Here is an 87,410-nt window from a genome sequence, read left to right on the forward strand (position 1 = left end):
AAGTAGTAGATGTTGCCGCGGCGGACGGCGAGGGTGTCGATGCCGTCGCCGTTCCAGTCGCCGACGAGCACGACGTCGGAGGTCCGCCCGTACGCGACCACACGGTCCGCGTTGCCGCTGCTGAGCGAGTTCCTGAAGTAGTAGATGTTGCCGCGGCGGACGACGAGGGTGTCGATGCCGTCGCCGTTCCAGTCGCCGACGAGCACGACGTCGGAGGTCCGCCCGTACGCGACCTGCCGGTCCGCGGCTCCACCCGAGAGCGAGTTGCGGATGTGGTAGATGTTCCCGCGCCGGAGCGCGAGGGTGTCGACGCCGTCGCCGTTCCAGTCGCCGACGTAGGTGCGGTCTCCAGCCGAGCCGTAGGCGAACGCGATGTTCGCCTGTGCGGAGAAGGAATCGCTGAGGTAGTACTCATTGCCCGAGCCGCCGACCTCGCCGCCCTTCGCCTGTGCGGGCGGTGACTGGAGCACGGCTCCGAACGTGATCAGAGCAAGGACGGCGAGGACGGCGGGCCAACGTCTCATTATCGGATCTCCGGTGTGCAGGTGCCCGTCGTTGGGCAATGAGCACAAGGTAGCGACGAAGGTGCCGGTACGGGTCAGGAATGGATGACGAGTCCTGGGCCCCGGGCGACGTCCGCCGGACGGGTGGTGCGGCCCATTGCTATCGGGGTCGACCGCCGTGGCCCGGGCCGTGAGGTGCCAGGCTCTTCTCGGACCCGCCGAGGGGAGTGAGTCGGTCGGTCGCGATCACCGCGATGACCACGGCAGCGAGGGCGAGCCCGGCAGCCGCGGCCGCGGCGGCGGGATAGATCGGCCCGGAACCGGGCTGCTGCACGGTCGTGATCGCACCACGGAACCAGTCGAGGTACTGGACGTTCACGACAACGAGCCACGCCGCCGTCGGCAACCATCGAGCTCGCTGGAACCCGGTGAGTCCATGGGCGATCAGCACAAACGGGATGGTGGCGACGGGCAGCAGATAGCGGGGACTGAGTTGGCCGCCGGACGAGGCGTACATGAATTGCTGCGCCAGGGTCGCCGCAACCAACAGCAGGCCCACACCGAGCACGACGGCGTCGGCCGGGGTCGCGGTGCGGAGTCGACGGATCAGCGCGAGACCGACAGCCGCCGGCACGAGCACGCATACGGTCGTCATCAGCTCGAGGGGGAACGCGCCGTGCCCGAAGAACCGGACCAGTCGGAACCAGGCCCCTGGATCGCCGACCAGCTCGAGGACCGGACGCACGACGCGGCCCATGTTGGCTTGCGACCACTCCGGGCTCCCGCCGGTCAGCCGGCCGGTGCGCTCCAGGTTCAGGAGGTAGAACCACAGCGCGGCGGCGAGCACCACGCTCCCGGCGATCAGGCACTGGATCGCCGCGCGAACAACGCGTCGGACACGACCTGTGCTGGGGCCGAGTGCCCCGCCGACGACCAGTGCGGCAAGGCAGAGCGCGAGCACGACGGCGACCGATGCCCGACTGAGCATCCCGAGGGACCCGAGGACAGCGATAAGAGCAGTGTCCCGCCGGGTCAGCCCGGTGCGCAGTGCCCGCGCTGTCACGCCGAGCAGGAGTGCAGACAGCAGCGCGGCGAGGATGTCGTTGTAGACGGCGCCGCCGACCCGGGTGACCCAGGCGGCGGACGCGGCCACGATGCCGGTCGTGACCGCCAGGCGGCGGTGGCCCGGCGCCAGTTTGCGGGTGGCCCAGATCACGGCGTACACGAACGCCACGGTGATGGCGATGTTGATGCCACGGGCGGCATACCCGGCTCGGAGGTAGTGGTCGGCCTCGATCAGCGGCCCGACCACCGGAGCGAGGATCAGATAGAACAGCGGGGGATGCTGCGAGGCCCACTGGACGGGCGGCAGGAACCCGAACGGCGGCTGGATCTGCACGCCCTCCTCGAAGGTCGGCAATCGGCCGTGCCAGACCTGGTAGGCGTAGTCGACGTGGGCGGACTCGTCCGCGGAGGCGAACATCGGCACGGACAGGGCGACGGACACCGAGAATCCCGCCGTCGCCACCAGGACCGCCAGTACGGCGAGGCGCTCCCAGTCGAGCCTCGACCGGCCTCGCGCGTGCGCACCCCTCACGCGGGCAGACTCCTGGCGAGGTCCGGCCGTCGCGAGCGCCTGAGGCTGCCGACGACGAGGACGACGAGCAGCGTGATCGCGACAACCAGGGGCGCGAGGACAGCGAGGCCGACGCCGGTACGCCCGGCGATCGACCAGAGTGCCCACCGGTTCAGCCCGACGATCACGGACTCAGACGGAAGTTGGTAGCAGGCCTGGAAGAACGTGATGAGGCCGACTGCCGCGAGGGTGACCGAGAACAGGGTGGCCAGGACCGGGAGCCAGTGCGTCCAGCGTCGGCCGAGCCTACGGGCGATCGCATCGAGGCCGATCCAGGCGGCGGCGGCCAGGACGGCGATCGAGGAGAACAGGTATCGGCCCTGAAGCCCCGCGAACAGGCCGTTGGTCTGGTATGACGCAAAGGTGCCGCCGAGTACGACGAGCAGGGTGCCGACCGGGAGTGTGAGCAGAACGATGAGGCGTAGGCGCCTCCGGCACGCGATGACTCCGGCGACGAGCGCGGCCAGTCCGAGCACCGTCAGGCCGAGCGTGAGTTGCCGGAGTAGCGCGATCTCGAGGAAGCCGAAGTTGCCCCAGAATGAGGTGGCGAAGCGATCGAGGGCTTGGGGGGCGAACTCACGGACCGTCGGGGTGTCGTCGCCCCAGTCCGGTCCGAACGGCGGCATCCCGCTCGGCTGCAGGGCACCGTGCACCAGTAGGTTACGCAGCCACCACCAGCCCCCGACGACGAAGGCGACCACCAGCGTGACGAACGCGCGCCAAAGCCGTTCGCGGGGGCGCAGAGCCCGCGCGCCGATGACGACCGCGAGCGCCACCATCGGGACGGCGGCCAACAGGAAGCCCTTGGTCAACAGCGCAAGACCGAGGGCCACGCCGATCGCCACGAGGCGTGCCCACGTCACCCTGCCGGACACGATGGCGGCGGCCATCGTGAGGAGGACGGCACCGAGCAGGTTCGTGAGCGAGTCGTTCGAGACGGCGGCGCCGATGTGGGCGAACTGGGGAATGGCGAGGATCGATACGGCTGCCGCCAGCGCCACGGTCCGCTTCCCGGTGAGCATCCGAGTAGTGGCCGCGGTCAGCGGTACCACCCAGATGCACAGGAATACGCAGAAGAGTCGCAGCAGCAGCAGTTGCTGGTCCCAACGCCAGTCGAGCGCGCCGAAAGCCCGGATCAGGACGGCGCCGGCGGCGTAGAAGAGTGGCGGATGCTGGGTCATCTGGTCGTAGGTGGGCTCGACGTCTGTGACGAGGTCCGCGGTGTGGTCCAGGACCGACCGCTCCTGTGCCGGCAACGGCGTCAGGTCGACGAACTGGTACCCCCAGCCCTGCAGGGAACTGCGCGGCAGGATCGAGGAGGTGAGTACCGAGATGCCGTGGGTCTCGAGGCTGAGCCCGGCTTCTCTGGTCGCGATCAGTGTGGCGTCGCTCACCCGGGCCTCACCGGGGGCGGGCCAGCCCCCGCCCGTCGCGACCCGCATCACGCTGTTGAAGTGCTGGGGCTCGTCCGGAGCGCGGAATCCGGGTGTCAGCACGGCCCAGAGGACCATCACGACCCCGAGGAGCGCGGTGATGACCGCGAGGGTCCGTCGGTAGTTCCGTGAGGTCACGCGTCGAGGCTACCGGGCCAATCGCCTCGGGCCGGGCGCCGCTACGGCGCCGCCTCCGTGGGATGATCGGCCGATCCTTGTACACTTGAGCCCGGATCCAGGTCAACCGTGCGGGTGCCCGGAATGCCGTCTCGGGCGGGCCACCTCGGCCTGCAGACCGCCGCAGAGGAGATCATGAAGCTGTTCGTCCAAGTTCCGTGCCTCAACGAGGAGATGACGCTGCCGCTCGTCCTGTCGTCGATCCCGCGGGAGATCCCGGGCGTCGACAGCGTCGAGATCCTCATCATCGACGACGGCTCGACCGACCGGACGATCGAGGTGGCACAGGAGCACGGCGTCGTGCACTTCGTGCGGCACTCGCGCAACATGGGGCTCGCCCGCTCGTTCCGCGACGGCGTCGACTACGCGCTCGCTCACGGCGCGGACATCGTCGTGAACACCGATGGCGACAACCAGTACCCGCAGGAGCGGATCACCGACCTGGTCCAGCCGATCGTCCGCGGCGAGGCCGACATCGTCATCGCGGACCGGCAGACGTCGAAGATCGCCCACTTCTCGCCGTTCAAGAAGGTCATGCAGCGCGTCGGGTCGCAGGTGGTGAACCGGGCCGCCGGCACCGAGTTGCCCGATGCGGCGAGCGGGTTCCGGGCGTACTCCAAGGCTGCGCTCTTCCGGCTGAACGTGGTCACCCAGTTCAGCTACTGCATGGAGACGATCATCCAGGCCGGCAACAAGCGGCTTCGGATCGAGAGCCTTCCGATCACGACCAACGCGAAGACGCGCGAGTCCCGGCTGTTCAAGAACATCGGGCAGCACATGTTCAAGTCGGGTTCGGCCATCACTCGCTCGTACCTGATGTTCAAGCCGCACGTGATCCTCGGCACGCTCGGGGTGATCCTCCTGCTCGCGGGCATCATCCCGTTCGTCCGATTCCTCGTGTTCATGATCCAGGGCGAAGCGGGCGGGCATATCCAATCGCTGATCTTCGGTTCCTCGATGCTGGTCGGTGGACTGCTCTGCCTCGCGCTGCTCGTCATCGCAGACCTGCAGCGCACGAACCGGGTGCTCCTCGAGGAGACGCTGGAGCGGATCAAGGTCGTGCAGTACGGCCGTCCCGCATCGTCCGATTCGGGGCACGCGGCCCTCGCTTCGGAGGTGGTCGACCTCCGGCCCCCGGCGGAGTTCCCGGTGGTGCCTGAGCGCTCGGTGCCCGAGCCGGCACCTGTCTCGCTGACGGAGTCCGTCCGAGCCACCCGCGCCCGGTGACCAGACGGACCGGCCGAGGACGCGTCGCCGGCGATGGGTGCCGGGTCGTCGCGTTCGGAACCTATGACGCCCGTTCACACCCGCGAGTGCAGGTGCTCATCGACGGACTGCAAGCGCACGGTGCACACCTCGTGGAGCTCAACGCCCCGCTCGGACTGGACACGGCGGACCGGGTCCGCCTGCTCAAACAACCGTGGCGACTCCCGACGCTGGCATGGCGCCTGGCCGCCCGCTGGAGCGAACTGGTACGGGGGTCGGTCAGGATCCGGCGTGCCGGAAGCGCACCCGATGCGGTCCTCGTCGGCTACCTCGGGCACTTCGACGTGCTGCTCGCCAGGATCCTGTTCCCGCGGACCACGATCCTGCTCGACCACCTCATCTTCGCCGGCAGCACCGCTACGGACCGCGGAGTGCAGGACGGCCTTCGGGTGCGGCTCCTGCGGCTGCTCGACCGACTCGCGATCTCGGCCGCGGACGTCGTGATCGTCGACACGCAGGAGCATTTGGAGATGGTGCCGGCGCCCTGGCGCGATCGCGCCGTCGTGGTGCCGGTCGGCGCGAGCCGGACCTGGTTCGACGCCCGCGCCGACGCCGACGCCGACCGGGTCATCGCCGAGCCAGTCGCCTCCGGCACGGGGGAGCGGGGCGGGCTCGGCGTGGTCTTCTTCGGTCTGTACACGCCCCTGCAAGGCGCCCCGGTGATCGCCGAGGCGATCCGCGACCTGCCCGGGCCCGGGCTCCGGTTCACCATGATCGGCACCGGACAGGACTTCGAGCGCGCCCGCACGCTGGTCGGGGACGATCCGAGAGTGACCTGGCAGGACTGGGTGGACGCGGAAGATCTGCCTGGCCTCGTCGCCTCCCATGACGTCTGTCTGGGGGTCTTCGGGACCAGTGCCAAGGCCCTGAGCGTGGTCCCGAACAAGGTCTACCAGGGCGCGGCCGCGGGTGTGGCGATCGTTACCAGTGATAGCGCCCCCCAGCGCCGGATGCTCGGGGAGTCCGCGCTCCTGGTACCGCCGGGCGACGCCGCAGCGTTGGCAGCAGCGATCCGGCTGCTTGCGAGCGACGACGATCAGCTCGCCCGATACCGCGGCGCGGCGCGGGAACTGGCCGATGAGCGATTCACTGCCGCCGCCGTGACGGCGCCGCTCGCCGGGGCGCTCGGCGCCGAATGATCAATAAGCTCCTCGGCGTCCTGCGTTCGCCGATCACTCGCTGGGTGTTCCTGGCCGTGGCCCTCGGCGCCGCTGTCCTGGCCGTCGCGACGCAATGGGACGCGGTGAGCGCGGCGGTGGCGCAGATCCGGCCGGGCACCCTGCTCCTGTGCCTGCTCATCAGCGTCGTCTACGTCGTCGCAACGATGCTGTCCTGGCGCGCGGTGCTCACAGACCTCGGTTCGCCCGTCCGCATCCGGACCGCGTCGTCGATCTTCTTCCTCTCCCAGCTCGGCAAATACGTTCCGGGCGGGGTCTGGAACATCGTGGCGGCCGCGGAACTGGGCGCCGATGCCGAGATCCCGAGACGCCGCTCCCTGAGTGTCATGGTCGTCTCGATCCTCGTCTCGATCGTGACCGGCCTGGCGCTCGCGGTAGTGGGCATCGTGCTCTCACCGGCGGAGGTCGCTCAGCAGTTCTGGTGGGTGGCCCTTGCCGTCCCCGTGTTCCTGGTGATGCTGATCCCGCCGGTCCTGAACCGGATCCTCACCTTCGCGCTACGCATGCTCAAGCGACCGCCCCTGGAGCACCCGATCTCCGGCGGCGGCGTGGTCCGCTCGTCGGCCTGGGCGCTCGTCGGCTGGCTCCTGGCGGGCCTGCAGGTGTGGCTCATCGCCACCGCGGTCGGGATGACTGCGTCCGCTCAGACGTTCGCCCTGGCGGCCGGCGGGTACGCCCTGGCGTGGGTCGTCGGCTTCCTCGTCGTCTTCGTGCCCGCCGGGGTCGGCGCCCGCGAGGTGGTCCTCGGTGCGGTCCTCTATGGCCAGCTGGCACCCGGCGGCGTGCTCGCGACAGTCCTGGTGAGCCGGGTACTGCTGACGGTCGTCGACGTGCTGTTCGGGGTCGTGGTGCTTGTCCTGCGCAGGCGCAGCGTCAGCCGCGCAGTGGACCGGTGACGCCCCGCAGTCCGTCTCCCAGCCCGCGTGCCATCAGCCGGATCCGCTGCCATCGCGGCGCGACGAACACGGCGTTGAATGCGAGGTACTTCGCGAGCCAGACGAGGTAGCCCAGTCGCCAGGCGGTGCTGAGCAGGCCCGAACGCACGAGCAGGATCGTGTTCCTCGTCATGTAGTACGTACGCGGGACGGACTGGACGTGCACGAGTTGCTTGCGGCCCGGCACCCGGGTCACCCGTTCGCCGAGCTCGTGACCCAGGTGCGCCCCTGTCACCGCGAACAGCCGGTAGCCGGCCCGCCGGGCCCGCAGGCACCACTCGAGATCGATGTGGTCGATGAACCACCCGCCGTTCATGGCACCGACCTCCTCGAGGACGGTCGCCGGGATGAGACAGCCTGATGCGATCAGGAACGCGACCTCCACGAGCCCGTCCGGCCGGGTGTCGTTTGGCGCAGCCCGCCGGGGACCCCAGCGCCTCGAGACGTAGACCATCTCGCCGGACTCGGCGCGGTTGTCGGAGGAGACCGGACCGACACCCGCGACCGGGCTGCCGGCGGCGGCCGCCGTCGCGATCGCTTCGAGCAGGCGAGCAACCATGTCCTGGGCCGGGAGCGAGTCCTGATCCGAGAGCAGGACGAAGTCCGCTGCGAGTTCGACCGTGCGGGCGATCCCGCGGTTCTGGGCGGCGGCGATCCCCTCGTTCGTCGGCAGTGCGATCAGCTCGGCACCGGTGCCCGCGCAGGCCTGTGCCGGGGCGGTGGTGGATCCGTTGTCCACCACCACGACGGCATCGCACTGATTGCCGAGCCGTTCGAGCAGGGCCGCCAGCGCCTCGTCCTCGGGCTCGAACGTGACGACGACGGCCACCACCCGGGGGGCGGTCACGTCAGGCGTTCAACGAGGCGAGGAACTCCTCGACGGCGGCGAGCTGCGGCAGCAGTCCTTCCTCCCGCGCCTGTGCCAGCGTGGGAGCGCCGGTGTCCTTCTCGGACAGCAGCGGCGCCAGCGGCGCGCCGTTTCGGGTGGTCGTGGGCCACTCGATGCCGATCTCAGGGTCGAGCGGATTGACACCGTGTTCGCGCCCGGGCGCATAACCGGAGGAGCAGAGGTAGAGCACCGTGGAGTCGTCCTCGAGGGACATGAACGCGTGACCGAGGCCCTCGCTCAGATAGATCGCGCGTCGGTCCACGTCGTCGAGGAGGACCGAGTCCCACTGTCCGAAGGTCGGCGAGCCGACGCGGATGTCGACGACGACGTCGAGGACCGCGCCGCGTGCGCACGTGACGTACTTCGCCTGCGACGGCGGCACGTCCGCGAAGTGGATCCCGCGCAGCACGCCCGCCGCGGAGACGGAGCAGTTCGCCTGGTTGAGGTCGAGGGAGTGCCCGACCGCCTCGACGAACCGTTCGTCCTTGTACCACTCCAGGAAGACCCCGCGCGGGTCGCCCAACAGCTTCGGCGTGATCTCCCACGCGCCTGGCACGGACAACTCACGAAACATCACCGGTGGTCTCCAACTCGTTCGAGGGTGGCTGCGGGTGCGGCATTCCATGCTAACGGGCACTCCGCTACGGTCTTACCCATGGGCAGACGGAGAGGTCCGATCCTGACCGGTGCGCTCGCACTGGCCCTGATCGCCGTGATGGCGGTCCCGGCCGGCGCGGCGGCCCCCGACGTCGAGGTACGCAGCGGCGCCGAGCCGGCCGCCGGCGCCACCCGAACCTGGTTCTACGGGCGACAGTACGACGATGTGCTCTGGTGCGACTGGAACGGCGACGGTGTCGACACGCTCGCCGTCTTCCGGCCGCAGACCGGCACGTGGCACATCCGGAACGCGCCGGGCGGCGGCAATGCCACCATCTCGTTCCGGTTCGGATCCACGAACGGTGGGGAGCGGCCGCTCTGCGGCGACTGGAACGGCGACGGCCGGGACACGCCGGGGATCTACCGTGGTGTCGACGCGACCTGGCACCTCACGAACCGGCTCGACGGCGGTGGCGCCGCGATGACGTTCCGGTACGGCTCGCCAGGTCCGGGCGACACGCCGGTCGTCGGCGACTGGAACGGCGACGGCCGCGACACGTTCGGGGTGCGGCGAGCCTCGGACGGTCTGTGGTACCTGCGGAACTCGCTCAGCACGGGGCCCGCGACGAGCGTGTTCCGATTCGGTTCCGCCGGCGCCGGCGAGCGGGCGTTCGTCGGCGACTGGGACGGCGACGGCGACGACACGCCAGGGATCTACCGGCCCTCGACGATGTCCGTGTACCTGCGCAACGCGCCGGGCGGCGGGGGAGCGAATTGGAGCTACGCGTTCGGCAACGAGATCATCGACGCGCCGCTGTCGGGTGACCTCGACGGCGACGGCGACGACGAGCCTGCCGTGGCCGAGGGTCGGTTCTACACGTCGACCCCGAACTCCTGGGGCGACGGGAGCAACGGCAACATTCCGGCATCCTCGCTCTGCCGCATCGGGTGGGGGACCGACTCACGCGGCAACGGCCAGTACCTGCGGTGCGACGCGGCCGCCGCGCTCGGACGGTTCAACTCGGCGTTCCGGGCGCGCTTCGGCGAGAACATCGCCGTCGACATGTCCTACCGGACCCGAGAGCTCCAGGCGCAGATGCACGCGCACATGGGCGGTGTCGCGGTACCTGCGGGTACCTCCCCGCACGGCCTCGGCATCGCGATCGACGTCTTCGAGTGGAGCACCTACCAGTACGGCAGCGCCCGGTACAACTGGCTCCTCGCCAACGCGCCGCGCTTCGGCTGGAACCAGCCCACCTGGGCGCGTCAGAACGGCAGCAAGCCCGAGTACTGGCACTACGAGTACACCGGCTGACGCCGGCGCCCACGGCACGCTACCGCTTGCGGTGGACGCCGAGGGTGTCGGTGCGGTTGCCGTCCCAGTCGCCGATGAGGATGACGTCGCTGGCGCGTCCGTAGGCAATGGTGCGGTCGGCTTCGCCGCTGGTGAGGCTGTTGCGGAGGTAGTAGATGTTGCCTCGTCGCACGGCGAGGGTGTCGGTGCCGTTGCCGTCCCAGTCGCCGGTCAGAACGATGTCGGCGTTGCGTCCGTAGGCGATGGTGCGGTCGGCTTCGCCACTGGTGAGGCTGTTGCGGAGGTAGTACAGGTTGCCTCGTCGCACGGCGAGGGTGTCGGTGCCGTTGCCATCCCAGTCGCCGATGAGAATGGCGTCGCTGTTGCGCCCGTAGGCGATCGTGCGGTCGGCCACCCCACTGCTGAGGGTGTTGCGGAGGTGGTAGATATTGCCGCGGCGCACACCGAGGGTGTCGGTGCCGTTGCCGTCCCAGTCCCCGACGAGCACCACGTCATCGGCTCTGCCGTAGACGATCACGCGATCGAACGGTCCTGCGGAGTTCGAGTTCCGGATGTAGTACAGATTGCCGCGCCGCAGTGCGATCGTGTCGATCCCGTCGCCGTCCCAGTCGCCGACCAGTGCGGTCTCGGTGCCGGCCCCCAACGCGAACACCGTGTCCGCCTCGGCGCCGAACGTGTTCGACAGGAAGAAGCCGAAGGCGGGAGCGTTCGGTCGCCACCAGTGTGAACGCATGCCGAACGAGAGTTGGCCGGTGGTGGTCAGGGTCCGGTTGCCGGTGGAGCACTCCACCCGCGCGGAGGTGATGCGCCCACCCAGGTCACCGTTGCCGTCCCGGGACACGATGACGAGCCGCTGGAGTGAGCCGCCGGACGGGCAGTACGCGGCGACCGTCGAGACCTGGAGTCGGTTCGTCCAGTTGCTCACGGTGTCACCGCTCGCCGTACCGGAGTACGGATCGGCTCGCGCCGTCAGGTACGGGCGCGACCCGGCCCGCGAGAAGCCGCCGTTGGAGGACGAGAACTGCGTGAACGCCACCGCACCCGCGTACCACCGCACCCGCCCGGACGTGGCGTTCACGGCCTGGTTCGTGTTGGTGTGTTCGCGCCCCTCGGTCACGGCGCCGCTGCTGGAGACGACCGCACGCCCCCCGTAGACCTGGCAGGCGGTCGTGTCGCAGAGGTCGTACGGCCCGGTGGCCTGCCGCACGGACAGCGCGTAGCTGCGCGCAGCGACGGACTGCGCCTGCAGCGCCGCCGGGAGCCATGACGCGGGCGACTCCCGGGGGGCCACCCCGTACAGGTACTCCTGCAGCGGCACGTTGTTGATCACGTCGAGGGTGCTACCGGTGCGCACGATCCGGACGTAGCCCCGGTACCAGGTGCCGCTGGTCGAACCCTGGGACCCGGACGCGACGACGCCGTCGGCGGTCGAGAAGATCAGTTCGGAGCCGGCGTAGGTGCGGGAGAAGAGGACCGGACCGCCGATGGTCGCCCGCCGCTCCACCACGAAGCCGGAGGCGGTCGCGGTCACGGTGTACCGGCCCGCCGGGTGGCGTTCGGGCGTGGCAGGGTTGCCGATCCGCATCTCGTTCTGACCGGGTGGCGTCGAGTAGGTGGAGCCGGACGCGACCGCGGAGAGCGCCCGCAACTGGACGCGGATCTGAGGGTTGCCGACGTTGTTCGACGTTGTGCCCGGGTAGTAGAAGGCAAGGATCTGGTCCGCCGTGAGCCCCTGCTGTGCGGCGCCCTGGGATCCCCACTGGGACATGCCGATGCCGTGTCCCCAGCCGTGGCCGGTGACATCCCAGTAGCCGCTGGAGGGGACCCCGTAGACCTCCTCGGCCGCGGCGGCCGGGGTTGTCTGGCCGAGCAGTGTCAGCGCGGCGAGCGTGACGGCGAGGACGGCACCGATGCCGTTCCGGGCCGGCCTCCGCGGACCGGACGGGCGTTGGACACGCGACACCTCATCCCTCCAAACGACGTTCCTCCATCGCGACGTCGAGCAGGTGGAGTAGATAATCACCGTACCCCGACTTCGTCAGCGGCTCAGCCCGTTCCCGCAGCTCGTCGTCGGTGAGGAAACCCCGACGCCAGGCGATCTCCTCCGGTGCCCCGATCTTCAGGCCCTGCCGGTGTTCGATCGTGCGCACGTAGTCCGACGCCTCGAGGAGCGAGTCGAACGTCCCGGTGTCCAGCCACGCCGTGCCACGGGGGAGTACCTCCACCTGGAGGCGGCCCTGCTCGAGGTAGGTGCGGTTCACGTCGGTGATCTCGTACTCGCCGCGTGCGGACGGCCGCAGGTCGGCGGCGATCGAGAGGACGTCGTTGTCGTAGAAGTACAGTCCCGGGACCGCATAGTTCGAGCGCGGCTTGGCCGGCTTCTCCTCCAGGGACAGGGCCCTGCCCTCGGCGTCGAACTCGACGACGCCGTACGCCGTCGCATCGGAGACGCGGTAGGCGAAGACGGCGCCCCCGTCGATGTCCTCGAATCTGGCCAGCGTGGACCCGAGACCCGGGCCGTAGAAGATGTTGTCACCCAGAACCAGAGCCACCGAGTCGGTGCCGACGAAATCGGCACCGAGGACGAACGCCTGAGCGAGCCCGTTCGGAACCTCCTGGACGGTGTAGCTGATGGAGATGCCGAACTGCGAGCCGTCGCCGAGGAGCCGGTGGAACTGCGGTGCGTCGTGCGGTGTGGTGATCACCAGGACGTCCCGGATCCCCGCCAACATCAGCGTCGACAGCGGGTAGTAGACCATCGGCTTGTCATACACCGGGACCAGCTGCTTGCTGGTGCCGAGGGTGATCGGGTGCAGTCGGGTGCCGGAGCCACCGGCCAGAATGATTCCACGCATGCGTCCCAGTCTGGCCCATGGGACTCGTGGAAGCACATTCGCGGTCCCACGTCGCTGAACGGGACCCGCCCGGGCCGTTAGCATGGCGCCCATGACCTTCTCCGAGAAGCCCGCTCAGTACAAAGTCCGCGACCTCAGCCTCGCGGAGGCAGGGCGGCACCAGATCCGACTCGCCGAGCACGAGATGCCCGGCCTGATGGCGCTTCGCGCCGAGTACGCCGAGTCCCAGCCGCTGCGCGGCGCCCGGGTCGCCGGCTCGCTGCACATGACCGTCCAGACGGCGGTCCTGATCGAGACCCTGACGGCGCTCGGCGCCGAGGTCCGCTGGGCCAGCTGCAACATCTTCTCCACCCAGGACGAGGCCGCCGCCGCTGTGGTCGTCGGCCCGAACGGGACGGTCGAGGAGCCGGCCGGGGTACCCGTGTTCGCGTGGAAGGGCGAGTCGCTCGAGGAGTACTGGGAGTGCACCGAGCAGATCCTGGTGTGGCCGGGCGAGGGCCCGAACCTGATCCTCGACGACGGCGGCGACGCCACCATGCTCGTGCATGACGGCAAGCGGTTCGAGGCCGCCGGGGTGGTCCCGGACAACCTCGAGCCCGGGGACCACGGGTACTCCGAGGAAGGTGTGGTCTTCCGCAACCTGCTGCGTCGTTCGCTTGCCGAGGACCCGCAGCGCTGGACCCGGATCGCCGAGGGCATCAAGGGCGTCAGCGAAGAGACCACCACCGGCGTGCACCGCCTCTACCAGCTGGCCGCCGCCGGGGAGCTGTTGTTCCCCGCGATCAACGTGAACGACTCGGTCACGAAGTCCAAGTTCGACAACCGGTACGGCATCCGCCACTCCCTCCCGGACGGCATCAACCGCGCGACCGACATCCTGATCGGTGGCAAGGTCGCTGTGGTGGTCGGTTACGGCGACGTCGGCAAGGGTGCTGCCGAGTCCCTGCGTGGACAGGGCGCACGTGTCATCGTCACCGAGATCGACCCGATCTGTGCGCTCCAGGCAGCCATGGACGGCTACCAGGTCGCCCGCCTCGAGGACACCCTCTCCGTTGCGGACTTCTTCATCACCACCACCGGCAACGTGAGTGTCATCACCGCCGACCACCTCTCCGGCATGAAGGACAAGGCCGTCGTCGGCAACATCGGCCACTTCGACAACGAGATCGACATCGCCGGGATGGCCAGCATCCCGGGCGTCGTGCGGACCGAGATCAAGCCACAGGTCCATGAGTGGACGTTCCCGGCCACCGACGATCGGCCCGAGCACTCGATCATCGTGCTCTCCGAGGGACGGCTGCTGAACCTCGGCAACGCGACCGGCCACCCGTCGTTCGTGATGAGCAACTCGTTCACGAACCAGGTCATGGCCCAGGTCGAGCTGTGGGAGGCCGACTCCGAGTACGAGCTCGGCGTGCACCGCCTGCCCAAGATCCTCGACGAGAAGGTGGCCCGCCTGCACCTGGAGGCGCTCGGGGTGGATCTGACCGAGCTCACCAAGGAGCAGGCCGAGTACATCGATGTGGACGTCGCCGGGCCGTACAAGCCCGAGCACTACCGCTACTGAGCCTCACGCGGTCCGATCGCGGCCGGGCGTACCTCCTCTTCGGGAGGACGTCCGGCCGTCGTCGTTCCGGGCTCTGGACCGTCCCGGTCTGCGCGGGGGCACCACCCGTCCTGGGTAAGGTGTGTGGCAGCCCGGGCATCCGGGCTGCCACGGTGTGCCGGGAAGTCTGGTCGGCGACCCACATCACCGACCCCTCAGGAGCATGCCCGTGAGCCACAAAGATCCAGCCGAGCCGTTGTTCAGCGGTTTGACCGAGGGTGGGCTGCGCAACTACCTCGACACCCTCCGCGGGGAAGCGATCGGCGGGGTCCTGCTGATCGCCGGTGCCGTGGTCGCGCTGATCTGGGCGAACTCGCCGTGGAGCGAGAGCTATGTCGCGATCCGTGACTTCCGGTTCGGCATCGAGGCCTGGCACCTGGACCTGACGGTGGGCCAGTGGGCTGCGGACGGGCTGCTCGCGATCTTCTTCTTCGTCGTTGGCGTCGAGCTCAAACGCGAGATCGTCACCGGCGAGCTGCGGCGGCTGTCCACCGCGATCGTGCCGGTCGCGGCCGCCGTCGGAGGCATGGCCGCACCCGCTCTCATCTACCTGGCCGTCAACCTGAGCGCGGACGGCGGCGCACCCCACGGGTGGGCGATCCCCACCGCGACCGACATCGCCTTCGCCGTCGCCGTCCTCTCGATCGTCGGTCGCAGACTCCCGACGGCGTTGCGTGCCTTCCTGCTCACGCTCGCCGTGGTCGATGACCTCCTCGCGATCGTGATCATCGCCGTCGCGTACACCGACGGGCTCACCCTGGCCTGGCTCGCTGCCGCGGCCGCCTGCGTGCTGGTCTTCGCCCTGCTGCTGCGCCGCGGGATCACGTCGTGGTACCTGCTCATCCCGTTGGGTGTGGCGACCTGGGTCTTCATGCACTCCTCCGGGATCCACGCCACGATCGCGGGCGTGGCGCTCGGCATGGTGGTGCCGGCGCTGCCGCTGAGGGGCAAGGCTGCGGCACGCCGACCGGCGAACCTGCGCGAGGGCGCGTCGATGGCGGAGGTCTTCGAGTACCGTTGGCGACCGGTCTCGGCCGGGTTCGCCGTGCCGGTCTTCGCGCTCTTCACCGCCGGTGTGGCCGTGGATCCGACGTCACTCGGCGCGGCCCTGCGGGACCCGGTGGCGCAGGGTGTCGCGCTCGGTCTCGTGATCGGCAAACCGATCGGGATCACCGTGGCCACGTGGCTGATCTCCAGGCTCCGGCACGTGAATCTCGCGCCCGGGCTCGGCTGGCCGGACGTGATCGGCGTGGGTGTGCTCGCCGGCATCGGGTTCACCGTCTCCCTGCTCGTGGCCGAGCTGGCCTTCGGCGTGGGCGCTCCCGAGGATGAGCACGCGAAGATCGCGGTGCTGGGCGCGTCCCTGGTGGCCGCCGTCCTCGGTGCGGTCCTGCTGCTCTGGCGGGGCCGGGTGCACGCGGCTCGCGGCGACCTCTCGGCGACGTGACCTCCTGCATGAGGCGCTGAGATCGCACCTCGGCGAGGCGGGCTCGCCGCCGTGTCAAGGCTTCGGAAGTGTTCGCGCTGCGGCCGGGTCACTCAGGCGTAATCGGTGACCCCGTACGGCAGTCGGCGGATGTGCTCGCTCTCGTCCAGCCGGCGCGCCTGGCCCTCGAGGCCTGCGGCGTACTCGCGGTCGCGGCGCTCCACGAGCACGGCGGCGACGAACCGCTCCGGGTTGGTGCCCCAGGGCGGGGGAGGTGAGACGTATGGCTCGATCGCGGCGGCCAGCGCCCGGCCCAGTTGGAGTCGGGTGTACGGCGCGAGGGTGCCGGTGCGGGACAGGAACACCCGGGCGTGCAGGGCGAGGTTGTCCGGGAGGCGACGGAGGTCCGCCCGCTCGGCCCAGGCGCCCAGGTCCGGAGGCATCAGCAGCGGCGCGACGGCCAGTTCCGTGCCCCGCTCCCGGACGGCGTAGGTCCCGGCGAGGAAGTCGCCGAGCCGCTTGCTGCGGTTGTTGAAGATCGCCGTCAGCACGGCGATGCTGCCGAGGCAGAACCAGATCTCGCCGACGGCGGTCAGGGCCCGGACGAACGCCTGCCGGAACCGCACCGGGCCGCCGTCGTCACGCACCACGCGCAGGCCCATGGCGACCTTGCCGGCGGACAGACCGCGAGTGATCGTCTCCACCGCGGTGGGCACGATGACCATCATGACGGCCATCGTGGACACGATCAGGACGCCGGCCTGGGAGTCGTTCACGATGAACCGCAGGCAGAGCAGGATGATGGCGACGCCGATGATGCCGTAGACGGCCAGGTCGACGACTCCCGAGCCGATCCGGGACATCAGCCCGGCCGGGCGAAGTTCGAGCGCGACCGCCTCGCCGGTGACGATCAGGTCGGCAGGATTGCCCGACGGCGTAGCAGGGTTCGACGTGGACGGCTGCGGTACCGGGGCGCTCGGGTTGGGGGCGGGCCCGCGCCGCGGCGGCAGCGGCTGCCGGGGCGGGTGGTTGCCGCGCTGCTGCGGTGCCGCGTACGGGTCGACCGGCGCACCCGGAACTCCGGCGCCCGGCTGTCCGGGCGCACCGTGCTGCGGCGGCGCGTACGGGCTGGGCGCGACGGAGGACATGTATGGCAGGGTAGCGCTCGTGGATGTGGATGCGTTCGTCGCCGTGAACTCGCCCCGTTGGCAGCGGCTCGACGCACTCGTCAAGCAGCGCCGTCTCACCGGCGCCGAGAGCGACGAGTTGGTCAACCTGTACCAGAGCACGGCCACCCACCTGTCCCAGGTGCGTACGTCGGCCCCGGACCCCAGCCTGGTCTCCCGGCTCTCCGGCACGCTGGCGCGCGCTCGCGGGCACATCGCCGGCGCCCATGAACCGGCCCTGGCGGACCTGCAACGGTTCGTCCTGATCTCGGTCCCGGCCGCGTTCTACCGGGTCCGATGGTGGACCGTCGCGATGATGCTGCTGTTCATCGTGGTCGCCGTGGGCAACGGGATCTTCACCTACAACAGCCCGGAGGCGCTGGCCGCGTTCGGCACTCCGAGCCAGCGGGAGATCTACGCGGAGCAACTGTTCGAGGCGTACTACTCCAACAACCCCGCGCCGGATTTTGCCGCCCAGGTGTGGACGAACAACGCGTGGATCGCGGCCCGGGCCATCGGGCTGGGCATCACCGGCTACTTCCCGGTCCAGATCCTCGTCTCGAACGCGGCCGCGATCGGCTCGGCCGCGGCGGTGATGGCGGAGTTCGGCCTGCTCGACCTGTTCTTCGCGCTGATCCTGCCGCACGGGCTCATGGAACTGACGGCGATCTTCATCGCCTGCGGGGCCGGGCTGAAGATCTTCTGGACCGTGGTCGCACCCGGCGGTCGCACCCGGACCCGGGCGCTGGCGGAAGAGGGCCGGGCACTGTTCACGGTAGCCATCGGCCTGGTGTTCGTGCTTGCGGTCAGCGGCCTCGTCGAGGGTTTCGTGACGCCGTCGTCGCTGCCGACCGGCGTGAAGATCACGATCGGTGCCCTGGTCCTCGCCGGGTACTGGGCCTACACGATCGTCCTCGGCCGGATCGCCGTGCGGGACGGCGAGACCGGCGACGTGCGCGCCGAGCACGCCGAGGACACCGTCGCGATGGCGGCCTGAGCCCTCGGCCAGCGGGCCGAGGGTGCGCCGACCCGGTGTGGGATCAGCCCTTGAGCCGGGCCCTGGAGTTGGCCAGGTGCAACCGAATGGCCGCACGCGCCGTCTCCGGCTCGTGGCGGGCGATCGCCTGGACGATCGAGGCGTGCTCGACGGCGGCCAGGCGCACGTTGTCGGGACGGTCGGCGTCATCACCCGTGAGCAGCCGGAACTTGGGCATCACGATCATCATCGGGCCCATCGACTTGAGCAGCGCGAGGTAGTGCCGGTTCTGGGCGGCGCGGGCGATGGCCACGTGGAGGGCGAAGTCCGCCTCGACGGCCTCACTCGGCCGGGCCTCACACTCCAGGAAGGTCTGCGCCAGGCGCTCGAGTTCCGCGAGCTGCTGGTCGGTGCGGCGGGTCGCGGCCAGCGCGGCCGCCTCGGACTCGACGCCGAGCCGGAAGTCCAGCAGGTCCCAGACATCGTCGATCGTGCTGATCCCGCTGTTGTCGAACGCGAAGCTGTCCTGGCTCGGCACGTTCAGGACGAAGGAGCCCCGGCCCTGCTGCGTCTCGACCAGACCGGCCGCCTGTAGCTGGGAGATCGACTCGCGGACGACCGTTCGGCTGACCTTGTAGGACTCCATCATGGCGCTCTCGGTGGGGAGCTTCTCACCGCGGCGGATGGTGCCGTCCTGGATCAACGCGGTCAGCCGCAAGGTCAGCTCATGGCTGAGGCCTCGAGCGCTCTGCCGGTTGATGGGTTCCGGCGCCGGGTCTATGGGCACGGAGCCTAGCGGGCCATGAGTTCGGCGGCCTCGACGGTCCAGGCCAGAGCCTGGTCGCTGAGGGTGATGCCGAGCCCGGGGCGATCGGGAACAACCATCCGCCCGTCGCGGATCTCGAGGCGTTCGTTGAAGAGCGGGTCCAGCCACTCGAAGTGCTCGACCCATGGTTCGCGCGGATAGGCGGCCGCGAGATGGAGATGGATCTCCATGGCGAAATGGGGAGCGAGGTCGAGTCCGCTCAGGTCGGCGAGCGTGGCCAGACGCAGGAACGGGGTGATGCCGCCGACACGTGGGGCATCCGGTTGGAGGATGTCGCAGGCGCGGGCATCGATCAGGGCACGGTGCTCGCTGACGCTCGAGAGCATCTCGCCGGTGGCGATAGGCGTATCGAGGGCAGCCGCGAGGGCGGCGTGGCCCTGCGCGTCGTAGGCGTCCAGGGGTTCCTCGATCCAAGTGAGGGAGAACTCCTCCAGTCGCCGACCCATGCGCAGCGCCGTGGCGCGATCCCACTGTTGGTTGGCGTCGACCATGAGCGGAACGTCGGGGCCGAGGTATTCACGTATCGCCTGTACCCGGCCAAGGTCCTCGCGGGTGTCCGGCAGGCCGACCTTCAGCTTGATGCCGCCGATCCCGGACGCGAGTGCGCGCGAGGCGTTCTCCTGGACCTCGGCGATGGAACTGTGCAGGAAGCCGCCCGAGGTGTTGTACGTGCGAACCGAGTCGCGGTACGCGCCCAGCAACTTGGCCAGAGGCAGCGAAGCGCGCTTCGCCTTGAGGTCCCACAATGCGATGTCGAGCGCGGCGATCGCCTGGGTTGCGAGGCCGCTGCGCCCGACCGAGGCGCCTGCCCAGAGCGCCTTCTCGTACAGGCGTCCGATGTCATTGGGGTCCTCACCGAGCAGGCAGTCGGCGACCTCGCGGGCATGCGCGTACTGTGCCGGCCCGCCGGCCCGCTTGGAGTAGCTGAAGCCGATGCCCCCATGGCCCGAACTGCTGCGGATCTCGGCGAACAGCATCATGATCTCGGTCATCGGCCGTTGGCGCCCGGTGAAGACCTTCGCGTCGCTGATCGGCTGTGCCAGCGGGAGCCGCACGGAGGAGAGCCGGACCCACTCGATCCGTTCGCCCGACCCGCTCGCTACCTGCGGCGCCTCGGGCGCGGTGGCGGGTGTGGCTGTCACGGCGATCGGTCGCTCCCCTCGATCCATGGCGGTGGGTCCTCTCGGTTGCTGGTGGGTCACGCGAGCGGCAATGTCATCATATAAATATGGAAGTCATCGTACAAGGGATCGCCGACCGTGCCCGTGCGGAGCAGGGTGACCGGATTGATCGGCGCCGTGACCCATCACTGAGCCCGTCGCTGTGGGCGGACCCTCCACACCACGCATCACAGGGGCGGTAGCCAGGGTCACCTCGGACACGGTCCTCGCCGATCAGCATGCGGGTGCGCGGCATCGGCGCGACTGTCAGAGCCGGCCGGCGGCCTTGAGCGCGAGGTAGGTGTCCGCGAGGGCGGGAGCCAGGTCCTCGGGCAGGCGTTCGACCACCTCGGCGCCGACGCGGCGCATCCGGGTGGCGACGGCGCGACGCTCGAGCTCGCCGCGTTCGGCGGCAGCGGCGTCGAACAGGTCCGCGGAGGACTCCCGGGCCTGGCGGAGCAGGTCGGTGTCGGGGTCCGTGGCGGAGGCAAGGACCACCTGGTGGTCCTTGGACAGCGCCGCGACCACGGGCGCCAGGCCGGAGTCGATGGCGCCCGGCTCGAGCGCGGTGAGGAGCACCACGAGCGAACGCTGGGAGAGCCGGTCCCGGATGACCTGGGTGACGGCGGTCCAGTCCGGCTCCACCAGGGCGGGGTGCACCGGGGCGAGGGCATCGGCCATCTTCGCCATGATCGCCGGGCCATGGGTGCCGCTCACCCGGGCTCGTACGGCGCGGTCGATGGCTACCAGCTCCACCCGGTCGCCGGCCTTGGAGGCGAGGGCCGCGAGGAGCAGGGCGGCCTCGATGCTGGCGTCCAACCGGGGCGCCTCGCCGAGTCGCACTGCCGAGAGGCGGGACAGGTCCAGCACCATGAACACGCGACGGTCCCGTTCGGGGCGCCAGGTCCGCACCACGACGTCGGCCCGGCGGGCGGTCGCCCGCCAGTCGATGGCCCGGACGTCGTCGCCGATGACGTACTCGCGCAGCGAGTCGAACTCGGTGCCGGGTCCGCGGACGTTGACGGCCGAGCGCCCGTCCATCTCCCGCAGCCGCGCCAGGCGCGAGGGCAGGTGCCGCCGGGACCGGAACTCCGGAAGCACCCGCAGGTGCCCGGGCACAGTGATCGAGGCCTGCCGCGCGGCCAGCCCGAGCGGGCCGGTGGAGCGCACGGTGACAAGGTCCGCCTGCAGGTCGCCACGGCGGGTGGGTAGCAGGGGCGTCCGGGTCCGGCGGGCTTCCCCGGCCGGGATGGTCACCCGGTGCCGGTTCGGGCCGTTGCCCGCCGTCGGCTGCCAGGCGTCACGGATCAGCGCCCGCATCGTTCGCCCGGACGGGTTCGTGACCGTCAGCACCGACTCCGCCGGCTCGGTCAACCGAACCGAGCCGAGTGCGCGCCGCTCGATCTCCAGCGCCCGGGGCGGTGCCGCGAGGACCAGGTCGACGACCGCGAGCAGCACGACCAGGCCGAACCAGGTCAGCACCGTGCCCAGTTCGGGCAGCAGCAGGACCGGGATCAGGCCCAGCGCCAGCAGCGCGACCGTGCGGACGGAGATCGCCATCAGCGTGGTACCGGGACCGACCCCAGGATCCCGTCGAGGACGGTCTCCGCGCTGACGCCCTCGAGCTCGGCCTCGGCCCGCAGCTGCACGCGGTGCCGCAGGGTCGGGTGCGCGAGCGACTTCACGTCGTCCGGGGTGACGAACGTGCGGCCGGACAGCCACGCCCACGCGCGGGAGGTGGCCAGCAGCGCCGTCGCACCACGGGGGGAGACTCCCAGCGAGAGGGACGGGGAGGTCCGCGTAGCCCGGCAGATGTCGACGATGTAGGCAAGTACCTCCGGCCCCACCTGCACCTTCGCGACCTCCTCGCGGGCGGCCTCCAGGTCGTCGGCGTCGGCCACCTCGGTGACACCCGCGGCCTTGAGGTCGCGGGGGTCGAAGGCGTGCGCGTGCCGGTTGATGATCTCGATCTCCTCGCCGCGCCCCGGCAGCGGCAGGATCAACTTGAGCAGGAAGCGGTCCAGCTGTGCCTCGGGCAGCGGGTAGGTGCCCTCGTACTCGACGGGGTTCTGGGTGGCGATCACCACGAACGGGTCCGGCAGTGGCCTCGGGTCGCCGTCCACCGTGACCTGTCGTTCCTCCATCGCCTCGAGTAGGGAGGCCTGGGTCTTCGGCGGGGTCCGGTTGATCTCGTCAGCCAGCATCAGGTTCGTGAACACCGGGCCCTCCCGGAAGGAGAACTCGGCGGTGCGCGCATCGTAGATCAGCGAACCGGTGATGTCACCGGGCATCAGGTCAGGCGTGAACTGGACCCGCTTCATCTCGAGGTCCAGGGCCGCACCGAGGGTTCGGGTGAGGAGCGTCTTGGCGACCCCGGGCACGCCTTCGAGCAGCACGTGGCCGCGGCACAGCAGCGCGATGACGAGACCGGTGACGGCAGCCTCCTGGCCGACCACCGACTTCGCGACCTCCGCACGCACGCCCGCGAGCTTCGTACGGGCGGGGGACTCGACCATCGGTTCGGCTACCGGTGCGGGTGCACCTGGCTGCTGCGCCGGCTCACCGTAGCCAGGGGCCTGGACCGGGACGGCATGCTCGGGCGCGCCCTGGTAGCCGGCGTTCGGCCCGTACTGGGCGGGGGGCTGGCCCTGACCCGGCACGGCGGCGTACTGCCCTTGACCCTGCTGATAGGCCTGGCCGGCTTGCACCGACTGCGCGTAGCCGGCACCGGCCAGCACCTGGCCGGACTCGTCGTAGCCCGGGTTCGTCTGTGCTTGGCCGGCCTGGCCGTAGCCGGGCGTCTGGCCGTACTGTCCGGGCGCCTGGCTCGCGTGCCCGTAGCCCGGGTTCGCCTGTGCCTGGTTGGCTTGGCCGTAGCCCGGGATCGCCTGCGCCTGGCTGGCCTGGCCGTAGCCGAGCGCCTGGCCGTACTGGCCGGGTGCCTGGCTCGCCTGGCCGTACTGGCCGGGTGCCTGGCTCGCCTGGCCGTAGCCGGGCGGCTGCGTCGGCTGCGCGAGCTCGTGCTGCGCGGGCTCCTCCGGAGCGGGCTCCTGCGGCGCCTCGACGGCCGGATCACCGCTCGCGGCCGCTTCCGCGGAAGCGTCGGAACCGGTCCCGGCCACGGCCGTCGCTGCCTCCGCCCGTTCGCGGGCGGCTTGCAGGTCCTCCCGCGAGACGACCTGCGTCGCGTCGGCCACCTGGCCGCCGGAACGCGCTGAGACAGAGGATTCCGGCTGAGTCAGTGCCTCAGAACCCGCTACCTCGGGCGCAATCCTCTGCCTCGACCCGGCGGGCGCTTCCGCGGAACCGTCGACCGCCGCGTCGATGGGGTCGGGTGCCTCGCTGGGCGGAGTTGGTTCGTTCGGCCCGGTGGGGTTGCTCATGCGCGATGAACCTCGCTTTCCATGGTGTCCAGGGCTTGGGTGAGGGCGACGAGAGATGCGTCGTCGGTCGGTGGTGGTCCGTACAGGAGGTGTTCGAGCTCGTCCGGACTTCGGCCGGTGGCCCGGACCAGCGAATCGATGACCTGGTCGGGGTTGGCGGACGTGGGGAGCCCGATCCGGGCGCCGACCCGCGCGAGGGTCCCGGCCCGCAGTGCCGCGCCGGCGTGGGCGTGCGCGCCGGCGCGCCGGTACAGCCGGCCGCGCCCGCGGGTGGTCTCGGCGGCGCGGACCACGACCGGCAGCGGCTCGACGACGACCCGCCCGAGGCGGCGGCCGCGCCAGATCACGACGGCCAGCGCCACGACGAGGAGCTGGTAGACGACGGCGTCGGGCAGGAAGAACGTCTGCGGGGCGGTCGCCCCACCGTCGTCCAGCGTGAAGGGGTCGTTCGGGTCCGGGACGTACCAGAGCAACTGCTCGTGCTGGCCGAGGGCTCGCAGTACGAGGGCGGCGTTGCCCTCCAGGGCGAGCCCTTCGTTCGAGGCAGGGAACCCGTTCGGCAGCGCGCGCCAGGTTCGGCCCTCCTCCTGCCAGACGGCGTAGGCGCCGGCCCCGTCCTCGAACGGGAAGCAGATCTCGACACGGCTGAGGCCGCTGATCCCGGGCCCGGCCGTGTCGATGGTGCCCGCGGCCTCGGCGTCCGGGTCGGTGCACTCGGCCGAGCGTGCTGCCTGGGTCCCGCCGGACTCGACCTGGACGGCCCAGGTCAGATCCTCGAAGGAGGCGTACCCGAGCCCGAGCAGGACCACGTCGGCCTGGGTGTCGGCGAGCGCGGTCATCTGGTCCGAGTTCAGCTCGTCGGCTCCGACGATCACGAGCGTGGTGTCCGCCGCGTCCTGCGCGAGCACCGCCGACGTCCGGGTCGCGAGCGTGACGTCGACGCCGTGTTCGCCGAGGATCTGCGCGGCGGCCCGGGCCCCCTCGGGGGCGGGGTTGTTCGGAGCCAGCGGGATGTCGGAGCGGGACTGCCCGCCGCGGCCGAGTGCCACGGCCGCGAGGATCAGGACCACCACGGCGACCACGATGACGATCACGGTGCGCCGGTTCGTCCGTTCGGGAGCGGAGTCGGCGGGCTCCGGCGCGTCCACGCGCCGGCCCCGCGCGACGATCGAAGGTCCCGGCGCGCCCGCGGCGGGGGCGCCCGGGTCCGTGGTCGTGCCGCTCATCGGGCCGCCGCCCAGGCGTCGGTGGCACCGGTGGCGGAGGCCCTGGTCGGCTTGGTGGCCGCGACCGTCCGATCCACCTCACGCAGCCAGGCGTCCTCTCGCTCGGTCGGCGCGACGTGGCCGTAGCAGACCTGGTCGAACAGGTCCGCGGCTCGGTGCAGGTCCTCGGCGCAGCTCGGCAGGCGCTCGGAGGCGGCGGCTGCGGCCTCACGTGCGGTCCGGCCGAGCCGGTCCTCGAGGATGGTCCGTTCGTCCAGGGACCGCACGATCGCCCGGAACCGTTCCAGCACGGCCAGCGCGTGGTCACCGGCGGCGGCCGCGGCGTCCGCCGCGGCGCGCAGCGCCTTGGCGTCGCGGCTGTCCCCGTCGAGCACATCGAAGCTGCCGCGTTCCGCCGAACGCAACCTCCGCCGTCGGACCGGCCCGCCGACGAGCAGCACGACGGCAACGATCACGCCGATGACGAGCAGGATCAGCAACGGCAGGAAGATCGGCCCGAGCGCCGAGTTGGCGGAGGTGATCGCCTCCCACAGGTCGCCCAGCCAGCCCAGGAATCGGTCCCACAGGCTCGGCTGATCGTTGTAGATCGCCTTGGCGAGCTCGGCCTCGGCCCAGTCCCGGGCCTCGTCCGCCGATGGGTCGAGCGGGACCTCGCGCGGGAGAATCGCCAGTCGGTCCCCCGCCGCCGGCGCTGCCGTCATGGTGCCTGCGCCGCCGCGGCGAGGTCCACGTCCAGGGCCTCGGTGCGGATCCGGATGTCGATGTACAGCAGTGCCACGACCGCGGCGAGGAACGGCGTGGTCAGGGCGGACGCGATCACGCCGCCGACGAGCGTGAGGATGGTCGTGAGGGTGCCGAATCCGCCGATCGCCTGCCCGATCAGTTGCAGTGGGTAGGTGATGACCTGGGCGAGGATCCCGATCAGGATCGTCGTGAGCAGGTAGATGCCGAACACCCGCCAGAACGTCGGGAGGGTGAGTCGCCAGGACCGCTTCAGCGCGGCGAAGACGCCGGACCGCTCGAGGACCAGTACCGGCGTCGCCAGCACCGTGACGGTGACGACGAACGCCAGTGCCGCGATGAGCCCAAGCACCCCGAGGATCCCCGCGACGGCGATCACGCTGAGCGATCCGGACGCGGCCGCCAGCACGATGATGCCGACGAACACGAAGCTCACCAGCGCCACCAGCACCAGGATCATGAGCGTGAGCAGCAGCAGGCGTCCGATCTGCGGCTTGACCGCCTGCCACACGTCGGCGAGGCTCATCTTCCGGCCGATCACCGACTGGCTCACCGAGTGGATCAGCACCCCGGTCAGGACGGTCGAGACCACGAACGAGAGCAGCCCGGACACCCCGGTGGCGAGCAGTTGCGACTGCAGCGTTGCGGTGATGTCGTCGAGGGCCTCGGTGTCGGACACCGTCGGGTCGAAGTTGCCGAGCGTCTCGTTCAGCTGCTCGAACGTGCCCCAGGTGGCGATCGCCTGGATCACCCCGAGCACCGCGACCACGATGGCCGCGAGCACGAACATCACGGTGGGGTTGGCCCGGATCGAGCGGAACGCGCCGTCATAGATCTCGCCGAGGGTGAGCGGCCGCAGCGGGATGATGCCCGGCTGCGGCGCCGGGCCCAGCGGGGTCATGTTCGCGCTCGGATCGACCGGCCCGTACTGGCCGTAGGAGCCCGACGGCGCAGGTCCGGCCGGTCCGGGCGGTGGCGCGCCGTACTGGCCGGGTTGGTTCGGGGGCTGCCCTTGTGGGTAGCCGCCCGGCTGGCCCTGCGGGTAGCCACCGGGCTGTCCCTGGTCATACCCGCCGGGCTGCCCCGGTGTGGTGCCGTAGCCGCCGGGGGCGACATCGCCCCAGCCCGTCGGCCCGGTCCCGTTCGGGTCCTGCCGGGGCGGTGTGGGCTCTCCACGCTCGGTCATGGGATGGTCTTTCTCCTTCGTCGGCGGTGCGCCGTGTTCATCTTTGCATGAGCGTGGTCAGGCACCCTCCTCGCGCGAAGGTGTCACGATAGGGCGCATGAATGCACGTGTGCTCGTGGTCGATGATGACGCCGCCCTCTCGGAGATGATCGGGATCGTCCTGCAGTCGGAGAACTTCGAGGCCTCCTTCTGCGCCGATGGTGCGAAGGCGGTGGACGCGTTCCGCACCGTGGAGCCGGATCTGGTGCTGCTGGACCTGATGCTGCCCGGAATGGACGGCATCGAGATCTGCCGGCGGATCCGCGCCGAGTCCGGCGTGCCGATCGTCATGCTGACCGCCAAGAGCGACACCACCGACGTGGTCAAGGGCCTGGAGGCCGGCGCCGACGACTACATCGCGAAGCCGTTCAAGCCCACCGAGCTCGTCGCCCGGATCCGCGCGCGGCTGCGCCAGGGCGAGACGCAGGGCACCGAGCAGCTGCTGATCGCCGACCTGGCCATCGACGTGCCCGGGCACCGGGTCACGCGTGAGGGTGACGCCATCAACCTCACCCCGCTCGAGTTCGACCTGATCGTGGCGCTGGCTCGTAAGCCGTGGCAGGTGTTCTCCCGCGAGGTGCTGCTCGAGCAGGTCTGGGGCTACCGGCACCAGGCGGACACCCGACTCGTCAACGTGCACGTCCAGCGGCTGCGCGCCAAGGTCGAGAAGGATCCGGAGAACCCGGAGGTCGTGGTGACCGTTCGCGGCGTCGGATACCGGGCCGGCGCCCCCGTGCGATGACCGACGCGCCGGGTGGGGCGGACCCGCCCCCGCGCACCGACCCCTTCGCAGAAGTGCGGCGGCGCGCCGAGCGGTGGCGCCGGCTGCTCCGGGTCCGGGCCCGGCTCGCGCTCCTGGCCTGGCGCCGCTCGCTACGCCTGCGCGTGGCCAGCACCACGGTTGCCGTCGGAGTGATCGCACTGGCGCTGCTCGGTCTGCTGCTGTCCGCGCAGATCCGCGACGGGCTCTTCGACGACCGCCGCGACCAGGTACTCGCCGACGCCGCGACCCGCACGGACCTGGCCCAGGATCAGTTCGACGCCTCGACGGTCTCCTCCACCCAGGAGGTCCAGCAGCTCGCGACCGACATGGTGTCGGGACTGCAGGAGACCTCCGCGGGCAGCTCCGGTGTGTTCCTGATGCGCTCCCCGAATACCCCCGCGCTGATCCTGGACCCGTCCACGAACGAGTCGCTGCGGCCACTGATCTCCCCGGAACTGCGCGAGCGGGTCCAGGCCGACCACTTCCAGGCCTGGCAGTCCGTCGGGATCCCGCGCTCCGACGGCGGACTCACCCCTGGGATCGCGGTGGGCTCGACGGTGACGCTCCCGATCGCCGGCGAGTACGAGCTCTACCTCATCTACAGCCTCGGCGCGGAGCAACAGAACCTGGACCTGCTCCAGGGGGTCCTCACCGTCGGTGCCGTGAGCCTGCTGGTGCTGCTGCTCGCGATGGCCTGGTACCTGACCCGGCAGGTCCTCGACCCGGTCCAGCAGGCGGCCCGGACGGCCGAGCGGCTCGCCGACGGTCACCTCACCGAGCGGATGCAGGTGCGCGGCGACGACGAGCTCGCGCTGCTCGGGCGATCGTTCAACGAGATGGCCGAGAGTCTGCAGCATCAGATCGAGCGGCTCGCGAACCTGTCCCTGATGCAGCAGCGGTTCGTCTCCGACGTCTCCCACGAACTGCGCACGCCGCTGACCACCGTGCGGATGGCCTCGGAGGTCCTGTATCAGGCCCGGGACGAGTTCAGCCCGGTGCAGGCCCGGTCGGCCGAGCTGTTGCAGACCCAGCTGGACCGGTTCGAGGCCCTCCTCGCCGACCTCCTGGAGATCTCGCGGTTCGACGCCGGCGCCGCGACCCTGGAGGCCGAGGAGGTGGATGTGCGGGAGGTGGTCCGCCGGGTCGTGGACCTGACGGCGCCACTCGCGGCGAATCGCGGCTCCGAGCTCGTCATGAACCTTGCCCCGACCTCCTGCACCGCGGACATCGACCAGCGACGCGTCGAGCGGGTTCTGCGCAACCTGATCGTCAACGCCATCGAGCACGGTGAGGGTGGGCCGATCGACGTCCTCGTGGGCGTGGACGCCCGCGTCGTGGACGTGGTGGTCCGCGACCACGGCATCGGGATGACGGCGATGGAGGCCGGGCACGTGTTCGACCGATTCTGGCGCGCCGACCCGGCCCGGGCACGCACCCTCGGCGGCACCGGCCTCGGCCTGGCGATCTCCCTCGAGGACGCCCGGCTGCACGGCGGCGACCTGGAGGCCTGGGGGAGTCCGGGTGAGGGCGCTGCGTTCCGGCTCTCGCTGCCGCGCCGGGCCGGCCAGACGATCACGACGCATCCGCTCGCGCTGCGCCCGGTGCGGTCCGACCCGGACCTGGAGCCGCCCGAGGATCCGTCCGCCGCGAACCCGGCCGCGCTGCCGGAACTGCACCCGCCCACCAGCCACGAGGAGGTCAACGGATGACCGCGAACGCAACGATGACCCGGAAGGCGCGGGCCGCCGTCGTCCTCGTGACTGTGGCAGCGATCGCTGCGCTCGCAGGCTGCGCGAGCCTGCCGACGGACGGTGCGGTGCAGCGCGGGGTGGAGGCGGCCCCGGACACCAGCGGCATCGTGCTCTCCGCCGAGGACCCGAGACCGGACGCGTCCCCGAGCGAGATCGTGCGCGGGTTCCTGGCCGGGAGCGCCGGCGGGTTGGTCGACAACTTCGCGGTCGCCCGCAAGTTCCTCACGACCGAGGGCAGCGACCAGTGGGACCCGGCCGGCGGCGTCGTCATCTACTCCGGCAGCGCCGCCCTGGACGTCGTCGAGGGCGAGGCAGGGGTTGTGGAGGTGCGGGTCACGGTCGCCGGCACGGTCGACCCCAACGGGGTGCGCACCGAGGCCCGGCCGGGCACCGAGACCACCCAGGAGTTCCGGCTGACCCAGGACGCCGACGCGCAGTGGCGCATCGAGAGCCTGCCCGACGGCGTCCTCATCTCCGACGTCAACTTCGGTTCGCAGTACCGCGGCACGCCGCTGTACTTCCTCTCCCCGGACGCCACCATGCTGGTGCCGGACATGCGCTTCTACCCGGCCCGCAACACCGCGACATACGCCATGAACGGCCTGCTCGGCGGGCCCGTGGAGTGGCTCAGCACCGGCGTGATCAGCGCGATCCCGAGCGGCACCTCGCTCACCCTGGACACCGTGCCCGTCTCCGCCGGGACCGCGACGGTGGACGTGACCGAGGAGATCTCAGCTGCCGGGTCGACCGACCGCGCTCGTCTCCAGGCGCAGATCCAGGCCACCCTCACCGCGCTGCCCCAGGTCCAGGACGTCGAGATCCTCGTCGACACGAGGCCGTTCAACACCTCCGACGTCGACCTCGACCTCACCCTGAACCCGGGGGTCGGCACGTCGCCGACGATGCTCTCCGGTGACGCCCTGGTGCGGTTCAACGGGACCACGCTGTCCGCCGCACCCAACACGGCGCCGCTGACCGGCATCGACGCGTCCGCCCCTGCGCTGCCCTACGACGACGACCTCGCCGTCGCGCTCGCGGACGACCGGTTCCTCATCACGGTGCCGACCCCGGACACCGCCTCGGTGACCCTGCTCGAGGGCACCGCGCTGCTCGATCCCTCCTTCGACCGGTTCGGGTGGGTCTGGACCGGGGAGCGCACGAACGCCGGGCGGTTGCTCCTGGCCCGGACGGACGGGTCGACGGCCACGCTCGAGGCGCCGACGCTCGCCGGTGCCCAGGTCGCCTCGATCCGGGTCAGCCGCGACGGCACCCGGATGGCCGTCGTGTACACCGGCGGTGGCGCGATGCGCGTGGAGGTCGTCGCGATCACCCGGGACGCCGACGGGATCCCGATCCGGCTCGGTCCGCCGCTGAGCCTCGCACCGTCGATGACGTCGGCCACCCAGGTGGTCTGGGTCGACGAGTCCACCCTCGCGGTGCTCGGCGCCAGCGGTGGGCCCATCAGCGTGCACCTGGTGACCGTCGGCGGTCAGCCCACGAGGTCCTTGCCCACCGTGGTCGACTCCGCATCGATCGCGGCGGCCCGCGGCGAGCGTGAGCTCTACCTGGTCACCTCCGACGGGCACCTGTACGCGCGCTCGGGGAACGGGTGGCGGCCGGTTTCCGGCCTGGATCCGGTGCGCGACCCCACTTTCCCAGGCTGACGCGGTCGCCTGCCTGTGGACGCACGCGCCGATGCGCGTGCGTCCACAGGTAACGCCCGACGGCGGAGGTCGCCTCGGCTGCATGCGGTGCGCTGGGCGGGTGTTCTCGCAGGTGTCGGTCCAGGTGCTGCGCACAGTGCTGACCGATGTGCTCGGCCTCGTGCTGCCGGTCGAGTGCCCGGGCTGCGGCGCACACGATACGCACCTGTGCGCGGACTGCCGCGAGCTGCTGACCGCGCCGCCGCGCCGCTGCGAGGAGGACACCGTGTTCCTCGCGGCCCGGGACGTGGGCGGGATCGGGCCCGCAGACCTGGGGCTGCCGACCTGGGCCGTCGCGCCGTACGCCTCCGGGTCGCGACGCGTCGTGCTCGCCTGGAAGACCGGCGTGCGCCCCGATCTGGCTCCCGAGCTGAACCGCGTGGGCACGGCGGCCGGTCGCCGGCTCGCCGAGCACCTGATCGAGGCGCCCGGGTCCGGACCGATCCTGCTGGTCCCCGCCCCGTCGGGCTGGCGGCGGCGCCTGGCCCGACGGTTCGTGGTGGGGGAGCTGGCGGACGCCGTCGCCGTCGGGCTGAGCACGGGGCTGGCCCGGCACGGGCGGGGTCGCCCGGTATGGGTGGTGGACGTGCTGCGCCGGCGTGGCGGCAGCTCCCACCGGCTCGGCGCGGCGGCCCGCGGACGGTCGAGCCGCGCGGCGGTGCATCTGGTCGCGGACCTGCCGCCCGGGGCACCCTGCATGCTCGTCGACGACGTTGTCACCACCGGCGCCACCCTCGCCGCGGCCCGGGATGCGCTCACCATGGCCGGTGGGCAGGTGCTGGGCGCGTTCGCCCTGCTGGCGACGCCGCGGCCGGGTAGCACGACCTGGCGCGCCGACCCATGACCTTTCGCCTATCGCATCCGTGAGGAGTGGACTAGCGTCAGGTCATGGAGCACGAGGCAGGCGAGGGGCGCACAGCGCAACCCTCGCCTTCTGTGTTCACCGGACGGCGTGAGGGGGAGGTGAGGCCCACCTGCAGACCGCGCCCCGACCGCTGAGAAAGGCCGGGTGAGCGCTCAAGCCCTGGCCGGGGGCCCCCATGAAAGAGGCCTCGGCCGCATTCTCTCGAACCGGAGGACGTCATGGAGATCGTTGTAGTCAGCCGCCACACCGAGGTGCCTGAGCGATTCAGGCAGCACGTGGAGGACAAACTCTCGAAGGTGGGGCAGTTCTCGCCCTACGCGCAGCGAGTCGACGTCGAGGTGACGCACGAGAACAACCCACGTCTGGCCGACCGGGCCGAACGGGTCGAACTGACCGTCCGCGCGAAGGGCCCCGTGGTCCGCGCCGAGGCGAGCGCTCCGGACCGGTACGCCGCCCTCGACCTCGCCGCCGGCAAGCTCTTCGAGCGACTACGCCGCGCCCGGGACCGGCGCAAGTCACACCACGGTCGCGAGGCGCCGCCGGTGCCGGAGCCCGTCGAGCTCGCTCCCGAACCGGTCGAGGACGACGAGATCTCGATGACCCCCACGCCGCCCACCGAGACCGGTGTGGCCGTTGAGGCACAGCTCGGAGACTCCCCGGTGGTGATCCGGCAGAAGGTGCACGACACCGATCCGATGACGGTGGACCAGGCCCTCGCCGAGATGGAGCTGGTCGGCCACCCGTTCTACCTGTTCGTGGATGCCGAGACCAAGCAGCCCTGCGTCGTGTACAACCGGCGCGGCTGGACCTACGGCGTGATCCGCCTGAACTACGAGGCAGACGCCCTGGCTCCCGCGACCGCCTGACGACATCCCCTATCGCCGAGACCGGACCGATCGCCCGGAGACCCGGACCCTGTGAGGTCCGGTCTCGGTGCGAGGGTCCGGTCTCGTGCGTTGCGCGCCAGGGGCGCGTGGCGACGTCGGCGCAGTGTCCGTGGTGGGCCCTAGGGTCTGAGCATGCCGCGCACGCTCACGCTCGCCCAGGCCCGCCGGATCGCCGTCACCGCGCAAGGGCTCGCCGGTGCGCCTGCACAGGCACGACCGCCCGTGGTCACGATGGCGCACCTGCAGCGGATGATCGACCGGGTCGGACTGCTGCAGATCGACTCGGTGAACGTGCTCGCCCGGGCGCACCTGCTGCCCGTGGCCGCCCGGCTCGGCCCCTACGACGTCGGGCTGCTGGAGCGGGCCACCACCGGGACCCCGGCCAGGCCGCGGCGGCTCGTCGAGTACCGCGCCCACGAGGCCGCCTTCGTGCCGCCGCGCACGTTCCAGCTGCTGCGGTGGCGGATGCAGGGACCGCGCGCGCTCCGCTGGTACGACGGGATCGCCGCGAAGGACCCGGACACCATGGCAGCCGTGCTGGACATCGTCGCCGAGCACGGACCCGTCACCGCGGCGCAGGTGCACGACCTGCTCGGGCACGACCGCCCGGAGAAGGTGAACTGGGGCTGGAACTGGACCGCCGCCAAGCACTCCCTGGAGGCGATGCTCGCCGTCGGGCGGGTCGCCTCCGCATACCGGAACGCGTCCTTCGAGCGGGCCTACGACCTGCCCGAGCGGGTGCTGCCGGCGGAGGTCCTCGCCGAGGACGTGCTCCCGCAGGACGAGGCCATCCGGGCGCTCGTGGACATCTCCGCCCGCGCGCACGGGGTGGCGACCATCCGGGGGCTCGCTGACTACTTCCGGCTGTCCATCGCGCAGACGTCGGACGCCGTCGCCCGGCTCGTTGCGGCGGGGGACCTGGAGGAGGTGGCGGTGGCCGGGTGGCACCGCCCGGCCTACCTGCACCCGGAGGCCCGCCGGCCGCGGGCCACGAACGCCCGTGCCCTGCTCGCACCGTTCGACCCGCTCGTGTTCGAACGGGAGCGCACCCTGGAACTGTTCGGGATGCACTACCGGATCGAGATCTACACCCCGGCGGCCAAGCGCCAGTTCGGCTACTACGTGCTGCCGTTCCTGCTCGGCGACGAACTCGTGGCGCGCGTGGACCTCAAGGCCGACCGGGCCGCCGGAGTGCTGCGGCTACGCAGCGCGTTCGCCCAGCCTGAGGCTCCCACCGCCGTCGGGCATGAGCTGGCGCAGGAACTGCGCGTCATGGCGGACTGGCTCGACCTGCCGGACGTCGCCGTCGATGCCGACGCGGCCGGCGACCTCATCGGCGACGTGGTGCAGGCCCTGACGGGGGTGCGCTGAGAGCGAACCTGTGCCGTGATCGGCGGTCCGGACCGGTACTGCCGTCGGAGCTCTCGCATACGATGGACGGTGCACCGGTGTCGAACGACGCCGGATTGATCCGATCCACCGGGAGTGTCAGTGCCTTCGATCCTCGACAAGATCCTGCGCATGGGCGAGGGCAAGATCCTCAAGCAGCTCAACGCGGAGAAGGATCAGGTCAACGCTCTCGAGGACTCCATGAGCGACCTGACGGACGCGGAGCTGCGTGAGGAGACGGACGTCTTCAAGAAGCGGGTAGCCGACGGGGAGTCCCTCGACGACCTGCTGCCCGAGGCGTTCGCCGCGGTCCGGGAGGCTGCCAAGCGCACCCTCGGCCAACGGCACTTCGACGTGCAGATCATGGGTGGCGCGGCGCTGCATCACGGCAACATCGCCGAGATGAAGACCGGTGAGGGCAAGACCCTGGTGGCCACCCTGCCGGCCTACCTGAACGCACTGTCCGGCAAGGGCGTGCACGTGGTCACGGTGAACGACTACCTGGCCAGCTACCAGAGCGATCTGATGGGCCGGGTGTTCCGGTTCCTCGGCCTGACCACCGGGGTGATCCTGTCCGGGCAGAAGCCCGACGAGCGCCGCCGGATGTATGCCGCGGACATCACCTACGGCACGAACAACGAGTTCGGGTTCGACTACCTGCGCGACAACATGGCCTGGTCCTCCGCCGAACTCGTGCAGCGCGGCCACAACATGGCCATCGTGGACGAGGTCGACTCGATCCTCATCGACGAGGCCCGGACCCCGCTGATCATCTCCGGGCCGGCCTCCGGGGACGTGAACAAGTGGTACGCCGAGTTCGCTCGGGTCGCCAAGCGGCTGCGCCGGGAGAGCGACTACGAGGTCGACGAGAAGAAGAAGAACGTCGGCGTGCTCGAGCCGGGCATCGAGAAGGTCGAGGACTACCTCGGCATCGACAACCTCTACGAGTCCCTGAACACCCCGCTGATCGGGTTCCTGAACAACGCGATCAAGGCGAAGGAACTCTTCACGCGGGACAAGGACTACGTGGTCATGAAGGGCGAGGTCCTCATCGTCGACCAGCACACCGGGCGGATGCTGCCCGGCCGTCGCTACAACGAGGGCATGCACCAGGCGATCGAGGCCAAGGAGGGGGTGGCCATCAAGGCCGAGAACCAGACCTTGGCCACCATCACGCTGCAGAACTACTTCCGCCTCTACGACAAGCTCGCCGGGATGACCGGTACCGCGATGACCGAGGCGGCGGAGTTCCAGAACACCTACACGATCGGCGTGGTGCCGATCCCGCCGAACCGGCCGATGGCGCGGATCGACCAGTCCGACTACGTGTACAAGAACGAGCAGGCGAAGTTCGAGGCGGTCGTCGCCGACCTCGTCGAACGGCACGCGTCCGGGCAGCCCGTCCTCGTCGGTACCACCAGCGTCGAGAAGTCGGAGCTGCTCTCGAAGATGCTGAAGAAGCAGGGCGTGCCGCACGACGTCCTGAATGCGAAGCAGCACGCCCGCGAGGCGGAGATCGTCGCGATGGCGGGCCGCAAGGGCGCCGTCACCGTCGCCACGAACATGGCCGGCCGTGGTACCGACATCATGCTCGGCGGCAACGCCGAGCACCTCGCGATCGCGAACCTGAAGGAGCGCGGCCTGGACCCCCAGGAGACCCCGGAGGAGTACGAGGCGGCCTGGGCCGACGCCCTCGGCGAGGCCAAGGAGTCCGTGGCCGCCGAGCACGACGAGGTCACCGAGCTGGGCGGCCTGTACGTGCTGGGCACGGAGCGGCACGAGTCCCGCCGGATCGACAACCAGTTGCGTGGGCGCGCCGGCCGTCAGGGCGACCCCGGCGAGTCCCGGTTCTACCTGTCCCTCGGTGACGACCTGATGCGTCTCTTCAACGCCGCGCTCGCCGAGCGGTTCATGAACTCCTCGGGCTTCCCCGACGACATGCCGATCGAGTCCAAGATGGTCACCCGCGGGATCGCCAGCGCACAGGGCCAGGTCGAGGCACGCAACTTCGAGATCCGCAAGAACGTCCTCAAGTACGACGACGTGCTCTCCCGCCAGCGCACGGTCGTCTACGACGAGCGCCGCCGAGTGCTCGATGGTGAGGACCTCGAGGCCCAGGTGCAGACGTTCCTCGAGGACGTGATCACCGGTGTGGTCACCGAGGCGACCAGCTCCGGCCCGCCGGAGGAGTGGGACCTCGAGCAGCTCTGGACCGACCTGAAGACCGTCTACCCGGTCTCGATCACCATCGAGGACGTGATCTCCGACGCCGGTCACGAGACCCGGGTGACCACCGAGCAACTCGTCTCGGAGCTGAAGTCGGACGCCAAGCTCGCCTACGAGAACCGGGAGCAGGAGATCACGCCGGACCTCATGCGTCAGCTGGAGCGACGCGTGGTGCTGTCCGTGCTCGACCGCAAGTGGCGCGAGCACCTCTACGAGATGGACTACCTCAAGGAGGGCATCGGGCTGCGTGCGATGGCCCAGCGCGACCCGTTGGTCGAGTATCAGCGTGAGGGCTTCCAGCTGTTCCAGGCGATGAACGAGTCCATCAAGGAGGAGGCCGTCGGCTTCCTCTTCAACGTCGAGGTGCGCAGGCCCGAGCAGCCGGCCGAGACCGATGGCGTGGACGTGGTGGAGGGCTCCGAGACGCCCGTGCTCGGGGCGGCACCGGAGCCGGCCATCGACGGTGCGGCCGCGGACGATACGGGCGCGCCGAGCACCGGAACGACGGACGGTGGCGCCAAGCCTGCCCGGCAGTCGGGCGCGAACACACCCCGAACGGCGGGCAAGCGTGCCGGACGCAAGTCGATCCCCGCGAAACCTGTCGTAGCGACCGGTGCCGACGCCGACGACCCGCTTGGGCTCGGGTCACCTCAACGGGCCACGAACCTGCGTTACTCCGCACCGAGCGAGGACGGCTCGATGGGCTCGACGGTGCGCGCGGCCCAGGCCGGCGTGACCCCGGCCGAGCAGGCCGCCGGGACCGGCGCGAACGCGGCCGCAGGCGCGGCGGGCGCAGCGAACCGGGAGCAGCGTCGCCGGGCCGCGAAGCAGGCCAAGAAGCGTCGCTGACACAGGCGAACCTGAAGACCCGCCCGACCGCCTGAGCCCGCTGATCCGCAGCCAGTTTCAGCCGATCTCGAGAGCCGTCGCGCGCCACCGGCCGCGGCGGGTCTCGAGCCGGATCGCGGCGGCCCTGACCCTGTTGCCGTCGTGCACCACCACGGACGACTCCCAGGTGCCCTCCGAGATCTCGCACGGGTGCACCCGGCGGATCGTGACCATCGGCGGGTGACTGGGTCGGCCGGCGATCTCCATGCCGAGGCAGGCGCGCCGGTTCAGTGCGGTCCACAGATCTGCGTCCAACCAGCGGGAGAGCTGGGCGGCCGGGCGTGCCCCGAGCAGGGCCTCGACGCACGCCCGGACGAGGGTGGCGCTCCAGGTGCCCGCGTCCGGGAGTTCGGGGACAGCACCGCGGGACCAGACCAGGCGTGGACCGGTGGTGTCGTCGATGACGTCCTCGACCGGGACCTCGGCGGGCGCCGGCGGGCCGGAGAACCGCACCCGGTCCCAGGTGCGCCGGTCCGGGGCGTTCGGATCGACGAGGAGCCTCGGCACCGTGTCCGGCGGCTCCGGTGCCGTGCGCGGCCGGGCTATCGGCTGAACGCTCATCGTGGACTCCTCAGGGGTTGGTGGGCGGGACGAGTTCCTGCCCGGGCTGGATGAGGTCGGGGTCCGCACCGATGGTCGCGGCGTTCGCCGCGTACCAGCGCGGCCACGCGGCCGCGATGTCGGCCTCGGTGACCGTCGACCCGTCACGGGCGAGGTCGGCGGCAGCGATCGACCAGAGCGTTTCGCCGGGCGCGACCTCGTGTGCCCCGGTTGCGGTACCCGCTGGGCCACGCGGCGTGGGCATCGCGCTCGGGGAGCCGGTCTGGGGTTGGCTGGTCGCCGCGCTCATGGGTGTGACGTCGGCTCGGCTGGTCGCGTCGTTCGCGTCGTTCGTGGCGCTCGCGTCACTCGGGGCTGCGGACTGTGGCTGCGTGCTGGTGTCGCTCTGGTCGCTCGGGTCGCCCGTCGGACCGGCCTCGGGTCGAGTGGTCAACTCGCTCGTGGCGGCCTCGCTCGGGCTCGCGCTCGGCTCGGAGTCCGTGCGCTCAGGCGTCGGCTCGGCCGGGCTTGTCGCCGCATCGTCGGGGTCGAACGCACCCCAGGTGAGGTCGGGACCCACCTCGACCGCATCGGTTCGGGTCTCGGCGTCGGACCCGGCCTCGGCGTCGGTTCCCGCCTCGGAATCGGTTCCGGCTTCTGGATCGACCTCGGGACCGAGCGCGGAAGCCGAAGCGGGCGCCGGGACGGAACCGGGTGCCAGATCGGAACCGTCTCCCAAGGTGACGTCGGCGCCGACGGCCGCGCCGCCGTCGGGCATGGGCAGCGCCTGCGCGGGCGTCACCAGCGCCCCGGCGGCCAGGGCGACCCCGACGCCCACGGAGGCCATCCGCGCCATGAACGGCGCGCCGCCGGCCCGCAGCGCCTGCTCGCCCGCGGACCAGCCGCGTCCGGCGGCCCGCGCGGTCAGACACCCCAGCGCCAGTGCTGCGCTCAGGCAGTACCAGGCCAGCACGCCCAGCGCGCACCAGAGCAGTCCCAGCGCGATCGCCTCGTCCACCGAGCGTGGGGTCGCGGCCGCGGGGAGGGCCATGGTCGCGAGCCAGGCCGCGACCCCGCCGGTGATCCCGGCGACACCCAGGGTGAGGAGTGCCCTTCGCATGAGACCACCGCATTTCATGTCAGTTCGTGTCGATACGTGACTTTCGATGAAGTTAGGTGTAGTCCCTTCGGCGGTCGCTGTCCAGAGGAACGGCGGGCCTGTGGACAACGCGGGCGGTCTCCCTACTGTTGGGTCCATGAACTGGGACGACCTCTTCGCCGACCTCCAGGCCCAGTTCGTGGCGCAGCAGCGGGCCGAGCAGGGCGAGTTGGTCGCGAATCTCGTGGAGGCGGAGGCGGCCACCACCACGTTCGGCGACCGGGTGCGCGCCGCGAAGGGTCGATCGGTGACCGCGCGGCTCCTGGACGGCACCGACCGTCGCGGCCTCGTGACCGATGCCGCGCCGACCTGGTTCGTGCTCGGCGAGGGCGAGCGACGCTCACTGATCAGGATGGATGCCGTCGTCGCGGCGTGGCCGTTGGCCGGCGTCGCACCCGCGCCCGGGCGGGTCGAGCAGGGATTGCGGCTGGGGCACGTGTTGCGGGCCCTGGCGGCGGACGGCGCCGAGGTGCTCGCACATACTCTCGGCGGGATGCACCGGGGCCGGATCGTGCGCGTCGGCGCCGATCACCTCGACCTGGCCACGGCGGCGGCGGTGCTCGTCGTGCCGTGGTCGGCGTTGTTGAGCGTCGACTCCCAGTAGGCGACGGCGCCAGCGAATCTGCTTCTGGAGGATCCTCCAAGACGAGCGCGGGGCGGAGCTCGAACGTTGGCGGATCGGTGACTGGCGTGGCCTACCCGTGATGCAGGACCGTGGTTGCCTGCGCACAACGCGGAAGTTGCATTCCAGGATTCGAAAGAATTGTTGGTTCGCAGATTCGACGACGAATCGACCCGACTCCCCGAGGTTCCCATGTCTGTTGCGACACCCAGCCCGAACCGCACCCGGTCCGTCCATCCGGTCGACGAGCGACTGCCCACGGGCAAGCTCGCCGTCTACGGCCTGCAGCACGTGCTCGCGTTCTACGCCGGCGCCGTCATCGTCCCGATCCTGCTCGCCGGGGCCATCGGACTCAGCGAGCGCGAGCTGATCCACCTGATCAACGCGGACCTGTTCACTTGTGGGATCGCATCGATCATCCAGTCGATCGGGTTCTGGAAGGTCGGGGTCCGGCTCCCGCTGCTGCAGGGGGTCACGTTCACCGCCGTGAGCCCGATGATCGCGATCGGCCTTGCCGCCGGTGGCGGCACCGACGGGCTGCTGGTGATCTACGGCGCGGTCATCGTGGCCGGGCTGTTCACGTTCCTGATCGCCCCCTTCTTCGCCCGCCTGATCCGATTCTTCCCACCGGTCGTGACCGGCACCGTGATCCTGATCATCGGTATCGCACTGCTGCCGGTGGCGGCCCAGGACGCGGTCGGCGGCGCCGGCGGCGACCCCACGAATCCGCGCAACCTCGCCTACGCACTGGGCACCCTCGCCCTGATCGTGGCCATCCAGCGGATCTTCAAGGGCTTCATGGCCACCGTGGCCGTGCTCATCGGACTGGTCGTCGGCACGCTGGCCGCGTGGGCGTTCGGGGACGCCCACTTCGGCGGGGTCGCCGAGTCCGCGTGGGTCGGCGTGACCACCCCCTTCTACTTCGGCTGGCCACAGTTCAGCGCGGCCGCGATCATCTCGATGATCGTCGTCATGCTGATCACCGCGGTGGAGACCACCGGTGACGTGTTCGCCACGGGGGAGATCGTGGACAAGCGCATCAGCAGGTCCGACATCGCCCGGGCGCTGCGCGCGGACGGACTCGCCACCACGCTCGGCGGCGTCCTCAACTCCTTCCCGTACACGTGCTTCGCGGAGAACGTCGGTCTGGTGCGGCTGACCCGGGTGAAGAGCCGGTACGTGGTCGCGGCCGCAGGTCTGATCATGATCGGGCTCGGCCTGTTGCCGAAGGCCGGCGCCGTGGTGGCGGGCATCCCGCACCCGGTCCTGGGCGGTGCGGCGCTGGCCATGTTCGCGACCGTCGCGGTCGTGGGCATCCAGACCCTCTCCCGGGTGGACTTCAACGACCACCGCAACATCGTCATCGTCGGCACGAGCATCGGGCTGGCCCTGCTCGTCACCGCGCAGCCGGCGGTGGCCCAGGCGGTGCCCTCCTGGGCGGAGATCATCTTCGGCAGCGGCATCACGCTCGGCAGCATCACCGCGATCGGCCTGAACCTGGTCTTCCACCACCTCGGGCGCGGCCGGGGACCGGCCGTCGCGGGCCGGCCCGGCGCGGACTCGATCAGCCTCGGCCAGGTCAACGCGATGAGCCGCGAGGAGTTCGTAGCCACGTTCGCCGTGCTGGTCCAGGGTGAGGGCTGGGTGGCCGAGCGGGCCTACGACCGGCGCCCGTTCGGCGACACCCAGACGCTGCGGATGGCCCTGCAGGAGGCCCTGTTCGCCGGTGGCGCCGACGAGCAGCGGGAGTTGATGCAGGCCTACCCGGACCTCGGCGGGCTCGGGGAGGAGGCCGGCGAGGACTCGGCCGCGGAGCAGTCCGAGGTGGGCCTGACCCGGCTCGACGAGGAGTCCCAGGACGAGTTCACCCGGCTCACGGCCACGTATCGCGACCGGTTCGGAGTTCCGCTGATCGCCTGCGTGCGTGACATCGGCGCCCGCGAACGCGTGCTCGCCTCGGGGTGGGAGCGGCTGTCGAACTCCGACGCCCAGGAACACGCGACCGCGATCATCGAGATCGCCAAGATCGCCAACCACCGCTTCGAGTCACTCGTCGCAGACGCCAACCCGATCAGCGCCGCGCGCACGCGTAGCCTGGACCGAGCAGGGAGTTGACCATGAGCCACATCGAACTCGCGAAGGGGCGGATCATGACCGCGGACCCCAGGCAGGAGCACTGGCTCGCCGAGGCCGTCGCCCTCGCCCGCAGCAACGTCGCCGACGGGGGCGGCCCGTTCGGGGCGCTCGTCGTCCGCGGCGGGCAGATCCTCGGGAGTGGCGTCAACCGGGTCACCCGTGACAACGACCCGACGGCGCACGCCGAGGTCTGCGCGATCCGTGCGGCGGCGTCCGCGCTCGGGGACTACCGCCTGACCGGGACGGTGCTGTACACCTCCTGCGAACCCTGCCCGCTGTGCCTGTCGGCCGCGCTCTGGGCGCGGGTGGACCGGGTCGTGTATGCCGCGGACCGCTACGACGCGGCGCGTGGTGGCTTCGACGATCTCGCGTTCTACGAACTGTTCGCCAAGGATCGCTCCGAGTGGGACACCCCTGTCGTCTCGCTCGAGGTTCCGGGGGCGGCCGCCCCGTTCGACGACTGGCTCGCCCGCCCCGACCGCGTGGAGTACTGAAGCCTCACCGCAGCCCCAGTGCGAGGAAGAGGTCGACCCGGTCGGCGAACCGGGACAGGTCCCGGCCGGTGAGTTCCTCGACGCGACCGATCCGGTACCGGACGGTGTTCACGTGCAGGTGCAGCGCCTGGGCCGTCCGGGTCCAGGACCCGTCGTTCTCGAGGAACGCCACGAGGGTCTCCTCCAGCGCCGTGTCCTGGTGCTCGGCCCGGCGGGTGGCCAGTGCGCCGAGCACCCGGGCCGAGAACGCCCGCCGCACCTCGTCCGGGACCGCCGCGAGCAGGCCGACATGGCTGGTCACCTCGGCCGCGGTGACCACCTCCACCGGTGCCGGGCGAAGCCGCGCGAGGGCGAACGCGTGCCGGGCCTCGTCCAGGGCACCGGCGATCGCCGCATCGGTGGTTCGCGCGCTGATCCCGACACAGAAGCGGCGGGTCCCCATGGCCGGCGTCAACCGCAGCGCCGCGGCCCGGACCCGCTCGGCGGCGTCGATCCTCGCGGCAGGGACCAGCGCCAGCGTCACGCCGTCGGGCCCGACCGAACCGACCGCGCCGCGCCCGAGGTGCGCGGCGACGTCCTCCAGGATCGCGCCGGTGGCGCCGGCCGGCGCGCCCGGGCCGGGCCCGGCAACCACCGCGACGAACGGTTCGCGGGGGTCCACGCCGCACTGGTCCAGCAACGCGTGCGCCTCGGCGCCGGAGCCGTGGCCCTGCGCCACGAGCGCCAGGACGCCGTCGGCCAGCGTGTGCGCGACCTGGCGCACCGGCGCCCGGCGGGCCTCGTCCAGGGCGACGACGGCGCACAGCTGGGTGATCGTGTCCAGGTGGTCATCCGGCCAGTTCGCCCAACTGCCCTCGACGAGCACCATCGTGGTGGTCACCCGGTCCGCGAGGGCACCGGCGCCGGCGAACACCGACCACTGCCCGACGGCGTCGCCCGGCTCCGCGGACAGCGTGACCACGATCGGGAGCCGCGGTGCGCGCAGGTACGCGTCGGTGATCCGGTCGAGCGTCGCGTCGGGGAGCGGGTCGCCGTCCCCGGCGAGCTGGCGCCCGCTCGGCGTCAGGACCCGGCAGGTCAGACCGGTCTCGGCCCGAACCTGTCCGAGCAGTTCGGCCACGTTGTAGCCCTGCGCCAGTGCGAGCAGCAGCCGGCGCTGGCGGTCCAGGCGGGCGGCGAGCTGGTCGCCCCGCTCGGTACCGACACGGCCAACGATGTACTCGGTGAGGGTGGCGAAGGAGACCGGCGGCGGCACCTCGAACAGGACCAGCCCGTGGCGGGCGCAGGCGGTCACGACGTCCTGGGGCACGGGGCCGAAGTAGGCCGTGCCGGCGGCCAGCGCGACCGCCCCGGCAGCCCGGATGGTCGCGACGAAGGTCTCCGAGTCGGCCGGCGCCTGACGCCACATCAGGCCGGAGATCACCAGTTCCCCGCCGCTCAGGTATCGGCCGGGGTCGATCAGGTCCGTCGTGTAGACGACGGTCACCGGCGACTCGAGTGCGCGCTCGTCCCCGACCAGCAGGCGCAGGTCAAGGTCCTCGGCGTCGAGGAGGTCGCGGAGCCTCATCGCCCGAACCTACCTCCGGCCCGGCCCTGCCGATCGCCCCTCGGCCGGCCGCCCGGTCGGTACCCGGGGCCGCAGCACCGTCAGCCCTCGGCCAGCGGTGCCGTCTCGTCGAGGTCCGCCATCGGGTCCCCACCGTGGGCGATCCGCTCCTGGGTGCGCTTGTACATCCGGGTGATGTACGCCTCGAGCTCGGTGTTCTCGACCCGCCAGGTGCCCTTGCCGCCGATCTGGATCGCCTTCAACTCCCCGCTGCGCACGAGGGCGCGCGCTTGCGACATCGTGATCTGAAGAACCTCGGTCACGTCCGCGAGAGAGAGGAATCGCGCTTCCATCCTCATAGTTTGACAGCGAACGGCTCGCCAGGAGTGAACATGAGCGATCTGTGCATAACTTCCGCAACGGGTGTTCTCTTGGCACCATGGGTGCACTCCTCGAAGGGCGAGGGGGTTGGGGGGAGCAACGATGCCCGATCCGAGCACACCTGCGGCACAGCGGCTGCGTCGTCCGAGTTGGCGCGACCCCCGGTTGGGGATCGGGATCCTCCTGGTGGCGCTGTCCGTGGCACTCGGATCGTGGGCCGTCACCAATGCCGCCGACACGGTCGAGGTGTACCGCACCACCGATGCGCTCAGCCCGGGCGACCGGATCGACCCGGCGGACCTGGAGGTGGTGCGGGTCCACGTCCCCGACATCGATCTGTACCTGACCCCGGGCGAGTCGGTCCCCGACGACGCGGTGGCGATCCGCGCCGTCGGGCCCGGCGAACTCGTGCCGGGTTCCGCGCTCGGCACCGAGTCGCAGGTGGAGGTCCGGCCGATCTCGCTGCCGACGAGCGCGGCCCTGGAGGCATACCTGGAGAAGGGGTCGCGGGTGGACCTGTGGGTGGCGCTGCCGGACCCGGACGGCGTCGGCGTCGATCCCGTGGGCCCCGCGCAGCTGCTGGTCGAGGGTGTGGAGGTCTGGGACATCCACGAGGACACGTCCCTGTTCGCGGGCACCGACCAGGTCCAGGTCCAGGTCCTCGTCGACGTGGCCGACCTGCCGGACGTGCTGGACGCACTCAGCAGCGGGGCGGAGATCACCGTGGTGCCGCTGCCCGGCCAGGCCGACTCGTGAGCACCGGGGTCCTGCTCTGCCTGCGCGGCGAGGTCGAGCAGGCACTGGTCGCCTCGATCGCGGCCGCCCCGGGACTGTCGGTGGTGCGCCGATGTGCCGACACCGCCGAGCTGCTGGCCGCGGCACTGGCCGGCCTCGGCTCGGTGGCCGTGGTGGACGCCGACTTCGAGGTGGACCGGCCCCTCGTCAGCCGGCTGCGTGCCGCGGGCACCCGCACCCTGGTGCTCTGCGAGCCCGACGCGGTGGACCGGCACGTCCGGCTCGGGGCTCTCGCCGTGGCCCCTGGCGGGGACCTCCTCGGCGCAGTCACCGCCCTCGCCGACGGCGCCGACGACGACACCGACCGCACGGCGGAGCGCTTCGACGCGGTCATCGGCGCCGGCTGGGACGATCCCGACGGGCCGACCGCGGACGTGCCGGACCGGGGCCCGACGGCGGAGTCCACCGAGCCTGGGGCCGTCACCGGAGCGGGAGCGGACTCCGGCGAGGGCGCGTCAGGGCGCGTGGTCGTCGTCTGGGGGCCGCCGGGTTCGCCGGGGCGCACCACGATCGCGGTCAACCTCGCGGCCGAGCTGGCCGCGGCGGGGGAGCCGACGCTGCTCGTCGACGCCGACATCTGGGGCGCCTCCGTGGCCCAGGTGCTCGGCGTGCTGGACGAGTTCGCGGGTCTCGCCGCCGCCGTCCGGGCCGCCGATCACGGCACCCTCGACGCCGCGTCACTGGCCAGGCTGACCCCCTGGGTGTCCCAGGATCTGCGGGTGCTGCCCGGCCTGACCCGGCCCGGTCGGTGGCGGGAGGTCAGCGGTGCCAGCCTGGACGTGCTGTGGGATCAGGCCCGCCGGCTGAGCCGATGGGTGGTGGTCGACGCCCCGGTGCTGGTGCCCGACGACGAGTCAGGGTTCGACCTCGGCCCCGCCCGCAACGCCGTGGCGGCATCGGCGTTCGCGGCCGCCGACGAACTGGTCGTGGTTGGCGCCGCCGAGCCGATCGGAGTGGAGCGCCTCGTGCAGGCCCTGCTCGATCTCGACGACGTCGCCCCCACCGGCCTGAGCCGCACCGTGCTCGTGAATCGCGTCCGGGCCACTGCCGCCGGTCCGCGGGCGGCCGCTTCCGTCGGGGAGGCGCTGGCCCGGTTCGCCGGCGTGAGCGACCCGGTGCTGGTACCCGACGACCGGCCCATGTGCGACCGGGCCCTGCTTGCCGGTACGGCCTGGGCCGAGGCGGCGCCCAGGTCCGCGGCCCGGGAGGCCGTCCGGGACGTGGTGCGCGCACTTCGGGACCGGGCCGGCGAGGGGGCACACGCGCCCGGGCGTCGCTGGTGGAGCGGGCGCGGCCGAGGGTTGCGCGCCGACCGGGTCGGCGTGGCCCGGACGCTGCGCGGACAGTAGCCGGAGCGCTTCCCGCCGGGCGCTGCGGGGAATCCATGGTGCACTCAGGCGCGGAGTCGGTTCCCCCCGGGTGCGCCCGACGGAAGGCCCGTTCGGACCCACCATGACGCACGGCGCGTCCCCAGGGTCCACCCGTCCCGGCCGCCGCTTTGACACACTGGCGCCATGCGCATCTTCCTGCCCGCCACGTCGGCCGACCTCGACAACCCCGACGGCGTGGGCGCGCGTCGGGCACACGCCCTCACCGCGGCGTGGCGGGCCGCGATCGGCGACGAGGACCCTGAGACCGGCGAGTTCGCGACCCTGCTGATCGCCGCCGACGAGAGCGTGCAGCGGATCGGCGCCGCCGGCGCCACGCCGCTGCGGGTGGTGATCGCCGCCGACATACCCGACGCCCAGGTGCGCGCACCGGACCAGGAGGCGCCGCCGTCGGCCGTGCTTGTCGACGACGTGCCGTGGTCCGCAGTGGTGAGCATCCATGTGGACGATCCCGACGACGGCGAGGTCCGGGACCTGGTGGCCCGGGCGGCCGCGGGCGACGAGGCCGCGCTGGCCGGAACCGGGGACGTCGACCTGCTCTGGTACGACGTCACCGAGCGTGGCCAGTTGCGAGACCAACTGCGGGGGTGACGGACCGGCCCGGTCAGGACCGGGACGTCCAGGCGGGCGCGTACGTCGGCGCGTAGAGCAGCACCGGGTCCAGGCCCGGGACGTCGAGCATCGCGCAGCGACCGTAGGGGCGCTCGTCGACGTCGCCCGCGAAGGTCGCGCCGCGGGCGGAGAGTTCGGCCATGGTCGCGTCCAGGTCATCGCACATGAGCGAGAGTTCATGGCGCTGGACGCCGGGTTCGGTCTGCCCTGGCCAGGTGCGCGGATGGACGCCGCCCTCGCTCGGGCCGCTGGCGAAGATGAGCCACCCGGGGGACGTCTCGATGAAGTGCCACCCGACGACGTCCCGGAAGAACGCGCGGGTGGCCTCGGGATCATCGCTGTAGACAAGGGTGTGGATGCCCGTGATCATGCGGCCACGATACGACCGGCCCCGGTGCGGCGGAAGACCCGATCGTGGTCACCCCGAGAGCCGGGCACCGCCCGACCCGTCACCGTCGGGCAGCGCGCCGCACACCCGCCGTTCAACGGCGCGCCGCCTCGCGGCCGTAGGGTGCTGTGCAGTGCCACGTGGGTCGGACGTCGGCCCACCGCCACGGATCACGCCACCGGAGGACAACCGTGCCCCTGCCCACTCGACGACTCATCGCCGCGCTCGCGGGCGCCGGCCTGCTCCTCACCGGGCTCGTCGCGCCCGCCACCGCCGGACCCACTCCGACCGCTCTGGTGCGCCCGGGCGACGACAACGGCCTCGGCCTCGATGCCGACGGGTCCGTGCTGCACGAGGTCTCGACCCGGCCGATCGCACCCGGACTGGACCTGACCAGCTTCCAGCGATTGGAGGACCAGGGCTGGACGACCGGCAACATCCTCGTCGCGGACCTCACCGAGCCGACCTTGAGCATGCAGGTCCTCGACTCGGGCACCACGACCACTCCCGCAACCGTGCTGGACCAGGTGGCCGGCACCGGCGCCGTCGCCGCCGTGAACGGCAACCACTTCGACATGAACTACACGAACGTCCCGATCTTCACCACGATCACCGGCGGCGAGGTGATCAACGGCTACGCCCAGCCGTACCCGGCGTTCACGATGACCGACGGCGTCGCCGCCATCGAGTACCTGTCCGCCGCCGGCGCGCTCACGGTGGGCGAAGCGACACACGACCTCGCCGGCCTGAACCGGGCGACGGTCCCCGTGAACGGCATCGGCGCCTACAACGAGCGGTGGGGCGACGCCTCGCTGGACCGGCCGGCCGGGGTGCCCGGCGAGACCGACGTCGCGACCGCCGTCGTGCAAGGCGGTGTGGTGACCGCGGTCACGGACGGGACCGGCACCGCGGGCGTACCCGCCGGCGCCCAGGTACTGCTCGGGCGGGGCACCGGGGCGGCCACGCTGCGCGCCCTCGAGGTCGGTCAGGCCGTCGAGATCAGCATCAGCCCGAGCTCTGACGTCGACCTCGGCATCGGCGGCAACGTGCCGCTCGTTCTCGACGGCGAGGTCGCCGAGTTCCCGGACGAGGCCGTCGCGGCGCGCACCGTGCTCGGCCTCACCGAGGACGGCAGCGAGCTCATCGTCGCGACCGTCGACGGCCGCGGCGCCACCGCGCGTGGGCTCACCCGCATCGAGATGGCGGAGCTGATGATCGACCTCGGGGCGTACAACGCCGTGAATATCGACGGCGGCGGCTCCACCACCATGGTGGCCCGGCCCGCCGGCGGCACCGAGGTCGAGCTCGTGAACACGCCCTCGGACGGCTCGGCGCGTGTGGTCGCGAACTCTCTCGCGTTCTTCTCGTCGGCCGACGCCGAGCGGCTCACCGACGTGGCCGTGCGCCCGGCGCTGACCGACCCCGACGCCCACAACATCATCCCGGGACTGACCCGTACGGTCGAGGGCGTCGGGCTGTCCGACCAGCTCGCGGGTGTGCCGGCAACCGGCGTGACTACCGTCAGCTCGCCGGGAGGAGCGCCTAGCGGACGCGACGCGAACGCCGTCATCACGCAGCGGCAGCGGACCGGGGCCGTGCTGACCGGCGTCACCCCCGGGCCGGTCACGGTCACCTATCGGGCCACCCGGATCACGGGCACCGCCGAGTTCACCGTGCTCGGGCCACTCGACCACGTCACCGCCTCACGGCAGCAGATCGCACTGGACGCCGCCGGGGACACCGCGACCATCTCGCTGGCCGCCCACGACGGCGACGGGTTCACCGCGCCGGTCGAGACCGCGGACGTCGAGGCGAGCGTCACCGAGGGGTTCACGGTGACGCCCAACGGCCGGGACACGTTCACGGTCACCGCCACCACACAGTCCGGCTCGGCGCTGGTGACGTTCGAGGTGGCCGGGGAGCTCGTGCAGGTTCCCGTCACGGTCGGCCTCACGACGGCGCCGGTCACCGACCTCGCCGACGGGGCGTCCTGGCGGTTCGCCCAGGACCGGGCGTCCGGGACGCTCACGACCACCACCGGGCCAGACGGCCAGCACGCGCTGCGCCTGCAGCACGACTTCACCACCTCGACGGCGACCCGCGGCTCCTACGCGGTCGCACCGGCTCCGATCGTGATCGCCGGCCAGCCCCAGGCCATCACGATGGCCGTCGACGGTGACGGCACCGGCGTGTGGCCACGGCTGCAGGTGCGCGACGGCGACGGCGTGGTCCGCCAGCTCGACGGGCCGCTGGTCACATGGGAGGGCTGGCGGGAGGTCACCTTCACGGTGCCACCCGGCGCTCCGTTCCCGCTCACTCTGGAGCGTGTGCGGCTGATGGAGACCCGGTCCGCGGCCAGCTACCACGGGGACATCTCGTTCGCGGACATCGATGCCGTCGTCGCCCCGGACGTGGCGCAGCCCGAGGCCGCGCCGGTGCACGACCCGGTGATCGTGACCGACGGCACCGTGACCGGGTACTCCCAGCAGATCGCCGTGATGTCCGACGCGCAGTTCGTGGGCCGGAACCCGGAATCGGACATCGTGGCCGCCGCGCGGCGCACCCTCGCCGAGATCGTGGCCGCGGACCCGGACCTGCTCATCATCAACGGCGACCTGGTCGACGAGGGCGCACCGATCGACTTCGACCTGGCCCGGCGGGTGCTCACCGAGGAGGTGGGCGACGCCGTCCCCTGGCTCTACGTGCCAGGTAACCACGAGATCATGGGCGGCTCCATCGGCGAGTTCGAGGCCGCGTTCGGTCCGGCCCAGCAGGTCACCGACCTCGACGGCACCCGGATCATCACCCTGGACACCTCCGCCGGGTCCCTGCGGGCCGGCGGGCTCGACCAGATCCGGATGCTCGAGGATGCCCTGGACGCGGCGGCGGCCGAGCCGGCGGTCACCGGCGTGGTGGTGTTCTTCCACCACCCGACCGAGGATCCGCTGCCCGGGGACGCCTCACAGATCTCCGACCGGTACGAGGCCGCCGCCGTGGATGCACTCCTCGCGGAGTTCCGAGCCACCAGCGGACGCTCGATCGCCGTGATCAACTCCCACGTCGGCGCGTTCCACGCCCGCAGTTTCGATGGCGTGTCCAACGTGATCAACGGCAACTCCGGCAAGTCTCCGGCCTCGACGCCGGCGGACGGCGGGTTCACCGGGTGGACGCTGCTCGGGATCGACCCGGCCGCGGGCGTGGTCGGGGCGAACCCGGCGCCGGTCACCAGCCGGCTGGCCTGGTTGCGCGCGGAGGTGCGGCCCCGCGTCGACTCGCTCGCCCTCGAGGTTCCGACCGAGATGACGGTGGGGGAGGTCGGCCTGGTCGCCGGGACCGTCACCCAGGACGAGGTCCGCGACGTGCCCGTGGCGTGGCCGATGAGCGCGGACTGGTCCGGCGACGGCGTGAGCATCTCCGACGGGACCGGGACGGACCTGGAGCCCGCGGCGCAGGTGCTCCGGCTCAACCCGGCGACGGGGGAGGTCACCGCCGTGGCGCCCGGCACGGCCACCGTGGTGCTGACCGTGAACGGGATCAGCCAGGAGGTGGTCGTGACCGTCGGTGAGGGCTGACAGACGCGCCCCGGCGCTCCCATCGCTGTCGAAGTGCTAGCATTCTGCAAGTAGCGAGAGGCGGTTGGCAGATGGCCACGGTGACCATCAGGAACCTGGACGACGAACTGGTCGAGGCACTCAAGAAGCGCGCCCGTGAGCATGGGCGTTCCATGGAGGCCGAGGCGCGTCGGATCTTGGCCGATGCGGTCGTTGCCGATGCTCACACGGCCGGGCTGGGATCGCGGATCCGCACGCGATTCGCCGGATTGGGCGAAGTGACGGCGGAGCGCTCCGGTGATCTTCCGCGCGAGGTCGAGCTCGACGCGTGATTGTCCTCGACACGAACGTCATCTCGGAGTTGACCCGGTCCGCACCGGACCGGGCGGTGGTCGGATGGTTGGATGGCCTGGACTCTTCCGAGACGTACCTGACCGCGGTGACCACGGCCGAACTCCTGGATGGAGTGGAACGTATGCCGGCCGGGCGGCGTCGAACCGCAATCGCCGGCGCCGTAGCGGACCTGATCGGCCTGGACTTCGCTGGCCGCATACTGCCGTTCGACGTGGCCGCCTCCGACCGGTTTGCGGCCGTCCTTGCCGCTCGCCGCTCGATCGGCCGGCCGATCGGCATGGCGGACGCCATGATCGCGGCGATCAGCCTGGAAGCAGGGGCGACGTTGGCGACCCGCAACGTGCGCGATTTCGAGGGCGTTTCCCTACCTCTCGTGAATCCGTGGCTCGCTACTGGAGACGATTGAGGTCGCAGGCTCCCCGCATATTGCGGGTTAGTGGCGCTGCAATCCCGCCAGCACGCCGTCGTGCAGGTGCCCGTTGGTGGCGACGGCGTTGCCGCCGAACGGGCCGTCCACTCCCTCCAGGGAGGTGAACCGGCCACCGGCCTCGGTCACGATCGGGACCAGGGCCGCCATGTCGTAGACCTCGAGGTCCGGCTCGCACGCGATGTCCACGGCCCCCTCGGCCACCAGCATGTACGACCAGAAGTCGCCGTACGCGCGGCTGCGCCAGAGGCTGGCCTCCAGGGACAGGAACTCGTCCAGCAGGTCCGCCTCCTCCCAGCCCGCGAGGCTCGAGTAGGACAGTGAGGCGTCCTCCAGGCGGGTCACCGAGGACACCGAGATCCGAGTTGCCGCGGACAGCGACCGGCCGGTCCACGCGCCGGACCCGTTGGCCGCCCACCAGCGCCGGTTCAGCGCTGGGGCGCTGACCACGCCGAGGACCGGCTGGCCCTCGTCCACCAGCGCGATGAGAGTGGCCCAGACGGGCACCCCGCGGACGAAGTTCTTGGTGCCGTCGATCGGGTCGATCACCCACTGGCGGGCGCCGTGGCCGGTGACCCCGAACTCCTCGCCGAGCACCGAGTCACGGGGGCGGGTCCGGGAGAGCTGGGCGCGCACGATCTCCTCGGCGGTGCGGTCCGCGTCGGTGACCGGGGTGGTGTCCGGCTTCGTCTCCACGTGCAGGTCCTGCGCCTTGAACCGGGCGGTCGTCTGGGCGTCGACCTGATCCGCGATCACGTGCGCGAGGCGGAGGTCGTCGTCGTAGCGAGGCCGTCGAGGGGCCTGGGCTGCACTATCGCTGCTCATGTCAGGCAACATATCGGTTAGCCGTCGACGGTCCGGGCAGGCGCCCCGGGCAGCCGGGCACGGCCTGGAACGAGTGAGGCGGGCGAACGATGACGGAGCAGTCCCCGATGGGCAGCGTCGACAAGGCGCTGCTGGTCCTGACCGAACTGTCCGCCGCTGGCCCGCGCGGTCGCAGCCTCGCCGACCTGGCCGAGGCGGTGTCGGTATCGAAGTCCACCCTGCACCGCACCCTCGCCGCGCTGCGGTACCGGCACTTCGTGGCACAGGACCCGGTGAGCGGCTCGTACCGCCTCGGGGCCGCCGCGATCGACCTGGGCGCGACGTTCATCGAGGGCGACAACCTTCCGGCGCTGCTGCACCCGATGCTCGAGAGCATCCGTGACTCCTTCGACGAGCTGTGCCAGCTCGGGGTGCTCGACGGGACCGATGTGGTGTACGTGGACAAGGCGGAGCCGGCACACGCGATCCGGGTGTGGAGTGCCGTCGGGCGACGGATCGCGGCTCTGACGACCGCCCTGGGGCGTTCCCTGCTCGCCGCGGGCGAGGTGGACCGTCGCATCCTCGGGCGGCTCGCGCCGCCGGCCCGGTTCACGCCGGAGGAGGTGCAGCGGTCCTGGGAGGCGGTGGTGAACGCTCGGCTCGACGGCTACGCGGTGGAGCGCGGCGAGTCCGAGCCCGGTATCGGTTGTGTGGCGGTCGCGATCCTGCGGGCTCGCCGACCTGTGGCCGCGGTGAGCGTGACGATGCCGCTCGAGCGGCTCGAGCATCAGATCCCCGAGCTCGGCGGCCGGCTCCGCAGGGTCGTCGAGGCCGAGCTGCCCGGCTCGCTCTCGTTGCCGCCGACGCTGTAGAGCCTTGACCTGTGCCCGGCGGCACTGGAATGCTCCTTGCATCAGTTCCGGAACTAGCGTTCGCCTATGCGGAACGCCGACTGGTCCGGTCCAGGCGAAGGAGCCACGATCATGCGTCCCTCCACCACGGCTCAGCCGAACGAGAGGCCGCGTCGACGTGGCCTCGCTGCCGCCACCGCCGTCGGGCTCGGGATCGGTGCCCTGCTGCTGGGCGCGCTGCCCGCGCAGGCCGGTGGGGGAGCCGGGGGATCCGGCGCCGGCTCCTGCTCGCTCGACCCGGTCGCGATCGAGCCGTCCGCACAGGTGCACGCTGCGCTGACGGACGCCTTCACCGGCTATGGCGACTCGGGCGAGGGTTGGACCGGCGGTGACTCCACCTACTCGGTGCCGCTGGGCGGCGGGCGGACCGCCTGGATCTTCTCGGACACGTTCCTCGGTCCCGTGAACCCCGATGGATCGCGCCCCGAGACCACGCCGTTCCTGAACAACTCCTTCGTGATCGACGAGCGCGGGAGCCTGAGCACGGCGACCGGCGGCACCCCCGAGGCGCCGGAGTCGCTGATCCCGCCGCCCGAGGAGGGCGGCGGCTGGTACTGGGTCGGTGACGGCGCGACCGACCGCGATGGCAACCTGCAGCTCGTCGCCCTCAAGTTCTGGTACGGCGGCGGTGGCGCCTTCGACTTCGGCTGGGAGTCCAACCACCTGGCGACGTTCGACTCCGAGACGTTCGAACGGCTCGACTTCGTCGATCTGCCCTCGGCCGCCGGGGTGCAATGGGCCAGCTGGCTCCAGCGGGACGGGCGCTACACCTACATCTACGGCGTGGAGGACCTGGGCGCCTCCAAGTACATGCACGTCGCCCGCGTGAGCGGCCGCGACCTCGACGGCGCGCCGTGGGAGTACTGGGACGGCACCGGTTGGTCCGGCGAGGAGACGGACACGGCCCGAATCATGGACGGCGTCGCGAACGAGTACAGCGTCGCCCCGCTGCGGGACGGGTACCTGCTGATCACCCAGGACACGCACGAGATCTTCAGCCGGAACATCGAGGCGTACGTCTCCTGTTCGCCGACCGGCCCGTTCACGCCCCTGGGCACCGTCTACGAGATGCCCGAGGTGGGCGCTGCCGGCTCCTACGGGAATCCGAACATCTTCGCCTACAACGCTCATGAGCACCCGGAGCTGCGTACTCGGGGCGATCGGATCCTCGTCACGTACAACGTGAACAGCTTCGACTCCGGTGACCTGTACGAGGACGTCACGATCTACCGGCCACGGTTCGTCGAGATCGACCTGGGGCTTCGTCCGGACTGCGGGCGGGAACTCGGGCGCTGCGGCTGACCGGGCGCACCGCTGCGGTTCCGGCTGCCGAGCGGCCGACAGGTCACAGATTCATATCGGTGCGGACCATGTGCTGGTCCCACGACGTCGTCTAGTGATTAGATGACTTGCATGGCACAGCAGCCGGACGTCGCGAAGAGGGCGAACCTCTCCAATGATCTGGCGCGTGCGATCGTCCGGCTGGTCAACGACCGCGGGCTCCAACCCGGCGACCCGCTGGACTCCATGAAGGTGCTCGCGGCCCGCTTCGAGGTCGCCGTGCCCACGATGCGGGAGGCGATGCGGCGGCTCGAGGGGCTCGGAGTCCTGGAGTTCCGGCACGGTTCCGGCGTCTACGTCGGCGCCAACTCCGGCCGGCGGGTGCTCGCGAACCCACTCTCACCCCGGCCCGACTCCGATCAGCTCGTGGAGCTGCTCGAGGCACGTCGCCAGATCGAGCCGCAGTTGGCGATGCTGGCCGCCCAGGTGCGCGAGCCGGTCGCCATGACTTGGATGGAGGAGGCACTGGAGCGCTCGCGCCGACTCGTCGCCGAACGGGACGAGGCGCTCTGGCTCTCGAACCTCGACTTCCACCGCGCGGTCGCCGCGGCCGGGGGCAACGGCGTGCTCGCCGAGGTCCTCGACTCGATCGTGCTCGTCCATGGCGAGGAACAGAAGGAGATCCTGCGACTGCACGGCGACGCCGTCGACGACTACGCCGAGCACGCCCGGATCGGCGCCGCCGTCCGGGACGGCGATCCCGAACTCGCGCGCGAAGCGGCCTACACCCACCTCGACCACGTCGTCGAGGTGATCCGGGCCCGGATCGGCTGATCCGGGCCGCGAAGGTCCGCACCCCACGGACCCAGCCGAAGTACCCAGCAGCACCCCAACCCCACAAAGAGGTGTATCCATGAGGAAGAAGACGACCCTGGCGGCCGCCGTGCTCACTGCGGCCGCGCTGACCCTGGCCGCGTGTTCCGGAGGCGGCGACGGCACGGACGGCGGCGACGGTGGTGATGGTGGCGACCCCACCGAGGCCGTCCTGAGCTTCTACACCGACAAGGCCGCATGGGAGCCGTCCTTCGACGACATGAACGCCGCGTCAGAGGGCGTCACCGCGACGCTGGAGTTCACCGGCTACTCCGACCCGACGGCCTACGACGCCTTCATCAAGCAGTCGTTCCGCACGGACGACAAGCCTGACCTGTTCACCTGGCACACGGGCGACTCGCTGGCCCAGCTCGTCGATGAGGGCCTCATCGCGCCGACCACCGAGATCTGGGACGCCGCGATCGCGAACGGCGACGTCACCGAGGAGCTGGCGGAGAACTACACCTACGACGGCGAGCAGTACTGCGTGCCGCTGAACGTCGTCTACTGGGTCATGTACTACAACAAGGCCGTCTTCGAGGAGAACGGCGTCGAGGTCCCGACCACATGGGACGAGTTCATGGACGTCGGGCAGACCCTCGTGGACAACGGCGTGGTGCCGCTGCACCAGATGAACATCATCTTCGAGTTCGTCTGGTTCCAGGCGATCCTCGCGGGCCTGGACCCCGACGCCTACAACGGGCTCTCCGACGGCAGCGTCAGCTACACCGACCCGGTGGTCGTGGAGGCCATGAACATCTGGCACGACATGCAGACCGACGGATTCTTCATCGACCCGGGCGTGACCACGGACCCGCAGACGTTGCTCCAGACCGGCGAGGTCGCGATGGCCTACTTCGGGACGTTCTTCACCGGCCAGCTCACCGACCTCGGCATGGTCTCCGACACCGACTACGGGATCTTCACCCTGCCGAACGTCAGCGCCGACCTGGGCGACACGTCGGTGGTCGTCGAGACCGGCCCGCTGTGCGTGGGTGCCGGCAGCGCGAACGAGGCGGCAGCCCTGGACTACAGCGCCTGGTGGATGGGCGTCGACGCCCAGTCCGCATGGAGCGAGTCCCGTGGTGACGTCTCCTTCAACCCCGGCGCCACGGTGACCGACGCCGCCCTGGCGGCGATCACCGAGGAGGTCAACGGTGACGGCTTCCTCCAGCTGCGCCGCTACCTGGAGGCGACCCCCACCCCGATCTACACCGTGGCCTCCGAGCAGTTCGGGGCGTTCGTTACGAACAACGGTGACCCGATGGCGGTCCTGGAGGCGATCCAGGCCGAGGCGGACGCGTACTGGGCCGAGAACTGACCTGTCGGTGGGGCCCGCCGCCCCAGCCCGGCCGCGGACCCCACCGACGATCCGGCCCGCCTGAAAGAGGAGGTGCGTGCGCATGTCCCTGCCCACCGCGCGGCAAGCGGAACTCGCCCCGCAGCGCAAACCGAAGAACCAGTTCTGGCTCTCCAGCATCGGCTTCGTGGCACCCGGCGTGCTGCTCGTCGCCGTTGTGCTCTACCTGCCGTTCCTGTGGACCACCTACATCAGCTTCACCGAGTACAACGGCCTCGGTGACCCGGAGTTCATCGGCATCGAGAACTTCCGGGACATGTTCGCCGACCCGGCGTTCCTCAACTCGGTCCTCAACACCCTCTACTGGGTGCTCGGCACGATCGCACTGCCGGTCGGACTCGGGCTGCTGATCGCCGTGCTCAGCCACGGGCTGCCGAACGCGACGCTGTTCCGGCTGCCGTTCCTGATCCCGTACGCCCTCTCCGGGGTGGCCGTCGGCGTCATCTGGTCCTTCGTGCTGCAGACCAACGGGGCGCTGAGCCAGGCGCTGGTGTTCCTGCACCTGCCCGGTTCGGAACTGCGCTGGCTGCTCGACGCACCCCTGAACACGTTCGTGATGATCGGGGCCTCCACCTGGCAGGGCGCCGGCGTGAATGCGCTGCTGTTCGGCATCGGCCTGCAGTCCATCCCGAAGGAGCCTCTCGAGGCGGCCCGGGTCGACGGCGCCAGCGGCTTCACGCTGTTCCGCACGATGACCTGGCCGATGCTCGCCCCGCTCACCACCGTGGTGGTCGGCCTGTCCATCGTGGGCAGCCTGAAGACGTTCGACATCATCTGGGGCATGACCAAGGGCGGCCCCGGCCGCGTCTCGGAGACGCTGGCCCTGACCATGTACAAGGAGACGTTCATCAACAACGCCTACGGTCTGGGCGCGGCGGTGGCGCTGTTCCTGACCGTGGTCACGGTGCTCGCCTCCATCCTCTACCTGCGCCGGCAGCTCGCCGACTCCAGGTCGATCTGAGGAGGCCGCGATGCTCGCACGCAAGATCGTCCTCGCGGTCCTCGGCCTCCTCTGGCTGGTGCCGGTCTACCTGCTCCTCGCGAACGCCTCGAAGCTGCCCGCGGAGTTCGGCACGTACGGGCTGTGGGAACCGGGCAACCTCGGCGCCCTCTTCACGAACATGGCCGACGCCTGGGATCGCGGCCGATTGTCCCAGGGCATCGTCTCGACGGCCGTCTACGCCATCGTGTCCCCGATCATCGCCGTGATCATCGGCGCCGCCGCCGGGTTCGCCATCGTGGCACTGCGGCTGCGGAACGGCTTCTTCTGGTTCGTGGTCATCTTCGCCAGCACGATCTTCCCGCTGCAGATGATCCTGATGCCGCTCTTCGTCGGGTACGCCCAGACCGGTCTGTTCAACACCAGGGTCGGCATGATCCTCGTGTACACCGTGATCGCCACCCCGTTCTCGGCGTTCGTGATGCGCAACTTCTTCACCGGCATCGCGCACCAGGTGTTCGAGGCCGCGGTCATGGACGGTGCGTCCACCTGGCGGATCTTCTGGCGGATCTACCTGCCGATGTCCACCAGTGCCCTGATTGCGATCTTCATCCTGCAGGCCACCTTCATCTGGAACGACCTGCTGCTGGGCCTGACCCTGACCCAGTCCTCGGAGATCCGCCCGGTGATCACGGCCTTGTCCGCGTTGCAGAGCACCTACGGGGGATCGGCGATGTCCACGGTGCTCGCCGGCGGGCTGCTCGTCTCGCTGCCAACCGTGATCCTGTTCCTGGCCACGCAGCGCGCCTTCACCCGGGGCCTGTCCCTCGGCCAGTTCTGAGAAAGGCGGAACCCTGAGATGACAACACCGATCGAGGCCGCCGACGGCGGAGGGTCACCCTCCGTGGTCGCGGTCACCGGGGGAGCAGCGGGGATCGGGGGCGCCGTCGTAGCGCGCCTGGCCGGTGACGGCGCGCGGGTGTACGCGCTCGACACCGACGCCGACGCCCTCGCGCGACTGGAGCAGCCGCACGGCTCGGGGGAGATCGTCGGGGTCCGCGTGGACGTCACCGACGAGGACGCCATGACAGCCGCGTTCGAGGCCATCGCGGCCGACGGCGGCGTGGGCGGCCTCGTCTGCGCGGCCGGCATCCAGACCTACGGCACGGTGGACGCCACCGCGATGGCGACCTACGACCGGGTGATGGCCGTGAACGTGCGGGGCGCGTTCCTGGCCGCGCACCTGGCCGTGCCGCAGATCCGCTCCCGCGGCGGCGGGGGTATCGTGCTGATCTCCTCGGTCCAGGCATACGTCGCCCAGCACGGCGTCGCGGCCTACGCGGCCACCAAGGGGGCGCTGTTGTCCCTGACCCGCGCCATGGCCGTCGACCATGCACGCGAGGGGATCCGGGTCAACGCCGTGTGTCCGGGATCGGTGGACACCCCGATGCTGCGCTGGGCCGCGGGCCTGCACGCGGACGGCCCGGAACAGGTGGACGCGATCGTCGCCGAGTGGGGCCGCTCGCACCCCCTCGGACGGGTCGCCCGTGCCGGGGAGGTCGCGGACGTGGTGGCCTACCTGCTCAGTGACCGGTCATCGTTCGTGACCGGTGCCGATATCAAGGTCGACGGCGGCCTCACCGCGGGCAACGCCGTCGCCCTGCCGGAGGAGGACCAGTGAGCGACCTCAGGATCGTCGACATCCGGGCGACCACCGTGACGGTGCCGCTGGAGGCGCCGTTGCGACACTCGAACGGCGCCCACTGGGGCCGGTTCGTGCGCACCATCGTGGAGATCGAGGCGAGCAACGGACTGATCGGCCTCGGCGAGATGGGCGGCGGCGGGCAGAGTTCGGAGGCCGCCATCGACGCCCTCAAGCCCTACCTGGTGGGCCACGACCCCGCGAACGTCGAGGCGCTCAGGTTCATGATCGCGAACCCGACGGCGAGCCTGTACAACAATCGCACCCAGCTCCTCGCGGCCGTCGAGTTCGCGTGCCTGGACCTCCTCGGCCAGCACGTCGGCCTGCCGGTGCACGACCTGCTCGGCGGGAAGGTCCGCGACGAGGTCGAGTTCGCGTCCTACCTGTTCTACCGGTATCCGGGGCGCGACGGGAGCGGCGAGGTCCGCACGATCGACCAGCTCGTCGACGAGGCGAAGGCACTCAAGGCCAAGCACGGGTTCCGGGTGCACAAGCTCAAGGCCGGGGTGTTCGACACCGACTTCGAGCTGGCCGGCTACCGGGCGCTCGCCGAGGCACTCCCGGCGGACCGGTTCCGGTACGACCCGAACGGTGCGCTCAGCGTGGAGGAGTCGATCCGGTTCGCGAAGGCGATCGAGGACCTGCCCAACGACTACCTCGAGGACCCCGTCTACTCCCTCACCGGGATGCGCCGGGTCCGGGAGAACACCCACGTCCCGCTCGCCACGAACACGGTGGTCGTGAACTTCGAGCAGCTCGCGGCGAACATCCTCAACCCCGCCGTGGATGTGATCCTGCTGGACACCACGTTCTGGGGTGGGATCCGGCCGTGCATCCGGGCCGCCGGGATCTGCGAGGCGTTCTCCCTCGGGGTCGCCGTGCACTCCTCCGGGGAACTGGGCATCCAGCTCGCGACCATGCTGCACCTGGGTGCGGTCGTACCGAACCTGGTGTTCGCCGCCGACGCGCACTACCACCACCTCACCGATGACATCGTCACCGGCGGGTTGCGACCCTACGTCGACGGGAAGATGGCCGTGCCCACGGCGCCCGGTCTCGGCGTCACCCTCGACCGGGACAAGGTCGCCGAGTACGCCGAGCTCTACCGCGAGCTGGGCGGGTACACCTACGACCGTGACCCGGGCCGCCCGGACTGGTACCCGCTGCTGCCGAACACCTCCTTCGCCGACCACACCGTCGAAGGCATCCCGGAGGCCCTCGCCGCGGAGTACGCCCGATGGCCCGCCTGATCATCGACGCCGAACGCGACATCGTTGGCTCCGCCGGAGGCTGCGGGGCCAACAACCTCGCGTTCGCCGGCGACGGGACGCTCTGATGGTGCAGGTCGACCTGCCGATCGAGCAGTTGCGGACCTATCGGAACCCGCGGCCGGCGCCGCCTGGCCTGGGCGAGTACTGGGACCGGACCCTGGCGCAGTCCCGTGCCGCAGCCGGGCCGGTGCGAGCCGACCGCGTCGACGTCGGCCTGCGCACGGTCACCTGCTACGACGTCACGTTTCCCGGGTTCGCCGGCGAGGACGTCCGGGCCTGGTGGCTGGTGCCGGTACTGCCCGACGGCGTCGGTGACGCGCTGCCCGACGGCGTCGCTGGCGCACTGCCCGAAGGCGTCGCTGGCGCGGGCATGGACGGCGTCGCTGACGCGGATACAAACGGCCGAGGCGGCACCGGCAGCCTTCCGGTCGTGGTCGAGTTCCTCGGGTACGGCGGCGGCCGGGGTCTGCCCCATGAGCGCCTGACCTGGGCCAGCCACGGGTTCGCCCAGCTCGTCGTGGACAGCCGCGGCCAGGGCAGCATCTGGAACACCGGCGATACCCCGGACCCGCACGGCTCCGCCGGGGGCGGCGTCGGCCTGCTCACCAAGGGCGTCGACCACCCCGACCACCTCTACTACCGCCGCCTCCTCACCGATGCCGTGCTCGCCGTCGACGCCGCCGCCCGCCTGCCCGGCGCGGACCCGAGCCGGATCGCCACGCTCGGGCACAGCCAGGGCGGCGCGCTCGCGCTGGCCGCGGCTGCGCTGAACCCGGCCGTGGCCGCCGTCGGTGCCCGGGCGCCGTTCCTGTGCGGGATCGCCCGCGCCCTGGAGGTCACCGATGCCGAGCCCTACGGGGACCTGGCGCGCTACCTGTCCGTGCATCGCACCCGCGCCGAGGAGGTCCTCGCGTTGCTCGATCATGTCGACCTCTCCTTCCTCGCCCCTCGGCTGCGCTGCCCCACCTGGATCTCCGTGGGGCTCGCGGACCCGATCTGCCCGCCGTCGGGCATCTTCGGCGCGATCAACGCCATCGAGGCGGTCGCCCCCGAGATCCGCACCTGGCCCTACGGCGGCCACGAGGCGGGCGGCGCGCACGACGACGCGCACCTGGCCGCCTGGCTCGCCGAACACCTCGGGCCGGCCGCGGCCGACCAGCACCTGCCACCCGACCAGCACCCGAACCAAGGACAGCCGTGACCCACCACCTCGTCCCGACCTGCGCCGACCTCGCCAGCGACGTCGTCGTCGATGCCTTCGACGACATGGTCAACCCGCCCGGCCTGACCAACCACTGGGCCGTCGCCCAGGTGGACCACGACGTCGTCGCCGTCCGGAGCCTGAACGTCCCGCCGGTCTCCCAGGGGGACTCGATCTCCGGCCAGCTCTACCTCGGTGGCCGCCTCGCCCGGTCCTTCGGCGCTGCCGTGAGCGTGCGCTGGCGCCCGGACCGGGTCGAGCGCGCCACCACGATCGACGGCTGGGAGATCACCACGGTCACCGTGTGCCCGCCCGGTGAGCCCGGCGTGAGCGTGAGCATCGAGGTCACCGAGACCACCGGCGCCGACCGGGACCTGCGGCTCGGCCTGTGGCTGGCCTCGACCGTGACGAAGCAGGCCGGACCGTGGCGCTCGGCCGAGCCGCCGCAGGCCCCGAACACCATCACCCGGGCCGGCGCCCGGGTGATCGGCACCGACGGCAGCGCCACGGCGGTCCAGGAGCTCGTCCGGCCCGACGGCGCACGCCTGCTGGAGGGCCCGGCGCACGTCGTCGAGGCGGTGCTCGAGGTGGCCGCGGGCGCGACGGTGGCCTTCGGTTTCGTCCACGCCGTCGCGGCCGAGCCGGCGGAGGCGGCGCTGGTCGCGGACCGCCTCGTGGCCGGCCTGCCCGATGCGGCGCGGGCGAGTGAGGTCGAGTGGGACCGGCAGATCGCCGCCATGTTCGATCCCGACGACGACGAGTTCGGCGGCGCTCTACCGGTCCTGGAGACCGACGACGAGGCGCTACGACGGCTGTACTGGTGGGGCGCCGTCGGCGTGCTGTGGTTCAAACGGGACAACCCGGCGTCGGTGCTCGGCCGCACCTACGACACGCTCATGCCCCGGTACTGGCAGACCACGACGTTCATCTGGGACTACTCGCTGTCCTCCCAGGTGCACGCCCTGCTCGACCCGGGGGTGATGCGCCGGCAGATCGCGCACTGGGTGGGACTGGACATCGACAAGCACTTCGGCACCGAGTGGCTCACCGGCGGGCCGGTCGGGTACTGGTACTCGGTCAACCACTACGCGATGACCCGGCTCGTGCGCGACTACGTCGCATTCACCGGGGACCGTGACTTCCTCGAGGAGTCGCTGACCACTGCCGACGGAGTCACGCAGCGGCTCGCCGACGACGTCCGGGCGTGGTCGCGGGCCTGGCACCGGATCCGCTCCACCAGTGGCCTCGCCGACTACGGGGAGATCGACAACCTGCTCGAGTGCGTGAGCTCCTACGTCCACGAGGTCGCGAGCCTGAACGCCGCGAACGTGTGGTGCCTGCGCACCGCGGCCGGGCTCGCCGACCTCGAGGGCGCCCCGGGCGAGGCGGCGACGCTGCGGGCCGAGGCCGACGAGCTCGTCGCCCTGGTCAAGGACCTCTACATCCCCGGCGCAGGGTTCTACCACGCCCGCCAACCCGATGGGTCGCTCACCCCGACCCGGCACTGCTACGACTTCGCCACCGTGGGCACCACCATCGCCGCGGACCTGCCGGCCAGCACCCGGGACGAGATGGTGCGGTTCTTCACGCAGGAGCTGCGGACGCCGTCCTGGATGCGCGCCCTCTCACCGTACGACGCGGACGCCGGCTACTCGCTTCGCGCCGACCATCAGTGGAACGGCGCCTACCCGGCCTGGCCGCCGGACGCCGCGCGGTCCGCGATCGCCCTCGGCCACCCCGAGGTGGTGCTGGAGTGGCTGCCAGGTCTGGCCCGGTCGGCGAACCAGGGCCCGCCCGGGCAGGCGCACTTCGTCGAGGAGGCGGCCGAACCGGTCAACGGGGGAGCACGCAAGACCCCGCCCCAGTTCCCGTACCTGATCGACTGGTCCTGCTCCTCGGCCGGGTCCTGGGTGGAACTGGTGATCTCCGGGATCTTCGGCGTCCACGTGGACTGGGACGGCACGGTGACGGCGAACGGCTGCGTGGACGGGCTCGACCCAGGTGCCGCGTTGCGGGGGCTGCGCGTCGGCGGCATCAGCTACGACGTGGTCGACGGCCAGGTGCGCAGGAGCTGACGACGATGACCGGGGCAGCAGGGGTTGCGGCGGCGGCCCTCGACGGCGGGTGGCCGGCACTGGAACTGCGCACCCACGCGGCGAGCCTGACCGTGCTGCCCGAGAAGGGCTGCGACCTCGTCTCGTTCGTGGACGCCCGGACCGGGGTGGACGTGCTGTTCCGGGCGCCGTGGGGCATTCCGCCTCGGGCGAGCGGGGCCTGGAACGCCGCCGACGAGCCAGAGTGGCTCGAACGCTACCCCGGCGGGTGGCAGGTGCTCTGCCCGAACGGAGGCGCCGCCTCGCCCGCGCCGGGCGGGGGCACCTGGGGGTTCCACGGGGAGGCGTCCCGGATCCCGTGGCAGGTCACCGGGACCGGGACCGATGGGCAGGCCGCGTGGCTGACGGCGCGGACCAGGCTCACTGCCGCTCCACTGCGGCTGCAGCGGACCATCCGGCTGGACGGCGCAGGTGTCTCGATCACCGAGACCTGTGAGAACACCGGGCCGGACCCGATCGGGGTGATGTGGTCGCACCATCCGGCGTTCGGGGCGCCGCTCCTGGCCGACGGTGCGCGGATCACCACGGGCGCCCGGACGTTCCTCGCCGACGCGAAGTCCCCGGGCACCCACCTGTCGGCGGGAGCGTCCGGGGCGTGGCCGTTGGCCGTCGCGGCCGACGGGTCGGCCCGGGACCTGTCCATCGTGCCCGGGCACGACGAGCGGGTCGCCACCTTCGGGTACCTGACCGACCTCGGGACCGACGGCGCCTGGGCCGAAATCACGAACGCCAGCCTCGGTCTGGGCGTGCGGCTGTCCTGGGACGAGACCGTCTGGCCGCACGCGTGGTTCTGGCAGGAGCTGCACGCGAGCCCCGGGCACCCGTGGTGGCGCGAGGCATACGTGTGCGCCATCGAGCCGGCCAGCACCATCCCGGGTCACGGCATCGCCGGGGCGCGCGAGGAGGAACTGCTGCACCTCGCCGGTGGCGAGAGCCGGACCGCCACGATCGAGGCCACCATGTTCGAACCCGGCTGACTGCGACTGCGCGGCGACGAGGAGGTGTGAGGCCATGGCAACGGTGCGCGTGTTCCACGACGGGACCCTGACGGACCCGCAACTCGATCACCCGGAGGGGATCGCGGTGCATCCCGACGGGAGCATCTGGTGCGGCGGCGAGGCCGGCCAGCTCTACCGGATCGATCCCGACGGCGATTCACTCGAGGTGGTCGCGAACACCGGCGGGTTCATCCTCGGCGTGAGCTTCGCCCCGGGCGGCGACGTGCTCTACGCGTGCGACCTGAAGGCGCGCGCGGTGCATCGCCTCGACGTGGCCAGCCGCGCTGTCGAGGTGTTCTCCCGCGGCGGCGACCGGCCGTTCGTGACCCCGAACGCGATCGCCGTCGCCGTCGACGGCACCATCTATGTTTCCGACTCCGGCACACAGGGCGCGCCAGGCCCGGGCGTGTACCGGTTCGCTCCGGACGGCACCGGGGGTCTGTGGTACGACGGCGAACTGGACTTCGCGAACGGACTGGCGCTGACGCCGTCGGGCCGGGACCTGTACGTCGCGGAGACGTTCGCGTCCGCGATCACCCGGATCCCGATCGGGACGGACGGTGCACCCGGGAGCCCCGAACTCCTGGCGTACCTGCCGGGAGCACTGCCCGACGGCGTCACGGTTGGTCCGGACGGCGGCTTGTACGTCGGCTGCTACGAACCGTCCCAGGTGCTCCGCGTGGACACCGCCGACGGCACGGTCACGACGGTGGCCGCCGACCCGACCGCCCACCTGCTGTGCCACCCGACGAATCTCGTGTTCCGGGGGAGCACGCTGTTCACCAGCAATCTCGGCCGCTGGCACATCACGCTCATCGACGGGGCACTTGCGGGCCGGGGCACGGCGGTCAGGCGCGATCCGCGATGAGCTGGGCGAGTTCGGCCGGTCTGCTCCACATGGGCCAGTGGCCGGTCGGCAGGTCCACGAGGTCCAGGGCGCGGAACTCGAGCAGGCCGGCGAGGAAGGACATGCCCTGCTCGGCGTACGAGCGGTACTCGGCGGCGGTGAACGCGGTGCACACCACGGTGCCGGGCACGTCCAGGCGTCGCGGGTCCGTCAGCTGGACCGGGTCGCGCAGGACACCCGCCGGCTCGGGCACGGCCCGTTCCCGGAACGTCTCGAGCTGGGCGTCGGTCAGGTCACGCATCGAGCCCTGCTCGAACTCCTCGTCCCAGGCCGCGGAGAGCGGATAATCCGGAGCCTCGAGGCCGGCGTTCATGCGATAGCCGTCCACAGCGGGCACCGTGTCGACCCAGACGGCATGCGCGACCGCCTCGACCCGGGCGTCGAGCGCGGCCGTCGCGGGGACGGCGGCACCACTGTGCGCGACGAGAACCACGCGTGCCGGGCCGGCCGCGTCGATCGCTCGCTCGATCGCGCGCGTCTGGTCGACCAGGCGGACGTCCTCGCGGGCGGCGGCATCCGGCTCGAGGCCGGGCAAGGTGAGGGCGGTGACCGGATGACCCAGCGCGCGGAGCCGGCCGGCGACGTCGTCCCAGGCCCAGGAGCCGAGCCAGAAGCCCGGAACGAGAACGATGTGTGTGCCGTTGTTGTCCATGGCTCCCAACATAGGACCGCGGTGTGACATTCCTGACGGCGCGTCACCTCCGCGTCGCCGCGTGTCACGCGGCCACTCCGGAAGGGCTAAGTTAGACGCCGTGGCAACGCGTACGGTGACTTCATCCCCCAAGCCCGGATCGGTGTGGAGATCCACACCGCTGTTGAAGGTCGCCATGGCGATCAGCGGCATCATCCTCGTGCTGTTCCTGCTCGCTCACATGTACGGGAACCTGAAGGTGTTCGAAGGCCAGGACGTCTTCGACAGCTACTCCCACCACCTGCGCGAGCTCGGCGAGCCGATCCTCCCGTACGGGGGCGCGCTCTGGATCATCAGGATCGTCCTGCTCGCCGCCATCGTGGTGCACGCGGTCTCCGCGATCACGCTGTGGCGACGGGCGCGCAAGGCCACCGGCGGCAAGGGCGGGGCCCGGTACGCCAGCTCGAAAGCACCGCGCGGTGCGCAACGCAGCTACGCCTCGTTCACGCTCCGCTGGGGTGGCGTGACGATCCTGCTGTTCGTCATCTACCACCTGCTGCACCTGACCACGAACACGATCGCGCTCGGCGGTGCCTCGGACAGCCCGTTCGAGCGGGTCGTCAACGGGTTCAGCATCTGGTGGGTGGTGCTCAGTTACACGATCGCGCTGATCGCGCTCGCGTTCCACCTGCGGCACGGGATCTGGGCTGCGATGGCGACGCTCGGGGCGAACACGAGCGCGAAGCGCCGCAAGAACCTGAACATCATCGCGGTCGTCGTCGCGGCCGTGATCGTGGTGGGCTTCCTGATCCCGCCCTTCGCCGTTCTCTTCGGATTGGTTGGTTGATTTGAGCAGCGTCAGCGACACCCAGTTCTTCACCGTCGGTGAACCGCTCGCGGACACCAAGGCGCCGGCCGTCCCGGTCAACCTGATGTGGGACGAGCGCCGGTTCCAGGCGAAGCTGGTCAACCCGACCAACCGCCGCAAGCGCTCGGTCATCATCGTCGGGACCGGGCTCGCCGGCGGCGCTGCCGCTGCCACGCTCGGTGAGGCCGGCTACCACGTCAAGAACTTCTGCTACCAGGACTCCCCGCGCCGCGCGCACAGTATCGCTGCGCAGGGTGGCATCAACGCCGCGAAGAACTATCGCAACGACGGCGACAGCGTCCACCGGCTCTTCTACGACACGGTCAAGGGCGGCGACTACCGCTCCCGCGAGTCCAACGTGTACCGGCTCTCCCAGGTCAGCGTCGAGATCATCGACCAGTGCGTCGCGCAGGGCGTCCCGTTCGCCCGCGAGTACGGCGGGCTCCTTGACAACCGGTCCTTCGGTGGCGTGCAGGTGTCCCGCACGTTCTACGCCCGGGGGCAGACCGGCCAGCAGCTCCTGCTCGGCGCCTACCAGGCCCTCGAGCGCCAGATCGGCGCCGGTAGCGTCGAGATGTACACCCGCCACGAGATGCTCGACCTGATCATCGTCGAGGGCCGCGCTCGCGGGATCGTGGTCCGGGACATGGTCTCGGGCGAGATCGAGACCCACATGGCCGACGTCGTGGTGCTCGGCACCGGCGGCTACGGCAACGTGTTCTTCCTGTCCACGAACGCGATGGGCTGCAACGTCACCGCGACGTGGCGGGCACACCGCAAGGGCGCCTACTTCGGGAACCCCTGCTACACGCAGATCCACCCCACCTGCATCCCGGTGTCGGGGGAGTACCAGTCCAAGCTCACCCTGATGAGCGAGTCGCTGCGCAACGACGGCCGGATCTGGGTGCCGATGGAGGCCGGCGACAACCGCGACGCCCGGGAGATCCCCGAGGCCGAGCGCGACTACTACCTCGAGCGCCGCTACCCGGCGTTCGGCAACCTGGTGCCCCGGGACGTGGCGTCGCGGGCCGCCAAGCAGGTCTGCGACGAGGGCCGCGGCGTCGGCCCCGGCGGACGCGGGGTCTACCTCGACTTCGCCGAGGCGATCACCCGGCTCGGCCGCAAGGCCGTCGAGGCCAAGTACGGCAACCTGTTCGAGATGTACGCGCAGATCACCGGCGAGGACCCCTACGTCACGCCGATGCGGATCTACCCGGCCGTGCACTACACGATGGGCGGGCTCTGGGTCGACTACGACCTGGAGTCCACGATCCCCGGGCTGTTCGTGATCGGCGAGGCGAACTTCTCCGACCACGGTGCGAACCGTCTCGGGGCCAGTGCCCTGATGCAGGGCCTGTCCGACGGCTACTTCGTGCTCCCGAGCACCATCGCGAACTACCTCGCGGACGCCCCGTTCGAGGCCGCGGACGCCACCCACCCGGCGGCGGTCGAGGTCACCGACGCGGTCCGCGAGCGAGTCCAGCGGCTGCTGGCCATCAACGGCACCCGCACGGTCGACTCCTTCCACAAGGAGCTCGGCCACATCATGTGGGAGTACTGCGGGATGGAGCGCACGGCCGAGGGCCTGACCAAGGCGATCGGGCTGATCCGCGCGCTGCGCGAGGAGTTCTGGACGAACGTCCGGGTCACCGGTACCAATGAGGAGCTCAACCAGACGCTGGAGCGGGCCGGCCGGGTGGCCGACTTCTTCGAGCTCGGCGAGCTGATGTGCATCGACGCCCTGCACCGCGAGGAGTCCTGCGGCGGCCACTTCCGGGCGGAGCACCAGACGCCCGACGGCGAGGCGTTGCGTGACGACGAGAACTTCGCCTACGTGGCGGCGTGGGAGTTCGGCGGCGATGGTGGCTCGCCGGTATTGCACAAGGAAGACCTGATCTATGAAGCGATCGAGATGAAGCAGCGGAGCTACAAGTGAACATCACGTTGCGGGTGTGGCGTCAGCGCAACAGCGACGACACCGGTCAGATGCAGACCTACCAGGTCACCGACGTCTCCCCGGACATGTCCTTCCTGGAGATGCTGGACGTTCTCAACGAGAACCTCACCATCTCGGGCGAGGATCCGATCGCGTTCGACAGCGACTGCCGGGAGGGCATCTGTGGGATGTGCGGCCTGGTCATCAACGGCCTGGCGCACGGTCCGAAGGAACGGGTCACCACCTGCCAGCTGCACATGCGCTCCTTCTCCGACGGCGACGTGATCGACGTGGAGCCGTGGCGGGCCGAACCGTTCACGGTGATCAAGGACCTGATCGTCGACCGTGGTGCGTTCGACCGGATCATCCAGGCCGGCGGCTTCATCACCGCCCCCACCGGGACCGCGCCGGACGCGCACGCCGCACCGGTGCCGAAGGCGGACGCGGACGCCGCGTTCGACGCCGCCACCTGCATCGGCTGTGGCGCCTGCGTGGCCGCCTGCCCGAACGGATCCGCGTCCCTGTTCGTCGCGGCGAAGGTGACCCACCTCGGGCTGCTCCCGCAGGGCCAGCCGGAGCGGCACTCCCGCGCGCTGGACATGGTCGCCCAGGCCGACCTCGAGGGCTTCGGCGGCTGCACCCAGATCGGTGAGTGCACGGCCGCGTGCCCGAAGGGCATCCAGCTCGACCTCATCTCGCGCCTGAACCGGGACGTGCTCGGCGCCCTCGCCCACCGCGGCTGAGATCACACCCCCAGCGCTGAGATCGCACCAGCCGGGCTGAGATCGCACCATTGAACGGTGCGATCTCAGCGCCGGAGGTGCGATCTCACGGGCGGAGCAACTCGGGCCGGGCGCGCAGTGAGTGCACGAACGAGATCGGCAGCGCATCGATGAGGCGAGCGAACATCCGATCGGTGTGAGCGAGGTCCTCCCAGACCGCGCGGACCACCTCGGCCCTGGTCGCCCGAATCCGGTCCTCCCGGACCTTCTCGTCCGTCACGATCCGAGATGCCTCGGGCCCGGTCCCGCGGTACTCGATCCGCCCGTCGAACTCGGCGTGGATCGTGACGATCCGCTGTGTCCCGTTCGGACGTGTCAGCGTGAACCGCCACCTCATGTCGGTGTAGTACGTCGCCGCATCGGTTCGCACGGCGGACTGGCAGACCGGTGGTGGCAGACCGCGGGCAAGTGCGATCCACCGGAGCGCGGACTCTCCCGGGGACTCCGCATACGGATCCGCGAGGGCGATCACGACGCGTCCCTGACGCCGCCCCCGGCGCATACCGGGCTCGTCGAGGAGGCGGAGCAGCCTCGCTCGCAACTCTGCGGTGCGCTTGTCGGTGCCCGTGCGATCGGTGCGGTCCGGTTTCACAAGGATCCCCATCGCGCTGTCCACGACCACGAGCGCATCGCGCGGATGCAGCGTCCGCGCGCAGTCGAGGATGGTGCGCTCGAGCGTGGTGACGGTCAGCCCGTTCACGATGGTCCGTTCGGACTCGCCGATCGCACCCACGTGCCGGACCAGGTTCCGGGTGTGACCAGGGCTGGGGTTGCCACTCTGGAACAGGTGAACCCGGGGATCGACATCCCAGAGTGCACAGCCGTGCAGGAGCGCCGCGCTGGTGTGGCTGAACACGTGGTCGCGGCTCAGGAGCCGCGTTGCCGCCACGCACCTACCCAGGGCCAAGACGCGCTTGCGGTGCCATCTCGGATCCTTCGGGTCGACCACCACGAAGGCTCCCTTGCGGACAGGCACCAGTCGTTCGGCTCCGATCATTCGTGCCAGTACAGGCGCGGTCAGTTCACCGGTGAGGTAGGTGCGCGGCAGTTCGGGCGGCGTCGGCAGTTCGGGCATGCCTGCACCCTGGCGGACAACGTGAGAGCATGCGTCGGCCCTGTGGACGGCACTCGGAAGGTACTGAGCTCGCACGCGCGACGCTGAGATCGCACCGCCTGACGGTGCGATGTCGGCCGGGGTGGTGCGAACTCGGCGCGGGCACGGAGACCCTCCACATCGGTCGGGGCGCCCACGGCACGGGAGCGATCGCGGGATCGCCTCTGCCTCGACCATGCCAATCCCCACGCCGAACCCGCAGGTCGACGGACGGGCCGAGATCCGGCCCGGCATCACGCGGTCAGTCCGAGTCGCCGGACCGGCTCGTCAGCAGTCTGCGGAAGGACTCCAGTCGCGCCTCGCCCGCGGGGCCCGCGGCGCCCGAGGCGACCCACTCGTCGAGTGCACAGTCCGGGGCGTCGGCGGTGTGGGTGCACCCGCGGGGGCAGTCCTGCGCGACCGCCGCGAGGTCGGCGAACGCATCCACGAACGTGGCGGGATCCACGTGGCCCAGCCCGAACGAGCGCACCCCGGGGGTGTCGATGATCCACCCGCCGCCGGGCAGCTCCAGTGCCACGGCGGAGGAGGAGGTGTGCCTGCCCCGGCCGGTGGTCGTGTTCACCACGCCGGTGGCCCGGTCCGCGTCCGGCACCAGGGCGTTCACCAGGGTCGACTTCCCGACGCCGGAGTGGCCCACGAGCACCGAGACCTTGCCGGCCAGCTGCTCGCGCAGCGCCTCCAGCCCGTGGATCGTCACGCCCTCGCGGTAGGTCGCGACCGACGCGACGTCCAGCGTCCGGTACAGCTGCGTGAACGGCTCGGGGTCGGCCAGGTCCGCCTTCGTCAGGCAGAGCAGGGCGTCCATGCGGGCGTCGAACGCGGCCACCAGGCACCGGTCGACCATGCGGGGCCGCGGTTCGGGGTCCGCCAGCGCGGTGACGATGACCAGCTGGTCCGCGTTCGCAACGATCACCCGCTCGATGACGTCGGAGTCGTCCGCGGACCGGCGCAGCACCGTGCGCCGGTCATGCACCCGGACCACCCGGGCGAGGGTGTCCTTCGCACCGGAGGTGTCGCCGACCACGTCCACCCGGTCGCCCACCACGATCGAGGACTTGCCGAGCTCCCGTGCCTTCATCGCGGTCAGGCGCACGCCGTCGTCGGTGAGCAGGTGGTAGCGGCCGCGGTCCACGGCCAGAACCAGGGCCGCCCGGGCGAACGCGTGCTCGGGACGCTGCTTGGTGCGCGGCCGGTTCCCCTTCGGGTTCGGGCGCACCCGGACGTCGGACTCGCTCCAGTCCCTGCGTCCCGCCATGACCGGCCTACGCCCTGCCGGATGGCCCGAGCAGGTCGGCCCACATCGCGGTGAAGTCCGGCAGCGTCTTCGCCGTCGTCGCCACGTTCACGACCCGGACGCCTTCGACGGCGAGACCCACCACGGCCGCGAACGTGGCCATCCTGTGGTCGTGGTAGGTCTCCACGTCGGCGCCGTGCAGTCCGCCGCCGCGGATGATCAGCCCGTCCTCGGTCTCCTCGGCGGACCCGCCGAGCCGGCGGATCTCCGTGACCAGGGCAGCGAGCCGGTCGGTCTCGTGCCCGCGAATGTGCGCGATCCCGCGAAGCCGGGACTCGCCGTCGGCCAGCGCGGCCAGAGCAGCGATCGTCGGCGCCAACTCGCCGGCGGCACTCAGGTCCACATCGACCGGGCGCACCGCGTGAGTGCCGGTCACCGAGAGCACGCCGTCGGCGAGTGCCGTCGTGGCCCCGAGGCGCTCCAGCAGGCCAGGCAGCAGCGCGCCGGGCTGCGTCGTCGCCGTCGGCCAGTTCGGCACCCGTACGGTGCCGCCGACGGCGAGCGCGGCCGCGAGGAACGGGCCCGCGTTGGACAGGTCCGGCTCGATGACCACGTCACCGCCGGAGATCGGTCCCGGCTCCACCCGCCACTTGCCGGGCGCGGCGTCGTCCACGTTCACGCCCCGCTCGCGCAACGCCGCGATCGTCATGTCGATGTGCGGCTGGCTGGGCAGCACCTCGCCCACGTGGTGCAGGGTGAGGCCCGCCTCGAACCGGGGCGCGGCGAGCAGCAGCGCGGAGACGAACTGGGACGAGCCGGAGGCGTCGATCTCGACCTCACCGCCGAGCACCCGGCCGGTCCCGTGCACCGTCAGCGGCAGGAACGACGGGTCGTCGACGGGCTCGCCCGTGGCCGGGTCCGCACCGGTGACCGGGACGCCGAGCGCCGCCAGGCCGCGTAGCACCGGGCCCATCGGCCGGACCCGGGCACCGGCGTCCCCGTCTAGCCGCACGGGACCGTCGGCGAGCGCGGCGATCGGCGGGATGAACCGCATCACCGTGCCGGCGAGGCCGCAGTCCACCTCGGCCGGCCCACGCAGGACCGCCGGCGTCACGACCAGCGTGGTCCCGCCGTCGTAGGCCTCGATGCCGGTGCCGAGGGCGCGCAGGGCGCCGATCATCAGGTCGGCGTCCCGGGATACCAGGGCACCGGTGATCCGGGTCGGCTCGACCGCGAGCGCGGCCAGCGGCAGGGTCCGGTTGGTCAGCGACTTCGAGCCCGGGACCAGCACCGTGGCATCGAGCGGCCGGGTCGCGACGGGAGCGGGCCAAGGGGCGGTGAGAGTGGGCACCGGCCCAGCCTACCGGGGGGTCAGGACGAGATCTTGGCCCGCAGATCCGCGGTGGTCGCCTTGACGCCGGACTTCATTGCCTTCACGTTCGCCCTGGTCAGGTCCGCCTTCACGTCCGCGAGCTCGCTCCGGTGCGCCCGCCAGTTGTTCCACTGCCAGCCCAGCGAAGGCTTACCGACCCGGTCCTCGGCCGCGATCAGCAGGCCGCCGACCAGGGCGAGGTTGCGCAGGAAGCCGCTGGTATCGGCGCGGCGCTGGTCGCCCTTGGAGGTCCAGAACGGGTACTTGACCACCGTGAGCGGGACCGTGACAGCGGCAAGTACCGCCGAAGCCAGCCGTGGGGCCTTCCCCGTGGCGAGCAGGACCCCTGCGCCAACCGTCACCGCACCGGTGATCCGGGTCAGCGTCTTGGCGTCGGTGGGCAACTGCGGAACCCTGTCGCCGATCGCCTGGATCGGCTTGTCATAGGGCTCGAGCTTCTCGGCGTGCTTGTCCGCGTTCCGGATGGCATCCAGGCCGTCCACGATGAACACCGAGGCGAGGAGCGGGCGGGCGAGCAGGCGAAGAGGATTCATGGTCCATGACTACCGCAGATGCCCCGCGAGTGCTAGTGGAGAGCCCTGCCGGAATGACCGGCGGCCCGGCGTGGTTGAGGAGCGTGTGAGCGCCGAACTGACCGAGCACCGAGCCGCGGCTGCGTGTCCCCGAACGGCCGCGTCGACGCGGCCGTCCCCGAGTGGACCCGCGGGGGCCCGCCGGCCCGGACTGCGACGGGGCACAGGGCGACTAGGCTCGACCCCGATGACAGAGAACACCGACCGGGCACCCGACGATGAGAACGAGGCCGCCCGGGACCGACGGTTCGAGGACGAGGCGATGCCCTACCTCGACCAGCTGTACGGCGCCGCCCTGCGGATGACCCGGAACCCCGCTGACGCCGAGGACCTTGTCCAGGAGACGTTCGCGAAGGCCTACGCCGCGTTCCACCAGTACAAGCCCGGCACGAACCTCAAGGCCTGGCTGTACCGGATCCTGACGAACACGTTCATCAACACCTACCGCAAGAAGCAGCGCGAACCCCTGCAGTCGGACGCCGACACCGTCGAGGACTGGCAGATCCACCGGGCCGCGTCGCACACCTCGACCGGGTTGCGCTCGGCCGAGACCGAGGCGCTGGACTCGCTCGGCGACGGTGAGATCAAGGACGCGCTGGCAGAACTTCCGGAGGACTTCCGCCTGGCCGTGTACCTGGCCGACGTGGAGGGCTTCGCGTACAAGGAGATCGCCGAGATCATGGACACGCCGATCGGAACCGTGATGTCACGGTTGCACCGGGGGCGCGCCCAACTGCGCAAGTTGCTCGCCGACCATGCGCGTTCGCTGGGGATGAAGGTGGAGAAGGTATGAACCAGGACCGCCCGAACACGGGTGAGTGCCGGTGCGAAGAGGCACTGGAGCATCTGTACGAGTACGTGGACTCCGAGCTGCCGGACCTGGACCTGGTCCGGTTGCGCGCCCACATCGAGGAGTGCGTGACGTGCCTGCAGGCCGTCAGCGCCGAGACCGAGCTGCGGGTGGTGCTCAAGCGCTCCTGCGTCGAGGTGGCGCCGGACGCGCTGCGGATGCGCGTGATGACGCAACTCTCGCTGCTGCGGACCACGACCAGCACCGACTGACCCCGCGCTACCGGTGCGATCGCACCTGCCGCGTTGACCTCGTCCCTGCGCGCGTACGAGGTCAAGGTCGCAGGGGCGATGTCAGCGCCGGCCGGGCCGGGAACGAGAAAGCGCCGAGGACACCACGTGGGTGTCGCTCGGCGCTCGGGGCTTCCCGACGCTCAGGCGTTGGGACGCTTGCCGTGGTTGGCGGCGCTGCCCCGACGGGCCTTGCGCTTGCGACCGCGCTTGCTCATGACTGTCTCCTCGATACCGACTGTGGCGGAATGCCAGTGTCCGCCGTCCATGGTCCCACACCTGGGCGGGTGGCTCCGACGCCCCGATGCCCGACGGCGGGTGGTCGCCGGGCGGGGCGGCTCCAGCCGCCCCGCCGGTCACGTTCGCGATGCTCGACGGCGGTGGTCGCCTCCCGCGGCCGTGGCGGCTAGTGTGGCGCCCGGCCCGTGATCCACATCCCGATCGTACGAAGGTGACATGTCACTGTCTCAGGAACCGACACCGTTGCGGGTGGGGGTGGTCGGGCTCGGTTTCGCCGGTTCGACGCACCTGGCCGCTTACCAGCAGATCCCCGGCGTGGAGGTGGTCGCGCTCGCCGGGCTCGAGACCGAGCGGCTGCACCAGCTCGCTGACAGTCACGGCGTCGAGCACCGCTACGAACGGTGGGAGGACCTCGTCGCGCGCGACGACCTGGACATCGTGAGCGTGGGTACGCCGACGTACCTGCACGAGCCGGTCACCGTGGCCGCACTGGAGTCCGGTGCGCACGTGCTCTGCGAGAAGCCCCTCGCCCGGACCGCCGAGGAGGGCAAGCGGATGGTGGACGCCGCCGTTGCCGCCGGCCGGGTGCTGCACGTCGCGTTCAACCACCGCCGCCGCGGCGACGTGGACGTGCTCAAGCACCAGATCGACGCGGGCGCGCTCGGTCGGATCTACTACGCGAAGGCGCACTGGCGCCGCCGTAACGGGATCCCGGGCATGGGCAGCTGGTTCACCGACGCCGAGATGGCCGGCGGCGGGCCGCTGATCGACCTCGGCGTGCACATGCTGGACATGGCCCTGTTCCTGCTCGGTGAGCCGCGAGTGCTGAGCGTCTCCGCGTCCACGTTCGCCGAGCTCGGCCCGCGCGGCCTCGGCGGCCGGGTGGACGTCGGCAAGACGCAGGTCGCGTCCGTCTACGGTGTCGAGGACCTGGCGACGGCGTTCCTGCGGCTCGAGGGTGGCGCCACCCTGTTGCTGGAGACCAGCTGGGCCAGCTACCGGCGACCCGGGGACAACTTCGGTGTGGAGCTGTTCGGCAGCGACGGTGGCGCGTCGGTCGACGTCGAGAACTACACCCATTCCGACACGCTGCGGATCTACACCGACGTCGCGGGTGTGCCCGCCGAGGTCCGACCCGCCGTCACGAAGGGGGAGGGGCACCTGGCCGTCGTCCGGGAGTTCGTCGACGCGGTGCGTGGCGGCGACTGGTCCGCGCACGTGGGCCGCGACGCCCTCACCCGGGCGCGGATCATCGACGCCTGCTACCGCTCTGCCCTCGAGGGCCGCGAGGTCGCGGTCGAGGCCGACTGACCCCGATCCGCAGCCACCGCACGACCCCCAAGACACCCTGGAGAGACCCATGCCACAGCCCAGCCAGCCCATCCGCCCCATCCGGGTCACCGTGTGGGGCGAGAACGTCCACGAGCACCGTGACGAGTCCGTGCGGGCGATCTACCCCGACGGCATGCACACCACCATCGCCGAGGGAATCGCCGAGCACCTCGGCGACGGCGCCGTGGTCCGCACCGCCACCCTCGACCAGCCCGAGCACGGCCTCACCGAGCAGGTCCTCGCCGAGACCGACGTGCTCACGTGGTGGGGGCACGCGGCGCACGAGGCGGTCAGCGACGAGGTCGTCGCACGGGTGCGGGCCAGGGTCCTGGCCGGCATGGGGCTGCTGGTGCTGCACTCGGCCCACTTCTCGAAGATCTTCATCGACCTGATGGGCTCGACGTGCTCGCTCGGCTGGCGCAACGATGCCGATCGGGAGCTGGTCTGGACCGTCGCCCCGGGGCACCCGATCACGGCCGGGGTGCCGAGCCCGATCGACATCCCCGAGCAGGAGATGTACTCGGAGTACTTCGACATCCCGGCTCCGGAGGAACTGGTCTTCATCAGCTCCTTCACCGGCGGCGAGGTGTTCCGCAGCGGGTGCACCTTCCGCCGGGGCAACGGCCGGATCTTCTACTTCAGCCCCGGAGACCAGGAGTACCCGGTCTACCACCACCCGCATGTGCGGCGGGTGCTGGCCAACGCCGTCGGCTGGGCAGCGCCCGGCCCGGCGATCGACGCTCCCACGGTGGCCAACCGCCCGCGAGGCTGGTTCGAGGGCTGAGGCCGGCGCCCGGCATGGCCGGGCGACCTCGGGTGTCCTAGGGTGAGTTGATGCGCAGCGCCCACGTCGTCCGCCAGGACCCCGAGGACCCGCTGGCCGGGCTCGAGGTCGCCGACCTGCCCCAACTCGAGGCGCCGGCCGGCTGGGTGCGGGTCCGGGTGCGCGCGGCCGCGCTGAACCACCACGACCTGTGGAGCCTTCGCGGGGTCGGCCTGTCCGCGGACCGGCTGCCGATGATCCTCGGCACCGACGCCGCCGGGGTCACCGACGACGGCCGCGAGGTCATCGTGCACGCGGTGATCACCTCACCGGGCTGGACCGGTGAGGAGACACTCGACCCGAAGCGGACGCTGCTGTCCGAGCTGCATCCCGGCACCCTCGCCGAGTACGTGCACGTCCCGGTCCGCAACCTCGTGGACAAGCCCGCCGGCTGGAGCTTCGCCGAGGCGGCCTGCCTGCCGACGGCGTACCTCACGGCCTACCGGATGCTCTACGGCGCCGCCGGTCTCACCCCGGGCCAGCGGGTGCTCATCCAGGGTGCCGGCGGGGGCGTGGCCACCGCGGCGATCGTGCTGGCCCGGCTCGGCGGCATACACGTCACCGTCACCTCGCGGGACGATGCCAAACTCGCGCGGGCGCGCGCACTCGGCGCCCACGACGCGGTCGCCTCAGGCACTCGCATCGCCCCCGTCGACGCGGTGCTGGAGACCGTCGGCGAGGCCACCTGGGCCCACTCGCTGCGATCGCTTCGCCCCGGTGGCGTGATCGCCGTCGCGGGCGCGACGAGCGGGCCGGCGCCGTCCGCGGATCTGAACCGGGTGTTCTTCCGCAGTCTGCGCGTGATCGGCACCACGATGGGCACGCTCGCCGAGCTCGCTGCCGTGCGGGACGCCATGGTCGCAGCCGGGATCCGCCCGGTCCTCGACTCCGTCCACGACTTCACCGACGACGACGCGGGTACGACGGCGGTCCGCACCGCCTTCTCCCGGCTCGCCTCGGGCGCCGCGTTCGGCAAGGTGGTCCTGACCCGATAGCACGCGAGCTCACGCGCCCCAACGCACCAACCGATCACGAGGAGTTCAACACATGGCAGCAACGAGTCGGATCGTCACCGGACCGGAGTCGATCGAGATCGCAGGGGCCGACGGCGTCACGGAGGTCCGCGTCCAACTCATCAAGGGCGGCGCGGAGGTCTCGAGCCGCGCCGAGCCCGGCCTGCACATCGAGATCGACGAGGTGGACGGGGCACCCCTGGAGGTGGCCACCGACGGCGCCCGCCTGACCATCGGCTACCCCTCGATCGGCTGGGAGGGCTGGCTGAAGCGGCTCACGTCCTTCGCCGCCGACGACCGCGCTCGGGTCCGGATCGGCGTCGGCCCCGGAATCCGGGTCACCGCCGCGACCGTCGCTGCTGCCGTGTCCGTCTCGGACGTGGCCGAGGACCTGACCGTCAACAGCGCGTCCGGGCCGGTCCGTACCGAACGGACCACCGGTTCGGTCACGGTCCGCACCGCGTCCGGTCCGATCGTGGTCGGTGAGCACACCGGGCCGGCGAACGTGACCACCGTGACCGGCACCACGTTCGTCGGCGGGGCCACGCCCCGCCTGTCGGTGACCACGGTCTCAGGTGACGTCGCCGTGTCCCCGACGACGCCGTCGTCCGTGGTTTCGGTGACCGGCGTATCGGCGGCCATCACGGTGACGCTCCCGCCTGACGTCGGCCTGGATCTGAGCGTGCACGGCGTGAGCGCACCGGTCGTCGTCGACGGCGTCGACCGTCGAGGCGGCTCCGGTCCGTCATCCACGTCGGTCTCCGAGCCGCGCGGAGCCGGAACGAGCTTCGTGAAGGTCAGCACCGTCACCGGCAGCGTTTCCGTGGTGCATGACCGGTCGGACGCGCCCGAGGGCGACGCCGGGCAGATCGACGGGGCCGGCTGACAGGACCGACCCCGTGGCCGGTGGCCCGGCCACCAACCATCGAATGCAAGGGAGCACGACGTGGCGCAGGAACGAGAACAGTTCAAGGGACGGCGGGCGTTCATCTTCGCGGCCGTCGGGTCCGCGATCGGGCTGGGGAACATCTGGCGGTTCCCGTACGTGGCCTACGAGAACGGCGGTGGCGCGTTCATCATCCCGTACCTGGTGGCGTTGCTCACCGCGGGGATCCCGCTGCTGTTCCTGGACTACGCGATCGGTCACAAGTTCCGGGCATCGTCCCCGCTGGCCTATCGCCGGCTCGGTGGCGCCACGGAGGCCATCGGCTGGTGGCACGTCGGGATCTGCTTCGTGATCGCCGTCTACTACGCGGTCGTGATCGCGTGGGCGGTGCGCTACACCGGCTTCTCCATCAACCAGGCCTGGGGCGACGATCCCGGCGGGTTCTTCGGAGGCGACTTCCTGCAGCAGAGCGGGGAGTTCACCCTCGGCGGGTCCTGGGTGCCGGCGGTCGGCATCCCGCTGATCATCATCTGGCTGTTCGCGCTCGTGGTGCACCGGCTCGGCGTCCAGGACGGCATCGCCCGGCTCTCCCAGATCTTCATCCCGGTTCTGGTCGTCATCTTCGTGGTCATGGTGATCCAGGGGCTGCGACAGCCGGGCGCGATGCTCGGTCTGGACGCCCTGTTCACGCCCGAATGGGGCGCCCTGACCAACCCGGGGGTGTGGATCGCGGCCTACGGGCAGATCTTCTTCTCACTGTCCGTGGGCTTCGGGATCATGATCACGTACTCCTCCTACCTCAAGCGCAGGTCGAACCTGACCGGCTCCGGACTCGTGGTGGCGTTCTCCAACTCCGGCTTCGAGATCCTCGCCGGGATCGGGGTGTTCGCTGCGCTGGGGTTCATGGCGCAGGCCAGTGGGGTCGGGGTCGCGGACGTGGCCGAGTCCGGTATCGGGCTCGCGTTCATCGCGTTCCCGGCCATCATCTCCACGATGCCCGGCGGCAGCCTGTTCGGGGTGCTGTTCTTCCTCTCGCTGGTCCTCGCCGGGATCACCTCGCTCGTCTCGATCGTGCAGGTGGTCCTCGCGGGCGTGGAGGACAAGCTCGGCTGGAGCCGCACGAAGTCCGTGCTGATCGCCGGCGGGCTGATGGCGGTCGTCTCGGTCGCTCTGTTCCCGACCACCACCGGGCTGAACCTGCTGGACGTGGTGGACAACTTCGCGAACAACTTCGGCATCGTCGGCGCCGCGCTGGTGAGCGTGATCGTGATCGGCTGGGGTCTGCGCAAGCTGCCCGAGCTGGCCGCGCACGTGAACTCGGTGTCCTCGTTCAAGCTCGGGCGCACCTGGTTCGTGCTGCTCGGGGTCGTCACCCCGCTCGTGCTCGGCTACATGTTCATCAGTGAGGTGGTCACGCGGATCCGGGACGGCTACGGCGAGATGCCGGCCGGCTACGTCGGCGTGTTCGGCTGGGGCGTGGCGATCGGCCTGATCGTGATCGCGGTGGGAGTCAGCCTCATCCCGTGGCGACGCGGGGTGGTCGAGGACGAGCCGGTGCTCGTCGAGGGAGGTGAGCCGCGATGAGTGCTGCGGCGATCGTGATGTTGGTGGTGGCCCTGGTCCTGGTCTGGGGCGGCTTGGTGGCGGCGCTCCTACACCTGCGCAAGCACCCGGAGGAGTTCGACGTGGTCGAGAGCGGGCAGCAGGAGTACCCGCCGTCCACCTGAGTGGCTGCGCGGGCGGCGTCAGCCGAGGTCCGGGCTGTCCCGGATCTCGATGGGGCCGCCCGGCGCGTCCGCCGGCAGCGTCAGCTCGGCGATCACCAGTTCGTTCGCGCCGGCCCGCCACAGCGGCGCCGGGGCGTAGAGCGTGCGTTGCGGCCCTGCCGGGTTCCAGTACCGACCCAGGTTGAAGCCGTTCAGGAACACGTGGCCGTGGTGCCAGCCGGGCAGGGCCAGGTAGGCGTCGCCGGCGTCCTGTTCGGTCAGGTCCACCACCGCGCGGTGCAGGCCGCCGTGGACCCTGACGGCGGAGCTCGCCCGTGCGGTCCAATCCAGCTCCGGCAGGGTCGTCAGGTCGAGGCCCGCATGCGCCCACGAGAACAGGTGCTGGTGGGCCAGCCGCACCGCCTGCAGGCCCTTGGAGTCGCGCAGGTGGCGGCCGAAGTTCACCCGGCCGAGCGAGGTGACGGTGATCTCGATGGTGTTCACCGGCTGGTCGAGCTCGACCCGCAGGCCGTCGCCCGCGTGGCCGTACCCGGGGTCCGCCTGGGTACGGCCGAGGCGACCGACGAGGGTTCCGTTGACCACCACGGTGGCGAGGTCGGCCAGGCCGTCCAGGTGCAGGTCCGCGGCCGGCATCGGGCCGGGCACGGTGGTGACGTACCGGGCCACGCCGTGGTGGATGCCGAGCCGCTCGAACGAACGGGGCGCCGGTGCAAGAACCGCGGGGACGCCGTCGAGCACGGCGCCGAGGTCCAGGGAGAACTGCACGTCGACCGTGCGCGGGGTCAGCCTGGCCGGCGCCGGCGGGGGAGCGGGCGGCGTGCGCCCGGTGTGCGCGGCGATCACGTCCCGGAACGCCTCGAACTTCGCGGTGAGGGTGCCATCCTCCGCGATCGGTGCGTCGTAGTCGTAGGAGGTGATCGTCGGCTGGAACTCTGGGCCGGCCTGGCCGTCGTGGCAGTTCGCGCCGGCCCAGACCCCGAAGTTCGTGCCCCCGTGCGCCATGTAGAAGTTCACCGAGCGCCCGTCCGCGAGCATCCCGGCCAGTTCCTCGGCGGCGCTCGCGGCGTCGCGGGTGTGGTGCTCGACGCCCCAGTGGTCGAACCAGCCGTTCCAGAACTCCATGCACATCCCGGGCTGGTCCGGGCGGGCCCGGGCGAGTTCTGCGAAGGCCTCGGCCTGCCGCGACCCGAAGTTCGCCGTCGCCAGCAGGCCCGGCACGGTGCCGCCGGCAAGCATCAGCGGCTCCGGTCCGTCCGAGGTGAACAGCAGCACGTCGATCCCGCGCGCCCGGAGCCCGTCGGCCATCGCGCGCAGGTAGGCGGCGTCGTTGCCGTAGCTGCCGTACTCGTTCTCCGCCTGCACGGCGATGACCGGTCCGCCGCGGGTGAGTTGGCGCTCGGCGATGATCGGGATCAGGGCGTCGAACCATTCGTCCACGTGCGCGAGGTAGGCCGGGTCCGAGGTGCGCAACGCACCTGCGGCCGCGTCGTCGGTGAGCAGCCACGAGGGGAACCCGCCCAGGTCCCACTCGGCGCAGATGTAGGGGCCGGGTCGCACGATGACGTCGAGGCCGAGGTCACCCGCTAGGTCGATGTACGCGCCGAGGTCCGCGTCGCCGGTGAAATCGGGATCGGTGCCCGCGTGCGGAGCGTGGAAGTTCCACGCCACGTACGTCTCGACGGCGTTGGCGCCCATCGCAAGCAGCCGCCGTAGCCGGTCCTCCCAGAGCGCGCGCGGGACCCGGAAGTAGTGCACCGCGCCTGAGATGATCTGGTGCGGGACGCCGTCGCGCAGGAAATCCTGCCCGGCGACCACGAAGGTGTCGGTCACACGCGTCCTCACTCCTGGGGCAGGCCCAGCCACTCGTGCCAGCCGTTGTGGAGCACCAACCAGGCGAGCAGACCGTAGCCGGCCTGCTGCGGGTGGGTGCCGTCGCCGGCCGAGGTGTCCGAGAGCCATTGTTCATGGGTACGCAGCGGTTCGAAGGTCTCCACGTAGGTCACCCGGCGGCGCTGGCAGACGTCCGCGAACGCCCCGGAGAGATCCCCGAGCGCGGACTCGGACACGTCGGCGCGCGGCGGCGGGCCCACCACGAACGTGGGGATCTGCCGGTTGGCGGCGTCGTCGAGCACGTTGGCCAGGTTCAGCCGGCTCCGGGCCAGGGACACCCCGTGCTGCAGGTCCGCGGACCCGGGGGCCACCACGAGGCGGTTCTCCCCGGCCCCGAAGCGACGGTTGCACTCGGTCTCCCAGCGCCCGGACAGGGAGGTGCTGGTCTCGCCGGGAACTGCCAGGGCGAAGAACGCCAACGGCGTCTCCGACTGCGTCCGGGCCGCGACCCGGCCGACCCAACCCATCCCGCGGGCGTCACCCAACCCGGCGACGAGGTCGTCGCCGACCACACAGATGCGCGTGCCCGCCGCGTCTGGGGACGCGGCGCTCACCGTTGGAATGCCTCGCTCAGCAAGGTGGCCTGCTCCGCCTGGTGCTTCTTGCCGGTACCGGCGGACGGGGCCGCCATGTTCGGGCGGGACACCACGCGCAGCCGGCCCTTCAGCCGCGCCGCCTCCGACATCTCGGGCAGGGCGTACACCAGGTTCAGCACCAGGTAGCTCCACGCGCCCTGGTTCTTCGGCTCGTCCTGGACCCAGACGAACTCGGCGTTCGGGTACCGGCTGAGCTCGGCGCGGATTGCTTCGTCGTCGAGCGGGTAGAGCTGCTCGAGGCGGACGATCGCGGTCCTGGTGTCCTCACGCTTGGTGCGCTCGGCGAGCAGGTCGTAGTAGACCCGCCCGCTGCACATGAGCACCCGGTCGACCGTTGCCGGGTCCACGGCGGAGTCGCCGATGACCGTCTGGAACGTCCCGGTGGTGAAGTCCTCCACCGAGGACGTGGCCGCCCGCAGACGCAGCAGCTGCTTCGGGGTGAACACGATCAGCGGGCGACGCGGGCGCTGATACGCCTGACGCCGCAGCAGGTGGAAGTGGTTCGCCGGGGTGGACGGCTCCGCGACGATCATGTTGTCCTCGGCCGCGAGCTGCAGGAACCGTTCCTTGCGGGCGGAGGAGTGGTCCGGTCCCTGGCCCTCGTAGCCGTGCGGCAGCAGCAGCACCACGGAGGAGCTCTGGTCCCACTTCTGCTGGGCGGAGGAGATGAACTCGTCGATGATGGTCTGCGCGCCGTTGACGAAGTCGCCGAACTGCGCCTCCCAGAGCACCAGGGCGTCCGGACGCTCGACCGAGTAGCCGTACTCGAAACCGAGGGCCGCATACTCGCTCAGCGAGGAGTCGTACACCCAGAACTTGCCCTGGTCCGCGGCGAGGTACATCAGCGGGGTCCATTCGGCGCCGTTGACCCGGTCGTGCAGCACCGCGTGCCGCTGCACGAACGTGCCGCGGCGCGAGTCCTGCCCGGTCAGTCGTACCGGCGTGCCCTCGAGCAGGAGGGAGCCGAACGCGAGGATCTCCCCGAAGGCCCAGTCGATGTCGCCATCGGTGGACATCTGGTGCCGCTTCTGGAGCAGCTGGAGGAGCTTGGGGTGGACAGTGAAGCCCTCCGGCGGGCGAACGTGCGCCTCACCGATCCGCGTCAGCATCTGCGTGGGTGCGGCGGTCTCCCAACCGACCATGACCCCGGCGTCCTCGAGCTGGGACTCCGGACGCTCCAGGCCGGCCACCTGGACGTCGTCGGTGGTGGTGCTGGCGCCGGAGCGGGCCTCGGTGAAGACTCGCTCGAGTTCGCCCTTGTAGTGCGAGAGTGCTTCCTCGGCCTCGTCCTCGGTCATGTCGCCACGGCCGACGAGCGCCTCGGTGTACAGCTTGCGGACGCTGCGCTTCTTCTCGATCAGGGAGTACATCACCGGCTGCGTCATCGAGGGGTCGTCGCCCTCGTTGTGACCGCGGCGGCGGTAGCACACCATGTCGATGATGACGTCCTTGTGGAACTCCTGGCGGTAGTCGAACGCCAGCTCGGCCACGTGGGCGACAGCCTCCGGGTCGTCGCCGTTCACGTGGAACACCGGGATCTGCAGGCCCTTCGCCACGTCCGTGGCGTACAGCGTGGACCGGGACGAGGACGCGCCGGTCGTGAAGCCCACCTGGTTGTTGATCAGGATGTGCACGGTGCCGCCGGTGCGGTAGCCGCGCAGCTGGGACATGTTCAGGGTCTCGGTGACCACGCCCTGCCCGGCGAACGCGGCGTCCCCGTGGATCAGGATGGGCAGCACGGAGAACCCGGCCCCACCGAGGTCGATCCGGTCCTGCTTGGCGCGGACGATCCCTTCGAGCACGCCGTCGACGGCCTCGAGGTGGGACGGGTTCGCGGCGAGGTAGACCTTCGTGGACTCGCCGCTCACGGAGATGTACTTGCCCTCCGTGCCCAGGTGGTACTTCACGTCACCGCTGCCCTGCACGGTGCGCGGGTCCTGGTTGCCCTCGAACTCGGCGAAGATCTGCGCGTAGGACTTGCCCGCGATGTTCGCCAGCACGTTCAGCCGGCCGCGGTGCGGCATGCCGATGCCGACCTCGTCGAGGCCTTCCTCGGCCGAGCGCTCCAGGATCTTGTCCAGCATCGGGATGAGCGACTCGCCACCCTCGAGGCTGAACCGCTTCTGACCGACGTACTTGGTCTGCAGGAACGTCTCGAACGCCTCGGCGGCGTTCAGCTTGCGCAGGATCTGCTGCTGGGCGATCGGCTCGGGCTTGGCCCAGCCGGACTCCAGGCGCTGCTGCAGCCACTTGCGCTGGGCGGAGTCGTGCAGGTGCATGTACTCCGAGCCGATGGTGCGGCAGTAGGAGTTGCGCAGCAGTCCGAGGATGTCCCGCAGGAGCATCTTGGGCTTGCCGCCGAACCCGCCGGTCGGGAAGGTGCGGTCCAGGTCCCAGAGGGTCAGGCCGTGGTTCTGCACGTCCAGGTCGGCATGCCGGCGCTGGCGGTAGGCCAGTGGGTCGGTGTCGGCCATGAAGTGCCCGCGGGAGCGGTAGGAGTGGATCAGCTCCGCGATCCGGGCCGGCTTGCCGAAGTCGTCCTCGGCGTCGGCGTTGGTGTCCTGGGTCCAGCGGACCGGCTCGTACGGCACCCGCAGGGACGCGAACACCCGATCGTAGAAGCCGTCCTCGCCGATCAGCTTGGAGTGCACGATCCGCAGGAAGTCACCGGACTGGGCGCCCTGGATGATCCGGTGGTCGTAGGTGGAGGTCAGCGTCAGGATCTTCGACACACCGAGCTTCGCGAGGGTCTCGGTGGAGGCCCCCTGGAACTCGGCCGGGTAGTTCATGGCGCCGACGCCGATGATCGTGCCCTGCCCGGCCATCAGGCGCGGCACCGAGTGGACGGTGCCGATGGTGCCGGGGTTCGTGAGCGAGATCGTGGTGCCCGCGAAGTCCGAGACCTCGAGCTTGCCGCCGCGGGCCTTCTTGACCATGTCCTCGTAGGCCGCCCAGAAGTGGGCGAAGTCCATCGTCTCGGCTTCCTTGATGGACGGCACCAGCAGCTGGCGGGTGCCGTCCGGCTTGGCCAGGTCGATGGCCAGCCCGAAGTTGACGTGTGCCGGGCGCACGATCCCGGGCTTGCCGTCCAGGTCGCGATAGCCGGCGTTCATCTCGGGCATGTCCCCGAGGGCCTCCACCACGGCGAAGCCGATCAGGTGGGTGAAGGAGACCTTGCCACCGCGGCTGCGCTGGAGGTGGTTGTTCAGGACGATCCGGTTGTCCACGAGCAGCTTCGCCGGGATCGACCGCACGCTGGTCGCGGTCGGCACCTCGAGGCTGGAGACCATGTTCGTGACGGTCCGGGCGGACGCGCCACGCAACTTCTCGACCTCGTCGTCGCCGCCGGCGCTGCGGGGACCGCCGCCGGTGAGGGACTTCGTGTACGGGGCGGTCGGTGCCTCCGCGGTGACCTCGGGCGCGGCCGGTGGGATGTCGGCGCGGACCTCCTCGGCCGGCGGAGTCGCGGCGCTCGCCTGCGCGGCGCTGTGCGCGGGGGTCGACGGCGTCGCCGCGGCGGGCGGGTTCGTCGCCTTCGCCTCGGGGG

Annotated in this window: 75 protein-coding genes and 1 pseudogene; 46 read left to right on the top strand and 30 right to left on the bottom strand. The window is 70.9% G+C overall.

Annotation, left to right across the window (positions count from 1 at the left end; translation table 11 throughout):
• From HALOF300_RS14060 to HALOF300_RS14070, 3 genes and pseudogenes are all read right to left on the bottom strand, one after another.
• Window positions 1-524 (bottom strand): annotated as a pseudogene (locus HALOF300_RS14060) (hypothetical protein); the annotation flags it as partial.
• Between the two features lie 139 nt (window positions 525-663).
• On the bottom strand, window positions 664-2,100 hold the full coding sequence (locus HALOF300_RS14065; protein WP_156741564.1) for a glycosyltransferase family protein: 1,437 nt from the start codon (window positions 2,098-2,100) through the stop codon (window positions 664-666).
• Window positions 2,097-3,710 (bottom strand): DUF2142 domain-containing protein, encoded by a 1,614-nt coding sequence (locus HALOF300_RS14070; protein WP_156741565.1) that lies wholly within the window; start codon window positions 3,708-3,710, stop codon window positions 2,097-2,099. The genes HALOF300_RS14065 and HALOF300_RS14070 overlap by 4 nt, the downstream gene beginning before the upstream one ends.
• 123 nt (window positions 3,711-3,833) lie before the next feature.
• Between HALOF300_RS14070 and HALOF300_RS14075 the strand changes: the two genes are divergently transcribed.
• From HALOF300_RS14075 to HALOF300_RS14085, 3 genes are read left to right on the top strand one after another with little or no spacing between them, the layout of a single operon-like run.
• Window positions 3,834-4,976, top strand: a complete 1,143-nt coding sequence (locus HALOF300_RS14075; protein ID WP_331716237.1) for a glycosyltransferase family 2 protein — start codon at window positions 3,834-3,836, stop codon at window positions 4,974-4,976.
• The gene (locus HALOF300_RS14080; protein WP_156741566.1) at window positions 4,973-6,154 is read left to right on the top strand and encodes a glycosyltransferase; all 1,182 of its coding nucleotides are present in this window, start codon (window positions 4,973-4,975) and stop codon (window positions 6,152-6,154) included. The genes HALOF300_RS14075 and HALOF300_RS14080 overlap by 4 nt, the downstream gene beginning before the upstream one ends.
• Window positions 6,151-7,089, top strand: coding sequence for a lysylphosphatidylglycerol synthase domain-containing protein (locus tag HALOF300_RS14085; protein WP_231955382.1), 939 nt, complete (start codon window positions 6,151-6,153; stop codon window positions 7,087-7,089). The genes HALOF300_RS14080 and HALOF300_RS14085 overlap by 4 nt, the downstream gene beginning before the upstream one ends.
• On the opposite strand, the gene HALOF300_RS14090 is transcribed toward HALOF300_RS14085, so the two are convergent.
• Together HALOF300_RS14090 and HALOF300_RS14095 are read right to left on the bottom strand one after the other, a co-directional pair.
• On the bottom strand, window positions 7,067-7,975 hold the full coding sequence (locus HALOF300_RS14090; protein ID WP_156741567.1) for a glycosyltransferase family 2 protein: 909 nt from the start codon (window positions 7,973-7,975) through the stop codon (window positions 7,067-7,069). The genes HALOF300_RS14085 and HALOF300_RS14090 overlap by 23 nt on opposite strands.
• Window position 7,976: 1 nt before the next feature.
• Complete coding sequence (locus HALOF300_RS14095) at window positions 7,977-8,594, bottom strand: dTDP-4-dehydrorhamnose 3,5-epimerase family protein (RefSeq protein ID WP_156741568.1); 618 nt, start codon at window positions 8,592-8,594, stop codon at window positions 7,977-7,979.
• A 78-nt stretch (window positions 8,595-8,672) separates the two neighbouring features.
• Between HALOF300_RS14095 and HALOF300_RS14100 the strand changes: the two genes are divergently transcribed.
• Window positions 8,673-9,929, top strand: a complete 1,257-nt coding sequence (locus HALOF300_RS14100) for a D-alanyl-D-alanine carboxypeptidase family protein (protein WP_156741569.1) — start codon at window positions 8,673-8,675, stop codon at window positions 9,927-9,929.
• Between the two features lie 19 nt (window positions 9,930-9,948).
• On the opposite strand, the gene HALOF300_RS14105 is transcribed toward HALOF300_RS14100, so the two are convergent.
• Window positions 9,949-11,892 (bottom strand): SpoIID/LytB domain-containing protein, encoded by a 1,944-nt coding sequence (locus HALOF300_RS14105; RefSeq protein ID WP_156741570.1) that lies wholly within the window; start codon window positions 11,890-11,892, stop codon window positions 9,949-9,951.
• 1 nt (window position 11,893) lies between these two features.
• The gene (gene rfbA / locus HALOF300_RS14110; protein WP_156741571.1) at window positions 11,894-12,784 is read right to left on the bottom strand and encodes a glucose-1-phosphate thymidylyltransferase RfbA; all 891 of its coding nucleotides are present in this window, start codon (window positions 12,782-12,784) and stop codon (window positions 11,894-11,896) included.
• Between the two features lie 91 nt (window positions 12,785-12,875).
• On the opposite strand from rfbA, the gene ahcY reads away from it, so the two are divergent.
• Together ahcY and nhaA are read left to right on the top strand one after the other, a co-directional pair.
• The gene (gene ahcY, locus HALOF300_RS14115; protein WP_156741572.1) at window positions 12,876-14,351 is read left to right on the top strand and encodes an adenosylhomocysteinase; all 1,476 of its coding nucleotides are present in this window, start codon (window positions 12,876-12,878) and stop codon (window positions 14,349-14,351) included.
• 202 nt (window positions 14,352-14,553) lie between these two features.
• Window positions 14,554-15,837, top strand: coding sequence for a Na+/H+ antiporter NhaA (gene nhaA, locus HALOF300_RS14120; protein WP_156741573.1), 1,284 nt, complete (start codon window positions 14,554-14,556; stop codon window positions 15,835-15,837).
• Window positions 15,838-15,929: 92 nt separating this feature from the next.
• Here nhaA and HALOF300_RS14125 read toward each other — a convergent pair whose 3' ends face one another.
• Window positions 15,930-16,964, bottom strand: coding sequence for an RDD family protein (locus HALOF300_RS14125; protein ID WP_231955384.1), 1,035 nt, complete (start codon window positions 16,962-16,964; stop codon window positions 15,930-15,932).
• 19 nt (window positions 16,965-16,983) lie between these two features.
• Here HALOF300_RS14125 and HALOF300_RS14130 point away from each other — a divergent pair, with 19 nt between their 5' ends.
• Window positions 16,984-17,979 carry a stage II sporulation protein M gene (locus HALOF300_RS14130; RefSeq protein ID WP_156741633.1) on the top strand — a complete coding sequence of 332 codons (996 nt, stop codon included), beginning with the start codon at window positions 16,984-16,986 and terminating at the stop codon, window positions 17,977-17,979.
• Between the two features lie 43 nt (window positions 17,980-18,022).
• Here the strand turns inward: HALOF300_RS14130 and HALOF300_RS14135 are convergent, their stop codons facing one another.
• The 7 genes from HALOF300_RS14135 to HALOF300_RS14165 form a co-directional block, all read right to left on the bottom strand.
• On the bottom strand, window positions 18,023-18,745 hold the full coding sequence (locus tag HALOF300_RS14135; protein ID WP_197522559.1) for a FadR/GntR family transcriptional regulator: 723 nt from the start codon (window positions 18,743-18,745) through the stop codon (window positions 18,023-18,025).
• A gap of 5 nt (window positions 18,746-18,750) precedes the next feature.
• A complete protein-coding gene (locus HALOF300_RS14140) occupies window positions 18,751-19,863 on the bottom strand; it encodes an L-talarate/galactarate dehydratase (RefSeq protein ID WP_231955391.1) in 1,113 nt (370 codons plus the stop codon).
• 348 nt (window positions 19,864-20,211) lie between these two features.
• The gene (locus HALOF300_RS14145) at window positions 20,212-21,504 is read right to left on the bottom strand and encodes a DUF58 domain-containing protein (protein WP_156741575.1); all 1,293 of its coding nucleotides are present in this window, start codon (window positions 21,502-21,504) and stop codon (window positions 20,212-20,214) included.
• On the bottom strand, window positions 21,504-22,604 hold the full coding sequence (locus HALOF300_RS14150) for an AAA family ATPase (protein WP_156741635.1): 1,101 nt from the start codon (window positions 22,602-22,604) through the stop codon (window positions 21,504-21,506). The genes HALOF300_RS14145 and HALOF300_RS14150 overlap by 1 nt, the downstream gene beginning before the upstream one ends.
• Before the next feature lie 719 nt (window positions 22,605-23,323).
• Window positions 23,324-24,553, bottom strand: coding sequence for a DUF4350 domain-containing protein (locus tag HALOF300_RS14155; RefSeq protein WP_156741576.1), 1,230 nt, complete (start codon window positions 24,551-24,553; stop codon window positions 23,324-23,326).
• Window positions 24,550-25,254, bottom strand: a complete 705-nt coding sequence (locus HALOF300_RS14160) for a DUF4129 domain-containing protein (protein ID WP_156741577.1) — start codon at window positions 25,252-25,254, stop codon at window positions 24,550-24,552. Before HALOF300_RS14160 ends, HALOF300_RS14155 begins: the two co-directional genes overlap by 4 nt.
• Entirely contained in the window at window positions 25,251-26,480 is a 1,230-nt protein-coding gene (locus tag HALOF300_RS14165; protein ID WP_156741578.1) for a DUF7544 domain-containing protein, read from the bottom strand. Before HALOF300_RS14165 ends, HALOF300_RS14160 begins: the two co-directional genes overlap by 4 nt.
• A 97-nt stretch (window positions 26,481-26,577) precedes the next feature.
• Here HALOF300_RS14165 and mtrA point away from each other — a divergent pair, with 97 nt between their 5' ends.
• The 7 genes from mtrA to secA all read left to right on the top strand — a co-directional run bounded on the left by mtrA (window position 26,578) and on the right by secA (window position 36,952).
• On the top strand, window positions 26,578-27,261 hold the full coding sequence (gene mtrA, locus HALOF300_RS14170) for an MtrAB system response regulator MtrA (protein WP_156741579.1): 684 nt from the start codon (window positions 26,578-26,580) through the stop codon (window positions 27,259-27,261).
• The gene (mtrB, locus tag HALOF300_RS14175) at window positions 27,258-28,991 is read left to right on the top strand and encodes an MtrAB system histidine kinase MtrB (protein WP_156741580.1); all 1,734 of its coding nucleotides are present in this window, start codon (window positions 27,258-27,260) and stop codon (window positions 28,989-28,991) included. The genes mtrA and mtrB overlap by 4 nt, the downstream gene beginning before the upstream one ends.
• On the top strand, window positions 28,988-30,697 hold the full coding sequence (locus tag HALOF300_RS14180; RefSeq protein WP_156741581.1) for an LpqB family beta-propeller domain-containing protein: 1,710 nt from the start codon (window positions 28,988-28,990) through the stop codon (window positions 30,695-30,697). The genes mtrB and HALOF300_RS14180 overlap by 4 nt, the downstream gene beginning before the upstream one ends.
• Before the next feature lie 100 nt (window positions 30,698-30,797).
• Window positions 30,798-31,580, top strand: a complete 783-nt coding sequence (locus tag HALOF300_RS14185) for a ComF family protein (protein WP_156741582.1) — start codon at window positions 30,798-30,800, stop codon at window positions 31,578-31,580.
• Between the two features lie 239 nt (window positions 31,581-31,819).
• Entirely contained in the window at window positions 31,820-32,467 is a 648-nt protein-coding gene (gene hpf / locus HALOF300_RS14190) for a ribosome hibernation-promoting factor, HPF/YfiA family (protein ID WP_156741583.1), read from the top strand.
• 153 nt (window positions 32,468-32,620) lie between these two features.
• Complete coding sequence (locus tag HALOF300_RS14195; RefSeq protein ID WP_156741584.1) at window positions 32,621-33,859, top strand: winged helix-turn-helix domain-containing protein; 1,239 nt, start codon at window positions 32,621-32,623, stop codon at window positions 33,857-33,859.
• Window positions 33,860-33,979: 120 nt separating this feature from the next.
• Complete coding sequence (secA, locus tag HALOF300_RS14200) at window positions 33,980-36,952, top strand: preprotein translocase subunit SecA (RefSeq protein WP_156741585.1); 2,973 nt, start codon at window positions 33,980-33,982, stop codon at window positions 36,950-36,952.
• A 57-nt stretch (window positions 36,953-37,009) separates the two neighbouring features.
• Here secA and HALOF300_RS14205 read toward each other — a convergent pair whose 3' ends face one another.
• Window positions 37,010-37,552, bottom strand: coding sequence for an Rv3235 family protein (locus HALOF300_RS14205; RefSeq protein ID WP_156741586.1), 543 nt, complete (start codon window positions 37,550-37,552; stop codon window positions 37,010-37,012).
• Between the two features lie 10 nt (window positions 37,553-37,562).
• The gene (locus HALOF300_RS14210; protein WP_156741587.1) at window positions 37,563-38,651 is read right to left on the bottom strand and encodes a LysM peptidoglycan-binding domain-containing protein; all 1,089 of its coding nucleotides are present in this window, start codon (window positions 38,649-38,651) and stop codon (window positions 37,563-37,565) included.
• 136 nt (window positions 38,652-38,787) lie between these two features.
• Here HALOF300_RS14210 and HALOF300_RS14215 point away from each other — a divergent pair, with 136 nt between their 5' ends.
• The 3 genes from HALOF300_RS14215 (at window position 38,788) to HALOF300_RS14225 (ending at window position 41,942) form a co-directional block, all read left to right on the top strand.
• Window positions 38,788-39,294: a hypothetical protein gene (locus tag HALOF300_RS14215; RefSeq protein ID WP_156741588.1), complete on the top strand. Its 507-nt coding sequence runs from the start codon at window positions 38,788-38,790 to the stop codon at window positions 39,292-39,294.
• A gap of 210 nt (window positions 39,295-39,504) precedes the next feature.
• Window positions 39,505-41,427, top strand: coding sequence for a 2-oxo-4-hydroxy-4-carboxy-5-ureidoimidazoline decarboxylase (gene uraD, locus HALOF300_RS14220; RefSeq protein WP_156741589.1), 1,923 nt, complete (start codon window positions 39,505-39,507; stop codon window positions 41,425-41,427).
• 2 nt (window positions 41,428-41,429) lie between these two features.
• A complete protein-coding gene (locus tag HALOF300_RS14225; RefSeq protein WP_231955385.1) occupies window positions 41,430-41,942 on the top strand; it encodes a nucleoside deaminase in 513 nt (170 codons plus the stop codon).
• A gap of 4 nt (window positions 41,943-41,946) precedes the next feature.
• Here the strand turns inward: HALOF300_RS14225 and HALOF300_RS14230 are convergent, their stop codons facing one another.
• Together HALOF300_RS14230 and HALOF300_RS14235 are read right to left on the bottom strand one after the other, a co-directional pair.
• The gene (locus tag HALOF300_RS14230; protein WP_156741590.1) at window positions 41,947-43,509 is read right to left on the bottom strand and encodes a helix-turn-helix domain-containing protein; all 1,563 of its coding nucleotides are present in this window, start codon (window positions 43,507-43,509) and stop codon (window positions 41,947-41,949) included.
• An 80-nt stretch (window positions 43,510-43,589) separates the two neighbouring features.
• Window positions 43,590-43,841, bottom strand: a complete 252-nt coding sequence (locus HALOF300_RS14235; RefSeq protein WP_156741591.1) for a helix-turn-helix domain-containing protein — start codon at window positions 43,839-43,841, stop codon at window positions 43,590-43,592.
• A 130-nt stretch (window positions 43,842-43,971) separates the two neighbouring features.
• Here HALOF300_RS14235 and HALOF300_RS27365 point away from each other — a divergent pair, with 130 nt between their 5' ends.
• The 3 genes from HALOF300_RS27365 to HALOF300_RS14245 all read left to right on the top strand — a co-directional run bounded on the left by HALOF300_RS27365 (window position 43,972) and on the right by HALOF300_RS14245 (window position 46,643).
• The gene (locus tag HALOF300_RS27365) at window positions 43,972-44,625 is read left to right on the top strand and encodes a hypothetical protein (protein WP_231955386.1); all 654 of its coding nucleotides are present in this window, start codon (window positions 43,972-43,974) and stop codon (window positions 44,623-44,625) included.
• Entirely contained in the window at window positions 44,622-46,013 is a 1,392-nt protein-coding gene (locus HALOF300_RS14240) for an AAA family ATPase (RefSeq protein WP_231955389.1), read from the top strand. The genes HALOF300_RS27365 and HALOF300_RS14240 overlap by 4 nt, the downstream gene beginning before the upstream one ends.
• 165 nt (window positions 46,014-46,178) lie before the next feature.
• Window positions 46,179-46,643 carry a DUF6912 family protein gene (locus HALOF300_RS14245; protein WP_156741593.1) on the top strand — a complete coding sequence of 155 codons (465 nt, stop codon included), beginning with the start codon at window positions 46,179-46,181 and terminating at the stop codon, window positions 46,641-46,643.
• Window positions 46,644-46,656: 13 nt separating this feature from the next.
• On the opposite strand, the gene HALOF300_RS14250 is transcribed toward HALOF300_RS14245, so the two are convergent.
• On the bottom strand, window positions 46,657-47,034 hold the full coding sequence (locus HALOF300_RS14250) for a VOC family protein (RefSeq protein WP_156741594.1): 378 nt from the start codon (window positions 47,032-47,034) through the stop codon (window positions 46,657-46,659).
• A gap of 209 nt (window positions 47,035-47,243) precedes the next feature.
• Here HALOF300_RS14250 and HALOF300_RS14255 point away from each other — a divergent pair, with 209 nt between their 5' ends.
• From HALOF300_RS14255 to HALOF300_RS14265, 3 genes are all read left to right on the top strand, one after another.
• Entirely contained in the window at window positions 47,244-50,624 is a 3,381-nt protein-coding gene (locus tag HALOF300_RS14255; RefSeq protein ID WP_156741595.1) for a phosphodiester glycosidase family protein, read from the top strand.
• A gap of 71 nt (window positions 50,625-50,695) precedes the next feature.
• Window positions 50,696-50,935, top strand: coding sequence for a FitA-like ribbon-helix-helix domain-containing protein (locus HALOF300_RS14260; protein ID WP_156741596.1), 240 nt, complete (start codon window positions 50,696-50,698; stop codon window positions 50,933-50,935).
• Entirely contained in the window at window positions 50,932-51,363 is a 432-nt protein-coding gene (locus HALOF300_RS14265) for a type II toxin-antitoxin system VapC family toxin (protein WP_156741597.1), read from the top strand. The genes HALOF300_RS14260 and HALOF300_RS14265 overlap by 4 nt, the downstream gene beginning before the upstream one ends.
• A gap of 27 nt (window positions 51,364-51,390) precedes the next feature.
• Here HALOF300_RS14265 and hisN read toward each other — a convergent pair whose 3' ends face one another.
• A complete protein-coding gene (gene hisN, locus HALOF300_RS14270) occupies window positions 51,391-52,209 on the bottom strand; it encodes a histidinol-phosphatase (RefSeq protein ID WP_156741598.1) in 819 nt (272 codons plus the stop codon).
• Between the two features lie 89 nt (window positions 52,210-52,298).
• Here hisN and HALOF300_RS14275 point away from each other — a divergent pair, with 89 nt between their 5' ends.
• The 12 genes from HALOF300_RS14275 to HALOF300_RS14330 all read left to right on the top strand — a co-directional run bounded on the left by HALOF300_RS14275 (window position 52,299) and on the right by HALOF300_RS14330 (window position 65,707).
• On the top strand, window positions 52,299-53,060 hold the full coding sequence (locus HALOF300_RS14275; RefSeq protein ID WP_156741599.1) for an IclR family transcriptional regulator: 762 nt from the start codon (window positions 52,299-52,301) through the stop codon (window positions 53,058-53,060).
• A gap of 111 nt (window positions 53,061-53,171) precedes the next feature.
• Entirely contained in the window at window positions 53,172-54,401 is a 1,230-nt protein-coding gene (locus HALOF300_RS14280; protein WP_156741600.1) for a DUF4185 domain-containing protein, read from the top strand.
• 111 nt (window positions 54,402-54,512) lie between these two features.
• Window positions 54,513-55,214, top strand: coding sequence for a FadR/GntR family transcriptional regulator (locus HALOF300_RS14285; RefSeq protein ID WP_197522561.1), 702 nt, complete (start codon window positions 54,513-54,515; stop codon window positions 55,212-55,214).
• A gap of 79 nt (window positions 55,215-55,293) precedes the next feature.
• Window positions 55,294-56,574 carry an ABC transporter substrate-binding protein gene (locus HALOF300_RS14290; protein ID WP_156741602.1) on the top strand — a complete coding sequence of 427 codons (1,281 nt, stop codon included), beginning with the start codon at window positions 55,294-55,296 and terminating at the stop codon, window positions 56,572-56,574.
• Between the two features lie 82 nt (window positions 56,575-56,656).
• Complete coding sequence (locus tag HALOF300_RS14295; RefSeq protein WP_156741603.1) at window positions 56,657-57,574, top strand: carbohydrate ABC transporter permease; 918 nt, start codon at window positions 56,657-56,659, stop codon at window positions 57,572-57,574.
• Window positions 57,575-57,584: 10 nt separating this feature from the next.
• A complete protein-coding gene (locus HALOF300_RS14300; RefSeq protein ID WP_156741604.1) occupies window positions 57,585-58,394 on the top strand; it encodes a carbohydrate ABC transporter permease in 810 nt (269 codons plus the stop codon).
• An 18-nt stretch (window positions 58,395-58,412) separates the two neighbouring features.
• Complete coding sequence (locus HALOF300_RS14305) at window positions 58,413-59,234, top strand: SDR family NAD(P)-dependent oxidoreductase (protein WP_156741605.1); 822 nt, start codon at window positions 58,413-58,415, stop codon at window positions 59,232-59,234.
• Window positions 59,231-60,505 (top strand): enolase C-terminal domain-like protein, encoded by a 1,275-nt coding sequence (locus HALOF300_RS14310; protein WP_156741606.1) that lies wholly within the window; start codon window positions 59,231-59,233, stop codon window positions 60,503-60,505. Before HALOF300_RS14305 ends, HALOF300_RS14310 begins: the two co-directional genes overlap by 4 nt.
• Before the next feature lie 85 nt (window positions 60,506-60,590).
• Window positions 60,591-61,727 (top strand): acetylxylan esterase, encoded by a 1,137-nt coding sequence (locus tag HALOF300_RS14315; RefSeq protein WP_156741607.1) that lies wholly within the window; start codon window positions 60,591-60,593, stop codon window positions 61,725-61,727.
• On the top strand, window positions 61,724-63,802 hold the full coding sequence (locus HALOF300_RS14320) for a glucosidase family protein (protein ID WP_156741608.1): 2,079 nt from the start codon (window positions 61,724-61,726) through the stop codon (window positions 63,800-63,802). Before HALOF300_RS14315 ends, HALOF300_RS14320 begins: the two co-directional genes overlap by 4 nt.
• Window positions 63,803-63,807: 5 nt before the next feature.
• A complete protein-coding gene (locus tag HALOF300_RS14325; RefSeq protein WP_156741609.1) occupies window positions 63,808-64,818 on the top strand; it encodes an aldose 1-epimerase in 1,011 nt (336 codons plus the stop codon).
• A 34-nt stretch (window positions 64,819-64,852) separates the two neighbouring features.
• Window positions 64,853-65,707 (top strand): SMP-30/gluconolactonase/LRE family protein, encoded by an 855-nt coding sequence (locus HALOF300_RS14330; protein ID WP_156741610.1) that lies wholly within the window; start codon window positions 64,853-64,855, stop codon window positions 65,705-65,707.
• Here HALOF300_RS14330 and HALOF300_RS14335 read toward each other — a convergent pair.
• Window positions 65,688-66,398 carry an alpha/beta fold hydrolase gene (locus tag HALOF300_RS14335; RefSeq protein ID WP_156741611.1) on the bottom strand — a complete coding sequence of 237 codons (711 nt, stop codon included), beginning with the start codon at window positions 66,396-66,398 and terminating at the stop codon, window positions 65,688-65,690. The two genes, HALOF300_RS14330 and HALOF300_RS14335, sit on opposite strands and share 20 nt — an antisense overlap.
• A gap of 175 nt (window positions 66,399-66,573) precedes the next feature.
• Between HALOF300_RS14335 and HALOF300_RS14340 the strand changes: the two genes are divergently transcribed.
• Genes HALOF300_RS14340 through HALOF300_RS14350 form a run of 3 tightly spaced genes read left to right on the top strand, consistent with a single transcriptional unit; the run spans window position 66,574 to window position 69,924 of the window.
• A complete protein-coding gene (locus tag HALOF300_RS14340) occupies window positions 66,574-67,224 on the top strand; it encodes a succinate dehydrogenase cytochrome b subunit (RefSeq protein ID WP_156741612.1) in 651 nt (216 codons plus the stop codon).
• 1 nt (window position 67,225) lies between these two features.
• Window positions 67,226-69,181 (top strand): fumarate reductase/succinate dehydrogenase flavoprotein subunit, encoded by a 1,956-nt coding sequence (locus HALOF300_RS14345; protein WP_156741613.1) that lies wholly within the window; start codon window positions 67,226-67,228, stop codon window positions 69,179-69,181.
• On the top strand, window positions 69,178-69,924 hold the full coding sequence (locus HALOF300_RS14350; RefSeq protein WP_156741614.1) for a succinate dehydrogenase/fumarate reductase iron-sulfur subunit: 747 nt from the start codon (window positions 69,178-69,180) through the stop codon (window positions 69,922-69,924). Before HALOF300_RS14345 ends, HALOF300_RS14350 begins: the two co-directional genes overlap by 4 nt.
• 85 nt (window positions 69,925-70,009) lie before the next feature.
• Here HALOF300_RS14350 and HALOF300_RS14355 read toward each other — a convergent pair whose 3' ends face one another.
• The 4 genes from HALOF300_RS14355 to HALOF300_RS14370 all read right to left on the bottom strand — a co-directional run bounded on the left by HALOF300_RS14355 (window position 70,010) and on the right by HALOF300_RS14370 (window position 74,237).
• Window positions 70,010-71,038 (bottom strand): hypothetical protein, encoded by a 1,029-nt coding sequence (locus HALOF300_RS14355; RefSeq protein ID WP_156741615.1) that lies wholly within the window; start codon window positions 71,036-71,038, stop codon window positions 70,010-70,012.
• A 280-nt stretch (window positions 71,039-71,318) separates the two neighbouring features.
• Window positions 71,319-72,332, bottom strand: coding sequence for a ribosome small subunit-dependent GTPase A (gene rsgA, locus HALOF300_RS14360; protein ID WP_156741616.1), 1,014 nt, complete (start codon window positions 72,330-72,332; stop codon window positions 71,319-71,321).
• A 7-nt stretch (window positions 72,333-72,339) separates the two neighbouring features.
• A complete protein-coding gene (aroA, locus tag HALOF300_RS14365) occupies window positions 72,340-73,662 on the bottom strand; it encodes a 3-phosphoshikimate 1-carboxyvinyltransferase (RefSeq protein WP_156741617.1) in 1,323 nt (440 codons plus the stop codon).
• Window positions 73,663-73,682: 20 nt separating this feature from the next.
• Window positions 73,683-74,237: a DoxX family protein gene (locus HALOF300_RS14370; protein WP_156741618.1), complete on the bottom strand. Its 555-nt coding sequence runs from the start codon at window positions 74,235-74,237 to the stop codon at window positions 73,683-73,685.
• A gap of 85 nt (window positions 74,238-74,322) precedes the next feature.
• Here HALOF300_RS14370 and HALOF300_RS14375 point away from each other — a divergent pair, with 85 nt between their 5' ends.
• A complete protein-coding gene (locus HALOF300_RS14375; protein ID WP_408636848.1) occupies window positions 74,323-75,069 on the top strand; it encodes a sigma-70 family RNA polymerase sigma factor in 747 nt (248 codons plus the stop codon).
• Window positions 75,066-75,338 (top strand): mycothiol system anti-sigma-R factor, encoded by a 273-nt coding sequence (rsrA, locus tag HALOF300_RS14380; RefSeq protein ID WP_156741619.1) that lies wholly within the window; start codon window positions 75,066-75,068, stop codon window positions 75,336-75,338. The genes HALOF300_RS14375 and rsrA overlap by 4 nt, the downstream gene beginning before the upstream one ends.
• A 161-nt stretch (window positions 75,339-75,499) precedes the next feature.
• Here rsrA and HALOF300_RS27740 read toward each other — a convergent pair whose 3' ends face one another.
• Window positions 75,500-75,574, bottom strand: coding sequence for a 50S ribosomal protein bL37 (locus HALOF300_RS27740; protein WP_407938729.1), 75 nt, complete (start codon window positions 75,572-75,574; stop codon window positions 75,500-75,502).
• Between the two features lie 238 nt (window positions 75,575-75,812).
• Between HALOF300_RS27740 and HALOF300_RS14385 the strand changes: the two genes are divergently transcribed.
• Genes HALOF300_RS14385 through HALOF300_RS14410 form a run of 6 tightly spaced genes read left to right on the top strand, consistent with a single transcriptional unit; the run spans window position 75,813 to window position 81,377 of the window.
• Window positions 75,813-76,907, top strand: a complete 1,095-nt coding sequence (locus HALOF300_RS14385) for a Gfo/Idh/MocA family protein (protein WP_156741620.1) — start codon at window positions 75,813-75,815, stop codon at window positions 76,905-76,907.
• Between the two features lie 49 nt (window positions 76,908-76,956).
• Window positions 76,957-77,712 carry a ThuA domain-containing protein gene (locus HALOF300_RS14390; protein WP_156741621.1) on the top strand — a complete coding sequence of 252 codons (756 nt, stop codon included), beginning with the start codon at window positions 76,957-76,959 and terminating at the stop codon, window positions 77,710-77,712.
• Between the two features lie 50 nt (window positions 77,713-77,762).
• Complete coding sequence (locus HALOF300_RS14395; protein WP_156741622.1) at window positions 77,763-78,746, top strand: zinc-binding dehydrogenase; 984 nt, start codon at window positions 77,763-77,765, stop codon at window positions 78,744-78,746.
• Between the two features lie 52 nt (window positions 78,747-78,798).
• The gene (locus HALOF300_RS14400; protein WP_156741623.1) at window positions 78,799-79,650 is read left to right on the top strand and encodes a DUF4097 family beta strand repeat-containing protein; all 852 of its coding nucleotides are present in this window, start codon (window positions 78,799-78,801) and stop codon (window positions 79,648-79,650) included.
• A gap of 60 nt (window positions 79,651-79,710) precedes the next feature.
• Window positions 79,711-81,234 carry a sodium-dependent transporter gene (locus HALOF300_RS14405; RefSeq protein WP_156741624.1) on the top strand — a complete coding sequence of 508 codons (1,524 nt, stop codon included), beginning with the start codon at window positions 79,711-79,713 and terminating at the stop codon, window positions 81,232-81,234.
• Window positions 81,231-81,377, top strand: a complete 147-nt coding sequence (locus tag HALOF300_RS14410) for a methionine/alanine import family NSS transporter small subunit (protein WP_156741625.1) — start codon at window positions 81,231-81,233, stop codon at window positions 81,375-81,377. The genes HALOF300_RS14405 and HALOF300_RS14410 overlap by 4 nt, the downstream gene beginning before the upstream one ends.
• Window positions 81,378-81,395: 18 nt before the next feature.
• On the opposite strand, the gene HALOF300_RS14415 is transcribed toward HALOF300_RS14410, so the two are convergent.
• From HALOF300_RS14415 to HALOF300_RS14425, 3 genes are all read right to left on the bottom strand, one after another.
• A complete protein-coding gene (locus HALOF300_RS14415) occupies window positions 81,396-83,207 on the bottom strand; it encodes a glycoside hydrolase family 35 protein (protein WP_197522564.1) in 1,812 nt (603 codons plus the stop codon).
• Between the two features lie 8 nt (window positions 83,208-83,215).
• Entirely contained in the window at window positions 83,216-83,821 is a 606-nt protein-coding gene (locus HALOF300_RS14420; RefSeq protein ID WP_269455291.1) for a GDSL-type esterase/lipase family protein, read from the bottom strand.
• On the bottom strand, window positions 83,818-87,410 hold a 3,593-nt coding region (locus tag HALOF300_RS14425; protein WP_156741627.1), incomplete at its 5' end, for a multifunctional oxoglutarate decarboxylase/oxoglutarate dehydrogenase thiamine pyrophosphate-binding subunit/dihydrolipoyllysine-residue succinyltransferase subunit. The genes HALOF300_RS14420 and HALOF300_RS14425, both read right to left, overlap by 4 nt.

This window comes from Occultella aeris (assembly GCF_902703175.1).
Lineage (GTDB): Bacteria > Actinomycetota > Actinomycetes > Actinomycetales > Beutenbergiaceae > Occultella > Occultella aeris.

Bases quoted from the DNA above. Each gene is read 5' to 3' on its own strand.
- HALOF300_RS14245 (WP_156741593.1), top strand. From the start codon at position 46,179: ATGCGCATCTTCCTGCCCGCCACGTCGGCCGACCTCGACAACCCCGAC.
- HALOF300_RS14330 (WP_156741610.1), top strand. From the start codon at position 64,853: ATGGCAACGGTGCGCGTGTTCCACGACGGGACCCTGACGGACCCGCAA.
- HALOF300_RS14145 (WP_156741575.1), bottom strand. From the start codon at position 21,504: ATGGCGATCTCCGTCCGCACGGTCGCGCTGCTGGCGCTGGGCCTGATC.
- HALOF300_RS14275 (WP_156741599.1), top strand. From the start codon at position 52,299: ATGACGGAGCAGTCCCCGATGGGCAGCGTCGACAAGGCGCTGCTGGTC.
- HALOF300_RS27365 (WP_231955386.1), top strand. From the start codon at position 43,972: ATGCCCGATCCGAGCACACCTGCGGCACAGCGGCTGCGTCGTCCGAGT.
- HALOF300_RS14225 (WP_231955385.1), top strand. From the start codon at position 41,430: ATGAGCCACATCGAACTCGCGAAGGGGCGGATCATGACCGCGGACCCC.
- HALOF300_RS14390 (WP_156741621.1), top strand. From the start codon at position 76,957: ATGCCACAGCCCAGCCAGCCCATCCGCCCCATCCGGGTCACCGTGTGG.
- HALOF300_RS14410 (WP_156741625.1), top strand. From the start codon at position 81,231: ATGAGTGCTGCGGCGATCGTGATGTTGGTGGTGGCCCTGGTCCTGGTC.
- HALOF300_RS14260 (WP_156741596.1), top strand. From the start codon at position 50,696: ATGGCCACGGTGACCATCAGGAACCTGGACGACGAACTGGTCGAGGCA.
- HALOF300_RS14305 (WP_156741605.1), top strand. From the start codon at position 58,413: ATGACAACACCGATCGAGGCCGCCGACGGCGGAGGGTCACCCTCCGTG.
- HALOF300_RS14295 (WP_156741603.1), top strand. From the start codon at position 56,657: ATGTCCCTGCCCACCGCGCGGCAAGCGGAACTCGCCCCGCAGCGCAAA.
- HALOF300_RS14340 (WP_156741612.1), top strand. From the start codon at position 66,574: ATGGCGATCAGCGGCATCATCCTCGTGCTGTTCCTGCTCGCTCACATG.
- uraD (WP_156741589.1), top strand. From the start codon at position 39,505: ATGTCTGTTGCGACACCCAGCCCGAACCGCACCCGGTCCGTCCATCCG.
- HALOF300_RS14335 (WP_156741611.1), bottom strand. From the start codon at position 66,398: ATGGACAACAACGGCACACACATCGTTCTCGTTCCGGGCTTCTGGCTC.
- HALOF300_RS14210 (WP_156741587.1), bottom strand. From the start codon at position 38,651: ATGCGAAGGGCACTCCTCACCCTGGGTGTCGCCGGGATCACCGGCGGG.
- HALOF300_RS14075 (WP_331716237.1), top strand. From the start codon at position 3,834: ATGCCGTCTCGGGCGGGCCACCTCGGCCTGCAGACCGCCGCAGAGGAG.
- HALOF300_RS14370 (WP_156741618.1), bottom strand. From the start codon at position 74,237: ATGAATCCTCTTCGCCTGCTCGCCCGCCCGCTCCTCGCCTCGGTGTTC.
- rsrA (WP_156741619.1), top strand. From the start codon at position 75,066: ATGAACCAGGACCGCCCGAACACGGGTGAGTGCCGGTGCGAAGAGGCA.
- HALOF300_RS14385 (WP_156741620.1), top strand. From the start codon at position 75,813: ATGTCACTGTCTCAGGAACCGACACCGTTGCGGGTGGGGGTGGTCGGG.
- rsgA (WP_156741616.1), bottom strand. From the start codon at position 72,332: ATGGCGGGACGCAGGGACTGGAGCGAGTCCGACGTCCGGGTGCGCCCG.
- hisN (WP_156741598.1), bottom strand. From the start codon at position 52,209: ATGAGCAGCGATAGTGCAGCCCAGGCCCCTCGACGGCCTCGCTACGAC.
- mtrB (WP_156741580.1), top strand. From the start codon at position 27,258: ATGACCGACGCGCCGGGTGGGGCGGACCCGCCCCCGCGCACCGACCCC.
- ahcY (WP_156741572.1), top strand. From the start codon at position 12,876: ATGACCTTCTCCGAGAAGCCCGCTCAGTACAAAGTCCGCGACCTCAGC.
- HALOF300_RS14290 (WP_156741602.1), top strand. From the start codon at position 55,294: ATGAGGAAGAAGACGACCCTGGCGGCCGCCGTGCTCACTGCGGCCGCG.
- HALOF300_RS14100 (WP_156741569.1), top strand. From the start codon at position 8,673: ATGGGCAGACGGAGAGGTCCGATCCTGACCGGTGCGCTCGCACTGGCC.
- HALOF300_RS14355 (WP_156741615.1), bottom strand. From the start codon at position 71,038: ATGCCCGAACTGCCGACGCCGCCCGAACTGCCGCGCACCTACCTCACC.
- HALOF300_RS14155 (WP_156741576.1), bottom strand. From the start codon at position 24,553: ATGAGCGGCACGACCACGGACCCGGGCGCCCCCGCCGCGGGCGCGCCG.
- HALOF300_RS14165 (WP_156741578.1), bottom strand. From the start codon at position 26,480: ATGACCGAGCGTGGAGAGCCCACACCGCCCCGGCAGGACCCGAACGGG.
- HALOF300_RS14205 (WP_156741586.1), bottom strand. From the start codon at position 37,552: ATGAGCGTTCAGCCGATAGCCCGGCCGCGCACGGCACCGGAGCCGCCG.
- HALOF300_RS14160 (WP_156741577.1), bottom strand. From the start codon at position 25,254: ATGACGGCAGCGCCGGCGGCGGGGGACCGACTGGCGATTCTCCCGCGC.
- HALOF300_RS14285 (WP_197522561.1), top strand. From the start codon at position 54,513: ATGGCACAGCAGCCGGACGTCGCGAAGAGGGCGAACCTCTCCAATGAT.
- HALOF300_RS14250 (WP_156741594.1), bottom strand. From the start codon at position 47,034: ATGATCACGGGCATCCACACCCTTGTCTACAGCGATGATCCCGAGGCC.
- HALOF300_RS14395 (WP_156741622.1), top strand. From the start codon at position 77,763: ATGCGCAGCGCCCACGTCGTCCGCCAGGACCCCGAGGACCCGCTGGCC.
- HALOF300_RS14085 (WP_231955382.1), top strand. From the start codon at position 6,151: ATGATCAATAAGCTCCTCGGCGTCCTGCGTTCGCCGATCACTCGCTGG.
- HALOF300_RS14195 (WP_156741584.1), top strand. From the start codon at position 32,621: ATGCCGCGCACGCTCACGCTCGCCCAGGCCCGCCGGATCGCCGTCACC.
- HALOF300_RS14230 (WP_156741590.1), bottom strand. From the start codon at position 43,509: ATGAGGCTCCGCGACCTCCTCGACGCCGAGGACCTTGACCTGCGCCTG.
- mtrA (WP_156741579.1), top strand. From the start codon at position 26,578: ATGAATGCACGTGTGCTCGTGGTCGATGATGACGCCGCCCTCTCGGAG.
- HALOF300_RS14300 (WP_156741604.1), top strand. From the start codon at position 57,585: ATGCTCGCACGCAAGATCGTCCTCGCGGTCCTCGGCCTCCTCTGGCTG.
- HALOF300_RS14235 (WP_156741591.1), bottom strand. From the start codon at position 43,841: ATGGAAGCGCGATTCCTCTCTCTCGCGGACGTGACCGAGGTTCTTCAG.
- HALOF300_RS14280 (WP_156741600.1), top strand. From the start codon at position 53,172: ATGCGTCCCTCCACCACGGCTCAGCCGAACGAGAGGCCGCGTCGACGT.
- HALOF300_RS14215 (WP_156741588.1), top strand. From the start codon at position 38,788: ATGAACTGGGACGACCTCTTCGCCGACCTCCAGGCCCAGTTCGTGGCG.
- hpf (WP_156741583.1), top strand. From the start codon at position 31,820: ATGGAGATCGTTGTAGTCAGCCGCCACACCGAGGTGCCTGAGCGATTC.
- HALOF300_RS14315 (WP_156741607.1), top strand. From the start codon at position 60,591: ATGGTGCAGGTCGACCTGCCGATCGAGCAGTTGCGGACCTATCGGAAC.
- rfbA (WP_156741571.1), bottom strand. From the start codon at position 12,784: ATGCGTGGAATCATTCTGGCCGGTGGCTCCGGCACCCGACTGCACCCG.
- HALOF300_RS14180 (WP_156741581.1), top strand. From the start codon at position 28,988: ATGACCGCGAACGCAACGATGACCCGGAAGGCGCGGGCCGCCGTCGTC.
- HALOF300_RS14125 (WP_231955384.1), bottom strand. From the start codon at position 16,964: ATGTCCTCCGTCGCGCCCAGCCCGTACGCGCCGCCGCAGCACGGTGCG.
- HALOF300_RS14400 (WP_156741623.1), top strand. From the start codon at position 78,799: ATGGCAGCAACGAGTCGGATCGTCACCGGACCGGAGTCGATCGAGATC.
- HALOF300_RS14325 (WP_156741609.1), top strand. From the start codon at position 63,808: ATGACCGGGGCAGCAGGGGTTGCGGCGGCGGCCCTCGACGGCGGGTGG.
- nhaA (WP_156741573.1), top strand. From the start codon at position 14,554: ATGCCCGTGAGCCACAAAGATCCAGCCGAGCCGTTGTTCAGCGGTTTG.